This is a genomic window from Microbacterium halotolerans (genome assembly GCF_003569805.1).
GTDB lineage: Bacteria > Actinomycetota > Actinomycetes > Actinomycetales > Microbacteriaceae > Microbacterium > Microbacterium halotolerans.
In genome coordinates this window covers 1-113,734 of the sequence record NZ_KZ984054.1, presented here as the reverse complement: position 1 = coordinate 113,734, position 113,734 = coordinate 1, and the positions used below count along the sequence as shown (strand labels likewise).

At 67.1% G+C, this 113,734-nt stretch carries 108 protein-coding genes, 2 tRNA genes, 1 rRNA gene and 1 riboswitch (1 of these 112 cut by a window edge); of the genes, 30 read left to right on the top strand and 81 right to left on the bottom strand.

Annotated elements, in window-relative coordinates:
* Together DZG09_RS14210 and DZG09_RS14205 are read right to left on the bottom strand one after the other, a co-directional pair.
* Positions 1-1,041 carry the 5' portion of a MinD/ParA family ATP-binding protein gene (locus tag DZG09_RS14210; RefSeq protein ID WP_240424053.1) on the bottom strand. The gene continues 996 nt to the left of window position 1, outside the view, so the window shows 1,041 of its 2,037 coding nt (coding positions 1-1,041); the start codon lies at positions 1,039-1,041; its stop codon lies off the left edge, out of view.
* An 11-nt stretch (positions 1,042-1,052) separates the two neighbouring features.
* The gene (locus DZG09_RS14205; RefSeq protein ID WP_119698405.1) at positions 1,053-4,460 is read right to left on the bottom strand and encodes a pyruvate carboxylase; all 3,408 of its coding nucleotides are present in this window, start codon (positions 4,458-4,460) and stop codon (positions 1,053-1,055) included.
* Positions 4,461-4,619: 159 nt separating this feature from the next.
* Between DZG09_RS14205 and DZG09_RS14200 the strand changes: the two genes are divergently transcribed.
* On the top strand, positions 4,620-5,426 hold the full coding sequence (locus DZG09_RS14200; RefSeq protein WP_119698404.1) for a ParA family protein: 807 nt from the start codon (positions 4,620-4,622) through the stop codon (positions 5,424-5,426).
* Between the two features lie 284 nt (positions 5,427-5,710).
* On the opposite strand, the gene DZG09_RS14195 is transcribed toward DZG09_RS14200, so the two are convergent.
* The 3 genes from DZG09_RS14195 to DZG09_RS14185 form a co-directional block, all read right to left on the bottom strand.
* Complete coding sequence (locus tag DZG09_RS14195; protein ID WP_087055647.1) at positions 5,711-6,253, bottom strand: MerR family transcriptional regulator; 543 nt, start codon at positions 6,251-6,253, stop codon at positions 5,711-5,713.
* A gap of 123 nt (positions 6,254-6,376) precedes the next feature.
* A complete protein-coding gene (ftsR, locus tag DZG09_RS14190) occupies positions 6,377-7,063 on the bottom strand; it encodes a transcriptional regulator FtsR (RefSeq protein WP_240424052.1) in 687 nt (228 codons plus the stop codon).
* A 2-nt stretch (positions 7,064-7,065) separates the two neighbouring features.
* On the bottom strand, positions 7,066-7,470 hold the full coding sequence (locus tag DZG09_RS14185; RefSeq protein ID WP_119698403.1) for an FHA domain-containing protein: 405 nt from the start codon (positions 7,468-7,470) through the stop codon (positions 7,066-7,068).
* 214 nt (positions 7,471-7,684) lie between these two features.
* Here DZG09_RS14185 and DZG09_RS14180 point away from each other — a divergent pair, with 214 nt between their 5' ends.
* Both DZG09_RS14180 and lpdA read left to right on the top strand, forming a co-directional pair.
* A complete protein-coding gene (locus tag DZG09_RS14180) occupies positions 7,685-8,422 on the top strand; it encodes a copper resistance CopC family protein (protein ID WP_162893333.1) in 738 nt (245 codons plus the stop codon).
* A gap of 20 nt (positions 8,423-8,442) precedes the next feature.
* Positions 8,443-9,840, top strand: coding sequence for a dihydrolipoyl dehydrogenase (lpdA, locus tag DZG09_RS14175; protein ID WP_119698401.1), 1,398 nt, complete (start codon positions 8,443-8,445; stop codon positions 9,838-9,840).
* 251 nt (positions 9,841-10,091) lie between these two features.
* Here lpdA and DZG09_RS14170 read toward each other — a convergent pair whose 3' ends face one another.
* The 7 genes from DZG09_RS14170 to DZG09_RS14140 all read right to left on the bottom strand — a co-directional run bounded on the left by DZG09_RS14170 (position 10,092) and on the right by DZG09_RS14140 (position 16,694).
* Positions 10,092-10,715 carry a CYTH domain-containing protein gene (locus DZG09_RS14170; protein ID WP_119698400.1) on the bottom strand — a complete coding sequence of 208 codons (624 nt, stop codon included), beginning with the start codon at positions 10,713-10,715 and terminating at the stop codon, positions 10,092-10,094.
* Between the two features lie 112 nt (positions 10,716-10,827).
* On the bottom strand, positions 10,828-11,871 hold the full coding sequence (locus tag DZG09_RS14165; protein ID WP_162893332.1) for a YihY/virulence factor BrkB family protein: 1,044 nt from the start codon (positions 11,869-11,871) through the stop codon (positions 10,828-10,830).
* Positions 11,872-11,970: 99 nt separating this feature from the next.
* Entirely contained in the window at positions 11,971-12,432 is a 462-nt protein-coding gene (locus DZG09_RS14160) for a prepilin peptidase (RefSeq protein ID WP_119698398.1), read from the bottom strand.
* Between the two features lie 70 nt (positions 12,433-12,502).
* Positions 12,503-13,000: an SsrA-binding protein SmpB gene (gene smpB / locus DZG09_RS14155; RefSeq protein ID WP_119698550.1), complete on the bottom strand. Its 498-nt coding sequence runs from the start codon at positions 12,998-13,000 to the stop codon at positions 12,503-12,505.
* 238 nt (positions 13,001-13,238) lie between these two features.
* Positions 13,239-14,156, bottom strand: a complete 918-nt coding sequence (gene ftsX / locus DZG09_RS14150; RefSeq protein WP_119698397.1) for a permease-like cell division protein FtsX — start codon at positions 14,154-14,156, stop codon at positions 13,239-13,241.
* Positions 14,153-15,172 carry a cell division ATP-binding protein FtsE gene (gene ftsE, locus DZG09_RS14145; protein ID WP_119698396.1) on the bottom strand — a complete coding sequence of 340 codons (1,020 nt, stop codon included), beginning with the start codon at positions 15,170-15,172 and terminating at the stop codon, positions 14,153-14,155. The genes ftsX and ftsE overlap by 4 nt, the downstream gene beginning before the upstream one ends.
* A 109-nt stretch (positions 15,173-15,281) precedes the next feature.
* Positions 15,282-16,694 (bottom strand): sugar porter family MFS transporter, encoded by a 1,413-nt coding sequence (locus DZG09_RS14140; protein ID WP_119698395.1) that lies wholly within the window; start codon positions 16,692-16,694, stop codon positions 15,282-15,284.
* A 415-nt stretch (positions 16,695-17,109) separates the two neighbouring features.
* On the opposite strand from DZG09_RS14140, the gene DZG09_RS14135 reads away from it, so the two are divergent.
* Positions 17,110-17,715: a GNAT family N-acetyltransferase gene (locus tag DZG09_RS14135; protein WP_119698394.1), complete on the top strand. Its 606-nt coding sequence runs from the start codon at positions 17,110-17,112 to the stop codon at positions 17,713-17,715.
* An 80-nt stretch (positions 17,716-17,795) separates the two neighbouring features.
* Here DZG09_RS14135 and DZG09_RS14130 read toward each other — a convergent pair whose 3' ends face one another.
* The 7 genes from DZG09_RS14130 to DZG09_RS14100 form a co-directional block, all read right to left on the bottom strand.
* Complete coding sequence (locus tag DZG09_RS14130) at positions 17,796-18,671, bottom strand: SDR family oxidoreductase (RefSeq protein WP_119698393.1); 876 nt, start codon at positions 18,669-18,671, stop codon at positions 17,796-17,798.
* Between the two features lie 101 nt (positions 18,672-18,772).
* The gene (locus DZG09_RS14125; protein WP_119698392.1) at positions 18,773-20,380 is read right to left on the bottom strand and encodes an HNH endonuclease signature motif containing protein; all 1,608 of its coding nucleotides are present in this window, start codon (positions 20,378-20,380) and stop codon (positions 18,773-18,775) included.
* Positions 20,381-20,714: 334 nt separating this feature from the next.
* A complete protein-coding gene (gene pepN / locus DZG09_RS14115; RefSeq protein ID WP_119698390.1) occupies positions 20,715-23,231 on the bottom strand; it encodes an aminopeptidase N in 2,517 nt (838 codons plus the stop codon).
* A 95-nt stretch (positions 23,232-23,326) separates the two neighbouring features.
* Positions 23,327-23,971 carry an NAD(P)-dependent oxidoreductase gene (locus tag DZG09_RS14110; RefSeq protein WP_119698389.1) on the bottom strand — a complete coding sequence of 215 codons (645 nt, stop codon included), beginning with the start codon at positions 23,969-23,971 and terminating at the stop codon, positions 23,327-23,329.
* Positions 23,972-24,159: 188 nt separating this feature from the next.
* Positions 24,160-24,231 (bottom strand) — tRNA-OTHER (locus tag DZG09_RS16675).
* A gap of 82 nt (positions 24,232-24,313) precedes the next feature.
* The gene (locus DZG09_RS14105; RefSeq protein WP_119698388.1) at positions 24,314-24,820 is read right to left on the bottom strand and encodes a flavin reductase family protein; all 507 of its coding nucleotides are present in this window, start codon (positions 24,818-24,820) and stop codon (positions 24,314-24,316) included.
* Between the two features lie 69 nt (positions 24,821-24,889).
* Positions 24,890-25,897: a CobW family GTP-binding protein gene (locus DZG09_RS14100; protein ID WP_240424051.1), complete on the bottom strand. Its 1,008-nt coding sequence runs from the start codon at positions 25,895-25,897 to the stop codon at positions 24,890-24,892.
* Between the two features lie 138 nt (positions 25,898-26,035).
* On the opposite strand from DZG09_RS14100, the gene pgi reads away from it, so the two are divergent.
* Positions 26,036-27,712, top strand: a complete 1,677-nt coding sequence (gene pgi, locus DZG09_RS14095; RefSeq protein WP_119698386.1) for a glucose-6-phosphate isomerase — start codon at positions 26,036-26,038, stop codon at positions 27,710-27,712.
* Positions 27,713-27,814: 102 nt separating this feature from the next.
* On the opposite strand, the gene DZG09_RS14090 is transcribed toward pgi, so the two are convergent.
* A complete protein-coding gene (locus DZG09_RS14090) occupies positions 27,815-29,608 on the bottom strand; it encodes a BCCT family transporter (protein ID WP_119698549.1) in 1,794 nt (597 codons plus the stop codon).
* A 397-nt stretch (positions 29,609-30,005) separates the two neighbouring features.
* Here DZG09_RS14090 and DZG09_RS14085 point away from each other — a divergent pair, with 397 nt between their 5' ends.
* On the top strand, positions 30,006-30,704 hold the full coding sequence (locus DZG09_RS14085) for a metal-dependent transcriptional regulator (RefSeq protein ID WP_119698385.1): 699 nt from the start codon (positions 30,006-30,008) through the stop codon (positions 30,702-30,704).
* A 52-nt stretch (positions 30,705-30,756) separates the two neighbouring features.
* Here DZG09_RS14085 and DZG09_RS14080 read toward each other — a convergent pair whose 3' ends face one another.
* Genes DZG09_RS14080 through DZG09_RS14070 form a run of 3 tightly spaced genes read right to left on the bottom strand, consistent with a single transcriptional unit; the run spans position 30,757 to position 33,304 of the window.
* Positions 30,757-31,626, bottom strand: a complete 870-nt coding sequence (locus DZG09_RS14080) for a metal ABC transporter permease (RefSeq protein ID WP_119698384.1) — start codon at positions 31,624-31,626, stop codon at positions 30,757-30,759.
* Complete coding sequence (locus DZG09_RS14075; protein ID WP_119698383.1) at positions 31,623-32,363, bottom strand: metal ABC transporter ATP-binding protein; 741 nt, start codon at positions 32,361-32,363, stop codon at positions 31,623-31,625. Before DZG09_RS14075 ends, DZG09_RS14080 begins: the two co-directional genes overlap by 4 nt.
* Positions 32,360-33,304: a metal ABC transporter substrate-binding protein gene (locus tag DZG09_RS14070; RefSeq protein ID WP_205529193.1), complete on the bottom strand. Its 945-nt coding sequence runs from the start codon at positions 33,302-33,304 to the stop codon at positions 32,360-32,362. Before DZG09_RS14070 ends, DZG09_RS14075 begins: the two co-directional genes overlap by 4 nt.
* 393 nt (positions 33,305-33,697) lie before the next feature.
* Between DZG09_RS14070 and DZG09_RS14065 the strand changes: the two genes are divergently transcribed.
* Complete coding sequence (locus DZG09_RS14065) at positions 33,698-34,009, top strand: response regulator transcription factor (RefSeq protein WP_240424050.1); 312 nt, start codon at positions 33,698-33,700, stop codon at positions 34,007-34,009.
* A 112-nt stretch (positions 34,010-34,121) separates the two neighbouring features.
* Complete coding sequence (gene ilvD / locus DZG09_RS14060; RefSeq protein ID WP_119698382.1) at positions 34,122-35,861, top strand: dihydroxy-acid dehydratase; 1,740 nt, start codon at positions 34,122-34,124, stop codon at positions 35,859-35,861.
* Between the two features lie 138 nt (positions 35,862-35,999).
* On the opposite strand, the gene bla is transcribed toward ilvD, so the two are convergent.
* The 3 genes from bla to DZG09_RS14045 form a co-directional block, all read right to left on the bottom strand.
* Positions 36,000-36,932, bottom strand: a complete 933-nt coding sequence (gene bla / locus DZG09_RS14055; RefSeq protein ID WP_119698381.1) for a class A beta-lactamase — start codon at positions 36,930-36,932, stop codon at positions 36,000-36,002.
* A 102-nt stretch (positions 36,933-37,034) separates the two neighbouring features.
* Positions 37,035-37,448: a nitroreductase/quinone reductase family protein gene (locus DZG09_RS14050; protein WP_119698380.1), complete on the bottom strand. Its 414-nt coding sequence runs from the start codon at positions 37,446-37,448 to the stop codon at positions 37,035-37,037.
* 105 nt (positions 37,449-37,553) lie between these two features.
* Positions 37,554-38,003: a MarR family winged helix-turn-helix transcriptional regulator gene (locus DZG09_RS14045; RefSeq protein ID WP_119698379.1), complete on the bottom strand. Its 450-nt coding sequence runs from the start codon at positions 38,001-38,003 to the stop codon at positions 37,554-37,556.
* 91 nt (positions 38,004-38,094) lie between these two features.
* On the opposite strand from DZG09_RS14045, the gene DZG09_RS14040 reads away from it, so the two are divergent.
* Together DZG09_RS14040 and DZG09_RS14035 are read left to right on the top strand one after the other, a co-directional pair.
* Positions 38,095-38,535 (top strand): LLM class flavin-dependent oxidoreductase, encoded by a 441-nt coding sequence (locus DZG09_RS14040; protein WP_119698378.1) that lies wholly within the window; start codon positions 38,095-38,097, stop codon positions 38,533-38,535.
* A gap of 24 nt (positions 38,536-38,559) precedes the next feature.
* The gene (locus DZG09_RS14035; protein ID WP_119698377.1) at positions 38,560-39,867 is read left to right on the top strand and encodes an acyltransferase family protein; all 1,308 of its coding nucleotides are present in this window, start codon (positions 38,560-38,562) and stop codon (positions 39,865-39,867) included.
* A 9-nt stretch (positions 39,868-39,876) separates the two neighbouring features.
* Here the strand turns inward: DZG09_RS14035 and DZG09_RS14030 are convergent, their stop codons facing one another.
* From DZG09_RS14030 to DZG09_RS14020, 3 genes are read right to left on the bottom strand one after another with little or no spacing between them, the layout of a single operon-like run.
* Complete coding sequence (locus DZG09_RS14030; protein WP_119698376.1) at positions 39,877-40,356, bottom strand: GerMN domain-containing protein; 480 nt, start codon at positions 40,354-40,356, stop codon at positions 39,877-39,879.
* A complete protein-coding gene (locus DZG09_RS14025; RefSeq protein WP_205529192.1) occupies positions 40,353-41,849 on the bottom strand; it encodes a sensor histidine kinase in 1,497 nt (498 codons plus the stop codon). The genes DZG09_RS14030 and DZG09_RS14025 overlap by 4 nt, the downstream gene beginning before the upstream one ends.
* A gap of 29 nt (positions 41,850-41,878) precedes the next feature.
* Positions 41,879-42,553, bottom strand: a complete 675-nt coding sequence (locus DZG09_RS14020; RefSeq protein ID WP_119698375.1) for a response regulator transcription factor — start codon at positions 42,551-42,553, stop codon at positions 41,879-41,881.
* A gap of 123 nt (positions 42,554-42,676) precedes the next feature.
* Between DZG09_RS14020 and DZG09_RS14015 the strand changes: the two genes are divergently transcribed.
* Positions 42,677-43,495 (top strand): SGNH/GDSL hydrolase family protein, encoded by an 819-nt coding sequence (locus tag DZG09_RS14015; RefSeq protein ID WP_205529191.1) that lies wholly within the window; start codon positions 42,677-42,679, stop codon positions 43,493-43,495.
* 103 nt (positions 43,496-43,598) lie between these two features.
* Here DZG09_RS14015 and DZG09_RS14010 read toward each other — a convergent pair whose 3' ends face one another.
* The 9 genes from DZG09_RS14010 to DZG09_RS13970 form a co-directional block, all read right to left on the bottom strand.
* On the bottom strand, positions 43,599-44,378 hold the full coding sequence (locus DZG09_RS14010) for a sulfite exporter TauE/SafE family protein (protein ID WP_240424049.1): 780 nt from the start codon (positions 44,376-44,378) through the stop codon (positions 43,599-43,601).
* A gap of 55 nt (positions 44,379-44,433) precedes the next feature.
* On the bottom strand, positions 44,434-45,462 hold the full coding sequence (locus DZG09_RS14005) for an ornithine cyclodeaminase (protein ID WP_119698373.1): 1,029 nt from the start codon (positions 45,460-45,462) through the stop codon (positions 44,434-44,436).
* A complete protein-coding gene (locus DZG09_RS14000; protein ID WP_119698372.1) occupies positions 45,459-46,988 on the bottom strand; it encodes a leucyl aminopeptidase in 1,530 nt (509 codons plus the stop codon). Before DZG09_RS14000 ends, DZG09_RS14005 begins: the two co-directional genes overlap by 4 nt.
* Entirely contained in the window at positions 46,985-48,409 is a 1,425-nt protein-coding gene (locus tag DZG09_RS13995; RefSeq protein WP_119698371.1) for a M14 family zinc carboxypeptidase, read from the bottom strand. The genes DZG09_RS14000 and DZG09_RS13995 overlap by 4 nt, the downstream gene beginning before the upstream one ends.
* The gene (locus tag DZG09_RS13990) at positions 48,406-50,034 is read right to left on the bottom strand and encodes a dipeptide ABC transporter ATP-binding protein (protein WP_119698370.1); all 1,629 of its coding nucleotides are present in this window, start codon (positions 50,032-50,034) and stop codon (positions 48,406-48,408) included. The genes DZG09_RS13995 and DZG09_RS13990 overlap by 4 nt, the downstream gene beginning before the upstream one ends.
* Positions 50,027-50,584: a GbsR/MarR family transcriptional regulator gene (locus DZG09_RS13985; protein WP_162893331.1), complete on the bottom strand. Its 558-nt coding sequence runs from the start codon at positions 50,582-50,584 to the stop codon at positions 50,027-50,029. Before DZG09_RS13985 ends, DZG09_RS13990 begins: the two co-directional genes overlap by 8 nt.
* A 112-nt stretch (positions 50,585-50,696) precedes the next feature.
* Entirely contained in the window at positions 50,697-51,593 is an 897-nt protein-coding gene (locus tag DZG09_RS13980) for an ABC transporter permease (protein WP_162893330.1), read from the bottom strand.
* Positions 51,586-52,512, bottom strand: coding sequence for an ABC transporter permease (locus DZG09_RS13975; protein ID WP_119698368.1), 927 nt, complete (start codon positions 52,510-52,512; stop codon positions 51,586-51,588). The genes DZG09_RS13980 and DZG09_RS13975 overlap by 8 nt, the downstream gene beginning before the upstream one ends.
* An 18-nt stretch (positions 52,513-52,530) precedes the next feature.
* Entirely contained in the window at positions 52,531-54,126 is a 1,596-nt protein-coding gene (locus DZG09_RS13970; protein WP_119698367.1) for a peptide ABC transporter substrate-binding protein, read from the bottom strand.
* 119 nt (positions 54,127-54,245) lie between these two features.
* On the opposite strand from DZG09_RS13970, the gene DZG09_RS13965 reads away from it, so the two are divergent.
* From DZG09_RS13965 to DZG09_RS13950, 4 genes are all read left to right on the top strand, one after another.
* Positions 54,246-55,703 (top strand): amidase, encoded by a 1,458-nt coding sequence (locus tag DZG09_RS13965; protein ID WP_240424048.1) that lies wholly within the window; start codon positions 54,246-54,248, stop codon positions 55,701-55,703.
* A 57-nt stretch (positions 55,704-55,760) separates the two neighbouring features.
* A complete protein-coding gene (locus tag DZG09_RS13960; protein WP_240424047.1) occupies positions 55,761-57,176 on the top strand; it encodes a carboxylesterase/lipase family protein in 1,416 nt (471 codons plus the stop codon).
* A 151-nt stretch (positions 57,177-57,327) separates the two neighbouring features.
* Complete coding sequence (locus DZG09_RS16670; RefSeq protein WP_162893329.1) at positions 57,328-57,687, top strand: hypothetical protein; 360 nt, start codon at positions 57,328-57,330, stop codon at positions 57,685-57,687.
* A gap of 248 nt (positions 57,688-57,935) precedes the next feature.
* Entirely contained in the window at positions 57,936-58,586 is a 651-nt protein-coding gene (locus DZG09_RS13950; protein ID WP_162893328.1) for an HAD family hydrolase, read from the top strand.
* 313 nt (positions 58,587-58,899) lie between these two features.
* Here the strand turns inward: DZG09_RS13950 and DZG09_RS13945 are convergent, their stop codons facing one another.
* The 7 genes from DZG09_RS13945 to DZG09_RS13915 form a co-directional block, all read right to left on the bottom strand.
* Entirely contained in the window at positions 58,900-59,685 is a 786-nt protein-coding gene (locus DZG09_RS13945; protein ID WP_205529190.1) for an SDR family NAD(P)-dependent oxidoreductase, read from the bottom strand.
* Entirely contained in the window at positions 59,682-60,356 is a 675-nt protein-coding gene (locus DZG09_RS13940; protein WP_119698541.1) for a GntR family transcriptional regulator, read from the bottom strand. Before DZG09_RS13940 ends, DZG09_RS13945 begins: the two co-directional genes overlap by 4 nt.
* A gap of 155 nt (positions 60,357-60,511) precedes the next feature.
* Entirely contained in the window at positions 60,512-62,107 is a 1,596-nt protein-coding gene (locus DZG09_RS13935) for an N-acyl-D-amino-acid deacylase family protein (RefSeq protein ID WP_119698364.1), read from the bottom strand.
* Between the two features lie 4 nt (positions 62,108-62,111).
* The gene (locus tag DZG09_RS13930; protein ID WP_119698363.1) at positions 62,112-62,840 is read right to left on the bottom strand and encodes an amino acid ABC transporter ATP-binding protein; all 729 of its coding nucleotides are present in this window, start codon (positions 62,838-62,840) and stop codon (positions 62,112-62,114) included.
* The gene (locus DZG09_RS13925) at positions 62,837-63,544 is read right to left on the bottom strand and encodes an amino acid ABC transporter permease (protein ID WP_119698362.1); all 708 of its coding nucleotides are present in this window, start codon (positions 63,542-63,544) and stop codon (positions 62,837-62,839) included. The genes DZG09_RS13930 and DZG09_RS13925 overlap by 4 nt, the downstream gene beginning before the upstream one ends.
* Entirely contained in the window at positions 63,544-64,206 is a 663-nt protein-coding gene (locus DZG09_RS13920) for an amino acid ABC transporter permease (RefSeq protein WP_119698361.1), read from the bottom strand. Before DZG09_RS13920 ends, DZG09_RS13925 begins: the two co-directional genes overlap by 1 nt.
* Before the next feature lie 52 nt (positions 64,207-64,258).
* Positions 64,259-65,077 carry a transporter substrate-binding domain-containing protein gene (locus DZG09_RS13915; RefSeq protein ID WP_119698540.1) on the bottom strand — a complete coding sequence of 273 codons (819 nt, stop codon included), beginning with the start codon at positions 65,075-65,077 and terminating at the stop codon, positions 64,259-64,261.
* A gap of 187 nt (positions 65,078-65,264) precedes the next feature.
* Between DZG09_RS13915 and DZG09_RS13910 the strand changes: the two genes are divergently transcribed.
* From DZG09_RS13910 to DZG09_RS13900, 3 genes are read left to right on the top strand one after another with little or no spacing between them, the layout of a single operon-like run.
* Positions 65,265-66,404 (top strand): mandelate racemase/muconate lactonizing enzyme family protein, encoded by a 1,140-nt coding sequence (locus DZG09_RS13910; protein ID WP_119698360.1) that lies wholly within the window; start codon positions 65,265-65,267, stop codon positions 66,402-66,404.
* A gap of 36 nt (positions 66,405-66,440) precedes the next feature.
* Positions 66,441-67,079 (top strand): bifunctional 4-hydroxy-2-oxoglutarate aldolase/2-dehydro-3-deoxy-phosphogluconate aldolase, encoded by a 639-nt coding sequence (locus DZG09_RS13905; RefSeq protein ID WP_119698359.1) that lies wholly within the window; start codon positions 66,441-66,443, stop codon positions 67,077-67,079.
* Complete coding sequence (locus DZG09_RS13900) at positions 67,076-68,029, top strand: sugar kinase (protein WP_205529189.1); 954 nt, start codon at positions 67,076-67,078, stop codon at positions 68,027-68,029. Before DZG09_RS13905 ends, DZG09_RS13900 begins: the two co-directional genes overlap by 4 nt.
* A 13-nt stretch (positions 68,030-68,042) precedes the next feature.
* On the opposite strand, the gene DZG09_RS13895 is transcribed toward DZG09_RS13900, so the two are convergent.
* Positions 68,043-68,642 carry a TetR/AcrR family transcriptional regulator gene (locus DZG09_RS13895; protein WP_205529188.1) on the bottom strand — a complete coding sequence of 200 codons (600 nt, stop codon included), beginning with the start codon at positions 68,640-68,642 and terminating at the stop codon, positions 68,043-68,045.
* 117 nt (positions 68,643-68,759) lie between these two features.
* Here DZG09_RS13895 and DZG09_RS13890 point away from each other — a divergent pair, with 117 nt between their 5' ends.
* Positions 68,760-69,704 carry an alpha/beta hydrolase family protein gene (locus DZG09_RS13890; protein ID WP_119698357.1) on the top strand — a complete coding sequence of 315 codons (945 nt, stop codon included), beginning with the start codon at positions 68,760-68,762 and terminating at the stop codon, positions 69,702-69,704.
* A gap of 306 nt (positions 69,705-70,010) precedes the next feature.
* Here the strand turns inward: DZG09_RS13890 and DZG09_RS13885 are convergent, their stop codons facing one another.
* From DZG09_RS13885 to thiM, 3 genes are all read right to left on the bottom strand, one after another.
* Complete coding sequence (locus DZG09_RS13885; RefSeq protein WP_240424046.1) at positions 70,011-71,507, bottom strand: bifunctional hydroxymethylpyrimidine kinase/phosphomethylpyrimidine kinase; 1,497 nt, start codon at positions 71,505-71,507, stop codon at positions 70,011-70,013.
* The gene (gene thiE / locus DZG09_RS13880) at positions 71,504-72,163 is read right to left on the bottom strand and encodes a thiamine phosphate synthase (protein ID WP_205529187.1); all 660 of its coding nucleotides are present in this window, start codon (positions 72,161-72,163) and stop codon (positions 71,504-71,506) included. Before thiE ends, DZG09_RS13885 begins: the two co-directional genes overlap by 4 nt.
* Positions 72,160-72,969 (bottom strand): hydroxyethylthiazole kinase, encoded by an 810-nt coding sequence (gene thiM / locus DZG09_RS13875; protein ID WP_119698537.1) that lies wholly within the window; start codon positions 72,967-72,969, stop codon positions 72,160-72,162. The genes thiE and thiM overlap by 4 nt, the downstream gene beginning before the upstream one ends.
* Positions 72,961-73,051: riboswitch (TPP riboswitch) on the bottom strand. Its footprint overlaps the gene before it by 9 nt.
* Positions 73,052-73,162: 111 nt before the next feature.
* Here thiM and DZG09_RS16790 point away from each other — a divergent pair.
* Both DZG09_RS16790 and DZG09_RS16665 read left to right on the top strand, forming a co-directional pair.
* Positions 73,163-74,986: a GNAT family N-acetyltransferase gene (locus DZG09_RS16790; RefSeq protein WP_205529185.1), complete on the top strand. Its 1,824-nt coding sequence runs from the start codon at positions 73,163-73,165 to the stop codon at positions 74,984-74,986.
* Between the two features lie 5 nt (positions 74,987-74,991).
* A complete protein-coding gene (locus DZG09_RS16665; RefSeq protein ID WP_162893327.1) occupies positions 74,992-75,135 on the top strand; it encodes a hypothetical protein in 144 nt (47 codons plus the stop codon).
* Positions 75,136-75,201: 66 nt separating this feature from the next.
* Here the strand turns inward: DZG09_RS16665 and DZG09_RS13860 are convergent, their stop codons facing one another.
* From DZG09_RS13860 to DZG09_RS13840, 5 genes are all read right to left on the bottom strand, one after another.
* Positions 75,202-75,759 carry a GNAT family N-acetyltransferase gene (locus DZG09_RS13860; RefSeq protein ID WP_119698356.1) on the bottom strand — a complete coding sequence of 186 codons (558 nt, stop codon included), beginning with the start codon at positions 75,757-75,759 and terminating at the stop codon, positions 75,202-75,204.
* 341 nt (positions 75,760-76,100) lie between these two features.
* Positions 76,101-77,386 (bottom strand): IS3 family transposase gene (locus DZG09_RS13855; protein WP_119698355.1). Its coding sequence is split into 2 segments (ribosomal slippage): positions 76,101-77,113 and positions 77,113-77,386, totalling 1,287 coding nucleotides; the frame shifts between segments, so codons are not numbered across the junction.
* Between the two features lie 56 nt (positions 77,387-77,442).
* Positions 77,443-78,009 (bottom strand): hypothetical protein, encoded by a 567-nt coding sequence (locus DZG09_RS13850; RefSeq protein ID WP_119698354.1) that lies wholly within the window; start codon positions 78,007-78,009, stop codon positions 77,443-77,445.
* Positions 78,010-78,094: 85 nt separating this feature from the next.
* Entirely contained in the window at positions 78,095-78,694 is a 600-nt protein-coding gene (locus DZG09_RS13845) for a TetR/AcrR family transcriptional regulator (RefSeq protein WP_119698353.1), read from the bottom strand.
* A 4-nt stretch (positions 78,695-78,698) separates the two neighbouring features.
* The gene (locus DZG09_RS13840) at positions 78,699-79,241 is read right to left on the bottom strand and encodes a hypothetical protein (protein ID WP_119698352.1); all 543 of its coding nucleotides are present in this window, start codon (positions 79,239-79,241) and stop codon (positions 78,699-78,701) included.
* A 175-nt stretch (positions 79,242-79,416) separates the two neighbouring features.
* Between DZG09_RS13840 and DZG09_RS13835 the strand changes: the two genes are divergently transcribed.
* Complete coding sequence (locus tag DZG09_RS13835) at positions 79,417-79,740, top strand: DUF6112 family protein (protein ID WP_240424084.1); 324 nt, start codon at positions 79,417-79,419, stop codon at positions 79,738-79,740.
* A gap of 2 nt (positions 79,741-79,742) precedes the next feature.
* On the opposite strand, the gene DZG09_RS13830 is transcribed toward DZG09_RS13835, so the two are convergent.
* Positions 79,743-80,789: an IS110 family RNA-guided transposase gene (locus DZG09_RS13830; RefSeq protein WP_119698351.1), complete on the bottom strand. Its 1,047-nt coding sequence runs from the start codon at positions 80,787-80,789 to the stop codon at positions 79,743-79,745.
* 42 nt (positions 80,790-80,831) lie between these two features.
* On the opposite strand from DZG09_RS13830, the gene DZG09_RS13825 reads away from it, so the two are divergent.
* The gene (locus tag DZG09_RS13825) at positions 80,832-81,926 is read left to right on the top strand and encodes an IS3 family transposase (protein WP_338040004.1); all 1,095 of its coding nucleotides are present in this window, start codon (positions 80,832-80,834) and stop codon (positions 81,924-81,926) included.
* A 503-nt stretch (positions 81,927-82,429) separates the two neighbouring features.
* Here DZG09_RS13825 and DZG09_RS13820 read toward each other — a convergent pair.
* The 5 genes from DZG09_RS13820 to DZG09_RS13800 all read right to left on the bottom strand — a co-directional run bounded on the left by DZG09_RS13820 (position 82,430) and on the right by DZG09_RS13800 (position 88,360).
* Positions 82,430-83,494 (bottom strand): ATP-binding cassette domain-containing protein, encoded by a 1,065-nt coding sequence (locus tag DZG09_RS13820; RefSeq protein WP_119698349.1) that lies wholly within the window; start codon positions 83,492-83,494, stop codon positions 82,430-82,432.
* A 263-nt stretch (positions 83,495-83,757) separates the two neighbouring features.
* Positions 83,758-84,909 carry a DUF262 domain-containing protein gene (locus tag DZG09_RS13815; RefSeq protein WP_119698348.1) on the bottom strand — a complete coding sequence of 384 codons (1,152 nt, stop codon included), beginning with the start codon at positions 84,907-84,909 and terminating at the stop codon, positions 83,758-83,760.
* A 90-nt stretch (positions 84,910-84,999) separates the two neighbouring features.
* Positions 85,000-86,055 carry a hypothetical protein gene (locus tag DZG09_RS13810; RefSeq protein ID WP_119698534.1) on the bottom strand — a complete coding sequence of 352 codons (1,056 nt, stop codon included), beginning with the start codon at positions 86,053-86,055 and terminating at the stop codon, positions 85,000-85,002.
* Entirely contained in the window at positions 86,045-87,700 is a 1,656-nt protein-coding gene (locus DZG09_RS13805; RefSeq protein WP_119698347.1) for an HsdM family class I SAM-dependent methyltransferase, read from the bottom strand. The genes DZG09_RS13810 and DZG09_RS13805 overlap by 11 nt, the downstream gene beginning before the upstream one ends.
* 132 nt (positions 87,701-87,832) lie before the next feature.
* Positions 87,833-88,360 (bottom strand): site-specific integrase, encoded by a 528-nt coding sequence (locus tag DZG09_RS13800; protein WP_240424045.1) that lies wholly within the window; start codon positions 88,358-88,360, stop codon positions 87,833-87,835.
* Positions 88,361-88,489: 129 nt separating this feature from the next.
* On the opposite strand from DZG09_RS13800, the gene DZG09_RS16660 reads away from it, so the two are divergent.
* Complete coding sequence (locus DZG09_RS16660; protein WP_162893324.1) at positions 88,490-88,648, top strand: hypothetical protein; 159 nt, start codon at positions 88,490-88,492, stop codon at positions 88,646-88,648.
* A gap of 191 nt (positions 88,649-88,839) precedes the next feature.
* On the opposite strand, the gene DZG09_RS13795 is transcribed toward DZG09_RS16660, so the two are convergent.
* Positions 88,840-88,913 (bottom strand) — tRNA-Pro (locus tag DZG09_RS13795).
* 226 nt (positions 88,914-89,139) lie between these two features.
* Here DZG09_RS13795 and DZG09_RS13790 point away from each other — a divergent pair.
* The 5 genes from DZG09_RS13790 (at position 89,140) to DZG09_RS13770 (ending at position 93,186) form a co-directional block, all read left to right on the top strand.
* Positions 89,140-89,577, top strand: coding sequence for a MarR family winged helix-turn-helix transcriptional regulator (locus DZG09_RS13790; protein WP_119698346.1), 438 nt, complete (start codon positions 89,140-89,142; stop codon positions 89,575-89,577).
* A 142-nt stretch (positions 89,578-89,719) separates the two neighbouring features.
* Positions 89,720-90,922 carry an MFS transporter gene (locus DZG09_RS13785; RefSeq protein WP_119698533.1) on the top strand — a complete coding sequence of 401 codons (1,203 nt, stop codon included), beginning with the start codon at positions 89,720-89,722 and terminating at the stop codon, positions 90,920-90,922.
* Positions 90,923-91,039: 117 nt separating this feature from the next.
* Positions 91,040-91,408, top strand: a complete 369-nt coding sequence (locus tag DZG09_RS13780) for an RNA-binding S4 domain-containing protein (protein ID WP_119698532.1) — start codon at positions 91,040-91,042, stop codon at positions 91,406-91,408.
* A gap of 103 nt (positions 91,409-91,511) precedes the next feature.
* On the top strand, positions 91,512-91,694 hold the full coding sequence (locus DZG09_RS13775) for a hypothetical protein (RefSeq protein WP_119698345.1): 183 nt from the start codon (positions 91,512-91,514) through the stop codon (positions 91,692-91,694).
* A gap of 34 nt (positions 91,695-91,728) precedes the next feature.
* A complete protein-coding gene (locus DZG09_RS13770) occupies positions 91,729-93,186 on the top strand; it encodes a benzaldehyde dehydrogenase (protein ID WP_119698344.1) in 1,458 nt (485 codons plus the stop codon).
* Positions 93,187-93,314: 128 nt separating this feature from the next.
* Here the strand turns inward: DZG09_RS13770 and DZG09_RS13765 are convergent, their stop codons facing one another.
* From DZG09_RS13765 to DZG09_RS13730, 8 genes are all read right to left on the bottom strand, one after another.
* A complete protein-coding gene (locus DZG09_RS13765; protein WP_119698343.1) occupies positions 93,315-94,262 on the bottom strand; it encodes an NUDIX domain-containing protein in 948 nt (315 codons plus the stop codon).
* Between the two features lie 88 nt (positions 94,263-94,350).
* Positions 94,351-95,877, bottom strand: a complete 1,527-nt coding sequence (gene der, locus DZG09_RS13760) for a ribosome biogenesis GTPase Der (protein ID WP_119698342.1) — start codon at positions 95,875-95,877, stop codon at positions 94,351-94,353.
* Positions 95,867-96,562, bottom strand: a complete 696-nt coding sequence (gene cmk / locus DZG09_RS13755; protein WP_119698341.1) for a (d)CMP kinase — start codon at positions 96,560-96,562, stop codon at positions 95,867-95,869. Before cmk ends, der begins: the two co-directional genes overlap by 11 nt.
* The gene (locus tag DZG09_RS13750) at positions 96,552-97,682 is read right to left on the bottom strand and encodes a prephenate dehydrogenase (RefSeq protein ID WP_240424044.1); all 1,131 of its coding nucleotides are present in this window, start codon (positions 97,680-97,682) and stop codon (positions 96,552-96,554) included. The genes cmk and DZG09_RS13750 overlap by 11 nt, the downstream gene beginning before the upstream one ends.
* Entirely contained in the window at positions 97,675-98,472 is a 798-nt protein-coding gene (locus DZG09_RS13745; protein WP_119698339.1) for a pseudouridine synthase, read from the bottom strand. Before DZG09_RS13745 ends, DZG09_RS13750 begins: the two co-directional genes overlap by 8 nt.
* A 115-nt stretch (positions 98,473-98,587) precedes the next feature.
* Positions 98,588-99,163 (bottom strand): SMC-Scp complex subunit ScpB, encoded by a 576-nt coding sequence (scpB, locus tag DZG09_RS13740; RefSeq protein ID WP_119698338.1) that lies wholly within the window; start codon positions 99,161-99,163, stop codon positions 98,588-98,590.
* On the bottom strand, positions 99,153-99,995 hold the full coding sequence (locus tag DZG09_RS13735; protein ID WP_420845910.1) for a segregation and condensation protein A: 843 nt from the start codon (positions 99,993-99,995) through the stop codon (positions 99,153-99,155). The genes scpB and DZG09_RS13735 overlap by 11 nt, the downstream gene beginning before the upstream one ends.
* Positions 99,979-100,848, bottom strand: a complete 870-nt coding sequence (locus DZG09_RS13730) for a ParA family protein (protein WP_119698336.1) — start codon at positions 100,846-100,848, stop codon at positions 99,979-99,981. The genes DZG09_RS13735 and DZG09_RS13730 overlap by 17 nt, the downstream gene beginning before the upstream one ends.
* Positions 100,849-101,071: 223 nt before the next feature.
* On the opposite strand from DZG09_RS13730, the gene DZG09_RS13725 reads away from it, so the two are divergent.
* Positions 101,072-101,755 (top strand): hypothetical protein, encoded by a 684-nt coding sequence (locus DZG09_RS13725; protein ID WP_119698335.1) that lies wholly within the window; start codon positions 101,072-101,074, stop codon positions 101,753-101,755.
* A gap of 158 nt (positions 101,756-101,913) precedes the next feature.
* On the opposite strand, the gene xerD is transcribed toward DZG09_RS13725, so the two are convergent.
* The 12 genes from xerD to rrf form a co-directional block, all read right to left on the bottom strand.
* Entirely contained in the window at positions 101,914-102,816 is a 903-nt protein-coding gene (gene xerD / locus DZG09_RS13720; RefSeq protein WP_119698334.1) for a site-specific tyrosine recombinase XerD, read from the bottom strand.
* A gap of 4 nt (positions 102,817-102,820) precedes the next feature.
* Positions 102,821-103,381 (bottom strand): NUDIX domain-containing protein, encoded by a 561-nt coding sequence (locus tag DZG09_RS13715; RefSeq protein WP_240424043.1) that lies wholly within the window; start codon positions 103,379-103,381, stop codon positions 102,821-102,823.
* A gap of 68 nt (positions 103,382-103,449) precedes the next feature.
* Entirely contained in the window at positions 103,450-105,135 is a 1,686-nt protein-coding gene (locus DZG09_RS13710; protein WP_119698332.1) for a CTP synthase, read from the bottom strand.
* Positions 105,136-105,231: 96 nt separating this feature from the next.
* On the bottom strand, positions 105,232-106,917 hold the full coding sequence (recN, locus tag DZG09_RS13705) for a DNA repair protein RecN (RefSeq protein ID WP_119698331.1): 1,686 nt from the start codon (positions 106,915-106,917) through the stop codon (positions 105,232-105,234).
* Positions 106,914-107,900: an NAD kinase gene (locus DZG09_RS13700; RefSeq protein ID WP_119698330.1), complete on the bottom strand. Its 987-nt coding sequence runs from the start codon at positions 107,898-107,900 to the stop codon at positions 106,914-106,916. The genes recN and DZG09_RS13700 overlap by 4 nt, the downstream gene beginning before the upstream one ends.
* A gap of 261 nt (positions 107,901-108,161) precedes the next feature.
* Complete coding sequence (gene arfB / locus DZG09_RS13695) at positions 108,162-108,602, bottom strand: alternative ribosome rescue aminoacyl-tRNA hydrolase ArfB (RefSeq protein WP_119698329.1); 441 nt, start codon at positions 108,600-108,602, stop codon at positions 108,162-108,164.
* A 69-nt stretch (positions 108,603-108,671) separates the two neighbouring features.
* A complete protein-coding gene (locus DZG09_RS13690; protein WP_119698328.1) occupies positions 108,672-109,466 on the bottom strand; it encodes a TlyA family RNA methyltransferase in 795 nt (264 codons plus the stop codon).
* Positions 109,463-109,624, bottom strand: a complete 162-nt coding sequence (locus tag DZG09_RS16655) for a hypothetical protein (protein ID WP_162893325.1) — start codon at positions 109,622-109,624, stop codon at positions 109,463-109,465. Before DZG09_RS16655 ends, DZG09_RS13690 begins: the two co-directional genes overlap by 4 nt.
* A gap of 9 nt (positions 109,625-109,633) precedes the next feature.
* A complete protein-coding gene (locus DZG09_RS13685; protein ID WP_119698327.1) occupies positions 109,634-110,671 on the bottom strand; it encodes an HAD-IIA family hydrolase in 1,038 nt (345 codons plus the stop codon).
* Positions 110,655-111,815, bottom strand: coding sequence for a tetratricopeptide repeat protein (locus DZG09_RS13680; protein ID WP_119698326.1), 1,161 nt, complete (start codon positions 111,813-111,815; stop codon positions 110,655-110,657). Before DZG09_RS13680 ends, DZG09_RS13685 begins: the two co-directional genes overlap by 17 nt.
* Positions 111,816-111,937: 122 nt before the next feature.
* Positions 111,938-113,299, bottom strand: a complete 1,362-nt coding sequence (locus DZG09_RS13675) for a hypothetical protein (protein ID WP_119698325.1) — start codon at positions 113,297-113,299, stop codon at positions 111,938-111,940.
* A gap of 189 nt (positions 113,300-113,488) precedes the next feature.
* A 5S ribosomal RNA gene (gene rrf, locus DZG09_RS13670) occupies positions 113,489-113,605 on the bottom strand.
* Positions 113,606-113,734: the final 129 nt, after the last annotated feature.

Here is a 113,734-nt window from a genome sequence, read left to right as displayed (position 1 = left end):
TACGAACCGCGTCGATGGACCGTTCGATGCCGACGGTGCGTCGGTGCTTGCCATAGGTTCCGCCTCCGTGGCGTCGTCGGTCGCCGCAGGTGCGGTCGCTGATTCGTTCGTCGTGCCCGCGATCTCGTCGAGCTCGGTGTGGTCGACGACGTCTTCGCGCACCTCCCGTGCGGGCGCGGCGTCGTCGAGCGGAGCCGACCCAGCGTCCTCCAGTGCTTCGTCCTCGGCGAGGTCCGGTTCCTGCCCCGCGGCGTCAGATGCGCCGAGCGTCGCCTCGTCCTGCTCGCCGTCCTCGGATGTCGTGCCTGCGTCGTTCTGCTCCGCCTCGAGCGCGCTGTCATCGGCATCGGCGCTCGGATCCGCCTCGTCAGAAGCACTCATGTCCGCCGTGCCTGCACCGCCGTCAGCACCCGCCTCTGCGACATCGAGCGACTCCGCCTCGGTGTCCGACTCGTCGGCCGGTTCGTCCGGCTCAGCGACGTCGGCGACCGCGACAGGTGAGGATTCCGTCTCGGCAGGCTCCGTGGCGAGGTGCTCCCCCGAGTCGCCGGTGCCCGACTCCTGAACGACCTGCTCGGCGTCGGCGCCGAGCAGGCCTCCGCCGTCGGCATGTCCGGGGTCCGATGCGTCGTGCTCCGAGGAATCGTCCGGACCGGCGTCCGGTTCCACCGGCTCATCCGGATCAGCGTCCGACTCATCCGGATCGGAATCCGTCGCCACCGACTCATCGGGATCGGACTCCGACTCGTCCTCGACGGACTCGTCCCGCTCGACGTCGGCGGATGGACGAGTCACGTGACCCACCGGATGCTCGGCGCCGTGGTCGGGAAGCTCGAGCACGATCGAACCGCCGGACAGCGGCTCCGGGCCGTCGTCGACCACGCCCTCGTCGTCCAGATCCTCGTACCCGCGCGGCAGGTTGATCCTCACCTGCTCGGTCGGAAGACCCAGTGCGTTGAGCGCGGTCGTGTCCGCGGCAGGAGTGTCGAGGACACCATGGTCCTCGAACTCCTCTTCGGATTGCTTCTCGTGACGTGCCACAGACAGCCAATCTACTTGGCGGGAGCGACCACAACCAAAAGGTCACCCGCGTCGACCTGCTGCGTGGCGGCGATCGCGAGTCGTTCGATCGTTCCATCGGCGGGCGCGGCGATCGCCGCCTCCATCTTCATGGCTTCGATCGACGCGACCGGTTGGCCCGCCTTCACCGTGTCGCCGACGGCCGCCTTCAGCGTCACGACTCCGGCGAACGGCGCCGCGACATGGCCGAGCTGCGACGAGTCGGCCTTCTCCGCCTGCACCACGTCGACGTCGATGCTGCGGTCTCGCACGGAAACCGGTCGGAGCTGACCGTTCAGCGTCGTCATCACCGAACGGATGCCCTTGTCATCGGCCTCACCGATCGATTCGAGCCCCGCGTAGAGCTCGACGCCCTTCTCGAGCTCCACGACATGCTCCTTGCCCTGCTCGAGGCCGTAGAGGTAGTCGGCGGTGTCGAGGAGTGAGACGTCGCCGTAGGCGGCGATGGTCTGCTCGAACGCGCGAGTCGGAGCGGGGAACAGCAGCTGGTTCAGCGTGCGGCGACGCGTTGCGGAGTCGCCGTTCAGGCCCTCGTGGTCCTCCTCTGTGAGCGGTTCGACTCCTGGCTTGACGCTGCGACCGGCAAGCACCTTGCTGCGGAACGGTTCGGGCCAGCCGCCGGGCAGGTCGCCGAGCTCGCCCGCCATGAAGCCGACGACCGAGTCCGGGATGTCGTACTTCTCCGGGTGGTTCTCGAAGTCGGCGGGGTCGGCCTTGACGGCCGCGAGCTGCAGTGCGAGGTCGCCGACGACCTTCGACGACGGCGTCACCTTGGGCACGCGGCCCAGGATCCGGTCGGCGGCCGCGTACATGTCCTCGATCAGCTCGAAGTCGTCCGCGAGCCCGAGCGCGATCGCCTGCTGGCGCAGGTTCGACAGCTGGCCGCCGGGGATCTCGTGACGGTACACGCGACCGGTGGGCCCGTCGAGACCCGACTCGAACGGGCCGTACAGGTGGCGGACCGCCTGCCAATAGGGCTCGAGGTCGCTGACCGCGTCGAGCGACAGGCCGGTGTCGCGCTCCGTGTGCGCAAGCGAGGCCACCAGTGCCGACAGCGACGGCTGGCTCGTGGTTCCCGCCATCGGCGCGCTGGCGGCGTCGACCGCGTCCGCCCCCGCGGCCGAGGCGGCGAGCAGGGTGGCGAGCTGCCCGCCTGGGGTGTCGTGCGTGTGCACGTGCACGGGCAGGTCGAAGCGCTCACGGAACGCCGTGACCAGCTTCGCGGCCGCCGCGGGGCGGAGCAGCCCCGCCATGTCCTTGATCGCGAGCACGTGCGCGCCCGCATCGACGATCTGCTCCGCGAGCTCCAGGTAGTAGTCGAGCGTGTACAGCTTCTCGTTCGGGTTGAGCAGGTCACCCGTGTAGCAGACGGCCACCTCGGCGACGGTCGTACCTGTGGCGAGCACCGCGTCGATCGCCGGGCGCATCTGCGAGACGTCGTTGAGTGCGTCGAAGATGCGGAAGATGTCGATGCCGGTGTCGGCCGCTTCGCGTACGAACGCGTCGGTGACCTCGGTCGGGTACGGGGTGTAGCCGACCGTGTTCCTGCCCCGCAGCAGCATCTGAATGGCGACGTTCGGCAGGGCCTCGCGCAGGCGTGCCAGTCGCTGCCACGGGTCCTCGCCGAGGAAGCGCAGGGCGACATCGTAGGTCGCGCCTCCCCATGCCTCGACCGACAGCAGCTCCGATTCCATTCGCGCGACGTGCGGCGCGACGGCCACGAGGTCGCGGGTGCGCACGCGCGTCGCCAGCAGCGACTGATGCGCATCGCGGAAGGTGGTCTCGGTGACGGCGAGCGGCGTCTGCTCGCGCAGCGCCGCCGCGAACCCCGCGGGGCCGAGCTCGAGAAGTCGCTGCCTCGACCCGGCAGGCGCCGCCTTGCTCAGATCGATCGCCGGCAGCTTCGAGTCGGGCGAATAGCCGAGCGGGTTGTCGCCGTTGGGCTTGTTCACCGTCGTGTCGACCAACCAGGTGAGCAGCTTCGTGCCGCGGTCCTTCGACTCGCGCCCGCGCAGCAGACCCGGCCGTTCGTCGATGAAGGCGGTCGAGACATCGCCTGCGATGAAATCTGCGTCCTCGAGCACGGCCTGCAGAAAGGGGATGTTCGTGGCGACGCCGCGGATGCGGAACTCCGCCAGTGCACGGCGAGCGCGGGCGACAGCCGTGGAGAAGTCCCGTCCGCGGCAGGTGAGCTTCGCGAGCATCGAGTCGAAATGCGGGCTGATCTCGCTGCCTGCGGCGGTCGTGCCGCCGTCGATCCGGATGCCGCTTCCGCCCGGCGAGCGATAGGTCGTGATCTTGCCCGTGTCCGGACGGAAGCCCTGCGTGGGGTCCTCGGTCGTGATACGCGTCTGCATGGCCGCGCCGTGCAGGTGGATCCTGTCCTGCGTGAGGCCGAGGTCCTGAAGCGATGCACCGGCCGCGATGCGCATCTGCGAGCCGACGAGGTCGACGTCGGTGACCTCTTCGGTCACTGTGTGCTCGACCTGGATGCGGGGGTTCATCTCGATGAAGACGACCTCTCCCGCGCGCTCCCCCGCAGTCTCCAACAGGAACTCGACGGTTCCGGCGTTCTGGTAGTCGATCGACTCGGCGAATGCGACGGCGTGCTTGTACAGGTCTTCGCGCACCGACTGCTCGAGGTTCGGAGCCGGCGCGATCTCGACCACCTTCTGGTGCCGGCGCTGCACCGAGCAGTCCCGCTCGAACAGGTGCACCGTTGAGCCCTGCTTGTCGGCGAGGATCTGCACCTCGATGTGTCGAGGACGCACGACCGCCTGCTCCAGGAACATCCTGGGGTCGCCGAATGCGCTGTCCGCCTCGCGCATCGCGGCTTCGAGAGCCGGAGCCAGTTCCTCGAGCGAATCGACACGGCGCATACCGCGCCCGCCGCCGCCGGCGACGGCCTTCGCGAACACGGGGAAGCCGATGTCCTCGGCCTGCGCGACGAGCGCGTCGATGTCGTCGGTCGCCTCGGTCGAGCGCAGCACGGGAACGCCCGCGGCGATCGCGTGCTCCTTCGCCGTGACCTTGTTCCCGGCCATCTCGAGGGCGCGCGAATCAGGCCCGATGAATGTGATGCCGTTCGCCGCGGCCTTCGCCGCGAGGTCGGGGTTCTCCGAGAGGAAGCCGTAACCGGGGTAGATCGCGTCTGCGCCCGATTCGACGGCGACGCGAATGATCTCGTCGACATCGAGGTAGGCACGCACCGGGTGGCCTTCTTCGCCGATCCGATAGGCCTCGTCGGCCTTCAGCCGGTGCAGCGAGTTCCGGTCCTCGTACGGGAACACCGCGACAGTTCGTGCGCCGAGCTCATAGGCCGCGCGGAACGCACGGATCGCGATCTCTCCGCGATTGGCTACCAGGATCTTCTCGAACATGTGCCTCCTCAGGCAGCTCGGTAAGGTCAACGTCCCCCAGACTAGAGCACCCTGCCGACGCCGACGGTTCGGGGCCGGTGTCGGCAGCCGGTCTGCGCCGCGTTCGGCGCGGGCCGCGCATTCCGACGACGAACAGGTAACGGAATGTAACGTGTAGGTGTGCACGTACTCAGCGTTAGTTCCCTGAAGGGCGGCGTCGGCAAGACGACCGTCACCCTCGGCCTCGCGTCGGCCGCGTTCGCGCGCGGCCTGCGGACGCTGGTCTGCGATCTCGACCCGCAATCGGACGTCTCCACCGGCATGGATGTGAACACCGCAGGCAAGCTCAACATCGCCGACGTGCTCACGTCGCCGAAGGAGAAGACGGTGCGTCAGGCGATCGCGCCGAGCGGTTGGTCGAAGGTCCACCCCGGTACGATCGACGTGCTGCTCGGCAGCCCGTCCGCCATCAACTTCGACGGCCCCCACCCGAGTGTTCGCGATGTGTGGAAGCTCGAAGAGGCACTGGCGATACTCGAGAGCGAGTACGATCTCGTGCTGATCGACTGCGCCCCGTCGCTGAACGCCCTCACCCGCACATCGTGGGCGGCCAGCGACCGCGTCGCCGTCGTCACCGAGCCCGGCCTGTTCTCCGTGGCCGCCGCCGACCGTGCCCTGCGCGCCATCGAGGAGATCCGTCGCGGCCTCTCCCCCCGCCTGCAACCGCTCGGAATCGTGGTCAACCGCGTGCGCCCGCAGTCCATCGAGCACCAGTTCCGGATCAAGGAGCTGCGCGACATGTTCGGCCCGCTGGTGCTGGAGCCGCAGCTTCCCGAGCGCACCTCGCTACAGCAGGCTCAGGGCGCCGCCAAGCCGCTGCACGTGTGGCCGGGCGAGTCCGCCCAGGAGCTCGCAGGCGAGTTCGACATGCTGCTCGACCGCGTCATGCGCTCCGGCCGAATCCCCGATCCCCGCGACACGAAGTAGAGCTCTTCGCATCTCCCGCGGTTCCTCAGCCAGCAGCTGAAGAGAACGCGGAGACGTGAAGAGACGTGTTCACCGCGCCTCGACGGCACCTGGGGCGCAGGCGCCGCGATGGCAAGGCGGAGGAGGGAAGGACGCCGACAGCGCCCTGACCGACGACAACGCCGCCAGCACAGAACTCGCGGAGCGGGCCGCGAGTGCGGGCGGCGCAAGGCCGAGGAGGGAGTCGGGCCGAAGAGAGCCCGGCGACCGACGAGAACGCCGCGACGGGCGTGCTCGCGGCCCGCTCAGGCGGTGCGGCGGGCGCGGCGGGCGGCCAGCTCGTCGACGGGATCCGGCACGCTCGGGTCGAACTCGACGAGCGTCGACTCGACCTCGCGCAGCACCTTGCCGACGGCGATGCCGAACACGCCCTGCCCGCGGCTGACGAGGTCGATCACCTCGTCGTTCGACGTGCACAGGTACACCGACGCGCCGTCGCTCATCAGCGTGATTCCCGCCAGATCGTGGATGCCGGCCGCGCGCAGCTGTTCGACCGCTGTGCGGATCTGCTGCAGCGAGATGCCCGTGTCGAGCAGACGCTTGACGAGCTTGAGCACCAGGATGTCGCGGAAGCCGTAGAGCCGCTGCGAGCCCGAGCCCGCCGCGTTGCGGATCGTGGGGACGACGAGCTCCGTGCGCGCCCAGTAGTCGAGCTGCCGGTAGGTGATGCCAGCGGCCTTGGCGGCCACTGCGCCCCGGTAGCCCGCGTCGGGATCGAGGTCGGGAAGTCCATCGGTGAAGAGGAGGTCGACGGCGAAACCGCGCTCGGAGGGAGTGCGTTCGGTCATTGTGTCCCCTTCATCCTTAAACATCAGCTCTAAGGTACGCCGTACCCCGGGGGTGATCAACGACATCCGGATCGTGTCGGGCACGTGTCCTGCCGCCGTTACCGAAGTGAGATGTCGTCACCACTAATCGGTCAGCCGTCCGAGCGCGTCCTTGACGAAGATCGTCCGGATGTCGTCGAGGCGCGTCGCCAGCTCCGGCGCGAGTTCACTCGCCTTCGCCCGCGACGACGCGTCGGTGCGACGCAGCAGTGCCGACATGGCGCGCTCCACGAGGGCGACCTCGCGCTCGGCTGTCTGACGAAGACCGCGCACGTGACGCGGTTCGATGCCGTGGCGATCGAGCGCCACGAGCGTCGACAGCAGCCTGACATCGCGCTCCGTGTACTTCTTGCCCGCCTCGATGACGCCCGTGCTGATCGCATCGTTGAGCAGCTGAGGAGCGGCACCGGATGCGGCCAGCAGCTCCTTGCGGTCGTATCGCACTTCGGTCGGGTGGATCGATGGCGGTGCGATCGGCGTCTGCGGCTCCTCGCCCGCGTCGAGCTGCTCGAGGTGCTCCCGGATGACGTTCAGCGGCATGTAGTGATCGCGCTGCAGTGTGAGCGCGAATCGGAGCCGTTCGAGATCGTCGTCCGAGAACTTGCGGTAGCCGCTCGCAGTGCGCTGGGGAGCGACGATGCCCTGCACCTCCAGGAAGCGCAGTTTGCTCGACGTCAGCTGCGGGAAGTCGGGCTGGAGCCGCGAGAGCACCTGGCCGATGCTCAGCAGACCGGCCTTCGCCGCCGTCGCGCGCCTTGCGGGCGACCCCACTGTTACGCTCCCGCGGAGGACAGGTCGTGCGGGGAGCTGAAGAAGTTCACTCTGAACTTGCCGATGCGCACCTCTGCGCCGTTGTGCAGTGCGCCGCGATCGACGCGCTCACCGTCGACGTACGTCCCGTTGAGCGAACGCTGGTCGACGATCTCGAAGCGGGTGCCATCGCGCAGCACCTGCGTGTGCCGACGAGAGACCGTCACGTCGTCGAGGAAGATGTCGGCGTCGGGGTGACGCCCCACCGTCGTGACGTCGCGGTCGAGGAGGTAGCGGGCGCCGGCGGTGGGGCCGGAGCGCACGAGAAGCAGGGCGGCTCCGCTCGGAAGCGCCTGAATGGCTTCGAGCTCCGTCTGCGACAGCTCGCCCGCAAACGGAACGTACGACAGATCGGAGTCGCTGCGCATGCTCTGCGTGGTGTCGCCCGGGATGTCGCTGCCCCCAGCCGTGTGGCCAAGATCGGACGCCGTGGTGGGCGGGAATTCAGAATCTGACACGCGTTCCTCCTTTCGAACAAGCGTATCGGATCAGCTCGGTGAACGACGACGAAATTTGGACTCAGGAAGTCGGTCGGGTTGGACTCAGGAAGTCGGTCAGGTTGGCGCGCGTATCGTCTCGGATATGACTTCCACGCTCCGCCACGATGCCGCGCGAGTCGCAACGCTCGCCGCGGCGGCCGCTGCCATCGCTCTCGGTTCCCTCGCCGTTGCCGCCCCCGCCTCCGCACACGACCAGCTGGTCGCCTCCGATCCGGTGGCCGACGCGACGATCGACACGCTCCCCGAGCAGCTGACGCTCGTCTACAGCGGCGAGCTGATCTATGCCGAGGACGGCACAGCCGTACAGGTTCTGTCGCCGTCGGGCGAGGACGTCGCAGGCTCCCCCACCATCGACGGCACCGACGTCGACGTGCCGCTCACGGGCGGGGAGGCCGGTGACTACGAGGTGACGTGGCGGGTCGTCTCCAACGACGGGCATCCGATCGATGGCACCTTCAGCTTCTCCGTCGAGAACTCCTCCGACACCTCCGCGAGCGACGGCGACGACTCCCCCGGCACCGACGGCAACGACTCCCCCGGCACCGATGCCGACGACGCGGAGGCGGGCTCTGCCGAGACGGACGGAGCGTCGGAGCCCGCCGATGAGTCCGACACCGCACAGGAGGACGATGACGCCGCCGGCTCCTCATCGGACGCGTCCGCGATGGACTCGGGCATCGGAACCGGCATGTGGATCGCGCTCGGCGGCGGCGTCGTCGTGGTGATCGCCGCGGTCGTCGTGATCGCGATCGTGACGAGCAGGCGAAAGGGACCGCCCTCATCCGGCGGCGGCACCGACTCCGGCGACGAACGCCCCTGAGTGCGAGATAGGCTAGGAGCATGGCTCATTACGACGTCGTCATCCTCGGAGCGGGCCCCGGCGGGTATGTCGCCGCGGTGCGCAGTGCACAGCTCGGACTGAACACCGCGATCATCGAAGAGAAGTACTGGGGCGGTGTGTGCCTCAACGTCGGCTGCATCCCGTCGAAGTCGCTTCTGAAGAACGCTGAGATCGCTCACACCTTCAACCACAAGGCCGACTTCTTCGGCATCTCAGGCGAGGTCTCCTTCGACTTCGGCGCGGCGTTCGACCGCAGCCGCAAGGTCGCAGACTCGCATGTCAAGGGAATCCACTTCCTGATGAAGAAGAACAAGGTGACCGAATACGACGGCCGCGGCACCTTCACCGGACCGAAGTCGATCTCAGTCGCGAAGTCCGATGGCTCCGCTGAGGAGGTCACGTTCGACAACGTGATCGTCTCAACCGGTTCGACCGTGAAGTCGCTGCCAGGCATCGAACTGAGCGAGAACGTCGTCTCCTACGAGGAGCAGATCCTCAGCCGCGAGCTGCCCGGTTCGATCGTCATCGTCGGCGCCGGCGCCATCGGTATGGAGTTCGCCTACGTGCTCAGCAACTACGGCGTGAAGGTCACGATCGTCGAGTTCCTCGACCGCGTGCTTCCCAACGAGGATCCGGAGGTCTCCAAGGAGATCGCCAAGCAGTACAAGAAGCTCGGCATCGACATCCTCACCTCCACAGGCGTGAATTCGGTCGATGACAACGGCTCGTCGGTGCACGTCACCTACGAGACCCGCGACGGCCAGGCCGGCGAGATCGACGCCGACAAGGTGCTCATGTCGGTCGGCTTCGCCCCGCGTGTCGAAGGCTTCGGCCTCGACACCACGGGTGTGAAGCTCACCGATCGCGGCGCGATCGACATCGACGACCGCATGCGCACCAACGTCGACGGCATCTACGCGATCGGCGACGTCACCGCGAAGCTGCAGCTCGCGCACGTCGCAGAGGCGCAGGCCGTGGTCGCCGCCGAGACGATCGGTGACGCCGAGACGCAGACGCTGGGCGACTACCGGATGATGCCGCGTGCCACGTTCTGCCAGCCGCAGGTGGCCAGCTTCGGACTCACCGAGGAGCAGGCCACCGCAGACGGTCACGAGATCAAGGTCGTGAAGTTCCCGTTCAGCGCGAACGGCAAGGCGAACGGCCTCGGCGAGCCGGTCGGCTTCGTGAAGATCATCGCCGACGCCGAGCACCTCGAGCTGCTCGGCGCTCACATGGTCGGCCCTGACGTCTCGGAACTGCTGCCTGAGCTCACGCTGGCACAGAAGTGGGATCTCACCGCTCTCGAGGCGGCGCGCAACGTGCACACACACCCGACGCTGTCTGAGGCGCTGCAGGAGGGCTTCCACGGCCTCGCCGGTCACATGATCAACCTGTGACGCCCGCGTGTTCGAGAGAAGCCCGGTTCCGCAAGGTGCCGGGCTTCTCCATGTCAGGAGCCCGGAGCTGACGCGGCGCCGTCGTTCCCCCAGGATTCGGCCGGATCGTCCTCCGGCGCTGGCGGAGTCTCACGAGTCGTGCAACGGTCGTCAGCCGGGATGAGGCTGCGCGACGCCCATCTCACGCCGGTCCTGCTTCTGCGTCAGTCGCGCCGGAACAGATGCGGCGTCTGGATCATCGACCCGTATCGTCAGTGCCCCAGTGCTCTGGCAAGCTTCGACGCCGAACTGGCGCCTCTTGCGCCGGCTGCCGTCGCGATGCGGGTGATCTCGGCGAAGAACGACTCGTGATCGGCAGGGGCGGCAGGGCCGAGTTCGACCTCCCACTCGCACCACGCCTGTTCGACACCGGCACGCAGGTCGGTCGCGCGCACGCGGTCGTCGACGAACTCCGCGACCACTCCCCCTGCGGCGTCGCGCAGAGCGTAGGCGGTGCGGTCGTTCACGATCCGCGCGAGCGGTTCGAGCGGATCGCTCGTCCAGCGCGCGAGCTCGGCGCGCACCTCGTCCGGAACCGCCTGTCCATCGCCGAGCGGCCAGCCCAACTCGGTTCTGCCGCCGTCGGCCAGAGGCCCCTTGATGTGCCATCCGGCATCCGGTCCTCCGGTTCTGCGGCGCAGCGCCACGCCCGCACCGGCCAACACGGCCTCGGCCGTGTCGAAGTACGTCGCGTCGAGGTGGCGCTCCTCCCCAGCCGAGACGTCATGCACGCTCGGCACTGTCGACCAGTCCGGCACCGGCGTCCCCTCGTCGACGTCGAACTTCTTCTCGATCTCGATCGAACGCTCCGGCGCGGATCCTGCTGCGGCTGCCATGCTCTCAGCCTACGGCTGATCACGCTGTCGAGATGCGCACCTTTTCGACATCCGGGCGTTGAAATCTGCTCATCTCGACGAGACGTGCGCATCTCGGCAGGCCGGCGCAGGATCAGGAATGTGCGCGGCTTCGACGGAGGGCTCGCTGCTCGCGTTCTGCGGCCTCCTCTTCGCGGGCGACGGTGAGCGCGTCGGCGGCAACGCGCACGTCGCGCTCAGCCGCGCGGACGGCGCGCTGCTTGAATGTCTCGGCGCCGAAGGTCGCGCCGACGCGGTTCTGGCCGTCTTCGACCGTGAGCACGATGTAGGCACTGGCGATCAGGATCACCTGCGACGACAGGTTGAACCAGAGCAGCAGCGCGATGAGCGAGGCGAAGGTCGTCAGCAGCGGGTTGCTGTCTGCTCCCCCGACGAACAGACTGGACAGCTGCTGCAGCACCACGAGACCGGCCGCGCCGAAGAGGGAGCCGAGCACGAGCTGACGCACCCTGACCTTCATTCCCGACTGCAGCCAGAACATCCACCCGATGATCACGGCGTCGAGCGCGAACACCACCAGGGTCGTGCCTGCCTTGGTGAGGAAGGCACCGGCCCCACTGCCAGACGCACCCAGCCAGTCGAGCACCTGGTCGGTGAACGCTGTGCCCAGGAACGTCACGGCTGCCGACGCGACCAGCAGCACCGCGATCGACACGGCGAAGAGCAGGTCATACACGCGCATCAGCCATGCGGCATCGTTGGTGTGCCTGGTACCTGCGATCGAGCGCACCGACATCCGGAGATTGCCGACGGCGCTGACCAGCGCCCAGATCAGGGCGATCACCGAGACGACACCGGCGACGATGTTGCTGGCGGGCAGCTTCGGTGCCACGGAGAGGTCGATGATCGCGTCGTCATCCGTCCCGACCAACCCAGGCACGAGCTGACCGACCATGGTGACCAACGCGCTCCACAGATCACTGCTGGTCGACAGCCAGATCGAGGCAGCCGCGAACCCCAGCAGCACGGCCGCGAACAGCGCGAACAGCGCACGGAAGGTGATCGCGGCCGCGAGCAGCCCGCCGCGGTGGTCGCTGAACATCAGCGCCGCCCGAACGAGCCGCAGTCGCAGCACCCAGGCCATGCCCTTCCCCAGCGCGTCCCACACAGCGTTCACCCTCCCCACGCTACCGGTCCCCGCTGCCGAGATGCGCCGCTTTCAACGCCCGGATGTCCGATGGGCGCGCATCTCGATGACCGAGCGCGTAGGCCTGGTCTAGCCGAGGAGGGGGCCGATGCACGCGCCGAGCAGCATGAACGGCCCGAACGCGATGCGGGTGCGGCGGGTGGCACGACGCAGCGTGACGAGCACGAGCGCTGCTGCGCCGCCGAGGACGAATGCCGCCGCCGCGCCGATGCCGAATGCGCTCCATCCGTGCCATGCGAGGAAGAAGCCCACGAGCACGGCGAGCTTGACGTCGCCGCCGCCCATGCCGCCTCCCGCACCCCAGAGCACGAGGTAGAACGCGCAGAGCACGCTCGCCCCGAGCACAGCACGAGCGATCGCCTCGAGGCCGCCACCGGTCACGGATGCTCCTGCGAGCAGGGCGGCGATCACGGCGGTGCCCGGCAGCACGACGCGGTTCGGCAGGCGGTGCTCCACCATGTCGCTCCGGATGAGCATGAGCGCCACGCATGTGAAGCTCATGTACGCGAGGGCGACGAGCGTCCGGTCCATGCCCGGAACACTAGGCCGGAGCGCAGGGGTAGCGTTCAGGCCTGTGGAGAACCGCAGTGCGGAGAGTGCTCTATTCGCCCATCCGATTGCGTGTGCGCATCGCGCGCTCGGCGTCGCGCTTGTCCTGCCGCTCGCGCAGCGTCTGGCGCTTGTCGTAGAGCGTCTTGCCCTTGGCGATGCCGATCTCGACCTTCGCCCGCCCATCGACGAAATACAGCTTCAGCGGCACGAGCGTGTAGCCGCCGGCAGCGGCCTTCTGACCGATCTTGGCGATCTCGTCCCTGTGCAGCAGCAGCTTGCGGTTGCGCTTGGCCGCGTGGTTGGTCCAGGTGCCGTTCGAGTACTGCGGAATGTTGACCTGGTCGAGCCACGCCTCGCCCTTGTCGACGTATGCGTATCCATCGGTGAGATTCGCATGCCCCTCACGGAGCGACTTGACCTCGGTGCCCTGCAGCACGAGACCGGCCTCGTAGGTCTTCTCGATCGTGTACTCGTGGCGAGCACGACGATTCACCGCGATCACCCGCTGGTTCGGGTCCTGTGCGCTCTTCTTCTGCTTCTTGGCCATGCTCACCTCCCGGTGAATTCGAAGGGACAGCCTCTCATCCTACATCGACCCGAGCGACTCGCAGGACGCAGTGGGGAGCGCGCTCGGAGCTCGATCTCATATGGCACGGCGGACGAAGGACACGTGCTCGGCGCTCAACGGGACACGTGCGGGAGTGCGTGCATGGCAAGGCGAAGGAGAAAAGGGCACCGACAGTGCCCTGCCCGACGACGACGCCAGGCGCTTGCTCTCGCGCGCGTCAGGCTCGGAGCCAGCGGCGGATGGCGAAACCGGCGGACACCGCCGACAGCAGGACGCCCAATGCCACGATGACGACCACGACCACGAGCGCCTCCGGCATGCCGACCCACGGAACCGGCCCCATTCGCTGCGCGAGGTACCCTGTCACGCCGAAGTGCACCATTGCGACGATCGCACCGCTGGCGAACACGGAGCCGATGAATGCTGCGATGACGCCCTCGAGCACGAAGGGTGTCTGGATCGCGCGGTTCGATGCGCCGACGAGGCGCATGATGCCGACTTCCCGGCGGCGGGCGTACGCCGACAACCGGATGGTCGTTCCGATCAGGAGCACCGCCGAGATAAGCATGAGCGCAGCGATTCCGACCGCGATATAGGTCGCGATGGTCAGAGCTGTGAACAGCGGCTGCAGGTAGGCCATCTGATTGCTGACCTCTTCGACGCCGTCGGTATCGCTGAACGACTCGACGACGGCTTCGGCATTGCGCGGATCGTCCGGTGCGACGAGCGTGATGTGGAACACCGCGTTCGTCCATTCTTCGCGCAGGCTCTCCGCCGTCTCGGGGAAGTTCTCGACGTTGAGCTTGTACGCCTCCGCCTGCGATTCGAAGCGGTAGTCCTGGATGAGCGGATTGAGCGTGTCCGAGTTCAGCTTGTCCTCGAGCTCGGCGATCTTCTCGTCATCCGCCGTGCCGTCGAGGCAGGTGTCGGCGGACGAGATGTCGGAGCAGAGGTACACGTCGACCTGAGCGCGGTCCTGGAAGTAGTCGCGCATGGTCGAGATCTGCGACTGCATCAGGATCGCGGCACCGACGAAGGTGAGCGACACGAAGGTGACCAGGATGACGGAGACGACCATCGAGAGGTTGCGGCGCAGCCCGCTGAAGGCCTCGCCCATGATGAGACCGAAGTTCACGAGGTGGGTCCCACTTCCTCATCGTTGCCCTGCAGGCCGAGCCGATCGGCGACGCCGACGTCGGCCACATCGGCACCGGTCCTCACGTCGGGCGCCTGACGGCCGGGCCGTTCGTTCGATGCGTGTTCGGCTGTCGCATCCGACGTCTGAGGTTCCGGCGCTTCAGGGCTCTGGGCATTCGCGACGCCTGAGGCCGCGTCGGTCGCCAACGGCGTCACCGTGCCCGTCGCCAGATGTCCCGATACCTCGCGCTGAGCCTCGAGCACCTCGGTGAGCGCGGCGGTGGAGGATGCACCCTTCTCCGTCTTCGCACGGATGCGCTGCACAGCAGAGCTGTCGCCGTAGCCGCCCGACACCTCGTCGCGCAGCAGCCGCCCGTCAGCCAGCTCGATCACGCGGCGACGCATCCGGTCGACGATCGCGGCCTCGTGCGTCGCCATGACGACCGTCGTTCCGCCGTCATTGATCTGCGCGAGCAGGTCCATGATGTCGGCCGACGTCTTCGGGTCGAGGTTGCCTGTCGGTTCGTCTGCCAGCAGGACCTGCGGGCGGTTCACCAACGCGCGGGCGATTGCGATGCGCTGCTGCTCGCCGCCCGACAGCTCGTGCGGCATGCGCTTGGCCATGTCCTTCAGCCCGACGCGACCCAGCGCCTCAGGCACCGCCTGCTTGATCATGGCGCGAGACGCACCGATCACCTGCAGTGCGAAGGCGACGTTCTGGAACACGTTCTTCGACGGCAGCAGCCGGAAGTCCTGGAACACGGAGCCGATGTGACGTCGGAAGAACGGCGTGCGTCGGTTCGACAGAGTCTTGGTGTCGCGACCCAGCGCGAGGACCTTGCCCTGCGAGGGCACATCCTCTCGAAGGATGAGTCGCAGGCACGACGATTTGCCGGACCCGGAGGGACCGACCAGGAAGACGAACTCGCCGCGGTCGACATCGAAGCTGACGTCGTCGAGGGCGGGCGCCGCCGTTCCGCGATAGCGCTTGGTGACGTTTTCGAACCGGATCATGGCGTACCCAGGCTAAGCGGCACGCATCCGCCGCCCGCCTGCGACACACCAGCCCGACCTGCGATATCGCTGGCAATCACAACCACAGCACCGCACACGCTGTGCTGTGCTAACCCTCCATCGACTCCAGCTCCTTACCCCTCGTCTCGCGCACCTTGAACACGACGAAGACGAGCGAGAGCGCGCTGAAAGCGGCGTACAAGCCGTACGCGAGGGTGAGCGAGATGCCGCTGAGCCATGGGAACGTGGTCGAGATCGCGAAGTTCGCGAGCCACTGCGCGGCTGCTGCGACGGCGAGAGCGCTGGCGCGGAAGCGGTTCGGGAACATCTCGCCGAGCAGCACCCACACGATCGGGCCCCACGTTGCGCCGAATCCGACGACGAACAGGTTCGCCGCGACGAGCGCGATGATCGACCACGGCGCCTCGAGGCTGGCGGAGACGGAGCCGTCGTCCGCTGTGACGAGCTGTGCGAAGGAGAACGCGACGGCCATCGTGCCCAGGGCGATCGTCATCAGGATCGACCCCGCGACGAGCAGCGCCTTGCGGCCGACTTTGTCGACGAGCAGGATCGCGACGATCGTGACGACGATGTTCGTGATCGACGAGATCACGCTGGTGAGCAGGGCGCTGTCCTCGCTGAATCCGACCGAGCGCCACAGCGTCGTCGAGTAGTAGAAGATCACGTTGATGCCGACGAACTGCTGGAACACGCTGAGCAGGATGCCGACCCAGACGATCGGCTTCAAGCCGAAGGCGCGCCCTGCGAGGTCGCGCAGCGATTCCTTCGTCTCGTCCTGCAGGGAGTCGCGGATCTGCTGGATCTTGAGGTTCACATCCGGCTCACCGCTGAAGTCGTAGAGCACCTGCGACGCACGATCGACGTCGCCTTTGCGCACGAGGTAGCGGGGCGACTCCGGCAGGCGCAGCGACATCGCGCCGTACACGACGGCGGGGACCGCTTCGACCATGAACATCCAGCGCCAGGTCTCGATGCCGAACCAGAACGTCTCGGCTGCGCCGCCCGACGTCGCCGCGAGGATCGCATTGGTCAGCAGAGCGGCGAAGATGCCGCTCACGATGGCGAGCTGCTGCAGCGACCCGAGCCTGCCGCGCACTCGAGCGGGCGACACCTCCGCGATGTAGGCAGGCGCGATGACTGAGGCCGCCCCCACCCCGAGCCCGCCGACGGCTCGCCATACCATGAGGTCCGCGACGCCGAAGGCGAAGCCGGATCCGATCGCCGAGATGAAGAACAGGATGGCTGCCACGAGCATGACGGGGACGCGTCCGTAGCGGTTGGCGAGACTGCCTGCGAACCATGCGCCCAGCGCGCAGCCGAGCAGGGCGATCGACACGGCGAAGCCCTGCAGCCCGGCGCCGAGCGCGAAGTCGGCGGAGAGCGCATCCACTGCACCGTTGATCACCGAGGTGTCGTAGCCGAAGAGGAAGCCGCCGAGAGCCGCCGCGATGGAGATGCCGATGACGCGACCGCTGATGCGCGGCACCTGTGCGTTTGTCATGTTTCGTCCGATCTTGTGGATCGCCCGCCGCCCGGATGGTGTGGGGACTGAAGGGGTCGTGACGCGCGCCGCGCCTGGCCGCCCAATACCCTACCCCTTGCGGGTTCCTCGGCATCCGAGGCCGGCGAGACCAGCCCGAGACGCGGATTCGATGCGAAGACGAGGTCGTGAAGCACACGCGGACGAATCGCGACGGTCACCTTGGTCGGAGAGCTCGACGAACGTCTCGCCGACGCATCGACCAGGCTCGTAAGCTGGCGCATCACCACCGGCGTCGACCCGCGGAAGAGGCGGCGGCGCTGCTCACGCAGATGGCCGCTCGCACGCGGGCGACGCCGGATGCTGTGGGAAGACGCGCCCGGGCCGCGTGATCGCGGTCGATTTCGCTGGTCGCGCGCACGCGTAGCCTGGGCGCATGGGACGCATCCGCCGCGCGAGCACGCACGACGTATCAGGGGTGTACCGGGTCTGTCTGAAGACCGGTGCGGCCGGTGGCGACGCCACCGAGGAGCACGAGAACCCCGATCTGCTGGGGCACGCCTACGCGGGGGCGTACCTGGCGGGAGAACCGAAGTTCGCCCTCGTCGCCGTGGACGAGCACGGTGTCGGCGGGTACGCGGTCGGCGCACCGGACACGCGCACCTTCGAATCCTGGCTGGAGCAGCACTGGTGGCCGACGCTGCGCGAACAGTACCCGCTGACGCCCGAGGTGGAGAACGCCCGCACCCCGGATGCCCGACTGATCCGACGGTTCCACCGCCCATCGGCGACTCGGGACGGCTTGCTCGAGGAGTTCCCCGCGCACCTGCACATCAATCTGCTGGAGCGCTGTCGCGGCGGCGGCATGGGCCGCGCACTCATCGAAGAACTGACCGGCGCCCTGCGACAACACGGCTGCACGGGCGTGCACCTCGGCGTCGCTCCAGAGAACCAGAGTGCGATCGGGTTCTATCGACGACTGGGATTCGAGACACTCGCGTCGCGGCCGGACGAGCTGGTGCTGGGCATGCGCTTCGTGTGAGCCGCAGGGACGGACATCGCCGACGCGCGACGAGGAGCTGCGTCGACATCGACGGGCGCGCAGTCATCGCGCGCAAGCGACTATTCGAGCGAGAAGCCGCCATCGCTCGTGAGCACCTGGCCGACGATCCACGAGCCGCTGTCGGTGGCAAGCCATCCGATCAGGTTCGCGGGGTCGCTGGGGTGTCCGTACCGACCGAACGGCGTCGTGGCGAGATGCTGTTCGAGGGCATCGAGCGAGCGGTCCGTGCTGTCGGGGTCCATGTAGCCGGTGTTCACGGGGCCGGGGTCGATCGTGTTGAGCACGATCCCGAGCTCCAGCAGTTCCGCGGCGACGGTTGCCGTCACTCCGGCAAGCCCCGCCTTGCTCGTCGCATAGGCGATCTCGCCGCGCATCGGACCATGCAGCTGACCGGATGTCATCCAGAACACCTTGCCCGTCGGCTCGGCGAACGGCTTGCCCGAGTCGATGCGCTCTCCAGGGCGCCGGGCCGCGCCGTCTGCAACCGGATTCTTGGAACGGGCGAACTCGGCCGTGAGCAGCAGCGTCGCGCGCGCGTTGACCGCCCAGTGCGCGTCGAGCGAGTCTGCGGTCATGTCGAGGATGCTGCCGTCGCCGCCGCTCTTGGCCTGGTTACAGACCAGGATGTCCACAGTGCCGGTGAGCGCTTCCGCTGCACCGAGGACGGCGGTCGCGGCGTGCCGGTCCGACAGGTCGGCTTCGACGTCACCGAAGCGCGCCGTCGGCCCCGATGCCGCGCGAAGCTCTGAGCGCACGAGATCCAGGTCGTCACCGCCCCACGGCTGATCGAGATCGTGGGGTCGGAAGTGCTGAATGAACACATTCGCACCGCGGTCTGCGAGTTCTCGCGCCACGGAGAACCCGATGCCGCGGCGGCGGGAGACACCGGTGATCAGCGCCGTCTTGCCTGACAGCGGGAGGGAAGCAGCGTGCATGAGCGAACCTTTCGTCGGCGCGGGTCGCGCCCGTCGGAGAATGAGGATCAAGCTCGGTGGCAACGCATGCGCGTCACGCTACCAGCGCAGTTCCGCGGTCGCTACGCGGCGGGCCGGAATCTCTTCGGCGGCGGGTCTATGCCGTGGAAGGCATACTCGAGGGCCAACCGCGGAGGGAGGTCTTCTGCGCCTCCGCCGGGATCGTGCAGGACGAAGTCGCGCTTGTCGGTGCGGGTGATGCGATGACCGCCGGTGTGCAGACGCATGTGGTGGAAGCGGCAGAGCAGGATGCCCCTGTTGACATCCGTACGGCCGCCTTCGGCGAAGTGGTCGATGTGGTGCGCCTCGCAATAGGACGCGGGTCGGTCGCAGCCGCGCCAGCGGCAACCGCCGTCGCGGACAGCGAGGGCGATGCGCTGCGCCGGTGTGAACAGCCGGTGCTCTCGGCCCACGTTGAGCGGGTCGCCCGCTGGCGACACCGACACGGGTACGGTGCCGGTGTCGCAGGCGCGCTGGTCGGCGACCGGTGCGGGCACGCGCGTCAGCCGATCCTCGGTGTGTGCGGCGCCGCCGACCTCGGCCGGAGAGTCGACTATCCTCACCAGCCGCACGCCCGCCTGCTTCGTGCCGTGCACGCTCTTCGCATCGGCCAGCGTTCCCGACCGGATCACGTCGAAGAGAAGATCGTAGGAGAGCTGCTCGAAGGTGCGCGGATCGTCTACGAGCTCCTGCGCTGCTTCCTTCTCGGCAGCGTCCACGAAGCGGGGCCCGCCCAGACGAGGGCGCAGCGCACTGTCGAGCACGCTCCGCACGAACGCGGCGCCCTCGTCGTCGAAGACGAACGATCCGTGCGAACGGCCATCGGCATCGACCCACATCCGATAGGAGCGCGCCTCATATCGCTCGAAGTATCGCCTGTCGGCGCCGTCGGGGTCGAGGCGATCGCGGATCGTGCGCGCGGCCATGCGCAGCTCCTCCACAGAACGGTGCGCGGCTTCGTCGGCGAGCTGCTCCGCCGCGAGTCGCCACGCCTCGCGGAACTCCCGCTCGATGCGCGCACCATCGACGGTGCTGAGCGGAGCGTCACCCGACATCGGCGCTGCGGCAGGCGCAGTCGGCGGCTCCCCGAGCCCTCGGAGGATCGCGTCGTGCTGCGCCTGCGAGAGCCCACCGTGCACAAGCGCATGATCGAGCGGCGTATGCCACGACGGCGGCGTCACAGGTGCACGCGAAGCGTCACCGCCATCCGAGCTGCCGCCGTCCTCTGTCTGATCGCCGAAGCCCGGCTGTGCCTCGCCGCTCATCGCTGCGTCAGGCTCTTCCTCGTCGTCGGCGCCGCCCTGGCGCCCCGACACCGGCAGAAAGCCATCGAGGATCGACGTCCCGACGCGAATGCGCTGATATGCGTCGCCCTTCGACCCGCCGGTGACGCCCTGGATGAAGTCTGTCGCCCTACGATGCCCGCGCTTCTGCGCGAACCCGTCATGCCCCGCCTCGCGCGTCGACCGCTCGGCCACGACGCCCGCGCCGATCACCTCGACCCGGTCGACGGAGCGCGAGAGCTTCGCGGCCGTCTCCATGAGCTGCGCGAGCTCCTCATCGTCGAGCGCCCGGATCACCGACACGACATCGTCTGCCCCTTCAGCACCGCCGACGAGCAGGCCGCGCAGCCGCGCCACCTGCTCGTCGATGTCGGTGAAGAGTTCCATGCTTCATTCTAAAATCGGCCTCCGACATTCGACCTCGCTGATCAGCAGTTGCCGGTTCCAGCGCTCCCGCGACTGTTCCCTTGACCTCTGATAGCGCCCCTGGCCGTCGAGGCGGGGACGCCGAGCAGCTCGGCCGCATGGGCCAGCGAGAACCTGTCCCGGTGCGCGAGCCTGATCAGTTCGGCCAGATAGGCGTTCAACCGCGAGATCGCCTCCCGCATCGCACCTCCGGAGTCGGCGGGCAGCGTCGCGCGTGCGGCCATCACCGAGTGCGAGCTGTCTTGCGTACCGCTGAGCCGATTCGTCAGTGCCCTGCGCGATCCCTGTCCTTCTCTCACGCGTTCGCCGCGCGCACGTCCAGATCGCGACGCAGATGGTCGCGCTGCTCGATGACGAGCCGCCGCAGCGAACCCGGTGCGTCGGCGTTCTCCTCGAGCCACGCGTCGGCGAGCGCGAGGTCGTCGCGCTGAGGGAACAGGTCGCGCACGAGCCGCCTGGCGATCTCGATGCTGCGCGTCTCCCACACCTCGCGCAGCCTGGCGAAGTAGTCGGTGTCGAAGCGTTCGATCAGGTCGCGCCTGCCCCCGGCGCGCACACCGGAGATCGTCGCAGAGAGGTGGTCATTCGTGAGCGTCTGGTCTTCCCAGGCCGCACGCCACGCGCGCTCGCGCACATCGGCATCCGGTGTCGAAGCGCGCACGCGCACCCACGCGGTGCGGCCCGACATCGTGTCATCGCCGGCGAGCTCCGCGTCGGCGTCCTCCTCGGTCGCACGGCCGGTCGCGGCGAGCGCGGCCAGCAGGCTCCAGCGCAGGTCGGGGTCGAGCGGGAGACCGTCCGGCACGCCGCGCCCGTCGAGCAGGCCCCGGATGTCGTCCGCCAGGTGGTCGTCGCGCCCCGCGGCACCTGCGACGGCGCGCGCCCAAGCCAGCTGCGCGTCGCTTCCCGCAGCCGCTGCGTGCAGGCCGTGCCACGTCGCATCCAGCCAGGCGCGCCTCTCGTCGTAGCTGAAGGCATCGGGCACGTAGTGGCCAACAGCGAACGCCGCATTGTCGAGCGTCTGGGTGAGCAGCCCCACGTGCGCCTCCCCTCCTGCATGGCGGCGGACGATGTCGAGGTAGCGGGCCACGGCGAGCTCACCGTCGCGCACGGCGTTCCACAGCGAGGACCAGACGAGTCCTCGCGCCAGGTCGTCTCGGAGCGTGGACAGCGCCTCGGATGCCGCATCGATCGAGCGCGCATCGAGACGCGCCTTGGCATAGGTGAGGTCTCCCTCGTTGACGAGCACGAGGTCGGCCCGCTTCACTGCTTCAGCAGCGGGGCCGGCAAGCAGAGTCCGTTCCTCGGCGATGTCCAGATCGATGCGCGACGTCCGGTGCAGTCTGCCGTCGGTGATCCGGTACACGCCGATGGCGATCCGGTGCGGGCGCGGATCCGTCTGAACAATGGCCGCATCGTCGCCGTCGCGGTCGATCGCGATAGTCGACATTCCGCTCGTGGACAGCCACGCAGCCGCCCATGTCCGCACGTCGCGGCCCGACGCATCAGCCAGAGGTGCCAGCAGATCGTCCAGCGTCGTGCTGCCGAAGGCGTGCGAGGCGAAGTAGCGCCGCGCCGCCTCGAAGAACGACTCCTCGCCGACGAACGCGACGAGCTGCTTGAGCACGGAGGCGCCCTTGGCGTAGGTGATGCCGTCGAAGTTGAGCTTCGCCGCCTCGAGGTCGGGAATGTCGGCCACGACCGGATGCGTCGTGGGCAGCTGATCCGCCTGATACGCCCACGCCTTGCGGCGATTGGCGAACGACACCCATGCATCGGTGTACTGCGTGGCGGCGGCCGATGCGTGCGAGCCCATGTAGTCGGCGAAGGACTCCTTCAGCCACAGGTCGTCCCACCAGCGCATGGTGGCGAGGTCGCCGAACCACATGTGCGCCATCTCGTGCAGGATCGTGTTCGCGCGCCCCTCGTGCTGCGCTCTGGTCGCCGCCCCGCGGAACACGTAGTCCTCGGTGAACGTGACCAGCCCCGGGTTCTCCATCGCGCCGAGGTTGTACTCCGGAACGAAGATCTGGTCGTACTTGCCCCACGGATACGGGTACGCGAACGCGTCATCGTAGAAGTCGAGCCCCTGCCGTGTGATCTCGAGGATGTTCTCCGCGTCGAGATGCTCCGACAGCGACGCTCTGCACAGCACGCCGAGCTGCACGCGCTGGTCGCCCCGCGTCCACTCCCCCGTTTCGCGATGGTACGGTCCTGCGGCGACCGCCGTGATGTAGCTCGGGATAGGCAGCGTCTCGGCGAAGCGCACGGTCTGAACGCTCTCGCGCTCGGCGACACCGACGGCCGGAGCGTTATTCAGCACCGTCCATCCGGTCGGCGCGCTCACCTCGAAGTTCCAGCGCGCCTTCATATCCGGCTGCTCGAAGCACGGCGTCACGCGCCGCGCATCCGCAGGCTCGTACTGCGTGTACAGGTACGTCTCTCCGTCGGCGGGGTCGACGAAGCGGTGAAGGCCCTCGCCCGAGCGACTGTAAGCCCCCGTGGCGGAGATCCGGATGATGTTGCGCCCATCTTCGAGGCCGGTCACGCGGATGCGCGCGCCATTCCACTCCACCTCGCGGGTCTCTCCGTTCACCGACACCGATTCGACGCTCTCGCCGATGAAGTCGACCCAGGTCTCCGAGGCCGTCGCGTCGATCTCGAGCACTGCGACCACTCCGAAGCCCGTCGTATCCCCGTCCCGCGCTCGGGTCACGTCGAGCGCGACATGCTCTGCGGATACGGTGACGGCAGCGGCGCGCTCCGCAGTCTCGTCACGGGTGAGGTTGGCTGAAGCGTTCGCTGTCGTCACTCCCCCATGCTCGCACTTCCCGCGCACGAGTGCGCTGCGGAGGCCGGCTCCGTCACGACTGCAACGGTCGCACGGACTCCGCAGCGAACCCGGGATCAGTACCCGACGGTGAAGCGGGTGCCGCGGTGCGCGGGAGTCGCCACCTCATCGGCGACGGCGAGGCCGAAGTCCGCACCTGAGATGAAGGACTCGCCCGCCTCGTCGGCGACGAGCACATCTCCGCCCGTGCGATACGTGCCGCGCGCCTCACCGGGCGCGAATGAACCGAAGCCTGCGGCAGGGCTGATGTAGAACCAGTCGAGGTCGTCGCCGCGCTCACGCAGCGCGTCGAGTATGCGGGCGGCCTCGCGCGCCTCCGGCTGCACGGGCTCGGGGAAGCCGTCGGTGTCGAACACCAGCGGACCGCCCTCGTAGGCCTGCAGCGACCCTGCCCCTCCGACGACGCCGAGGCGAGTACCGGATGCCGCGGCCAGGTCAGCCAGCTGCGCCGTACCCATCTCGACACGGCCGAGCATGTCGCCGCGCGCGGCGGCCGTGACGACCACCACGTCGGCATCGGCCACGATCTCGGACGCCACTGTCTCATCAGTGAAGTCACCCGTGCGGTACTCGACGCCGTCGACCGACGCCTCCGGCTGCGTCCGCGAGTACGAGACGACGTCGATCCCCTTGCCCTTCGCCTGCTCGATGATGTGGGCTCCGGCGTATCCGGTGCCTCCGATAACGGCCAGTCGCGTCATGTTTCCTCCGAGTCGCGGCCCTCGGTCGGGACCGTCTGGGTCATGCAACCACGCGCATCCGCCGAGTGTTCCCGACTCTTCCATCCGATCGAAGGACACGGGCGACACACGCACGGACCCGACGTGAGCGCATCCGGATGCGCAGATCGGGCCGCCGCCGGCCCGAGGCCGACCTTTGCGAAACGTAGACGCGGCGACGGGAGTCGAACCCGCTGCTCAGTCGGTATGAACCGCTGACCGAGACCACTCGGATCGCCGCGCGACGCTTCCACGCTAGCGAGGCCTGGGCATCCTGTCACCCGGTGTTGCGGATCTTCTCGCTATGAGGTTCCTGAACGCTCGTCAGAGCGCCGCACCGTTCGGATCGAAGCGGAAGAAGGTGCGGTTCTCGTACAGCAGCGGTGCGCCGGCCTCCGCTGGACACACCTCGACGATGTCGGCGATCACCAGCGAGGAGTCCGACACCCTGATGCTGTCGCGGATCCGCCCGCGCAGCGTCGCACGGGCACCGGCGAGCGTCGCGTTGCCGTTTTCGTCGAAGGTCCAGCCCTGCTCGGCGGTGAAGCGTTCCCTGCCCGAGACGGCGAAGGCAAGCGCCGTCTCGACGTGCTCATCGGTGAGGAAGTGGATCGAGAGGTTGTCCGCCTCCAGGATCGCGCCGGCCGTTCCGGTGGCGCGGGTGACGGAGAACGACACGGCGGGGGGCACGGCGGCCACCGAGCTCACGCTCGACGCCGTCAGACCGACGGGACCGGATGGGGTGCTCGCCGTCACGATGGTGACGGCCGCCGGGTGCGTCCGGAACACGGTCTTGAACGCGTCGCCCAGTTCTGCTTCATTCGACTGCATACTTCGACGGTACGCGCTCCGGATGGGACGGGCGCCGGATCCGCACGCGGGTTCGCTGTGAGCCTCTGCTTACCTGCTCAGGCGCTGGTAGCGCTCGAGACGGCGCAGACCCTCCGATGATGGCGCTGCGGCGGGCCGGAGCACCTCGGCGATGCGTTCCCGCACCGTGGCATCGAGGCGCATGCCGATCACCACGAGGCCATCCGCTGCACGCCCGACCGGAGCCTTCTCGACGTGCACCGATCGTCCGACGCGATGCACCGTGCAGATCCGCTGACCGCGGGCGGTGCGCACCGGCACCGTGCCCTTGATCCGATACGCCCCGGCCGGCGGGTTCTCGAGCAGTTCGATCAGCGCACCGGGGTCGACTGGTCCGTCTGCGACGCCGCCGACCGAGTCTGCGTGCGTGTGCGCCGACTCGGCAGCGATCTCCTCCCGCAGCAGCTGCGAAATCGGCAGCTGGTCCAGCGGGTCGTCCTCTCCCGCGATGTCGAAGACGAGAGCGGGGTCGATCGCACCGCGCTCGGCTGGCACCACCTCGACCGCAGGGTTATGCTCGCGGATCATCGCACCGAGCGCGGCTTCTCGCTCTGCACGCTCGGCGTCCGGCACCAGGTCGAGCTTGTTCACGACCGCGAGAGTGGCGGCGGCGTAGCGCGCCGGCGCGACGAGTCCCACCTCGACCGAGCGCTCGTGCTCGACGGCGTCGACGATCTCGACCACTCCCCCGAGACGGGCACGGTCCGCTCCGCTGAACCGGATGAGCCTGGCCAGTGCGACAGGCTCCGCCACGCCGCTGGCCTCCACGATGACTGCATCGAGACGCAGCCTCGGATCGGTGAGCGTGTCGAGCGCCTCGTCGAGACCGCCGGCATCAGGCATGCAGCACACGCAGCCGCCGGCAATCGACGCGGCCTCGTCGACCTGACCGACCACCAGCCCCGCGTCGACGTTGATCGCTCCGAAATCGTTGATGACCACACCGACGCGAGCACCGGGAGCCGCGAGCAGATGGTTGAGCACCGTCGTCTTGCCCGCTCCCAGCGGCCCCGTCAGAGCGATGACCGGCACGCTCATCCGGACCCCCATTCGTGATAACCGATCTCACCAGAGTAGGCGACTCCGACCTCGCGACACGCATCACGGCCTTGTGAGAGAAGAGGCACGCGGCGAAATCGTGTGCCGCAAGGGCGCTGTGCTCGGTAGGTTTGAGGTATGACTGCTCCCGTCGATCCCACGACCACCACCGCCTGGGCGGAGCTCGCCGCTCACCGCGACGCCCTCACTCCCGATCTGCGCGGCTGGTTCGCGCAGGACTCCGAGCGCGCCGAACGGCTCAGCCTCGACCTCGCCGACCTGCGCGTCGATCTGTCGAAGAACCTCATCACCGACGAGATCCTCGCCTCGCTCGTGAAGCTGGCAGATGAGACGGGTGTCGCCGAGCGCTACTCGGCCATGCTCGCGGGCGAGCACATCAACACCACCGAGGACCGTGCGGTGCTGCACACCGCGCTGCGCCGCCCCGCAGGCGGCTCCCTCGTCGTCGACGGACAGAGCATCGACGATGACGTGCAGGAGGTTCTCGCACGGGTGTCGGCCTTCGCTGACCGCGTGCGCAGCGGCGAGTGGGTCGGCATGACGGGCAAGCGGGTCACGCACGTCGTCAACATCGGCATCGGCGGCAGCGACCTCGGCCCTGTGATGGTGTACGAGGCACTTCGTCCCTACGCGGACGCGGGGATCGAGGCACGCTTCGTCTCGAACATCGACCCCACCGACCTCGCACAGAAGATCGCGGACCTCGACCCGGAGACGACGCTGTTCATCGTCGCGTCGAAGACGTTCACGACGCTCGAGACCCTGACCAACGCGCGCCTGGCACGGGACTGGCTGTGGACGCAGCTCGCCGAGCGCGGCGTGATCGACGGCGACGACGAGGCGAAGGACGAGGCTGTCGCGCGCCACTTCATCGCCGTATCGACCGCCCTCGACAAGGTCGCCGAGTTCGGCATCGACACCGAGAATGCGTTCGGATTCTGGGACTGGGTGGGCGGACGGTACTCGGTCGACTCGTCCATCGGCACCTCGCTGGCGATCGTGTTCGGCCCCCCGGCCTTCCGCGAGCTGCTCGCCGGGTTCCATGCCGTCGACGAGCATGTGCGCACCACGCCGCTGGAGAAGAACGTTCCCGTGCTGATGGGTCTGCTCAACGTCTGGTACACGAACTTCCTCGGTTCGCAGTCGCACGCCGTACTGCCGTACGCCCAGCAGCTCAGCCGCTTCGCCGCCTATCTGCAGCAGCTCACGATGGAGTCGAACGGCAAATCGGTGCGCTGGGACGGCACCCCCGTCACCACCGACACCGGCGAAGTGTTCTGGGGCGAGCCCGGCACGAACGGCCAGCACGCCTTCTACCAGCTCATCCACCAGGGCACTCGCCTCATCCCCGCCGATTTCATCGCGTTCGTGAACCCTGCGCACCCGCTGAAGGACGGCGAGCGCGACGTGCACGGCCTGTTCCTGGCGAACTTCCTCGCACAGACCAAGGCGCTCGCGTTCGGCAAGACAGCCGCAGAGGTCGAAGCGGAAGGCACGACCGGTCCGCTGGTCGCCGCCCGCACCTTCGAGGGCAACCGGCCGACGACATCGATCTTCGCACCGGCGCTCACCCCCGCCGTGCTCGGCCAGCTCATCGCGCTGTACGAGCACATCACGTTCACACAGGGCGTGATCTGGGGCATCAACTCCTTCGACCAGTGGGGCGTCGAGCTGGGCAAGCAGCTCGCCCTGCAGATCGCCCCCGCAATCGAAGGCGACCGCACCGCTCTGAAGGCACAGGACGCCTCGACGCAGGCCCTGCTCGCCTACTACCAGCAGCACCGCACAGCGTAGACATCTGACAACGGGCCCGACGGTATGAACCCGCCGTCGACCTCCACGCGAACGGCTCGCGGATCCCAGAGGGACCCGCGAGCCGTTCGCGTGCTGTGATGCCTACCGTTCGCCGCGGGGACGCGGCTGCGCCGGCTTCTCCCCCGTCCCCGGCCGTCGAAGGCCGCGGGTGCGGGACAACCGGTAATCGATCCGGTCATCGACGTACTCACGCACGGCGGGATCGTCGGTCAGCGACTGCCCGATCTCCTCGGTGAGGTGCTCGGAGATGCGCTCGAGACGCTCGACGCTCTCGATGTGCTGCTGCTGCACGTGCTCGTAGCGGAAGGCTCTGACGGTGGCGATGCACATCAGTATCAGGATGATGCTGAACGGCACCGCGGTGATCAGCGAGCCGGTCTGCAGGGTCGAGAGCCCGCCGGCGATCATCAGCGCGATCGCGAGCGCGCCCTCGAGGAACGCCCACAGCACACGCGACCAGACCGGTGGGTTCGGGTGCCCGCCGGAGGAGAGCATGTCGACCACAAGCGAGCCGGAGTCCGACGAGGTGATGAAGAACAGCGCAACGATGATGATCGTCATGACCGAGAGAATCTGGCCGAGGGGCAGGTCGCCGAGTACGGCGAACAGCGACCCCTCCGGCTCCACTGCGCCCGACTCCGGGTCGACCAGAGAGTTGTCCGTGAAGAACTCGCGGAACAGACCGGAGCCGCCCATCACAGCGAACCAGATGAATCCGACGATGGTCGGCACGAGCAGCACACCCGCGATGAACTGGCGCACGGTGCGTCCGCGCGAGATGCGCGCGATGAAGACGCCGACGAAGGGCGCCCAGGCGATCCACCAGCCCCAGTAGAAGATCGTGTTTCCGGCGAGCCAGTCGAGTGCGGCATCGCCCTGGAAGGCTCCGACGTCGACGGTCATCTGCATGATGTTCGCGAAGTACGCGCCGAGCGACTGCACGAGGGTGTCGAAGATGAACAGCGTCGGACCCAGCACCAGCATCGTCACCAGCAGGATGCCTGCGAGCGAGATGTTGATGTTCGACAGCCATTTGATGCCCGCACCGACACCGCTGACCACGGAGAACGTGGCGAGGAAGGTGATGACGACGATGAGGATGACCAGCAGCGTGGTGTCGAAGCCGTCGATGATGCCGACTTCCCGCATGCCCGTCGCGATCTGCTGCACGCCGAGCCCGAGCGAGGTGGCGACGCCGAAGACCGTGCCGAAGATGGCCAGCACGTCGATGACGTCGCCGATCCAGCCCTTCACCCGCTCACCGAAGAGCGGCTCGAGCGCCCACCGGATGGAGACGGGCCGACCGCGTCGGTGGATGGCGAACGCGAGCGCGAGGCCGATGACGGCGTAGATCGCCCACGGGTGCAGACCCCAGTGCATGAAGGTCTGCGCCATCGCCAAAGGAGCACCCTCGGGTCCCGCCATGTCGACGCCCGGCTTCGGGTCGACTGTGGCGAACTTCACCGGCTCGCCGACGCCGTAGAAGATCAGGCCGATCCCCATACCTGCGGAGAACAGCATCGTGAACCACGACATCACGCTGAACTCCGGCTTGTCCTGCTCACGACCGAGTTTGATGCTGCCGTACTTCGAGAGGGCGATGACGACTGCGAACACGATGAACGCACCGACCACGAGCATGTAGAACCAGCTCAGGTCCGCGACGATCCACCCCTGGACTGCGCTGAACGCATCGGCCGAGCCCTGCGGCCAGATGATGGCGATGACGGTGACGGCGACGATCACGATGATCGACGGCCAGAACACGCGTGGAGCGATGAGCCCCCTGCCGATCTTCACACCCTGCCGTCGAAGCTTCTCGGTGATCTCGTCGTCGGTGTCCTCCTCCGCGATGTAGTGCTCTTTCGGCACCATATCGATGGCCGGGTTCTCTTCGAACTCCGCACCGCTGATCGGATTGACGTGCGTGGCGAGCTCGTCGCCGTACTCGTCCGTACTCTCGTTCTCGCCGGTTGCGGAACTCACACTGCTTCCTCTCGTCGTTGGGCGACCGGACGCAGTGCCACGCCCCGGTACGGGCGCGGCAGGTGCGACCGGGCGTTCAGCCGCAACATAGCATGCGGCTGCCGGCGCGTCTCGCGTCGACGCTCCACCCCTTCGAATCCGTTGCGCGAGCGCACGACCCCGAAAAGGCACTCGCGACAGTGTAGTGGAGAGGGTCGGCGGCGTGCCGTCGCAACCCGAGATCCCCGAGACCGCGACCGCCCCATTGGTCGGCACGTAGTCAGAACTTCGGCAGTACGATGAGCGCATGTCCGTGTCTGAGTTGTCGCCGAGCACACAGAACTATCTGAAGGCGGTGTGGGGCCTGACGGAGTGGTCGTCTTGGCCGGTCACTCCCACGCTCATCGCAGAGCGCACAGGCTTGAAGCTCTCGTCGGTCTCAGACGCCGTCCGAAAGATGTCGAGCCAGGGACTGGTGGATCATGCCCCGTACGGCACGGTCGAGCTCACCGCGACGGGGCGCGCCTTCGCGTTGGCGATGGTGCGGCGGCACCGACTGATCGAGTCGTTCCTCGTCCATGTTCTGGGCTATTCGTGGGATCAAGTGCACGATGAGGCGGAGAACCTCGAACACGCGGTATCGGACTTCATGATCGATCGAATCGATAGGTTCTTGGAGTTCCCTACTCGCGATCCGCACGGCGATCCGATTCCATCGTCGGATGGCACGGTGAACATCCCGGACGCCAAGCAGCTGACGGACGTCGGCGCCGATGCAACGGTCGTCGTCGAGCGCATCTCAGACTCGGATTCTGCGCTGCTGCAGTTCTTCGAGGGTCATGGCATCGTCATCGGGGCGACCCTGACGACCAGCGAGAGTTCGCCGTATTCGGATGCGCTGGATGTGCGGGTGGAAGGAACAGAGGACTCGCTCCCCCTGGGCCGGTCGGCAACAGATGCTCTCTACGTGTCCGCATCGGCCGGGCGAGCGGTCGAGATCGCCTGAAGCGCTGCATCCGGACACATCGATTCCTAGGGTGTGCCTCACAATCAATCACCTAGTGCGCAGCTGCGATCCGACGGTGTCTGGATTCGATACGAGCGCCGATCAGGCCGTGACGAGGACTGAAGAGGTACACGAGGGCGAACACGATGCCTTGGACGACCACCACGAGTCCACCGGATGAGGCATCGATCCAGTAGCTGAGATAGATGCCGACGACGGAGGAGAGCGCGGACATCGCGGGCGCGATGAGAAGCATCCGCCCGAACCGGTCGGTGAGCAGATGGGCAGTGGCACCGGGGATGATGAGCATGGCGACAACGAGGATGACGCCGACGACCTGAAGCGCGACGACCGCGGTGAGCGCGAGCAGTCCGAGCAGGAGAGCTCCGAGGAACCGGGGGCTGAGCCCGATGGCGTGTGCGTGGGTCGAATCGAAGGCGTACAGGGTCAGGTCGCGTCGTTTGAGGACGAGTATGACGAAGGCGACGGCGGCGAGGACGCCGATCTGGGTCAGGTCACCGGTGGACACTCCGAGGACGTTGCCGAAGATGATGTGGTTCAGGTCGGTCTGGCTCGGAGTCACCGAGATGAGCACGAGCCCGAACGCGAACAGCGTGGTGAACACGATGCCGATCGCCGCGTCCTCCTTCACTCTGCTGGTACCGCGGATCGCGCCGATGAGTGCCACCGCCAGGAGCCCGAACACGAGCGCGCCGATAGCGAACGGAGCGCCGAGGATGTAGGCGATGACCACGCCGGGGAGCACGGCGTGCGAGACGGCGTCGCCCATGAGCGACCAGCCGACGAGGACGAGCCAGCACGACAGCAGCGCGCACACGATCGCGGCGATCACGGTCGTGACCAGCGCGCGCACCATGAAGTCGTACTGGAGGGGTTCGAGGATGAGGCCGAGGAGGCTCATGCGGCGCTGTTCTGATCGAGGACGTCGAGCCCGAAGGCGAGAGCGAGGTTCTCCGCACTGAGCGCATCGGCGACCGAGCCGTGGAAGAGCACCTTTCGCAGCAGAAGAACGGCTTCGTCGGCGAGCTGCGGCAGAGCGTGCAGGTCGTGGGTGGAGACGAGGATCGTGCGGCCGTCGGCTGCGAGCTCGCGCAGGAGCCGGACGATGGTTGCCTCTGAGCGCTTGTCCACGCCGGCGAACGGCTCATCGAGGAGGATGACGCCGGCGCCCTGCGCTATGCCGCGGGCGACGAATGCACGCTTCTTCTGCCCACCGGAGAGCTGCCCGATCTGCCGCTCGGCATACGCGGACAGCTCCACCCGTTCCAGCGCCTCCTCGACTGCGGCATGGTCGGCCGGCCGTGCTCGGCGCGTGGCGCCCTGATGCCCATAGCGGCCCATCATCACCACGTCGCGCACCGCGACGGGAAAGGACCAATCGACGTCCTCGCTCTGCGGCACATAGCCGACAGCACCTCTTCTACGCGCCCGTACAGGGTCAGCGCCATCGAGCAGCACACGGCCCCGATCCGGGCGCACCAACCCCATGACGGCCCTGAACAGGGTGGACTTTCCAGAGCCGTTCATACCGATCAGCCCGGTCACCCTTCCTGGTTCGACGGCCAGCGAGACGTTGTCGAGGGCGACGACGTCGCCGTAGCGAACGGTGACGCCGGCGACTTCGATCGCGACGGTCATGACGCGTCTCCGGTGAGAGCGTCGATGATCGTGGTCGAGTCGTAGCGGATGAGGTCGAGGTACGTGGGCACTGGGCCGTCGTCCGCGGAGAGGGAGTCGACGTAGAGCGTGCCGCCGAAGACGGAGTCGGTGGCGTCGATGACTTGCCTCACCGGCTTGTCTGAGACAGTGGACTCGCAGAACACCGCCGGCACGTCGTTCTCGTTCACGAACTCGATCGTGCCCGCGATCTGCTGCGGGGTGGCCTGGGACTCCGCGTTGACCGCCCAGATGTACTGCTCGCTCAGCCCGGCGTCGCGGGCGAGGTAGGAGAACGCTCCTTCACAGGTCACAAGCGCCCGCTCGTTCTCGGGAAGCGCCGAGAGCTCAGACACCAGTTCGTCCTGGATATCCTGCAGCTCCGCCTTGTAGGCATCTCCGTTCGCCTCGAAGTCAGCAGCGTGCTCCGGTGTCAGGTCGCTGAACGCATCGACCATATTGTCGACATAGATCTGCACGTTCACCGGGCTCATCCACGCGTGAGGGTTCGGTTTGCCCGCGTAGGAATCTTCCGTGATGTCCATGACCTCGACCCCGTCTGAGACGACGACGTGCGGCACATCGACGGATTCCACGAACTGCTCGAACCAGAGCTCGAGGTTCAACCCGTTGTCCAGGATGAGTTCCGCTTCCGAGGCCTTCGCGATATCGCCTGGCGTCGGTTCGTACCCATGGATCTCTGCCCCGACTTTGGTGATCGACTCGACCGCCAGGTGATCACCGGCGACGTTCTGCGCGATGTCGGCGAGCACGGTGAACGTCGTCAGAACCACGGATCGGTCATCCTCGGCGCCTATGTCGCCGTCGTCCGCGCTGCTGCACGCTGCGAGGGTGATCGTGAGCGAGATTGCGGCCGACAACGACATCATGCGGCGAAAGAGGCGTGTGCGGGTGTGGAGCATAGTCCGGTTCCTTGCTGAATCGTGTGGTCGGAAGCGGCGTGCGTAGGACTCGCCGCAGGCTCGAGGCAGACGGCGACGTTCCCGTTCCGGGAAGCGGCGGCCTGCACGGTGAGATGCCGCGATGAACCGATCGGCTTCGTCGTCCGACTCATCGCGCAGTCAGTACACTCACTCTAGTGTTCGTCTCAACGTAACTCCAAACATGGGCACGTCGTAGAACACTCGCCGCCTCGTAGAACAGGCGACCGCTGCCGTCGTCTTCGAGATACGAATCGTCCTCGCCGACGATGAGCACCTTCTCAGCGCTGCGCTTTCCGCGCTCCTTCCCAAAGGGCTCTCATCCTGACCAGGCACGCACGCCCCGGCGTTCTGCGACGCGCGCTCGAACTCGGTGTGCTCGGCTTCATGAGCAAGGCGTCCGACCCCGAGGACATCGTCAGAGTCGTCCAACAGCTCCATGACGGACATCGATGGACCGCCCGCGACGTGCTCGAAGCCACCATGGCCGACGATTCACCGCTCACTGCCCGAGAGGCGGACGTACTTCGCGTGACTCGCGAAGGCTGTTCAGCGCATGAGATCGCCCGGCGGCTGCACCTTGCCCCTGGCACCGTGCGGAACTATCTCTCCAACGCGATGCAGAAGACGAATACCACCACTCGGCACGATGCCGCCCGGTCAGCCGACGAGCGCGGCTGGCTCTGACCCCTCGGACGCTGCATGATTCGTCATGGGACGCGACGGACCACGCGGTATCGGGGTACTCGTTCACGACCGGCTGAACCGTGGCGACGTCACGCGCCCTAGACTCGTGTCCATGAGTGAGAGTAATGGTGCTCCGACAGACTCGACGACCGGCGCCGGCGGCCTGCCCGACGTCAAACCGCGCTCGCGCGATGTCACGGACGGGATCGAGCGGACCGCGGCGCGCGGAATGCTCAGAGCCGTCGGCATGGGCGACGACGACTGGGACAAGCCTCAGATCGGCGTCGGCTCGTCATGGAACGAGATCACGCCGTGCAATCTGTCACTGGACCGGCTGGCCAAGGGCGTCAAGGACGGTGTACACGAGGCGGGCGGCTACCCGCTGCAGTTCGGCACGATCTCGGTGTCTGACGGCATCTCGATGGGGCACGAGGGCATGCACTTCTCTCTGGTCTCGCGCGAGGTGATCACCGACTCCGTGGAGACCGTGATGAGCGCCGAGCGCATGGACGGTTCCGTGCTGCTGGCCGGATGCGACAAGTCGATCCCCGGCATGCTGATGGCGGCGGCCAGACTCGACCTGGCGAACGTGTTCCTCTACAACGGCTCGATCATGCCGGGATACGCCAAGATGTCCGACGGCACCGAGCGCGAAGTCACCATCATCGACGCCTTCGAGGCCGTCGGCGCCTGCCGCGCCGGTCGCATGTCGATGGAAGATCTGACGAGCATCGAGAAGGCCATCTGCCCGGGCGAAGGCGCCTGCGGCGGGATGTACACGGCCAACACAATGGCCTCCGCCGCCGAGGCCATGGGCATGTCCCTGCCGGGCTCGGCCGCACCACCGGCCATCGACAAGGCCCGCGACGAGTTCGCCGTCGAGTCCGGAAAGGCGGTCGTCGGGATGCTCCGGCGCGGTCACACAGCCCGCGACATAATGACGAAGGAGGCGTTCGAGAACGCCATCGCGGTCGTGATGGCCTTCGGCGGTTCCACCAACGCCGTCCTGCATCTGATGGCCATCGCCCACGAGGCCGAGGTCGACCTGCAGCTGGCCGACTTCGACCGGATCGGCAACAGGGTGCCGCATCTGGGCGACCTCAAGCCGTTCGGACGGTACGTGATGAACGACGTGTTCAAGATCGGCGGGGTGCCTGTCGTCATGAAGGCGCTTCTGGATGCCGGGCTGCTGCACGGCGACTGCCTCACGGTCACCGGGAAGACCGTCGCCGAGAACCTGGCGGATGTCCGTCCTCCGGATCCGGACGGCAAGATCCTGCACGCTGTGAACAGCCCGATCCATCCCACCGGCGGAATCACGATCCTGCACGGATCGCTCGCTCCGGGCGGTGCCGTTGTGAAGACCGCAGGCTTCGATTCGGCGGTCTTCGAAGGCACCGCCCGCGTCTTCGATCAGGAGCAACCAGCCATGGCGGCTGTGCTGGACGGCGAGATCAACCCCGGCGACGTCATCGTCATACGGTACGAAGGTCCCAAGGGCGGGCCGGGCATGCGCGAGATGCTGGCCATCACGGGTGCCATCAAGGGCGCTGGCCTCGGTGCCGACGTCCTGCTGCTCACCGATGGGCGGTTCTCGGGCGGCACGACGGGCCTGTGCATCGGGCATGTGGCACCGGAAGCGGTGGACGGCGGCCCCATCGCCTTCGTCCGCGACGGAGACACCATCCGGGTCGACGTCGAGAACCGGACCCTCGACGTCCAGGTCGACGCAGCCGAACTCGCCGCCCGTGCGGAGGGTTGGGAGCCGTTGCCTCCGCGCTACACCAAGGGCGTGCTGGCCAAGTACCGCAAGCTCGTCCAGTCGGCGGCCGTCGGCGCGGTCTGCGGCTGACGCCGACCCTCATGTGAAGACAGGTCGGCCCGTCGAGCCGCGGGAGGCCACGCACCGATTCATGCGTGGCCTCCCGCGAACGCGCAACGAGTCAGGCCGCTGAGCGAGGCGCGAATCCTCAGCTCGTCGGATGGGACCTCACGAACCGCCCCCGGCCGACCGCGCAAGCACGGCCTCGGCGACGCGTGCGACGAGTTCGTCCTCGTAGGCTGCATCCGGGTCGTACTTCTCCGTGAGAATCGCGACGATGATCGGAGACTGCCCGGGTGGAGTGACGACCGCAATGTCGTTCCGCTTCCCACCAGCGCCACCTGATTTGTCCGCCACAACCCAGTCCGCCGGTGCCCCGGCGCGGATGAGAGCGTCTCCCGTAGCGTTCGCGCTCATCCACTCCAGCAGCGTGGTGCGATCGGCGGGGTCGAGATGCTCGGGTTTCAGCACGGCGGCGAGACCTGAGGCGAAGGCCGCGGGAGCGGTGGTGTTGCCGGTCTCACCGGGAACGACCTCGTTGAGCTCCGGCTCGATGTCTGCTACATCGGTGGTGGTGTCGCCGAGAAGCTCGAGACCCGCTTGCAGCCCCTCCGTGCCTCCGATGCGGTCGAGGATGAGGTTCGTCGCCGCGTTGTCGCTGTCGCGCAGTGCGGCTTCCGCGAGCTGCGCCAGCGTGAGCCCGTCCGCCACGTGCTCGGCCGTGACCGGTGAGTATCCCGCTTGTGCCACGGTCTCGTCCGTCCAGGTGACGATTTCGTCGCGCTGTTCGGGCGCCACCTGGCGGAGCATCTCGGCGACGGCGAAGACTTTGAGCGTGGAGGCGTAGCCGAAGCGTTCGTCCGATCGGTACTCGATCGTCGCGCCGGTTCCGGTGTCGAGCACGCTCACACCCACACGAGCCTGGAACTCGTCCTCGAGCGATTCGAGATCGTCGTCGAGCACGGTCGCCGGTGGGGGCGAACTCTCCTGAGACGTGCTCGGCATCGGCGCCGGAACGTCATGGGCGGATTCGCCGCAGCCTGCGAGAAGCGGAACGGCGAGGGCCGATACGAGCATGATGAAGCGAGTTCGGGAGCGCATCGGTTCGTGACTTTCCTTCGAGATCAGCTCGGATCGGAGATGAATGCTGCATCTGCCGCGACCGCTGGGGGAACGTGGGCACGCGCCGCGCACGAGCGCGGTTCAGCCCGCACGGCGCAGCGCGACCACGGGGATGATGCGGCTCGTCTTGCGCTGGTACTCCGCAAAACCATCGCTGAACTCCTCGAAACGGCGCCACGCACTGTCGCGCTCGCCACCCGTGAGCACCTCGGCGACGACGCGCACCGTACCCTCATCAGGGTCCTCGATCTCGACCTCGGGGTGGGTGATGAGATTGTGAAGCCAGGCCGGGTTCTCCGGGGCGCCACCCTTCGACGCCGCGATCAGCCACACGCCGTCCTCTTGGCGCACAGCTGCAAGAGGAGTCACGCGCTTCGTTCCGCTCTTCGCCCCGACGTGGTGCAGCAGCACGAGGCTGCGCCCGAATCCCATCGTCCGCACGGTGCCGTCATTCGCACGGAATTCGTCGATGATGCTCTGATTCCAATCCGCCATCCCCTCATCCTGCCACTGGTGCATGCGAGGAGGCGCCGTCGCCCCGTGGCTTGCGTCGTACCGTCGACACGATCCGGGCCGTGGTCCGGCCCCGGGCGGCTGTCGTCAGCTTGCCTCCTCATCGGCCAGGCTCGCCCAGACGTCCGCGAGCGCTTGCAGTTGGTCGTCGCTCAGCTTGTCGAGGAAGAGACGCCTGATGTCGGCGTACTGCTGCTTCCACGCTTTGCGCAGCAGCGCCCCTCCTGCTGCGGTGAGTCTCAGTTCGTAGCTGCGCCCATCGCTGGCCGCACGGCTGCGCTCGATGAGACCGCGCTGCTCCAGCCGATCCGCGAGCCGCGACAGACCCGGGCCCGACATGCCCCTCCGCTCAGCCAGCTCGGTCAGGCGCAGCCCGCTCCGACCCGCCTCCCCCAGCAGGCCCAGGACACTGTACTCGGTCATGCTCACGCCGAGCGGAACCAGGTTGGCCCCAAGGTCACGCCGGATGCGCTCATGTGCGACCAAGAATCCCCGCCATGCCTCGTCCTCGCGTTCAGCGAGCCGCTGCGTTGCCATGAGTCAAATCTAGCTCGTGTAAGACAGTGGAAATAGCTGCTTGCGCACGCAAGTTAATTTCAGCGAAACCACTATGAAGAAGACGTAGGCGATGACCTTCGAGATCGGAATCATGACCTTCGGCGAAGTCACGGCGGACCCCACGACCGGGGCAGTTCGCAGCCCGCACCGACGAGCCAGGGAGACCATCGAACTCGCCGAGGTCGCCGATGAGGTCGGGTTGGACGTGTTCGGGATGGGCGAGCACCATCGCAGTGACTTCGTCGGCTCCGCGCCGACCACCATGCTCGCAGCGGCGGCCGAAGCGACCAAGCGGATCAGGCTCGCCAGTGCCGTCACCGTGCTGAGCTCCGATGATCCGGTGCGCGTCTGGGAGCAGTTCGCCACCATCGACCTGCTCTCCGCCGGCCGCGCGGAGATCATCGCGGGCAGGGGTTCCGATGACGTCGCCGTTCCGCCGCGGTTTCGTCGCGGAACAACTGCGCCCAGAGTCTTGCGACACGGTTGCGACCTGACGGCGATGTGCCGGTGAACCCCGATCAGCAGGCTCGCTTCTATGCGATCTTCACGCTTCCGCGCGTCCTACCAGTCCCCCGTCGCCGTTCCGGGCGCCTCACATGTTCCGGCATTGGACGGGTTGAGAGGCATGGCCGTGGCCGGGGTGCTGTTGTTCCACACCGGAAACGTGCCGGGGGGCTTCCTCGGCGTCGACCTGTTCTTCGTGCTGTCGGGCTTCCTCATCACAGGACTGCTCCTTCGCGAGGCCGGGACGACGGGCAGGATCGCGCTCACGTCGTTCTGGGGGCGCCGACTGCGGCGGCTGTTCCCAGCGCTGGCGCTGGTGCTGGTCGTCGTGGCGGTGACGGCCTGGGCACTGCAGCGGCTCGGGCACCCTGTCGCCGATCGCGGATTGGTTTCGACGACGCTGACGGATGGCTTGTGGGTGCAGCTGAACCTCGTCAACTGGCATCTGCTTGCGCAGAATGCGAGCTACTGGGACGCGTTCGGTCAGTCGCGACTGTTCGAACACCTGTGGAGCATCGCAGTGGAAGAGCAGTTCTATCTGGTGTGGCCGTTCATCATCGCCGCGCTCGCGTGGGCGGCGACACGGCTCAGGCGGCGTGCTGGGAGCCTCGACGTCGCCGCACTGACGGTCGCGATCGCCGTTTCAGCTGTTTCGCTCATCCTGATGATCGCGATGATCGATCCCGCTGACCCCACTCGTGTGTACACGGGCACCGACACGCGCGCGTTCTCGCTGCTGCTGGGCGCCGCCGCAGCGACCGCTCCGGCCCGCCGCGCGTTTCAGCACGTCGTCCGGTGGCATCGCCGTGTCGCTGTGTGGACGATCGGGATCCTCGCGACGATGATCCTCGCGTCCTGGGTGTTCGCGGACGGCACGGCGACTCCAGGGCTTTTCCGCGGCGGCCTGTTCGCGCATGCGTTCGCCTGCGCAGTCCTCATCGGCCTGTGCGCAGCTGTGACTGCCGTGCACTCGCATGACGCTCCGGAGTCGGCGCCGCCGCCGTTCCCCGTACGCGTCCTGCAGTCCGGCCCGTTGACCTGGCTCGGCGCGATCTCCTACAGCCTCTATCTGTGGCACTGGCCGGTGATCGTACTCCTCTCCGCGCACATGCACCCGGCTCTGCCGCACTGGCTGCACTCGGCGATCGTCATCGGAGTATCGATCACTCTCGCCGTCGCATCGAAGCGCCTGGTGGAGGACCCCATCCGGTTCCGCGCGACATGGGCGCGGAACCGCACCGGACTGGTCGTGTTCCTGGTCGTGTCAGCCGCGCTGCTGACGATGTGGCTCATACTGCCGGCGCCCGCTGCACCGCCGATCGACATCGGCGAGCTGTGACACGGCAGTTCAGTCGAACACGGGGCAGGCTCGCGGCCCCTCGGAGCGGTCGGTGAACTCGATGCTCGCCATCGCCTCATCCGGACCACCGGCCTGGATGAGGCTGGCCAGTGCAGTGCAGGCGATCTGGTCGATGCCGTCTGCGGTCAGCTCAGCAGACGAGATCGGCACCCGCACGACCAGACGCTCACCGCTGACGGTCACCTCGGTTCTGGTCACTGATGTCGGGTCGATGCCGGTGCGCACGCCGGAGTCACCTGGGCCGGTCAGCAGCAGCGACACGGCTTCGGACACGGTCCCCAGGCGTCCGGTCTCCCGTTGCTGCGCGGTCAGGCTCCCGTCCGCGTCCAGAAAGTACAGGGTGGTCCCAGGCGCGATCCCCGTGGGCGCGGACGGACCGTCTTCGACGCCCGATGACTGCAGTCCGCAGCCCGCCAGCAGAACGAAGAGGCCGCTGGCCAGAGCGGCTGCGATCATACGGCGCTTCATGTGCTCTGCTCCTGGTCGATCGTGCGTGCGGAGTAGTCGGGTGCTCGTGGGAGCCAGACGGTGAAGGCGGCGCCGCCGCCGGGCTGATTCTCGGCCGCGATCGTCCCGCCGTGCAGGAGAACGTTCTCCCGTGCGATCGCCAGTCCGAGGCCGCTGCCTGGCGTGCGGACACGAGCTGCGTCGGCCTTGTAGAACCGTGAGAAGACATGCGGCAGGACGTCCTCTGGAATCCCGGGGCCGGAATCGACCACCCGCACCGTGGCTCCGTCATCAGTCCTCTCGATGTGCACCCGCACCGGGGCGCCGCCGTGTTTGAGGGCGTTGCCGATGAGGTTCGCCACGACCACATCGATTCGACGCCGGTCGGCCGCCACCGTGGCATCGCTCTGATCCGGGGCGGTGGGCGTGACGACGACATCGGACCAGCCGCGGGCGCGTATGCAGGAGCTGACCAGCTCGTACAGGTCGGTGTCATCCCAACGCAGGTGCGCAGTGCCTGCATCGAACCGGGCGATCTCCATGATGCCCTCGACCAGCTCCATCAGGCGGCGTGTCTCGACGAGCGCAAGCTGCGCGGATTCCCGGGCCTCCGCCTCGTCCGAGGCCCCGGCATCGTGCACAGATTCCGGGCCGCTCGTCCTAGTCAGTACGTCGTGGAGGACTTCGACCGCAGCAGTCAGGGTCGTCAGCGGTGTCCGCAGCTCATGGGAGACATCTGCGGCGAATCGGCGAGCGCCTTCCTCCATCACCTCCAACGTCTCCATCGATGCTTGCAACGATGCGGCCATGTCATTGACCGTACGGGTCAGCTGCGCCAGCTCACCCACGCCGGCTGGTTCAGTGCGCGCCTCGCGGTCCCCGTCCGCGAGACGTTGGGCGGTCATCCGCAGACGGGCGACGGGGCGCAGCACTCCCTGCGAAGCCAGCAGTGCGAGCAGGATCGCCAACGGCAGCGCTACCAGCGTCGTCGTCGCCGCTCCTCGGACCAGTCCGTTTACCTGGTCCTGCACGGCGGAGAGATCACGTGCCGCGTACACCTCGATCCCAGAATCGGTCTGCGTCCCGTCTGGTGCGGTGAACATCACCGGGGAGCCGATCACCAGCCACGGACCACCGCCGATGTCGACCCGCTGAGTCAGCACACGAGGTTCCTCGCTCTCTGCCTGAGCGCCTACCGCGCGGCGCAGCTCGTCCGGGACCTCCTGCGCGCCCGAGTCGAAGATGCCGTCGCCGACTACCACATCGCCGCTGCGGACGAGCGAGTCCTCCCCTGCCGCGATCCGCAGCTGGTCGAGCGCCCCACGATCGGGAGGGTAAGGCACGGAGGGAGCGGCACGGGTGATCCTCTCTGCGAGGTCTTCGGTGTGGTGGCGCTGGGTCACCTCGATCAGCGACGCCGTGGACTGCTGCACACCGGCCCACGCCGCCGCGGCCGCGCCGAGCGCAGCCGCGACGACGACAGTGATGATCAGCCGCCCTCGCAGGCCTGACACGCTGCGCAGGATCCGTCGGGCGAGTGCTGTCACACGGGGCCGAATCTGTATCCGAATCCGCGCACCGTCTGCACGTACTCCGGTCTCGCGGGGTCGGCCTCGATCTTTGCCCGCAACCGCATCACGCCGTTGTCCACCAGCCGGGAGTCGCCGAGGTACCCCTGCTCCCACACCTCTTCCAACAGCTGCTCACGGCTGAACACTCGTCCGGGCGCCCGGGACAAGGTCAACAGCAACCGCAGCTCCGTCGGAGTGAGACCCGCCTCACGGCCCTCGACCGTGACAGCCAGGGACTCCGTGTCGATACGCAGGCCGCGGTGGGTGCGCACTCCTTCCGGATCGCTCACGATTCGTCGCAGGACCGCTCGGATACGCGCGTCCAGCACCGTCGGCTGCACAGGCTTCACGACGTAGTCGTCCGCCCCTGCCTCCAGGCCGGTGATCACATCGAAATCATCGTCTCGCGCGGTCAGCATGATGATCGGCCCCTGCCAGGCTTCCCGCATCCGACGGCAGACCTCGAACCCGTCCATTCCCGGCAGCATCAGGTCCAGCACGACCACGTCCACACCACCGGCGCCGAATCGGGACATACCGTCCTCACCGTCCTCGGCGGTCTCTATGCGGTGGCCGTGACGCTTCAGAGCCAGCTCGAGCCCCCGCCTGACAAGCGCATCGTCTTCGATCAGCAGAACGGTGGCCATGCCTCCGATCGTAGAAGATGCGAACGCCGGAACGGCGAGCATCGACCGGCATCGGCCGGTTCTGCGACACGATCGCGACATTCCTGCGCAACGGTCGCGACATCAGGTTGTGAGAGTCGAACCATGCACACGAACACGACACGTACCGCTGCAACCACCGACAGGCTTCGCCACAGGCTGAGGCGCTCGACCGGCTTCGCCTCCGTCACGCTGGCGGCCGTCGCCCTCACAGCCTGCGGTGCCGCGCAGCCTTCGACCACGGACAGCGGCGGATGGAGCGAATCCTCCCAAGCCGCTGACGCCGGCCTGTCCCCCGTCCTCTTCCTCGGCGATTCCGTCGCCGCCGGCCAGGCCGTCGCTCTGCGTCAGGGGCTGGCCGAGAGCGGCGTGAAGTTCGCCGACGGCACCTCCACCGGAGGCGGAAATCTCGTCGGCCCCAATGCCGAAGAGCAGTGGGAAGCTCTCACCGAGACCATCGAACAGGCCGAAGGCGGCGTCATCATGTATCAGATCACCACATACGACTGGGGCACGACCGAGGAGCAGCACGCGGCCTACGAGCGCCTCGCCGAGACCGCTGCAGACCTTGACGCCGATCTCCTTCTCGTATCGATGCCGCCCATCCGACCCGACGAGTTCTACGAGTCGCACATGGACGAGCTCGCGAGCGCCGATGAGGCGGCGCGGCGGGTTGCGAGCGATCTCGACGGTGCCGAATACCTCGACGCTTCCGAGGTCTGGGGCGATGAGTACGCCAGGGAGCGCGACGGCGCGACCGATCGCAGCGACGACGGGATCCACACCTGCCCCCAGGGTGCAGCCCGGTTCACCAGCTGGACCCTCGAACAGCTCGCCGACCGCTACGAGGGCATTGCCCCGGCCGACGCCGACACGTGGGCGAACACCGGCTGGTCCGACAGCGAGCTCTTCCGCGGCTGCTGACACTCACCGTTGCCTGATGCCTCGGTCCGCGAGAGCCGGGAGAACTCGTCCTGCCGGAAGGAGCGAGCCGAGCTGAAGCAAGCTCTCCGATCGAAGTGAGCCGTCAGGCCCGACGGTCGCTTGAGCGCCCGCGGGTTCTCCTGACGATGAGTTGTGCGAGCACTGCTGCGATCAGGAGAGAGAAGGCGACATTGGACCAGAACGGCGAGAACGCCTGGGAGGTCAGGACGCCCAGAGGCGAGGCTGCGCAGGCGGACAGTCCGACGGTCACCGCGATGCGCATGTCGAAGTTGCGTCGGCGAGCGTTGCCGATCGTCGCTGAGACAGAGCCAGGCACCATCATGAGCAAGGATGTCCCTTTGGCAACGAGATCGCTGGCGCCGAAGAGGACGATGAGGGCGGGGACCACAACGATGCCGCCTCCGATCCCGAGCAGGCCGGAGAGGATTCCGGCGATGCACCCCACAGCGACAAGCGCTGCTCCGGCCCAATAGGTCATAGCGATCACGTCGTCGCGTTGGGGTATGACCACCCAGAGACTCACCACTACAACGGCGAGAGAACCGATGAACGCCCAGAACAGGATGCCTCGCGGTAGTCGGGCGAGCAGCCACACGCCCAGTTGGGCACCTACGACGACACCTGTGGCCAGGAGCACTCCGGCGATCCAGTCGATGTTCCCCGACATCGCGTAGCCCGTGACTCCGACGACGGCGGTTGGGAGGGTCGCCGTCACTGAGCTGCCTGCGGCGATCCGTTGGTCCACGCCGAGGAGGAGCAGGATCGGCACGATGATCACGCCGCCGCCCACCCCGAACAGACCAGAGAGATAGCCGGCGGCGATGCCCAGGATGATGAGGGCAGCCCACGGCGCTCTCGGCACGGATGCAGGTGAGCCCCCGGGATCGGTCTGAGTCGGCATGGCTCTCTCGGGTCGGTCAGGCGACGGGGAGGGGTGCGGTGGTGAAGCCGAACAGATCCTTCGGGTCGTCCGGGGTGGCGACGAGATCGATCTCCTGGGCGAGGTCGGACCCGGCGAGGCTGTCGCGCAGGTGGCGCAGCGCCGAGTAGTCCTCGATCGCGAAGCCGACGGAGTCGAAGATCGTGACCTGCTCCGGCGAGGTCCGCCCCAGCTCCAGCCCGTTCAGCACGCGCCAGAACTCGACGACCGGAAAATCGGCACCGACGTTCTGGATTTCGCCCTCGATGCGGGTCTGCGGCGTGTACTCGACGAAGACGGGACCGCGCTCGAGGATCTGCGGGTCGAGCTCGGTCTTGCCGGGACAGTCTCCGCCGATCGTGTTGATGTGCATCCCGGCTGCGACATCCGCGTCGGTGAGCACCTGCGCCACCGCCTTGTCGGCAGTGCAGGTCGTGACGATGTCGGCGCCGGACGCCGCCTCCGAGGCCGAGGAGCACACCTTGACGTCGAACCCCAGCGGAGCCAGGTTGCGCACGAGCTTGGCGGAGACCGCCTCGTCGACGTCGAAGACGCTGAGGGTGCGGATGCCGAGCAGGGCGCGGAACGCGAGGGCCTGGAACTCGGCTTGGCTGCCGGCGCCGATCATCGCCATCACCCGCGAGTCGGGACGGGCCAGCCGCCGGGCCACCATCGCGGAGGTCGCGGCGGTGCGCAATGCCGTGAGCACCGTCATCTCGGCGAGGAACACCGGGTATCCGTTGTGCACGTCGGCGAGCACGCCGAAGGCGGTAACGGTCTGGAAGCCGCGCGCCGGGTTGAACGGGTGGCCGTTGACGTACTTGAACGCGTACAGATCGGGATCGCTGATCGGCATCAGCTCGATCACGCCGAACGGGGTGTGGTCCGCCACCCGCTCGCTCTTGTCGAACGACTCCCAGCGACGAAAGTCGGACTCGATCGTGTCGGCCATCTCGGCCATGATCTTCTCGGCGCCGTGCCGGGAGATCCACTTCAGCATGTCCGCGACACCGACGAACGCGGTCATGCGCACACCCCTTTGACGGTCATACTCCGCGCAATCTCGACCAACGTACGGACCGGTACGCCCGTCCCTCCAGGGGTGATGTAGCCATACCCGGACTCCGAGTTGTACGCGGGACCTGCGATGTCGAGATGAGCCCACGCGACGTCCTCGTCGACGAACTCCCGCAGGAACGCCGCAGCGCCGAGCATCCCGGCGGCGGGCTTGCCGATGTTCTTGAGGTCGGCGGTGTTCGATTCGAAGGCGGCGAGAACCTCCTCGGGAATGGGCATGGCCCACATCGGCTCGCCCGACGTCTCCGACGCACGCACCACGGCCTCTCGCGCACTCGGCACTCCCATAACGCCCGAGGTGCGGTACCCGAGCGCTGTCACCTGGGCGCCGGTGAGGGTCGCGAGGTCGACAAGCAGATCGGGTTTCTCCTCCTGGGCGGCGACCAGGGCATCAGCCAGCACCAGTCGCCCCTCGGCGTCGGTGTTGATCACCTCGACGGTCTTCCCGCCGTAGATGCGAACCACGTCGCTCGGGCGCACGGCCGAGCCGGAGGGCATGTTCTCCGCCAGCGCCAGCCACGCCGTCACCTGCACGGGAAGGGCAAGCTCGGCGATGGCGAACAGAGCCTGTGCCGCGGCGGCGGCGCCTGCCATGTCGGACTTCATCTTCTCCATGTTCGCCGCAGGCTTGAGCGAGATCCCACCGGAGTCGAAGGTGATGCCCTTGCCCACGAGGGCGAGATGCCGGTCAGCACCTGACGGCGCGTAGGTGATCTTGACGAGCCGGGGTCCGCGTGCAGACCCAGAGCCCACGCTGATCAACCCGCCGAATCCGCGCCGGCGCAGTTCATCGTCATCGACGACGTCGACGACCACTGCGTCTCCGCCTGCCACCCGTTCTGCGTGCTCGGACACCGCATCCGCGAACGACTCGGGGAACAGGTGGGACGACGGCTCGTTCACCATGTCTCGCGTCGCTGCCACGGCGCGGGCGAGAATCGCGGCGCGGTCCAGAGCGGACTGCACGTCCCCCTCCGCCACGATCACGATCGTGCGATCGGACGCCGCGTCGCCGTCGGAGAGGTGCGCCGTGTATCGGTATGCGCCGAGCAGGGCACCCGACGCAACCGCCTCCGCACTCGCAAGATCGGTCACGGGGAGCGCGAGAGCGACCTTCTTCACGGACGCGAGCGAACGCAGCGCGGTACCGGCCGCGCGCCGGAGCGACTCTGCGACTGTGGGGGCGCTCTCCGTCGTGTCGCCGGCGAGGGCGCCGATGCCCACCAGCAGCACCGACGTCGCCGAGACCGACGAGGGCGCCGGGACCCTGCACACACCTCCCGGCACGCCCTTATGCCCGACAGTCTCCGCGACGTCGGCGAGCGCCCGAACCGCTTCCCCCGACAGCGACGGTGCACTGACGTCGATCTTCCCGTCGCGGGTGCCCACGGCGACGACGAGAACATCGACATCCGCGGGGACCGCCTCTCCCGTCGCCTGCGTCAGCGCGGGCAGCATAGTCTGCGTGCGGCTCATGATGTCTCCGTGTCTCCAGAGCGGACGCGACCCGCGTGATGCGCAACGAGTCCGAGTACGGCGCCGTACTGCACCCCGACGACGTCCGTGACGGGGATCCCCTCCGGCCTCTCCTCGGCCTCGCGCTGCGCCAGCCACCCGGTCCACGAACGGTCGAGTTCGGACGCCGCGCGGCGGACTGCCACCGGCGCCGATCCGGCCACGACCTCTGCCCTCAGAGCGCGCAGCAATGCACCGCCGAAGCGCAGTCGGTACATCCACACGACCGACATGGGGCGTTCGGCCACACTTGCCTCCCGGTCGGTCGCCGCATCCTGGGAGCGTTGGACCATGTGCTGGCCGACCCGAGACATGCTGGGAACGAATGTCTCGGCGCTGCGCAGGAAGGGCGAGTCCAGCGTGAGGAGCGGTCGAACCCGCTCGAGGAGTGCGGACAGCTGCGTGCCCGTCTCGATCAGTGCTTCACCCGCCTCCTGCAGAAGGCCGGCGTAGTTGGCCCCAGATGGACGTGTGTCGTCGGCACCGTAGGTGCGCCAGATCGGCAGCTCGGCGATCAGGGAGAGTGTGCCGTGCCTGCTCGCATAGCTGGTCGAGGATTGACCGGCGGCGCCCGGCGGCGCCGGATCGAGATCGTTGCGCACCCGCCACTCATAGACGTCCTCTGAGGTGCCTGCGGAGAACACGGCAGGAGCGAGCTCCGGCAGATGCGCGGCCTCGGGTTCGCCGAGATGCAGAGGGATCCCCAACTCGGCGGGCAGACGATGCAGCAGAGGCGACAGGTCGCGCGCCGCCGACGAGAGGTAGTAGTAGGCGCCCCCCGTCTCGGAGTTGTGCAGGGGGATGTACAGGTCAGGGCGCAGCTCGTCGATCACACGCTGCAGGGCCTGCGTCTCAGGGAGCGTGGCGTCGAAGTACTTCTGCTTGTAATCGATCGGGAATGTCCATTCCACCTGCTCGTGCCCCGGGGGCCGGTAGAAGTTGCGGAAGTACGTCTCCGCGTCGAACGGCTCATCGAACCATCCCTCGTTCAGCCGCATGCTGTCGGGATCGATGCACGGGATCACATGCCAGACGGTCGCCAGGCGCTCCCTGAGGGACGCGTCGCGCAGGAGGTCGTCAAGCAGGCGGACGACCGTGTGAGAACCGATCGGCTCGTTCGGGTGGATGCCGCCCACGACCAGGCAGCGTGTGCGTCGCGTGACGGCGCCGCTAGGGCCCAGAACGTACTCCATGATCGGCTCACCGAGGCGAGAGGTGCCCACGCGTCTCCGCGTGAGCAGGTCGGGGAACTCGGCTCGCAGCGCCTCGACGCGCTCGAGAAGTTCGTCGACCGTGGGGTATCCGTCGAGCTCCGGCAGGGAAGAAGCCCGCATCACGATCTCGTCGTCCGAGACGGTGGCGATGATCGCTTCCGTCGTCATACTCGTCCTCTTTCTCTTCGGCGTGTCTGCTGCTGGTTCGGGTCGGGCACCGGCGCGGCCGCGAGAAGCCGCTGGGTGTAGTCCTCGCGCGGGTTCGACAGCACCTGGCGCCGTTCGCCCTGCTCTACGATGTGGGCGTTGCTCATCACGACGATCCGGTCTGCGAGACTGTCGACGACGGCGAGATCGTGGCTGACGAACAGGCATGCGAAGCGGAGCTCTCGCTGCAGACGGCGGAAGAGGTCGAGCACGGTGGACTGCACCGAGACGTCGAGCGCGGATGTGGGCTCGTCGGCGATGAGCAGCAGCGGGTCGAGGGCGAGGGCGCGCGCGATCGCGACACGCTGCCGCTGACCGCCGGACAGCTCGTGCGGGTATCTCGTGGCCCACGACCGCGAGAGCCCCACCGAGTCCAGCAGTTCGTCGGTGCGTGCTTTCAACGCGTTCCCGCGCATGCGCTGATGCACGCGCAGCGGTTCGCCGATCGATTCGGACATCGTCCAGCGGGGGTCCAGGGCACCCTGCGGGTTCTGGAAGACGATGCCGATCTTCTTCTTCAACTCGATCGCCTCGCGACGCGGCGCTCGCGCGGCGTCGACGCCGTCGATGACGATACGCCCCTCTGTCACGGGGGCGAGACCCGTGACGGCCTTGCCGATGGTCGACTTGCCCGACCCCGATTCCCCGACCAGCGCCACGATCTCTCCGCGCGCGATGCTGAGCGATGCCTCCTCGACCGCCGTCACCGACCGGATCCCCTGTCGGTACTCGACGGTCAGGTCGTCGACCTCGAGGACGGGAGCGTCATCTGCGATCGACTCGCGCACCGCCACGTCGAGGCGGGGCACCGCCTGCAGCAGCTGGCGCGTGTAGGCCGCTTCGGGACGCTCGAAGATCCCGGTCACCGTCTGCGTCTCCTCGACCTGGCCGTGCCGCATGACGACGACGTGATCGGCCACGTCGGCGACGACGCCCATGTCGTGTGTGATGAGCAGAACAGCCGTCCCATCACGCTCACGGATACGCAGGAGAAGATCGAGGATCTCCCGCTGTACGGTGACATCGAGCGCCGTCGTCGGCTCGTCGGCGACGAGCACCTCGGGGTCGCACGCCAGTGCCATGGCGATGACGACGCGCTGCGCCTGGCCGCCCGAGAGCTGGTGGGGGTAGGCGCGGGCGCGTCGAGCCGGATCGCGGACCTCGACGGATGCGAGCAGTTCGACCGCCCGCTTCCTGCGATCGCTCGCGCTGAGATCGGGGAAGTGCCTGCGCAGCGTCTCGCGGATCTGAAACCCCACGGTGAAGACCGGATCGAGGGCGCTGAACGGGTCCTGGAAGATCACGGCGATGCGGCGTCCCCTGATTCTCTGCAGCGCACGCTCGTCGAGACCCAGCAGCTCCTCGCCGTCGAACACGATGCTGCCGGTCACTTCGGCGGTGTCGGGAAGCAGGCCAAGCACGCTCATCGCTGTCACGGACTTTCCCGAGCCGGATTCCCCGACGACGGCGACGATCTCCCTTCGTCCGACGTCGAACGAGACCCCGTTGACTGCCCGGACCGAACCTCCACCGCGGCTGCCGAAGTCGACGGCGAGGTCGGTGATGCTCAGAACAGGTTCACTCACGGTCGCTCCGCTCGCTGTTGTGCTTGATGGCGGCGATCATCTCGTCGGGCAACCGAGCGGGCGGCGGTGTGTCCTCGTCCTGGTCGCGGTACGCGCGCCACTGGTCCAGGAGGTTGTGATGGAACTGGTCGACCCAGGCCATGTAGCGGCTGCCGTTGCGCAGCCGACGAGCCGGTGCGGGTTCTGACCCGACGGAGGTCGACATGGCGGTCCGCAGCACCTCGCCCATGCGCTGGAGCCCGACCTTCTCACGGCTGAGGAACGCGCCCCACACGTCCTCCTCCGCACGGAAGTGCGCGACACGGCTGTGCGAGACCGACAGCCGGGTGATGTATCCGGCGCCCATGAGTGCACGCGTCGCCGTCGAGATGCTGCCAGGGCTGGCGTCCAACAGCCGGACCAGGTCTGCGGAGGTCAGCGAGGGCTCGTCCGTGATGATCAGCAGACCGAGCACGCGGCCGCTCATCCTCTTGCCTCGCATCAGCTCCCAGGCATCCGTGAACCGATCGATGAAATCGCTCATCTCGTCGCTCAGTGCATCCAATGTCATGTCGACACGCCCCTTCCGTCTTCGTTCTTCAGTGACCGCGACGACGATCGACGTCGCCCCGGTGATCCCCACAGGCTAGCGACGCAACGGGTCGCTCTCCCGCGCGCGACGCTCATGATCTCCCTCGCGGATCGAGCGCATCCCGGAGGGCATCGCCGAGCATGATGAGGCTGATCACCGTGACCGTCAGGAAGATGCTGGGGAACACGACGGTGTGGGGGGCGAGCTGGAAGTACGACTGCGCGGTCGAGAGCTGCACACCCCACGAGATCGAGGGCGGCACCAGGCCGACACCTAGGAAGGTCAGCGTGGCCTCCGCTCCGATGACTCCTCCCACCATCGTCGCGGCGATCGCGAGGGTGGGTGCGAGGGAGTTGGGGAGCACGTGCGTCAGCACCACGCGCAGCTGCGAGAACCCCAGCGCATGCGCAGCCTGCACGAATTCGCGCTCCCGCACCTCCTTGACAGAGCTGCGGATGAGTCGCGCGAACGTCGGCCAGGAGAAGAAGGCGAGCACAGCGGAGAGCAGCAAGGGCGTGCGGTCCGGTGCTGTGTTGAGCACGATGATCGCTCCGAGAAGGAACGGGAATCCGAGCACGACGTCGGCGCTGCGCGCGATGAGTGAGTCGACCCATCCCCCGCGGTAACCCGCGAGCGTACCGAGGATGACGGCGAGGAACAGACAGATGGCGGTGGTCGTGAGTCCGATGAACAGCGACGTGCGCGTACCGAAGATCACATTCGCCAAGACGTCGCACCCCTGCACGTCCGTGCCGAACGGATGCCCCGGTCCGGGCGGCTGGTTCGACGCCAGCAGGTCGCAGGCGCGGGGATCGCTCTCTCCGAAGAGACCGGAGAGAAGGCCAGGCATCACGGCGATGATCGCGAGACAGCCGAGCAGGACGAAGCTCACCCAGAACTGCAGGCGACCGCGCAGCGTCGCCCAGAGACCGCGCGTGGTCGCGCGGTCGTAGTTCCCATCGATGGCTGCTGTCACGGGCTCAGTCATTGCGAATCCTGGGGTCGAGGAGCGAAGAGATGACGTCGACGACGACATTGGTGATCAGGAAGATCAGGACGAGCGTGGTGGCGACCCCGACGACCAGCGTGCCCTCCTGATCCTGGATGGCCTTGTAGAGCAGCTGCCCCACCCCGTTGATGTTGAAGATCGCCTCGATCACCACGGTGCCGCCCAGGAGCGAGCCCAGCTGGATCGCCAGCACGTTGACCACCGGGGCTGCGGCGTTGCGCGTGACATGCAATCCGACGATGCCCCGGCGCGAGAGTCCTTTCGCACGCAGAGTGCGCACGAAGTCGGACTGCATCGTGTCGATCACGCTGCCGCGCATGAGGCGCGATACTCCCGCCAGTCCGTAGATCGCGATGATCAGCGCGGGAAGGATGAACGACCGCGGCCACCCATCGCCGACGCCGGCGATGGGTGTCCACTTGAGCATGATCCCGAATACGTACTGGGCGGTGATGCCCATGACGAACACCGGCACTGATTCCGCGATGATGGTGCCCAGCAGCACCGATCTGTCGATCGCGGACCCCCGCCGCAGACCGGCGACCAGACCGAGGACGACGCTGATCAGCACCGTCAGCACCCACGCGGTGAGAGCGAGGGTGATGGTCGTCGGCCAGCGACTGGCCATCTGCTCGCTCACCGATTGGCCTGTGAACGTCGTACCCAGATCTCCCTGGAACAGCCCTCCGAGGTAGTTCACGTACTGCTGCCAGATGGGCTGGTCCAACCCGTACTGCTCGCGCAGCTGCTGCTGCACGCTCTCGGGGAGGGGACGGTCGCCGCCCAGCGCCTCGATCGGATCCCCGGGCAGCAGGAACACCGCGCAGTAGATGACGAACGTGACGCCGAAGAAGACGATGACGAGTTCCAGCAGACGCCGGGCGAGAAATCTCCACATATGCGAGGTCGGCGCGTATCAGTCGTCGGTGAGGACGATCTCGGTGAGGATGGGCTCCCCCACCCCCGAGGCCGTCAGCTTCTCGATGTGATCGGAGGTGACGTAGTTGTAGGACTCGTCGAACAACGGCACGATCGGGAAGTCCTCAGCGAGGATCCTCTGCACCTCCGCATAGGCGGTTCCGTCCTCGCCGCCGGTGAGGTCGGCCTGCTTCAGCGCCGCATCCACGTCGGGCGAAAGCGCGCCCCCGCAGTTGTTGCAGACCGGGGCGCTCGAGAACATCGCTCGCAGCGTCGACTGCTGGCTCGGGTAGAGGGCACCCCAGCGGGAGAAGAACGGGCCGTCAAGCGTCTGGGCGTTCCTCGCTTCACTGAACTCGGCCCATCCGACCGAGGGCCGGGCGACGGCCTCGATTCCGAGGTTCTGCCTGAGGTAGTTGGCGATCGCGTTGAACAGGTCTTCGTGACCGGCTCCTCCCGGGAAGTGGATCGTCAGCTCGCCGTCGAATCCGCCGGCTTCCTGCAGCAGGGCGGCCGCGGCATCCGGATCGTACTCGCAGTACTCGCCGCAGACGCCGTCGGGGTTGCCCGGCATGACGGCGGGGGTCCATGCGGTGGCGGGCTTGTTGAGGCCTCCGTAGATGGTGTCGTTGATCGTGCTCCGGTCGATCGCCATGGAGATCGCCTGCCGCACACGGACATCGGAGAACCGCTCATCCCAGAAGGGGATGCCGAGGTAGTTCATGCCGGGTGCGGAGAAGCTGTAGATGTTCTCCTCGTCGAAGTCATCAGACACCTGCATTGCTCGTGTCGCCGGGAGCGCCGTGAGATCGAGGTTCCCTGCCAGCGCGTCGGTATAGGCGGTGAGCCGATCGCTGTAGGGCACCCAGGTGATCTTGTCGACGGTCGACCCTTCGCCCTTGTATTCGTCGAAGCGCTCAGCCACGAGCGGTTCTCCCTCGACCCACTCGGTCGTGAGCGCGAGCGGGCCGTTGCCGATGGGCTTCTTGCCATATGCCTGCAGATCGTCGAACGCGCTCTGCGGCATCGGGTAGAACGCGGTCTGCGCCTGCGAGAGCTGCACGGGGAACTGACTGTCGGGCTGAGTCAGCGAGACCGTGAACACGTGGTCGTCGACGACCTCGAGCCCCGACATCTGATCTGAGGTCGGCTCGCCCTCGGCGGGGTTGAGGTCTGCGTATCCCTCGATCGATGCGAGCTGACCGGAGTTCGCGAACGCGTTGGTACCAAGCGCGACCGCATTCCAGCTGTCGACGTAGTCCTGCGCGGTCACCGGAGTGCCGTCATGGAAGGTCCAGCCGTCGCGCAGGGTGACCGTCCAGGTCGCCTTGTCCTCGCTGTCCACCGACTCGGCGGCGACGTAGCCGAGTCCGCCATCCGCGTCGAGGAATGTGAGCGGGCTGAACACGGACATCATCAGTCCGTACGCATTGCTCTGTCGACCGGGGGTGAGATCGGGCACCGGATCGGCTGATCCGACGACGAGTTCGCGCGAGGCATCGCCGCTGCCGTCCGATCCGTCGCTCGCGCACCCGGTGAGTGCGACGGCTACGAGTGCTGTCGTCGCGATAGCAGTTTTCCACAGACCTTTCATAAAACTCCTCCTCGAGTAGTGGGGGTCCGTTCACTGTATGTTTAAGATTTTCTAAACGTACAGTATGTTCGAAAACTGGAACAGAAGCGATACACCCACGAAATATGAGGAGCCCGCTGGTGATCTCTCGCATCGCGTACGAGTCTGAGCTGACCTGGTTGAGCACGCGCGAGCTCGCGGCTCGCATCGCCGACGGCGAGGTCTCCGCGCGCGAAGCACTCGCCGACCACTTCGCGCGAATGGACAGCGTGAACCCCGCGCTCAACGCGATCGTGACCAGGGACGACGAGCGCGCTTTGGATCGCGCCGATCGAGCGGATGCCCGCAGAGCCGCAAGAGAGCAGCTGGGAGCGCTGCACGGCGTCCCGATGACGCACAAGGAATCCACGGACGTGGCCGGCCTCCCGACCACACGCGGCTCCGCCTTGCTCCTCGACAACGTCGCCGAGAAGGATGCCCTGGTCATCGCGCGGATGCGGTCCGCCGGGATCGTCACGAGCGGCAAGTCGAACGTCCCCGAGTTCACCGCCGGTTCGCACACCTTCAACAGGGTGTTCGGCACGACGCTCAACCCCTTCGACACCACCCGGTCCGCCGGAGGGTCGTCCGGCGGCGCCGCGGCTGCGATCGCCGCCGGCATCCAGGCCTCCGGAGACGGATCGGACATGGGCGGGTCTCTTCGGACGCCGGGATCGTTCAACAACCTCGTCGGGATGCGTCCGACCAACGGCCGCATCCCCCACACCCTGCCTGCGAACCCGTGGGAATGGCTCGCTCAGCCCGGATTCATGGCGCGGACCGTGAGCGACGTCGCTCTGATGATGTCCGTCGCCAGCGGTCCGGCTGCGGGCGCGCCGCTGTCGGTGGCCGAGCCCGGCTCCGTCTTCGATCGGGCCGAGTTCGCCCACCCGGACCGCCACGATGCGGGTGCCGGCCTTGCCGGGTTGCGCATCGGTTTCTCCAGCGATCTGAACGGATTGTTCCCCATCGATCCCGACGTCGACGCGGTCGTTCGCGCCACCGCCGACGTCTTCGCCGGCGCGGGCGCCCGAGTGGACGACGACATCCCGGATCTGCGCGACGCCGACGAAGTCTTCCACGTGACCAGGGCGTACGACTTCGCCGCCGACTACCGCACTCTTGTGCGCGAGCATCGCGATGAGGTGAAGGACGCAGTCGTCTGGAACACCGAGATGGGACTCGCCCTCACCGTGGACGAGCTCCTGTCCGCCGACGAGGCACGCAGCCGCCTCGCGGCGACGATCGGGGCGTACTTCGCCACGCACGATCTGCTCGTGCTGACATCGGCCCAGGTCGCGCCGTTCGACGCCCGGATCGAGTATCCCCGCGCCGCCGGAGGAGCGCCGCTGGGCGACTACCTCGAATGGATGCGGGCCGCGACGATCATCTCCGCTACCGGCTGCCCCGCGGTGTCGGTCCCCGCCGGCTTCACTGCGGGCGGGCTGCCCGTCGGAGTGCAGCTGGTGGCTGCCCCCGGTCGTGACGTCGAGCTCCTGCTCGCCGCGCAGGCGTTCGAGGAGCTCACCGGGCATCACCGCCGCCATCCGGTGCTTTGAGGGCGCCCGACCTCATCCGGTTCTCCGCCGATGGGAATGGGCAATACGATGACGTTCATGAGTTCCGCCCCACGGGTCACCATCTCCACCGGCGCGCTGCAGGGCACTGTCGACGACGGCGTGCGGCGTTTCCTCGGCATCCCCTACGCCGCAGCCCCGTTCGGCGACAGCCGTTTCCGCGCCCCGCAGCCGCCAGCGCCCTGGAGCGGCACCCGCCAGGCAGATGCATTCGGCGCGACGGCACCGCAGCTCCCCTACCCCGGGGCGACCGGCGAGCTGCTCGGAACGGTGAAGATCGACGGGAACGACATCCTCACCGTGAACGTCTGGGCACCCGAGCAGGCGACGGATGCACCGGTCGTGCTGTGGATCCACGGCGGAGCGCTGGAGCGCGGCACCGCAGCCATCGGCGGCTACGACGGCACGAGCTTCGCGCGCGCGGGGATCGTGTTCGCCTCCCTCAACTATCGCCTCGGAGCCGAGGGCTTCTCGGTGCTCGAGGGAGCGCCACGAAACCTGGGCCTTCGCGATGTCGCGGCGGGACTCGAATGGGTTCACCGTGAGATCGCCGCGTTCGGCGGGGACCCTGCCCGGATCACCGTGATGGGCGAATCTGCCGGTGGCACCCTGGTCGCCGGCCTCCTCGCACGTGACGACTCCCGCGAGTTGATCGCTCGGGCCATCATTCAGTCTGCGCCGCTCGCCGCCCAGCCGGCTGAGAAGGCGCGGCGCGTGACGACGCAGCTCGCCGCACGACTCGGCATTCGCGCAGAGCGAGACGCATTCGCCGCGCTCACCCCGGATCAGCTCCTCGACGCTCGTCGAGCTCAATCCTCTGGCTCATCGCCTCTCGGCGGTGCGCCGGGGTTCCAACTCGCGATCGACGCGGAGAGCCTGCCTCGATCGCCTCACGAGGTGCTGCCGGAGATCGACACACCGATCCTGATCGGCACGAACACCGACGAGTACCGACTGTGGTTCACGCCGGAGGCGCTCGCGGGCATCAGCAGGCTCAAGCTGTTCGCCGCACGCCTCGCCCTGCGGATCCCCGGCCGCGCCGAGCGCGCCTACCGCACAGAATGGCCGCACGCATCGACAGGTGAGATCTTCGGGCAGCTCGCCACGGACGTCATTCTTCGCGCGCCCGCCACCAGGCTCGCCCTCGCGCGCTCCGCGCCGACGTTCCTGTACGAGTTCGGCTGGCAGAGCCCCGTACGCGACCTGCGCGCCGCCCACGCGCTGGAACTCGGATTCGTGTTCGACCACCTCCATGACGGTGACTCGTTGCGCTTGGCAGGGCGCGACGCACCCAACGAGCTCGCCACAGAGATGCATGCGTCCTGGGTGCGATTCATCCAGGCTGGTGACCCTGGCTGGCCCGCATTCGATGAGGACCGCTGGACGCGCCTGTTCGATGCGGAGACGACCACGGTCCCCCAGCGCCGCACCGTTGAGCTGGACCTGCTGCCTTAGACGAGCCTGGCTGAGGCGTCGCTCTCCGTGGTGCACCCGAGCAGTGGCGACATGGAGGAGTGTCGCCGTTCTCGCCGAAGACACGGCAGCCTCAGCTCTCGGGCGGCTGGAAGGTGCGGCGATAGCTCAGGGACGCGATGCCGATCTCGGCATGCATGTGCTGTCGCAGAGAAGTGGCACTGGCGAACCCTGCCTATGCGGCTACCTGATCGACGCCCAGGTCCGTGCTCTCCAGGAGTTCGCGCGCGCGGGAGAGGCGCTGGCGGAGATGAAGCGTCTACAGGAGCTGAGCGGCGGGAACGTTTCGTTCGTCGGCCCGCCGACGATCCTCCTCGCAGGCGACGCGGTGGTAGCGCTGCTCATTCACGAACGGCATGCTCGTCCTGGAAAGCCCGAACTCATCGTCCCGAGGCTCTACGTCTATGAGATCGCCGAGGGGAAGTTCACGAAGTCATTCGGTTGGCAGCTGGAATCGGATGCGTTCGACCAGTACTACCCTCGGCCAGCGTAGCGAGCATCCGGTAGCCAGGCCGCGGTCGGCAGCGTCACCGACTGCCGCCCGGCGACAGCTCTCGCCGAGCATTGCGCCAGATTCGGTCGGATCGGTCTGATTCACCGCTGCGATGCACTGGTCACACAGCCCCATGTGATTCGTCCTGAGTGTGGTCCCGTCCTGTCCTCCTGTTCGCCAGAATTGTCGACAATCGACTTCACTGCTAGCATTGCGACCAGATCAAGAGGCGGCAGAAGGGAAAACGCTTGCGCTCCGAATCCGAACCGCGCCTCGACCCGTCGAGCCCCACGTCCACGACTCCTCGCGGATGGGAACACCTACTGGCGGAAGCATCTGCCGGTGATTTCGCCGCCGTGCTCTTCGACTGCGACGGCACGTTGGTGGACTCGGAGCCGCTGTGCGAACGAGCCTGGGAGGACGTCACGCACGACTACGACCTCCCCTCGTCCGCCGCCGCGCCGGGCGCGAGCTTCCCGCAGCGCATCGCCGCTCTGCGGGAGAGCCACCCCGGAATCCCAGCGTCGACGACGCTGTACCGTGCCTACTGGTCGCGCCTACGCGCACTGTACCGCGCGAAACTCCGGCCGATCCCCCGTGTGTACGATCTCGCAGTGGCTCTGCACGCCTCCGAGCTCCCGATCGCTGTCGTGAGCAACAGCGATCAGGCGCGGCTTGAGTTCACGATCGACTGTGCCGCACCGCTGCTTCACGATGTGCCTCTCATCGGCTTGCGCACCGACCGTCGGCCCAAGCCAGCCCCCGACCTCTATCTGCTCGCCGCCTCACAGCTGGGTGTCGCGCCGTCTCACTGCCTTGTCGTGGAGGACAGCTCCGTCGGCGCTCTGGCCGGACGCGCCGCAGGAATGACCGTCGCGCTCCTGCCGACCGGGGTGTGAGACATCCGCCGTCAGCCGCTCGCGGGGCGTCGGGTTCCCGGCAGCGGTTCGGCCCATCGGTGACCGAATAGGGTCGGGACGCCGCGAAACCCCTCCACGAACGCCCATCCCGTGTCGGCCGCGCGGGCATCAGCCTGCCTACGCGCATCGGCGATGCAATCGTGCCCGTATGCCTGATTCGTCCAGTCCACCTGGCTGGTGTGAAGTCGCAGGGTCTCTTGTTTCACCGACTGCTGCGGAGATGTCTACGAAGGTTTCGGGCTCGAACGCGGTGCCGCCGAGAGGTCCATCACGAACAGGAGCGGGATCCTGTCTAGAACGTGTTCGCGCTCTTCGCCAGGAGGCCACCGTCGCACACCAGGTGAGTGCCGGTGACGTAGGCGCTCTCTTCGCTCAGGAGCCAGAGGACCGCGTCCGCGATCTCCTCCGGGCGCGCCATCCGCCCGAGGGGGATCTGGCGCTTCGCGGCGTCCTCGAGCTCGGCGCGGCGAGCCGACAACGCCTCCCCTTCCAGGCCGAAGTAGAGGATGTCCGTGTCGGTGGCACCCGGGACGACGGCGTTCACGCGCACGCCGTCCGGGGCGGCATCCAGGGCAGCCGCTCGCACAAAGGCCGAGATCCCTCCTTTCGACGCTCCGTATGCGGTGTTCCCACCACCGGCGAAGCCCACGAACGCTGACGGCGACGAAATACACACCAGCGATCCTCCGGATCGCTGGTCACGCCAATAGCCGACGGCTGCCCGCGACGTGAGGAACGTGCCGCGGAGATTCACGGCCATCACTCGCTCCCAAGACTCCACGCTCGCGTCTGCGAGCGGCTCACTCACCTCGATGCCGGCGTTCGCCACGACACCCGAAATCACGGGCATGCGATCGACGATCGCTCCGAAGGCGGCATCCACCTCGTGCTCGTCGCTCACATCGCACACGAGCGGGAGGGCGGATGCCGCTCCCGCGTCGAGGATCGCGGCCGCCGCATCCTCCAGCGCGCGCTCGTCGATGTCCAGCAGCGCGACGTGCCGTCCGCGAGCCGCGGCCCCGAGGGCGATGCCACGACCGATCCCGGAGACGGCGCCGGTGACCACGACCGTGCTCACTGGTCGCTCCCCGGTGCCGCAGCGGACGAGAAGTGGGTGCGGATGTGCTCAGTGATCGCCTGCAAGCCTCGTTCGGTGTCGCCGCTCCGCAGCGCGCGGATGAGATCTCGATGCTGGTCGGCGACGGCGTGCGAGTCGCCGTAGTAGTTCGCGTCCCGTCGGAAGTACGCCCGCACGCGAGGCTGGATCGTGCGCCAGATCTGAAGGCAGTGCTGCTGACCGGACAGGACCACGATGGCCTCGTGGAAGCGAATGTCGTCGTCGGCGAGCCGGGCGAGGTCTCCCTCGGAGGCTGCCGCATCCATGCTGTCGATGATGGCGTTCAGTCCAGCGATGTCGTCGTCGGTCGCCGCAGACATCGCTTTGTCGAAGGCGAAGCGCTCAAGCGCCATGCGGATCGGCACGAGCACGTTCTCGATCTCCTCCTGGGAGACGCCGAGCACTTCGGTTCCGCGGTAGGGATAGGAGACGACGAGTCCTTCCTGCTCGAGCTGGCGCAGAGCCTCGCGAACCGGGGCGCGGCTCGTTCCCAGCTGAGCGGCCAGCTCGAGCTCGGTCAGCTTCTGCCCCGGCTCCAGATCCCCGGTGGTGATGGCCTCGCGAAGGATTTCGGCGACACGCTCGCGACGCGACGCCGCAGGCACGGAGGAGAGGGAGGAGAGGGCGGTCATCATGTCATCGTACCCGCGCAGAAGAGATTGTCGACAAAGTCCCTTCACGCTGGAACGCCGCACGGAAGCGCTCGCCAGGGACTGCCGCTCCAGTTGGTTCGCGGCGATCGCATCTCCCACGCCCAGGCACGCCGCCGGTGGCGGCGGATGAGGATTCAGAGGGCATCGGTTCTTTCCAGTCGGGTTCCAGGTCGGTGCACGGTTCGGGTTCCATGCGAGACGACCGGTGTGCCGTTCACCCAGACGTGGCGGGCAGCGGTGGCGTAGCGCTCGGGAACGACGAAGGTGTCGGTCTCCCGCAGCAGCTCGCGGTCCCAGAGGACCACGTCGGCGAACGCGCCTGCGGCGACGCGCCCCCGATCCCGGAGGCCGAAGTGCGCCGCGACCGCCCCCGTCATCTTGTGCACGGCGTTCTCCAGACTCAGCGTTCCTGCGCGCAGCGCGTGGTGGCTCAGGAAGTGCTGATACCCGTGGAAGAACAGTGGGTGCGGCGTCCTCGCACCGAGAACGCCGTCATGGCGGGAGGTGAAGCCGTCCACGCCGAGCAGGAATCGGTCGTGGCTCACGGCCTCCGCGACATGGTCCGGCTCGAACAGCGTCCCCATGAACTGCACAGCTCCCAGGTCTCCGCCCGAAGCCGCCATGACGTCGAAGTAGGCATCCCACTCGTCCGTCCCATTGATCGCCGCGATCTCCGGGAACGTCAGGCCCTCCCATTCGGGCGTGGCGGGGCTCACCGCCAGTCGCACCCGGTCCCACTGGCCGCGGTGCACGAACCGCCAGTAGCGGTCCGAGTCCGCGCGCACGCGCGTCCGCACCTCGGCATGCCGGAGGGCATCGGCCGCCGACTTCTCCCCCTCTGACAGAAGCCAGTCGGGCAGCAGACCTGCGGCGAGCCCGATGCCGTCCGGATACGGAGTCATGTCCGCCAGGACGTCGACGCCGGCACGGCGCTCGCGCTCCAGACGTGACACCGCGTTCACCCAGGCGCCCTCGGCCGCTCCCGTGCCGTGTCGCACGTTGAGGTGCGAGAGCTGTGCGCGCAGTTCTCCCGCGTGCACGACGCGGAAGAACTCCTCCACGGCCTCCGCCAGCGCCGCGTCTCGATTGCGGATGTGACTGGCGTACATCGCACCGTAGCGGCCCGCCACGCGTGCGAGCGCCTCCAGCTCCGAGGTCTCAGCGTTCCGTCCGGCACCGTACTCGAGGCCGGAGCTGAAGCCGAGCGCACCTGCCTCCAGCGCTTCGTGCAGGTGCCGCTCCATCGTGCCGACGAAGTCACCCCCTTCGCGCTCGGCAGCTCGACGAAGGCCGGTGTGGCCGACGAACCACGCGAGGTTCTGCGCGGTGCCTCCGCTGTGCACGACGTTCAGCAGTTCGGCGAACGAATGCCATCGCACCTCGCCCTCGTAGCCGAAGGCGGCCAGCGCGCGGCGGGCGGTCTCCTCGTCACCTTCCGCGATCGGCGCATATGTCACACCGCAGTTCCCGACGATCTCCGTCGTGACCCCCTGATGCACCGTGCTCAGTGCATCGCGGTTTCCGAGGATCGACCAGTCGCTGTGACTGTGGGGGTCGATGAGCCCCGGGGTGAGCAGCGATCCCGCCGCGTCGATCTCCTCGACGGCCCGGGCGTCCACATCACGCCCGACGAACGCGATGCGGGCACCCCTGATCCCGATGTCCGCCGCGAACGGTGGTGCGCCCGAGCCGTCGATGACGCTCGCCCCGCGGATGAGGATGTCGATCACGGTGTCAGAGCACCTTCCCGAGGAACGCGCGCGCCCGCTCCGTCTGCGCGTTCGAGAGCAGTTCCTGCGGTGCGCCGCTCTCGACGATTCGCCCGTCGTCCATGTAGATCACCCGATCAGCGACTTCGCGCGCGAACCCGATCTCGTGTGTGACGACGACCATCGTCATCCCCTCCGCAGCGAGCTCCTTCATCACCGAGAGCACCTCGCCGACGATCTCGGGATCCAGCGCCGAGGTCGGCTCGTCGAAGAGCATCACGCTCGGCTGCATCGCCAGCGCGCGCGCGATCGCGACCCTCTGCGCCTGACCGCCGGACAGGTTCCCGGGGAACGCGTCGGCTTTCGCGGCCAGTCCGACCTTGGCCAAGAGCACGTCCGCCCGTTCGTGGGCATCATGGCTGCTCAACCCGAGCACCTTGCGGGGTGCCAGCGTGACGTTCTCCCGCGCCGTGAGGTGCGGAAACAGGTTGAACTGCTGGAACACCATGCCTACGTCGCGACGGACGGCGGCGAGATCCGACCGGCGCTCCTTCGCGGTGAGCAGATGACCGTTCACCTCGACGCTGCCATGGCTGGGGGTCTCCAGGCCGTTCATGCATCGCAGGAGCGTGCTCTTGCCAGATCCGGATGCCCCGATGATGCAGACCACCTCGCCCTCTGCGACGTTGCAGGTGATCCCATGAAGCACTTCGGTGGAGCCGAAGCTGAGTCGCAGGTCGGTGACAGTGATCATTTCGAGTCTCCTCGTGAAGTGGTGAGCGCGTCTTCCGATCGGGAGGGGCGCGCGTGAATGGTGAGTCGCCTCTCGTACCGCCGGCCCGCGACGGAGAGGGCGAAGCAGATGACGAAATAGACCGCGCCCACCACCACGTAGGCGAGGATCGGCTGCCCGGTCTGCGATGCGACGATGTTGCCTGCCCGCGTGAGCTCGATGAGTCCGATCACGGCGACGAGCGAGCTGTCCTTGATCAGCACCACGAGAAACCCGATCCCCGGCGGCACCATGATGCGCGCGGCCTGCGGCATGACCACGTAGCGGAGCTGATTCGGCCACGAGAGGCCCAGTGCCTGAGCCGCCTCGAACTGGCCTCGCGGTATCGCCTGGATGCTCCCGCGGACGATCTCGCTGATGTACGCCGACGCGAAGATCGTGAGGGCGAGCACGGCAGCCCAGTAGTCGGGGACGTTGCTCCCCGGCGACATCAGCGGCAGTGCGAAATAGACGAAGAAGATGATGAGCAGCACGGGGACGCCGCGGATCGCGCCCACCCAGATCGCGCTGATCCAGCGCAGCGGAGCGAACGGGCTCGCCGCGAGGATGCCGAACACGATTCCGACCGCGCCCCCGAGGAGTACGGACAGGAGGCAGATCTGCAGCGTCACGAACGCACCCTGCAGGATGAGCAGGAGATCGGGGATATCGAAGGATGTGAACATCAGGCCACCTTCCAGCGGATGCCGCGCGTCTCGACGAGACGGGACGCTCTTGCGATCAGGAACGCGACGATGAAGTACAGGACTCCGCCGACGACGAACGTCTCGATGGTGCGGAACGTGCTCGTCGTGATGCCCATCATCACGTGCATCAGCTCCGGTACGGCGACGATGGAGGCGATCGATGATGCGAGGAAGAGCAGGATCACCTGGTTCGTCAGCGACGGCAGCACGTTCCGCAGGGCGGGCACGAGACGGACATGGAAGAACGTGGTCCGCCGCGAGAGGCCGAGAGCATCCGCCGCCTCGATCTGTCCCTTCGGGATCGCTTCGAATCCGGCGCGGTAGATCTCGGCGAGATAGGCCGAGTTGTTCACGCTGAGGGCGATAACGCCCGCCGTGACGGGGTCGAAGTTCACCCCGACCGAGGGGAGCGCGAAGTAGATGAGGTAGAGCTGCAGCAGAAGCGGAGTGTTGCGGATGACCTCGACGTAGGTGGCGCCGATCGAGCGCAGGACCGAATTGCGGGCGGCCCGCAGCAGGTACACGCTGACGCCGAGCGGCGATCCGATGAGCACCGCGCCGAGGGTGATGAGCACGCTGATGCCGAGCCCGGCGAGGAGCTCGGGAGCATAGGGGATCAGGTCCCCGAAGAAGAGTTGCATGAGTTGTCCGTTCCGGCCGCCCCGCCGTCGGGCGGGGCGGCCGAGGAGTTCGCTACTTGATGAGCTCAGGAACGTCGGTGCCGAGCCACTCGTTGTACGAGTCGTTCGCAGCGTCGCTGATGTTGTAGTTCCGGATGAAGTTGTCGACATAGTTCAGCCACAGCTCGTCGCCCTGTTTCAGCCCCATGGAGACGACTGAGGGGCTCAGCTGCGGTGCATCGACGATGACGAACTCGTCTCCCGAATCGTCGAGGATGCCCTGAGTCACGGAGTTGCTCTCCATGAGCGCATCGACCTTGTTGCTGCGCAGCGCCTGAATGGAGTCGGCGACGGCCTCGAACAGACTCGCGTTCGCCTCGGGGAATCGGGTCTCGAGGATGGTCGCCGGCACGCTGCCGCGCGTCGCCGCGACCGTGCGTCCGGCGAGATCGTCGTAGGAGGCGATGTCGCTGTCCTCCGGTACGAGCACAACCTGCCCTTCGGCCGCGTACGGTCGGGACATCGCGACCTTCTGCGCGCGCTCGTCCAAGTTGGTGAGCGCGGCGATGACGATGTCGACCTTGCCTGTCTCGAGCAGGGGGATGCGGTTGGCGTTGGTCGTGGAGACGAACTCGATCTCCGCGCCCAGAGAGTCGGCGAGCGCCTGCGCGGCATCGATGTCGAAGCCTTCGTAGTCTCCCGAGCTGTTCATGACTCCGTATGGAGGGGCGTCGGCGAAGACACCGACCACGAGCGTCTTCTCCTCGAGGACCTTCGTGAGGGTGCTCTCTTGCGCCGCCGCCCCCGAGCTCCCGCTCGAGGTGCATGCGGTGAGGGCGAGAACGGTCGTCGCGGCCACTGCCACGCCGGCCAGGATGCGCGTCAACTTCATTGTGATGCCTTTCGGGTTCGGGCCTTCGGCGCTGCCGTCGTTCACAGCGTTGGGGGCCTCTCGTCGCACCGTCGGTGGGTGCTGGAACAGACATTACTCACAGATTGCTCGGTTGTCGACAATCGACTATCATCAATTTTCGGAAGTGGGGCTCCCCCTCTTCCCTCATCACGGCTGGAAGGTCTTCATGCGAATCATCCGAATCGACACGTGCGGACTGCGGGGTGCGACGCCCGAGGGCGGGTGGTCGCACGAACTGCAGCCGGACGACATCGTCCACACTCTCGTGGCGGTCCACACCGACGACGGCACGGTGGGAATCGGCAGCGCCTTCACATCCGAGAGCCTGGTGCGCGGTGCCATCGATCTGCTCTCTCCCCACCTGATCGGCGAGAATCCCCTCGAGGTCGAGCGCCTGACGGAGACCCTGCATCAGACGGCGTTCTGGATGGGACGCGGAGGCTCGCTCACGCACGCGACGAGCGCGATCGACATCGCCCTGTGGGACATCGCGGGACAGGCGTCGTCCCAGCCGGTCGGCCGACTCCTCGGCGGTCGCTACCGGGACCGGGTGCACCCCTACGCCTCAGTGCTCATGGACGAAGCAGGGCCCATGACCGCGAACCTCGAGGAGCTGGTCGAGACCGGCTTCTCGGCGTTCAAGATCGGCTGGTGGAAGTTCGGCCGCGTAGACGCCGCGACTGACGAGGCAACAGTCGCCGCAGCGAGGGCGGCGGTCGGCGATCGCCTGCTCGCCGTCGACGCCGGTGGCTCAGAGGCCTTCTTCCCTGGCGACCGGGCGTGGGCGGAGCGGACCGCTCGGATGCTCGCCGACTACGACGTCGCCTGGTTCGAGGAGGCACTCGCACCCGACGACATCGAGGGGTTCGCAGAACTCCGCGCGTCCTCTCCCGTGCGCGTCTCCGGCGGCGAGGTGCTCACCCGACGCCAGAGCTTCCAGCCCTACCTCGACCGGCACGCGTTCGACATCGTGCAGCCCGACACCACAAAGGGCGGAGGACTGAGCGAGTCGCGCCGGATCGGATGGGCGGCCCAGGACCGCGGCATCCGCCTCATACCGCACGGCTGGAACACCGGCGTCGGGCTCGCGGCAGACCTGCAGCTGGCGTCGGCCCTTTCCTCGACCGACCTCGTGGAGTACAAGACCGGCTCGGCCTACGTCGACGATCTGATCAGCGGCGGGTGGTCGCTGGACGACGAGGGGTTCCTCGACATCCCCGCCGCCCCCGGGCTCGGCGTGAAGCTCGACGAGGACGCGCTCGCGCGCTACGGCACGCGCCCGGGATTCGCCACTCCGGCGGCTTGACACCACCCGACCACCTGACGACAGGAGACGCAGCCGATGCGCACCGCCCCCTCAGCCACCCTCGCCCGCACCGGCGTGATGGCCGTCCTCCGCGCCCCTGATGCGCGACTGTACGAGCCTGTGGTTAAGGCTCTCTCAGACAGCGGAGTCCGGTGCATCGAGCTGACCCTGACGACGCCGGGCACCATCGAGGTGCTGCCGCATCTCATCACGGCAGCTCCCGAGGCGGAGATCGGCGTCGGAACCGTGCTGGAGGAGCGGGATGCGCGCGCGGCGATCTCGGCCGGCGCCCGCTTCCTCGTCTCCCCGGGTGTCATAGCGGATGTGGCGGGCGTGGCCACCACCCACCGGGTGCCCGTCTACCCAGGCGCGATGACGCCGACGGAGGTGAACTCAGCGTGGAGGCTCGGCGCAGCGGCGGTGAAGATCTTCCCGGCCGCGACCGTGGGCCCCGACTACATCGGCCAGCTCACGGGCCCCTACCCCGACGTCCTCACACTGCCGTCCGGCGGCGTCGCACTGGAGGACATCCCGGCGTGGATCGCCGCCGGCTGCGTCGCCGTGAGCCTGGGCGGGCCTCTCCTGGGCGACGCCTTCACCGGAGGAAGCCTCGTCGCACTCCGCGATCGTGCGGAGCAGGCGCTCGCAGGCGTCGCGCGAGGGCGCCGCCCGTGACCGCGCCGCCGCTGCATGTCGTCACTGTCGGCGAGACCATGGGCCTGATCACGAACGATCGTCCGGGTCCCCTCGACGCCTCTCGCGCCCACTCCCTGAGTTTCGGAGGCGCGGAGAGCAACGTCGCGATCGCGATCGCGCGCCTCGGCCGGCGAGCGTCGTGGATCAGCCTGCTCGGCGAGGATCCCCTGGGCGACCTGATCGCGCGTGAGCTGCGCGCGGAGGGCGTGAGCGTCCATGCGCCGCAGCGCACCGACCGCCCCACCGGCCTCATGCACAAGCACCGACGGACGACGACGATGGCCACGGTGAGCTTCTGGCGCGACGGCAGCGCAGCATCCGGGCTCGCTCCCGCTGATGTGCCGGACGCGCTTCTCTCGACCGCGGACGTCGTCCACCTGACGGGCATCCTCGCGGGCCTCGGCCCCGACTCGCTCGACTGCGCGCAGGACACCGCGCGGCGTGCTCGCGCCGCGGGCGCCGCGGTATCCTTCGACATCAATCACCGTGCCGCCGTATGGCGGGGTCGCGACCCGCGCGATGCCTACCTGTCGCTTGTCGATACCGCGGACATCGTGTTCGCCGGCGAAGACGAGGCCGCGCTCCTGGTCGGCGACGGCACTCCGGCTGTCATGGCGCAGCGACTGCACCGACGGGGACCCCGCGAGGTCGTCATCAAGCGCGGCGCGCATGGCGCGTTCGCCACCGACGGCACCGGCCGGCACGACGAGCCCGCGGTGACGGTCGAGGTCGTCGACACCGTGGGCGCCGGCGACGCGTTCGTGGCGGGCTACCTCAGCCTCTGGGGCGGCACAGCGACGATGGCCGACCGCCTTCGTCGCGCGACTGCAGTGGGGGCCTTCGCATGCATGTCGCTCGGCGACTGGGAGGGCTCGCCGACGACAGCGGAGTTGGCCCGCCTCAGTGCGGACGAAGGTGTGCTCCGCTGACACAGGGGCTGGGTCAGCCGACACCTCGACTGAGCACCCCAGAGATGAGGAGCTGCACGAGATCGTCGGCCCTGTAGTTCGGATCATGTGAGGCACCGATGCAGAGGTTCCCGATGCCTCTAAGAAGGTTGTATGCGTCGGTCGGCGGAGCAGCACCAGCTGATTCGCTTGCTGCATCCAGGAGAGTTCCGCACACCGGTACGAGACGCCCGACAAAGTAGGCATGCAAAGCGTCGGATTCGGCGCTGTCTCCGTGCAGCGCGCCTGCGAGCCCATGCTTGGTGACGAGGAACTTGACGAACAAGGCCACCCACGCTCGTAGTGCCGCCTCCGGAGTCGCACTCTCGGCAAGGAGACGCGGACCTGCCTCTGCGCATGCCTCGACCTGGTGTCGGTACACCGCCACCACGAGTTCCGAGCGTGTCGGAAAGTGACGGTAGATCGTCCCCACACCGACGCCAGCCTTCTCTGCGATCTGTCTCACAGGAGCATCGACGCCGGACGCCACGAACACCGCTGCTGCCGCATCTAGGAGTGTTTGCTGGCTCGCACGGGGTCGACCTACGTGCGGAGAGCCCCCGTCGGGCTGCTGTTCTCGTCCGAGGTCGGTCATGTCCTCATCCTCACCATCGCTGTCACAGACTTGCATAACGGAACGTGGTTCCGTATTGTTTTGGAACAACGATCCGATAACCAGTATCGCAGAGTGCGACCTCCGGAAGGAACCCTGATGACCTCATCGCTCATCCACACCCTGGACGACATCGTGAAAGACGGCGATCCAGTGATCTCCGTCGCGCCCGTTCAGCTGTCCGCGCCGGATCGACCGGTTCCGCTCGAAGTCCGAATCTCTGCCCCGGTGGCAGGCGCGAACCTTCCCGTCGTGCTGTTCTCCCATGGCAACGGATGGAACCTCGACGGGTACGCGCCCCTCACGACGTTCTGGGCCTCCCGCGGGTTCGTGGTGATCCAGCCCACGCACCTCGACTCGCGCCGGAACGGATTCGGATTCGATGACCCGGTCTTCCCGACGATCTGGACCGAGCGGATCGAGGACCTCACGCGCATCCTCGACCAGATCGACACGATCGAGTCAGCGGTGCCTGGGCTGGCTGGCCGTATCGACCGTAGCCGTGTTGCCGCGACCGGCCACTCGTGGGGTGCGCAGACAGCGCAGTCGCTCCTCGGAGCGCGCATCTTCGACGACGCCGGCCAGGTCGGTGAGAGCATGTCCGACAGTCGCATCACGGCAGGCATCCTGTTCGCCGCAACCGGTATCGGCGGTGATGACCTGCATCCGTTCGCGCAGGCGAACTTCCCGTTCATGCGTCCGTCGTTCCGTGAGCTTGCCACTCCGACCCTGGTCATCGCCGGCGACCGTGACCAGTCCAAGATGTCGAGCCGCGGGCCTGACTGGTTCACCGACGCCTACACGCATAGCCCCGGCGCCACTGACCTCCTGTCCTTCTACGGAGCGGAGCACGCTCTCGGCGGGATCGTCGGATACGAAGTCGCCGAGACCACCGATGAGAACCCAGAACGAGTTGCCGTCATCCAGCGGATGAGCACGGCCTACCTTCGGACCGCTCTGCACGTCGATGAGACCAGCTGGCCCGCCGCCCGAGCCGCATTCGAGAACGACGCAAGCCCGATCGGGCGCTCCGACAGCAAGTAGCAGGCGCAGTCCGCTCCTCCGACTCGTACCTGATGTCCTGACCCCCGCCCGTTCGCACCGGGGCTCAGGAAGGTACTTCTTGAGTCTGGCCCCGTGCAGGCGAAACCCGCCGATGATCTGACCCGAGGCGCGGATCGAGTACCACGGTTCGTGCCTCGATCCGCTCTGCCACGGTCCGGTAGGCGCTGCCGGAGCCGGAGCTGCTCCCCCACAAGGATTCAACCTCTTCGCGTCCACCGCTGGCGAGAATCCGTCCTCGCTGGGAGCGAGCCATCCACGGCTCGAACCCGCCGGCGCCAGGCGCTTCTATGCGGTACTGGCCATGGGGGCTGCGAAGAAGTGCTTTTCGTGGCGTGCAGAAGTCTCGAATGCCGCGCGCATTCTTGCTCGGGTGGTGTCGTCGGCGGATGCCGCATGGGTGGTGACGATGAGGATGGCTTCTTGGTTGAGGGCTTCGAAGGAGGGGTCTGCGTAGGTCTGCAGCCACGTCGCGTACGGGTTGTCCGGCGTTGCGTACGGGGCGAGGCGAGCGCCCGTATCGACGTAGATCCAGAAGCAGGGCAGCACGGCGGCGATCAGCTCGCCGTAGTTGCCTCGTGCGGCAATCGCAAGCAGATGGTCGACATACGCCGTCGTGGTCGCGCTCGGGTCCGCGTCGAACATGGTGTCGACCGAGAGCCAGTTCGCGTGAAGTTCGAGTTCCGTCGCGATCGCGCCGTGCGCGCTTGACGCCCAGAACGCCTGCTCTGCCGGGGTGGGCGCGAGTTTGCTGGCCTCGGCGAGTGCCCGAGAGTAGTCCTTGAGGTAGAGCGCGTCCTGGGACAGGTACCAGGTGAACGCTTCCCGTTCGAGAGTGCCATCGGTCAGGCTCCGAATGAACTCCAGCTCGTCGATCTCGGCGCGGATATCGGAGGTTCCGTCCCACCAGTCCTTCGCGATCCGTTCAGGTGTCGTTGTGGTGGTGCCGCCGCGCTCCCAGAGTCCGGAGAAGTGGGAGATGGGGCCGTTGCCTTGTCCGACTTGGAGGTGCTCGGCGGAGGCGATGCTCTGTGTGAGCCAGGTCTTCGCCTGTTCGACGGCGACCGCCCAGTCGCCGGCTCGCGGGTAGATTGTCGCGATCGCGGAGGACAGCGAGCAACCGGTGCCGTGTGTGTGCGGCGTGTCGATCCGTGGGACTGCGAACACGTCCACGTCGCCATCTGCTGTGACGAGCGCATCCGCGGACGCCGCACCGTCGAGGTGCCCGCCCTTCATCAGCACGCTCACGCCGCAGCGTGCCGCGAGCTCCCGTGCCTGCCCGAGCGCTTCGTCCCAGGTGGCGGCAGCTCGCTCACCGAGCAGGGCGGCGAGTTCGGGGATGTTCGGAGTGATCAGGTCGGTGAGTGGAAGGAGCTCGCGGAGAGTCGTTTCTGCGTTTGCAGTGAGGAGGCGGTCGCCGCTGGCTGCGACCATGACCGGATCGAGCACCACGATCGGAGGACGGGCCTGTTCCAGCCAGCCCGCGACAGCGGAGATGAGCGGGGCGTCGAAGAGCATTCCGAGTTTGACCGCGTCGATCGTCACGTCATCGCTGACCGCAGCGAGTTGTTCGGTGAGGAACTCCACGGGCGGGGTGTGGATGGTGCGGACGCCAGCCGTGTTCTGTGCGACGAGCGCGGTGACAACGGCCATGCCATAGCCGCCGTTGGCGGCGATGCTCTTCAGGTCCGCCTGGATGCCGGCGCCACCGGTCGGGTCGGTACCGGCGATGCTCAGTACTCGTGGCACGTGCGCTGGCCGCAGGGCATGAGGGGCCGAGGTCATGACGTTTCCTTCCATGCAGAAGCGAGTTCTTGCGCAGATGCGCGAGGATCGGCGGACCCGCAGATCTGCGACACGACGGCGGCTCCGGCGAGTCCGCCCTCGCGGAGGGCGGGGAGATCCGCGGGAACGATTCCCCCGATGGCGACTGCCGGCAACGGGCAGGTGCGAGCAAGGTCGGCGACACCGGAGACTCCTCGCGGTGGAGGTGCGTCCGGTTTCGATCTCGTCTCCCGAACTGTGCCGATGCCCACATAGTCGACCCGGGCTGGGCTTGCCGCGGCGGCGTGAAGATCAGCGCGCGTGTTCGCAGTCACACCGATCGCCGGCCGTGGACCGATGAGCTTGCGGACGTCTTCGACCCGCAGGTCCTGCTGGCCGACATGCACACCGGTCACCCGGCCACCGGTATCCCGCGAGCGGGCTGCAAGGAACACATCGATGCGGTCATTCACAAACAACGCGACACGCTCCGGGAGTCGGTCGGCCAGAGCGTCCACCAACTGCAGCACCGGGCGAGCATCGGCGTGCTTCTCCCGCACCTGCACCGCCGTCACGCCTCCCGCGACCGCTTCCAGCACGACATCGACGATGCGACGGCCGGACCGCGCCGTCTGCGACGAGTCCGTCACCAGGTAGATCGAGAGGTCGGCAGTCACGACAGCCGAGCCCGTTCTCTCAGCATCGCCATGTCGATGCTGTCGAGAGCGTCCAGCAACGCGACAGCGAAGGATCCGGGCTGGCCTGCGAATTCCGCGGCCTGTTCTCCGACAACGGCGTAGATGAGACAGGCCGCAACAGTCGCTTCGAGCTGATCGTCGCTGATCGCTGCGAACGCGGCGATCACTCCGCCCAACGCGCACCCGGCGCCAGTGATCCGCGTGAACAGCTTCGTGCCGTTCGCGATCCGGACCACGGTCGTTCCATCGGTGATCAGATCCACCTCCCCAGAGACGGCGACCACGACTCCGCACGAGCGGGCGATCTCGATCGCAGCGTCCCGTGCATCGTCCACCGGATCGGTGGCGTCGACGCCGCGCGCACCTGCCCCGGCTCCTGCCAACGCCCGAATCTCCGAAGCGTTGCCCCGCACGATCGTCGGCTTCATCGCGGCGAGTTCTCGAGCCAAGGCAGTACGGACAGGCAGCGCGCCGATCCCTACGGGATCGAGCACCCACGGCGTTGCGGACTCCGACGCCCCTTTCGCGGCCTCGACCATCGCTTCGCGCTGTTCTGCCGACGGGGTCCCCATGTTGATCAGCACGGCTCCCGCCGACCGGGCAAGCGATCCAGCTTCCTCTGGGATATCAACCATCGCAGGACTGCCGCCCACGGCGAGTACGGCATTCGCGACGAGATTCGTGGTGACGGTGTTCGTCAGACACTGCACCAACGGGCCCTCAGCTCGGAGCTTCGAAAGCAGAGCTCCCGACGAGTGAACAATATCGATGTGCGTGCGCGTCATGCGCGACATCCCTTCGCTAGTACGAACTAGATCAGGTTCGACGGGTGTGATCTCAGCCCTAGGGGCACCCCGTGTCACGTGGTTGCTCTCAGCGTAGCTCACCCTTATCTGATCCGCGGTCGCGCGGACGAGCGACCTCCCCTCTCGTGCTTCCTCACTTCATTTTCTCTGACTATAGTCAGACATTATGGAGATGGAGAGTCAGGTTCAGGTGGTTCGTGCGTTCAATCGCGTCGTCACAGAGCGGATCGGTGCGCTCGCGGATGGCTACCTCGCCCGCAACCGCTCACTCGGGTTGGACAGGGTCGTCTGGGAGATCGGCAGAACAGGAATCGACGTCAGGGAGCTACGATCCCGTCTGGGCCTTGATTCCGGATACGTGAGCCGTCAACTCCGCTCGCTGGAGGAGGAAGGACTGGTCACGGTCTCACCGTCGCCGCAAGACGGTCGTGTACGTCGCGCGGCACTGACGGCGCGAGGGGTGGACGAGCTCGCCCTGCTCGACCAGCTCTCGGATGACATGGTCGGCTCGATCCTCACTCCGCTCAGCGAGCGTCAACGTCACGAACTCGCCGAAGCGGCAGCGACGGTGCAGCGCCTGTTCACGGCGTCCGCAGTGCTGATCACCCCCGTTGACCCTGGCCTGCCAGAGGCCCGACGTGCCGTCGACGCGTACTACCAAACTCTCGATAGCCGGTTTGAAGGCGGGTTTCGTCCCGAGCAGTCTCTTCCCGCAGCAGACGACGCGTTCCAGCCTCCGCACGGACTGTTCTTGCTTGCGACATTGAAAGGCCGCGCCGTGGGGTGCATCAGTATCACCTCCGTGACAGAAAGCGTCGCAGAGCTCCGGCGTCTATGGGTGTCACCGGACGTGCGCGGCCTGGGCATCGGGCGCCGGCTCCTCGAAACAGCCGAAGAGGCGGGCCGTTCACTGGGAGCCAGTCTGATCCGGCTGGAGACGAACAAAGCACTCACCGAGGCGATCTCCCTCTACCGCGCATCCGGGTATCGCGAGGTCGCCGCGTTCAACAAAGAGCCGTATGCGCATCACTGGTTCGAGAAGACGCTCCATGGCAGCGGTCCCGAACAGGGGCCGATCGGCTTCATCGGCTTGGGAATCATGGGGCTGCCGATGGCGCGACGGTTGGCACGCGCCGGTGTTCCGCTGGCCGTTTGGAACCGGACCCCGAAGAACGTCGTCGAACTCATTGGCGGCGACGCCAAGCCTGCTGAGAGCGTCGGTGAGTTGTTCGATGAGTGCGAAACGATCATCGTGATGCTCCGGAACGAGTCCGCCATCGACGCTGTGCTCCGAGACCACCCCGAGGGGCTCGGAGCTCTCGTCGCGGGGCGCACGATCATCAACATGGGCACGTTGTCACCGGAGTTCTCAAAAGGACTGTCCGATGAGATCGAGGCCGCAGGCGGAAACTACGTCGAGGCGCCGGTCTCAGGATCTCGGCGCCCTGCCGAGGACGGCAAACTCGTCGCCATGGTCGCCGGACAACCCGACGTCGTGCCGCAGATCCTCCCCCTGCTCGACCCGCTCTGCGCCACGACCACCGTCTGCGGCCCCGTGCCTTCGGGTATCACGATGAAACTCGCCGTCAACGTGTTTCTGATCGCCCTCGTCACCGGCCTCGCGGAGGCGTTTCATTTCGCGCAAGCACACGGGATCGACCTGCAGAAGCTCCGCAGCCTCCTCGACGCCGGACAGATGTCCTCACCGATATCCAGAGTCAAGACCGAGAGGCTCACCAGCGAGGACTTCACCGCGCAGGCCGCAATCTCCGACGTCCACATGAACGCGAAACTCATCGTCGACGCAGCGGCCACCCAAGGGGCGCATGCACCGCTCAGCGAACTCTGCGAAGCCATCTACCGCGAAGCCGAGAATCGCGGCGACGGCGCACTCGACATGGCCGGCATCATCCGAACGATCGCCGACGCAGAGGTCATCCACACGGCGCCCCGTCCGGCGGTGTCTTCGGAAGAAGACTCAGTATCGCCACGATGAGCGTCATGACGCTGATCGACGCCCGGCCGCTCGCCGGTTTCCTCAACCAAACACCTGTCCCGAGATCGGGGTCGGCCTCACGGGTCGCGTCGCCGAAGAAACTGGCAGCATCCGAGGAGAGAGGTTATTCGACCTGGCCGAAGCCGTGAGTATCAGTGGCGGCCGGGTACTCACTCAGAGCTGCGGCTGCCGTTGTCGCAGGCGTAAGCCCCTTGTCAGTGCTTGATGAGGGTCGCGCTCATCTTCCACACGGGCGGCCCTTCGCCCGCGTCCGTGTGCGTGTTGGTTTGGAAGCCATGCCGTTCATACAGGCGCACGTTGCGGGGGTCAGAGGTATCCAGCGCCACCGCTTCACCGCCTCGCCTCGCCGCTTCAGACAGCGCGAACGTCAACAGCACAGACGCGATCCCGCGACCTTGACGGTTGGGGTGCACGCCGAGTGTCTCCAGCCGCCATGCCCCTGCCGGTGAGTCAGCGTGGTCGAGTCTGTCGATCCGATCACCATGCAAGCGCACGATCTGATCGATCATCTCTGGGGCAGGTTCGGGAGCATCGGGCGGAAGGAGCGCGATCACGCCGTCGCTGTTGCCTGCCACCGCGACGATCCCGTGCGTGTGCGCGTACTCCAGGTACAGCAGCTGCAGATTGTGTAGTCGCTGGTGATACTTCTCATCAGGGATTACATGGCGCGTCCACGGATAGTGTTCGAACGCGGCAGCGAGGGTATCTGCGCTCACGGGGAGGTCTTCGACGGTCGCCAGGCGAGGGGTCATTGGGGTTTTCCTGATCGTTCGGAGGCGGCTGCTTGTTCGACCTTGTCAGAAATGCCTGAGTCGACGATGGCCTGCAGCGTGGAAAGGTGCTGCTCGAACGCCGCACGCCCGGCCCTGGTGATGCCAATTCAGGCGCGCGTGCGCCTTCCCACAGTTTCTTCACGCACGGTCACGAGCTCAGAGTCTGTCAGCACGGTGATGGTTCGCGAGAGTGTGGAGTCGCTTGCCTCGAGGAGGTTTGCGAGGAATCGGAAGTCCACATCTTCCAGGTGAATCGTCCCGGGTTCTTTGCCGCTTCTATGCGGGGAGCGGTGTGAAGCGCCCCAGGTTTCTTGCCGCTCCTATGCGGGTTGCGGCTCTGGGGTGAGGGCTGCGTAGTGGGCTTGCTCGAACTCGGCGGGTGGGACGTAGCCGAGGCTCGAGTGAAGCCTACGAGTGTTGTACCAGTCGGCCCAGCCGGCCGTCGCGAATTCGACGTCTGCGATGGTCCGGTAGGGGCCGTCGTGAAATACGGTGGTGCGGATGCACTCGGTCTTGTAGAGCCCGTTGATCGTCTCCATCGGCGCGTTATCGTATGCGTCGCCGACCGACCCGATCGAGGGTGCGGTGCCATCGAGCGTCAGCTTCTCGGTGTAGGCCAGCGAGACGTATTGAGACCCGGCGTCCGAATGTGCCCGCAGTTGCTCGGGCTGGACCGGGTGCCCATCACGCGCTCGTTCCCAGAGGGCCATGCGCAGCGGGATCATCACCAGCTCGACGTGCTTGGTGGTCTGTGCGTGCCAGGCCACGATGCGTTGCGAGTAGACATCGACGATGAACGCGACGTAGACCCAGCCCGCCCAGGTGCGGCAATAGGTGAAGTCCATGACCCAGGTGTGATCCGGCCGGGGCGCGGTGAAGTCGCGGTTCAGCAGGTCGCCGGCACAGACCCCGTCCTTGGTGGGGATCGTGGTGCGGATGCTCTTGTCGCGACGGATGCCCGACAGTCCGAGGTCTCGCATGGCCCGGTCGACCGCGCCGCGCGACGCGCCGGGGATCGTGGTGCGGCGGATCAGCGCGGTCATCTTCCGCCGCCCGTAGAGGCCCTCGGGAGTCAGCACGCGACGCATCGTCCCGTTGCGTTCGACAATGGTCCACGCCGCGGCGCGGACAGCGTCCTGGACCTGCGCGTCCGTGATCGTCCGCGCTGCGACGATGCCTTGCCGGTGGGCTCGGTAGGTGCGCGCGGCGATCTTCACGCCCTGCGCTTGCAGGACACGGATGATCGACTCGACCGCGTGCCCTTCGGCTCTCATCGTGTCGATGAAGCCCAGCATCAACGGTTGCGGGGGTCGAGTTCCCCCGCGAAGAAAGTCGTCGCAGCTCTCAGGATCGCGACATCCTCCCGCAGGCGACTGTTCTCGGCCTTGAGCCGCTTGATCTCGGCATGCTCGACGCTGGTGATCCCGTCGCGGCTGCCATCGTCGATATCGGCCTGCAGCACCCACCGGCGCACGGACTCATGCCCGACGCCGACCTGGCGGGCAACGGCCGCTGACGCGGCCGTCAACGACGGATACTCCGAACGATGCTCGCGCACCAGCCGGACAGCGCGCTCACGCAGCGCGGGATCGATCTTCTTCGGCATGACATACATCCTTCCAATTCAAAAGGATGCGGCATCAAACCTGAGGCGCTTCATGGTCAGTCATCGAGCCATTTGTTGTGTTTGAGTTGGAGGGCGCGGTCAAGGGCTGCAAGGATGCCAGCGATCCCGAGCGTGGCGTTAGCCCAGACAGGCAGACCCAGGGTCGGCAGTGGCGTGCCGGTCAGATGCGCAAGGGTGGAGTTGAACAGTACCGGGATCTGGGTGACCGCGGCGAACACAAGTACGCTCCACGATACGAAGCCGATCCATCGGTTTGCTTGCGGATGTTTTCGCGCGAGCCCAGCCCGCCAGGATTCGCCCGTGCCCGCGCGGGGTTGCAACGGCACGCGACGGCCATCCTGGACGTTGATGAGATCGACGTGCTTCATCCCGTACAGCGACATCGTGGCCTCGACGCGCGTTGCGGGATCGAGGTCGAACCTGGCTGGTGACTTGCGGGAGTCGATCAGCATGCCGTCACGGTAGAGGCGGATGCGTTCTGAGAAGTCGAAGTAGTCGACATCGATCACGTACTCGACACCGTCATAGGTGGTGGCGAAGGAGCCACGCCAGAACACGTCCCACGTCTCAATCGGGCGGAGCCTGTCGTCTCGTTTCGTCATCACGCAAGCCTTCCGTCTCGACACGTGTCCACCGTCCGCCGGTGAAGAGTACTCACCAGGATGGTGGTCGCCGGGTGGGCTGCACTCATGGCCGTCGGTCATCTGTCGTGGTGATCGCCTTCAGATGGTGCTTGAGGACGGCGACGACACGATCGCTTGCCTCCGCTGCCTGCGAAAGCGCGTGCATCGCGAGTCCATCCAGGAGGCCATGGAGGCGCTCGGTCTCGATGTCGAGGTCGGTTCCGGGACGCAGGAGGGCCACTCGATCGATCTCCTCGAGCGCAGCGGCACACACCGCCCGCACATCACGGTGAAGGTCGCGGACGTTCTCGGACACGCTCGGGTCGGTGAGCGCGAGGCTGCCGAACTGCAACTGGACGATGAGCTCAGTTCGACGAATCTCGTCCAATGGCAGTAGCTCGCACAGCAACGAGAGGGCGAGCTCCGCGCCTTCACCATGCAAGGCCTGAATGCGCGCGTTGACATCACCGCGGATGCGGTTGAGACAGAACCGGCGCAATGCGTCCTGCGTGGGGAACGCTCGGCGGAGCGACGCGGTGGCGATCCCGGCCTCCTCAGCCACCCTCCTCACCGATAGCGCCGCAAGCCCATCAATAGTGAGGACGCGTAGCGCGGCATCGCCGATGTCGCGTTCGCGCCGCCTGTGATCGATGAGTCGGGGCATCTGCTCACGCCCTCGTCTGCGCGGGGGTCTTCTTCGGCCACACCGTATAGCTGATCGCCCATAACAGATCGATCCCCACGATGAGGCCGAGAAGAGGGAAGAAACCTTGGAGTTCGGCAGTGCGGGCAGGGGCCGCGACGACGTAGATCAGTCCGAGCAGGATCGCCCCGGCGATGCCTGCGGCGAGCATCGTGCGCACAACGTCCTTCCAACACGCGATGGTGTACGCGGTGCCGGTGAGTTTCGGACGAGGCGCAGCGCCTCGGAATCGCGTGGCAAACTTCGCATCCGCCCAGGCGATCATCCGATGCCCGTAAGCGACCGACACCCCGATGTAGACGGCGGCAAGACCGTGATGCCACGAGGCATCACTCCCGCCGACCAGATCTATCGCCACAAGTCCGAGAAGTAAGAGATCGATCACGGGCGCCGCGATCAACAGCGCGGCCCCGAGCTTCGGTCGGCCAGCGAGATAGCGAGCGGTGAGGCCGGCCAGGATCGCGACCCAAAAACCAATCTCGCACGCAATGATCGCGATCAAAATCACGAAACGGCCCTCTCGGAAAGCACTGACATACCTCCATGTTAGCACGCCCGTGCTAACACCTGCTCGGATGTTATCTCTCGGCGGCCACGCGTTTCCGACGAGAGATGGGGGCGCCGGGGTGCACCTGGCTGGCAAGTCCGCCATCTCTGGCGTTTGTGAGCTGAAGGAGCACCCTGTGATTGATATTGATCCGAACGGTACCGGGCTTCCCGGGATCGAGCAGTTGCGCATCATCGTCGGCGCGGTGATGACTGTCGGCCTGATCCTCTCCGTCCTCGCCCTGATCACTTCCGCGATCGTGTGGGGCTTCGGTGCGAATTCCTCGAATCCGCATCTCGCGTCGCGCGAGAAGGTCGGCGTTCTCGTGTCGTGTGGCGCGGCGATCATCCGCGGCGCGTCGGTGACGCTCATCAGTTTCTTCTGGGGCATTCGGACTCCGCATGTCACACGGTGCTGTGGGTCAGCGAATGGCCCCGGTCACAGACGCTTCTATGCCTGATGTCAAGTCATCCGAGTTTGGAGTTCGCGGAAGAGCGAGCGAACGACATAGCGTTTCAGGCAGCGTCGGATTTCGCGTGCGGTGCGTCCCTCGGCTCTTCGGCGTGCAACGTAGTCGCGGGTGGTCGGGTCGTAGCTCATGCGGGTGCGGGCGATGACGTCGACGGCGCGGTTGAGCTGGCGATCTCCGGTCCTGGAGAGCCTGTGTCGGGTGTTGTTGCCTGACGATGCCGGCAACGGTGCGATGCCGCCAAGGGCTGCGAACGCAGCCTCAGAACGAACGCGTCCATGGTGGGAGTAGACGGTGACGAGGATCGCGCCGGTGACCGGGCCAACGCCGGGCAGATCTTGAAGGCCAGGCGCGAGCTGTTCGGTGAGCGCGGCGAGCTGACGGTGATTCTCGCGGAGCTGTGCGGTCTGCTCGAGCACTGCCGTGGCAAGTCGCTTCGCTTCGGAGCGTGTCACCCGAGCCGAGTGGTGATCGCGACCGGTGCGCCATGCCGCGATCGTGGCGACCTGCGCGTCGGTGAGCGGTTTGCGTGCGTCGACACCGAGGTCGACGGTTCGAATAAGGGCGGTGAGGGCGTTGCGATTCGCGGTGCGCTGCTGATCGATCAGGGAGCGGGCCGTCAACAGCACGCGCAGCGCCGTGCGTTCACCGGTCTGGCGAGGCTGCGCCAGTCTTGCGACTTCTTTGCCGAGCACGGACCGGGCTGCGGCTTCCGCGTCAAGCGAATCGGACTTCCCGGCATGTGCATGAGACGCGCGCGGTGCTGGACGCACTTCGGTGACATCAAACCCCGCTTCGTTTAGCTGGGCGCTGATTCCGGCCCCGTAGGATGAGGTGCCCTCGATCGCGGCAAGCACAGTGGTACCGCCGGTGCGGCGAACGATCCAGCTGAGTGCTCTGGCATGTCCGGCGGTGGACACGGGGAATGTTGCAGAATCGATGATGGCACCGGTGCGGGAGTGGATGACGCAGTAGGTGTGTGTGCGGGCGTGCGTGTCGATGCCGACGACGTGCTCGAATTTCTCAGCGACGAAAGTCATGAGAACCTCCAGTAGAGATTGCGGATAAGGGTCGCCGGCTTCATGGGGTCGCGGAGAGTCACATCTGTAATGAGTCACACCTTTTCGGGGGTGGACAAGCTTCTGATCAAGGCATCTGCGCGCAGAGACCGGCTTCGACTCGAGCGTGGACACGTCATTTTCAAGACACCGCCACGCGGGCGGGTCGGATATACCCGGAGTCACACGCTGGAGCCGAAGCTCAGCCTCTCAGCCAGCCACGGGCGGGCTCCAGATCCATTACAGACATACCCGCTCGTATCTGAGCTCGCCGACATGGGGATCCCCGTGACGGTGTCGTGCCGGGTTCTCAAGCTCGCCCGTCAGCCCTACTACCGGTGGCGCAACGACCCGATCCGCGACGCGGACGTGCTCCGCGCGCATCGAATCAACGCGCTGCACGACGCGCACCACGACGACCCGACGTTCGGGTATCGATACTTGGCTGATGAGGCGCGCCGGGCTGGGTGGCGGATGAGCAGGCGGACGGCGTGGAAGCTGTGCTCCCAAGCTGGGATCCTCTCGTCCGCGCAACGCCGCCGGCGGGGCAAGAGCAAGAAGGTGGGTCCGCCGGCGTTCGACGATCACGTCCAGCGCGTGTTCCGTGCTGATGCACCGAACCGGCTCTGGCTCACGGACATCACGGAGCATCGGACGAGCGAAGGCAAGCTCTACTGCTGCGCGATCAAGGATGTGTTCTCGAACCGAATCGTTGGCTACTCCATCTCGGATCGGATGACCGCGAAGCTCGCCGTCGACGCCGTGCGCAACGCCGTCGCCCGCCGCGGCGACGTCGCCGGGTGCATCCTTCACGCCGACAGAGGTAGCCAGTTTCGCAGCCGAGCGATGGCCCGGGAACTTCGCCGTTGCGACATGGTCGGATCGATGGGGCGCGTCGGCGCCGCCGGGGACAACGCGGCCATGGAGTCGTTCTGGTCGCTGCTGCAGACGAACGTGCTCAACCAGCAGCGATGGACGACCCGCCAGGAGCTTCGCCTCGCGATCGTGGTCTGGATCGAGCGGAAGTATCACCGGCAGCGCGCGCAAGACGCTCTCGGCGGGTTGACGCCCATCGAGTTCGAAGCCAAGCTAGCGGAGCCGCTCACGCTCGCGGCCTAAACCAAACCTGTCACCAGTTCGTTCCTCACGCCCGAACTCCCTGGGTCGAGTGGTGACATGCAGTATGACGAGATCGACGACTCTGATGGCATGCCGATCCGTGTCCCCCGCGACGACTAATACCGGATCTGCTCCGATTGCGCGAGCTGCTGATTCGCCCTGAGTTCCGTCCTTTCCTTTTGGAGGATGGAGTGGTCCCAAGACCGTATCCAGACGAGTTCCGTCTGCGCGCGCTGCGGTTGCTGAAACGAAGCTCGTCCCAACCATAAGACCAATCACGCCGCGATCAAGCACATGATCAGCGTGGAAGAATGAACCGCATTCTGGGCTTCCCTGAACCTGCGCGGCTGAGGGCAAACAGTAATTCGTCTGCGTCCTTCCACGACACAGTAAACGCGTCGCCGAAGCTGGCGTCGCGTTGGGGCGAGGAAACTATGACGGCAGGTCTGGGTCGGAGTCATACCTCGCGGGCTTAAACGCAACACATGGCTCTGCTCGGCTGGTTACACGCCAGCTCGAACAAGCGCGGCAAAAGTAGCCGACTCATCCGCATGTGTCCGCGCCCAAGATGCGGCAAGTACTGTCAACACATGCGGTCTACCATAAGCCTCACCTAGCAGATTGACCCAATCGTGGGAGTCTTCTCCTTCAAGGTCGTCGAGCTTGCGCTGAAGCTCCGCTTCATCGACGCCTAAAGCATCTGCAAGCGCCGCCGGGTCATCTTTAAGAGTACGGAAGAGCTCGTCTGGATCGTCACGGCTTGGGAGAAAGTGAAGCGGCCAGCGACCCGCTATTGGCGCGTCGGACATCTCTTCCCTTTGATCGCCATCGGGGACGACAGCGAACGTTAGCTCGGGCACGGGAGGCCGAGGCAGGCTGCTGCGGAGCGGGGTCATATACCCATTGCCGTCACCCCAGACGAGTGAAGTGGTCTTGTAGAGCATGCGATCGCTCTGATCGAGCAAGGCTCGACAGAGGTACCAGGCCGACTCGTCTTCGACGAATAGAACACGCTCTATCGGTGGTCTTGCCAGCAAAGTGTCGGCGATCGTGGGATCGTCCTGGGAGTGGAACGCGTCTGTCGAGCCGCCCGCCCCCATGCGCAAAAGCAGAAACGCGCCATGATCGACCGCCGACGAGATCATTTCTTCCGAATGGGTCGAAATGACCATACGCCAGCCGCGCTTCTGGCAGATTGTCAGAAGCCGCGAGAGAAGGCGTTCGACCCCGATCGGAGGCAGGTACGCGTCAGGCTCATCCAGAAGCAAGGTCAGATTCTTGTGGTTCTTAAATTGTTCGAGGATCCAAAGCAAAAAATGGACCGAGAACTCACCGAGACCCATGTCGAGTGCGTCGTACTCGATCCCAGCATAACTGACCGTGAAATACGGAGTTAGGGGATCATCATCTGGGGCGCCGCCCCACCGGAACTTCGCCGCGATCTCACCGTCCTCCGGGCCAACGTCGAGCGCGTACCAGTCGACCGAGTAGTAATCGCGACCAACAATCCTTCGCACGTCTTTTAGTCGCTTGTCGTCGGGGCCAAGTCTGCCAAGCTCGTCCTTCATTTCCTCTAGATTCGAGAGCGACCTAAGAACGATGAGCGCTTGTTCGCACAGATGATGGAGATCCAGGTAGAGCCCGCCGTCTCCTAAGTTCGAAGCAATGGACCGTAGCAATCGCGATTTGCCCGACCCATTTCGTCCGCCAAGGATGGTGCATGGGCGGGAAAGGTCGATGGCACCTGTAGCGCCAATGTCCAACAGGTTCGGCGTCGTACGTCTGTGAGCAGTCTGAAGCTCGTGCCAGACGCGCAGTTCCTTGGCTCGCCTCATGCCGACGCTTCCCGATTAACGATAGGGTTTCCCCAGTCAGACTGCTCGATAAACGTCGAAATGGAGCTCTGGACGTGATTGGTCGGACTCTCTTGAAGCTGGCGGAGCAGGCTGTCTGAATTACGCCGAGGCAGCGTTTTGAACTCGTGCTCCGACACCAAATGGATCACGAGGTCACGAATCAGAACAGAGGATACGTCCGTCACACGGTACGACGCGCGATCATCGTAGAGTGCCGCGAGCTGACCTCGGAAGTCGGTACTCTGGTCCTCGCGCGTCTCAAGACGTAGTTCCTCAAACCGCGCGAGTAGACCGTCAGGTATTGGGCCAGTAGCAGTGGGAGCCCACGCGCAGTACACCAGCCACGTCTGCAGGGTTCCTTTGTTGAATCGGACTCGAGTCGGTGTCTGGTCGATGAGTTCGAGCAGCCGAGCAGCAGCTGATTGGACACCAGAAATCGTCGCCTCGACGAACGCTCCAGTTCGATACTGCGCTTCGACCACGTTGTTGTTGATGTGTCGCCGCATGTCGTCAAGCTGCAGCGCCACGCAAGCTCGTGCGATGACGTCGTCGTAGGCGAGCCGACTATTGCTGAAGCCGATGCGCTCTTTCGTCAGGAGACCGCTCACCTTGAGCTCTTCAACCAGCTCCTTAACTTGATCTCGCGCTTCACCATGCAGTGCGTTGCGCTTCTCAGGAGGGGTTAGGTTGTAGGACTGATTGAGCCTAAAGAAGAGCTCATTCGGCTCCTGCGGTTCATAATCATCTAACTTGATCACGGAGAGCGAAAAACTGTTCACTGCGCGCCGAACCTCGGGCGGAAGCTTTTCATACGTCAAGCCATCTAGGCGCTTTATTCGCTCATCAGGAGGCTCCGTAGACCCGTTCACCTTGACTTTGTTCGCGAAGAAGTCACGGATCGCAGCCAGCCGCTGCTGTCCATCCAGCACCACATCCCCGCCCTCCGAGTCCACAACAAGGTGGATCGCGGGCACGTACCAACCGCGCAGGACAGTATCGATCAACCGTTGGCGTCGCGGGGAATCCCAGATCTCGTCGCGCTGAAAATCCGGTTGAAGATCAATCTCACCATCCCGAATGCGTCGCACCAACGACTCAAGGTCAGGGTCTGACTTTGTCAGTCTCACAGGTCTCCTTCGAAAAGTGCCGACGCGCCGATGCCATCAATCCCAGAGACTTCGACGTCAAATGAATGGGGCTTGCTTGCTCCGGACGTGTCAACCGGAGCCGATGATCTTTTCCTGGGATTGAGCGTTTCCGCGGCGAGCGCGAGCTTCAACGTGCATGTTTACGGGGGTCGCATCAATAACGCGTCTGACCATTTCGGAGATAAACCGATCCGGGCGCAGGTCGGCCGGAACTCTCTCCCAAGGCAAATGCACGGGAGGGAGGCTTGATAGAGCAACCTCAACATCTGACTGTTCGACTTGTTCTTCAGCTTCGTCGTCAGTGTCCGCGTCACCGTGGACTCCGGCTTCAGCGAGGCGGTCTTCGCCATCGCCTTGGTCATCATCTGACTCTTCGACGGAGAGGTGGCTACCGTATTCGATGACGATCAGAGACACGGCGTGGTAGGCGTCATCTTCGCGTCCGAGCTTCTGGAGAAGATCGATGAGCCACTCGGCCTTATCGGGCGACTCGTCGAAGATGGTGGATCGGAGTCCGTAGACGAAGCCGAGTGCCGCGAGGGGGTGGCGGAGGCGGAGGTTCTTTGCATCGCCATAAGATTCCTCGACACGATTCGCAGCGTTCTTCCCAAAGCTGGAGTCCATCCGCTTTGTGCTGATGAGGAGCTCTGGTCCAGCTGCCCAGTTCGACATCACGACGTCGACCTGCTTGAGGTAGTTCTTGCCGAGAATGTTCGCCGAAGATGCGGCGGCTCCGGTGGGCGGTGTCTTTGCCTGAAGTCTCTTCCAGAGCGCATCACGTTCCTTGGCCGTGACCTTGCCGAGCAGGCTCACGATAGGGCCAGGCAAGATTCGCGGTGCCGAAGGACGTGGCCAAGCGGCGTCAGCATCGAACCCGGAGCGACGGAGCTCATACGAAAGCCAGACGTCCAACGCGAGAGCGGGTACGCCCGTCGTAGTGGGGGCTTTCAGGTAGAGCGGGACTCCCAGAAGCTTGATGAGCGTGTCATAGTCGGGCTCATAAGAGAGAGCTCCGCTCTCATCTTTAACCCAAGGGTTACTGTGTTCCCCGCTGGGAGCGGCATCAGCGACGATGCGATCAAAGATCGCCCACGCTTTCGCCTTTGTCGATGGTTCAGCGGCCACTTCGTCCCCTTGCTTGGCGTCGGCCTGCCAGGGCGGCATGGGCGTCTCGCACATGGTCGAGTTCGGATTCTGTAACGAGCTCGGGGCCAACGAGTAGGACGTCGTCGACGAGCTTGACTGCTGCGAGGAGGTCTCCTTGTTGGAGGAGCTTCGTAACGTCCTGCTTGATGAGACGCAGTTGCTCAGCGCGAGCTTGTACATGTGCGGGTGAGGGCATTGCCCAGACGTCGGCCTCGCGCGGCTCAAGCTTGAGAATCCCTCCCCCATACGCGCGTCCCACCATTTCGGCGTTGAGAAGAGTCACCGAATTGAGGCTCGCGATGGGCAGAAGGTCGCGCCCCAGCTCCCGATTTTGCTCGTTGAGGTAGACGCCGTGGACAGAGTTGAGGTGGTGCGCGCCCGCCGTGTTCGTCGTCAGCCTGGGGGTGTCGGCGTTCATGCACGTCAGCATCAAGTCGGCGGGTGGCAGAAGCGGCACTCGGTACCACGGCTTCCGTACCCGGCACTTGTATGCGTCGTCGACACCCGCGAGGTGTCCGGTGTCGATGTATGCCTGCGCAGCTGCAGACGGCCTGTCAGCTGGGTGGAACAGCCAGGTGGATTTACCTAGTTGCCCGAGCTTGATCATCGCACTGCTGGAGAGTTCAAGTCCTCTGAGATGGGAACTGCCAGGCGGGGAGAGCCGAACAAGGTCTTTGCGAGGCAGACCGAGTTCCTTGACTCGTGCCGGTGAGAGCGCGAAATAGCGATTGTTGCCAGTGACCATTCCAAGCGTGGTGTCGCCCCAGGTGTCGAGGCTTGTGAAGTGGCCTTCTGCTCGGAGCGTGCGAAGAGGCTCCACCGCGTCAGGGTCTACCAGTAGCCCTGTCCATTTCGCTGACGGGTCGATCGGCTTCCAAGTAAGCGAACCGGTAAGCGATGCGAGAGCATTGGCGTCTTGAGCCTGGTAGATCGTCGCGTGATCGGTTGGCCCCTCGTTGAACCCATCTGCGAGGAGCAGCACGACATCAGCTTCTGCTTCGGGGAAAACCTGCTCAGCGAATAGGACGAGTTCAACGCTACGGAATCGGTCGAAGAGGAACTGCCGGACAGCCGCCGCATAGTTCACGCTGAGAAGCTCCGCGGGGAGCACTAGCCCCATCCGCCCGCCGTCCTTCAAGAAGAGGGCGGCGTGGACTGTGAACGCAGCCCAGCTTGACGCTAACGCAGTCAGAGAGACCCCGGCTTTCAGGGCTGCTGCGCGTGACCTGATTCGAGACTCGCCGGTGAAGTCCTGGTAGCGGATGTAAGGCGGATTGCCGACCACGACGGAGTAACGGGCCTCTGGTTCGACGAGGAAGAAGTCGCTCACCGTGATGTTCGGGCTGCCCCCGGCGTCCTCAACCCGACGGTGCGCGACTGCGGCGCTGTGCTCATGGATCTCGACACCGTCCACGGCAGGCGTGCCAGCGCCGTGCTCGTGGAGACGGCGCACTGCTTGGACGAGGAACGCCGCATCACCAGCGGAGGGTTCGAGGACGGTGTCCGTTGAGCTTCGGATCGCCCAGTCGGTCACATAGCGCGTTATCGCATCGGGCGTGAAGAACGCGCCGCGAGCCTTGCGCAGTTCTGCCGTGTCGGCAGAGATTACGGCGGTTTCAGGCATGTCTCCATTCTGTCGTAAACCCCCGACAGACACGGGGATGCTGCTCAGCATGGCGTGCTCTCCCCCGCAGAAACCTCCAGGTCGCGTAACGAAACACGCCGTCTCGCGTCCTGGCCGCGGTCTGCCCCACCATCACGCTGGTCTTCCGAACGCTTGTTCCAGGAAGTCCGCTGTGACCGGGTTCACGGTCTCGTTGCGGCGGATATAGTGATCCCGGGCGATCGAGGGGTCGCTGTGTCCGAGGAGTTCGGAGGAGAGCTGCAGTCCCCCGACCTCGTTGATCGCGGTCACGGCCGTGCGACGGAACCGGTGCGGGGTGACGTCAGGAACTCCGGCTTGCTGCATCACGTCACGGAGCTGCCTGCGGATGTTGTTCGTCGTGTGCGGTGTCCCGACGCGAGTGGAGAACAGCAGCGTGTCCGGGTGGGTGAAACGGATCTTCTCCAGTCGCGCCTGGATCGCCCGGAGCGCAAACGCTGGCAGAGCGACGCGGCGGACCGAGCGTGCAGTCTTCGGATAGTCCTGTCGGTGCGTGGGTTCACCCTTGCGGCTCACGATCGTTCCCGAGATCCGCACCGAGGGTATCGGCGCGTCAAGGTCGAGGTCGCCGAGGCGGATCGCGAGGACTTCCCCGATGCGCCCGGAAGTGCCGAGCATCATCTCAATGACCTGCCCGAGCTGCCCGTCAGGTTTCGGGCCTGCCTTGATCGGCCGCTACTCCCACAGCGCTGGGTGCCGTCACTATCACGACGGCGGACGGGACTGCTGCACGGATAGGTGACATCTGAGGTGGCTAGCCCCATCGAGACCACCCGCGGCTACCTGCACCCCGACACCCGACACCTCACCGACGCCGCGGCCCGCGCGAACGCGTTCCTCGACGGGCAAGAAAACCCCACCCGCGAGGCTCCTGCCAAGACGCGTCCGGCAGCGGCTCCCGGGCGATGAAAACGGTCGCAGATCGCAGTGAAAACGGGCTCCAGGTCCCGGCCAGGTCCCGGCTCGTCGCAACGTCCGCAGTTGAAGCATCTCGATGGACATCGGCAGTCACGGTGGGATGCTTCCATAAACCCCTCCGAAGGGGATCACGGAAACGACGAAGCCCAGGCGAGAAACTTGCTCTCACCTGGGCTTTTCTGTCGGGATGACAGGATTTGAACCTGCGACCCCCTGACCCCCAGTCAGGTGCGCTACCAAGCTGCGCCACATCCCGTTGTTCACTTTTCAGGCTGAACCAGCCGCTAGCGCACTTGACCCCCAGTCAGGTGCGCTACCAAGCTGCGCCACAGCCCGATGTCGTCCGCGTGCGGACAACTCGACAAGTCTAGCCCGTCGCCGAACATCCCGCGAATTCCGCGACCCTCGCGTGGCGTGCGTGACGCGCCTCGCCCATCCGAATACGCATACCTTAGATATATACTGATGGTATTCTTTCTTAGGTGACCAGAGAACAGGATCTCGAGGCGCTGATCATCGGCGCACATGCGCTCACCCGCATCGCCGCTCTCGACACGCACAGCGAGACTCCTGCCACCCAGTGGCGCACGCTGGCGATCCTGCGCGAATCCGGCCCCCAGCGGCTCGGCGACCTCGCCAGGAGCAGCCGGGTCACCCAGCCCGGCATCACCCGCCTGGTCAAGACGATGGCCGAGGCGGGGCTGGTGGAGCGCAACCCCGATCCGGACGACTCCCGCGCGGTGCAGATCGCCGCAACCGAGCAGGGGCTCGCCGCGTTCGCCGCATGGCGCACGGAGATCGCCTCGACGCTTCTCCCCCGCTTCGCGAAGCTGAGCGATGACGACTGGGCGGCGCTGCGCCGCACGGCGCAGATCGCCAACCGGGTCGCGAACGACGCCACCCGCGCCGAAGGCCCGTAGCTCCGCGGCGAGCGCACTCTTCTGCGCGCCCCGCGCATCCGGATGCTCTCACGCCGCACCACGGCCGTCCGGAATCCTCACCACGATATGAGAAAGGTGCTTCGTGAGCGCATCGAACGACCACTCCGACCACGACCAGCCGATGTGGAAGCAGCCGCTGCCGGTCTGGGCCATCGCCTTCGCCTGCGTCGTCGCCTTCATGGGCATCGGCCTCGTCGACCCGATCCTGCCCGCGATCGCCGAGCAGCTGCACGCGACGACGTTCCAATCGGAGCTGCTGTTCACGAGCTATCTGCTCATCACAGGTCTGGCGATGCTCATCACGAGCTTCGTGTCGAGCCGCATCGGCACCAAGACCACGCTGATGCTGGGGCTCGGAGCCGTCATCGTGTTCGCATTCCTCTGTGCGATCAGCGGTTCGGTCGATGCCATGATCGGCTTCCGCGCCGGTTGGGGGCTCGGCAATGCGCTGTTCATCTCGACCGCTCTCGCCGCCATCGTCGGGGCCGCATCTGGCGGCACGGGCAGGGCGATCGTGCTCTACGAGGCAGCCCTCGGAATCGGAATCGCCATCGGTCCGCTCATCGGCGGCCTGCTCGGTGAGATCAGCTGGCGCGGGCCGTTCTTGGGGGTCACCGTCCTCATGGCCGTCGCCTTCGTCGCCATCGCCGTGCTGCTGCGCGGTCCGCAGGGTCCGCGTGAGCGCATCGCTCTGTCTGCACCGCTCAGGGCACTCGGCCGCCCCGCACTCGGACTGCTGGCGATCGCCGCGCTGTTCTACAACATCGCGTTCTTCATCCTGCTCGCCTATTCCCCGTTCCCGCTCGGCTTCGGCGCCATGGGCATCGGGTACACATTCTTCGGTTGGGGCATCGCTCTCGCCGTCACGAGTGTCTGGCTCGCACCGATCGTGATCAGAACGTGGGGACGGCGCATCGCGCTCATGATCGCACTGCCGCTGCTCGCGGCGGACCTCGTCGTGGCCGGATTCCTCGTCGAGCACGTCACAGCGCTCGTCGTCTGCATCATCGTCGGCGGGCTCTTCCTCGGCGTGTGCAACACCACCCTCACCGAGGCAGTCATGGAGGCCACCGATCTGCCGCGCCAGATCGCTTCGTCCTCGTACTCCGCTGTACGATTCCTCGGCGGCGCGGCCGCCCCTCCGCTCGCCGCATGGCTGGGCGAGGCGTTCAGCGAGACGGTCCCCTACCTGTTCGCGGCCGCGGCCGCCGTGATCGCGACGCTTGTGCTGGCTCTGGCCAAACGCCCACTCGCAGTCATCGACCAGAGCGATGCCGATCGGGCGGAGGAGGCTGAGTCGGTCGTCGTCGGCGACGCCGCGTGACCCCGCGAGCGCACGTGCCTCGTGCCGAACAGACCCTTTCCGTGCGCGCCCAAAGGTGGCCTGCTCCAGCACGAAGAGCGCGCTCAGCGCGAGGAATGCGGACGTACGATGGACCGGATGGCAGATTCCGTGCGACTCGATGTGTGGCTGTGGGCCGTTCGCGTCTACAAGACCCGCTCACTCGCCACGACTGCGGTGCGCGGCGGGCACGTGCGCGTCAACGACGCCCCTGTCAAGGCCTCACACCCGGTGCGGGTCGGCGATGAGGTGCGGGTGCGCAACGGCCACATCACGCGCATCTTCGGTGTGAAGCAGCTGCTCGTCAAGCGCGTCGGCGCCCCGGTCGCCGCAGCCGCCTACGACGACCGCACTCCTCCCCCGCCTCCGCGCGAGTTCGTCGAGCCGATCGGCATGCGCGACCGAGGTGCGGGCCGCCCCACCAAGCGGGAGCGACGCGAGATCGATCGACTGCGCGGCCGCGATTGATCCTCATCAAGTCCACACGAGACGCGCGCTTCTCCCTGGAGGCGCGCGACAGCCGCGCACCGCGGCGGCGGGGCGCAGAGCGTTCGAGGTTCCTCGACCGCTGATGGAGATGTCCGTCTCCGATGCCCCGGGCCTCGATGAGCTCGGCATCGGCTTCATGGCACTCGCGACCGGGTATGGTGCAAGCATCGTGTATGACGGCGCAGCACGGGTTGCGCGCCGCGTACGCGAATGCCCTCGCAGAGGACACGGCCCCGTGCTGATCGACGCGCGCATCGTGCCGTAGCCTCCCCCGCAGACCACCCCTCGAAGGAGAGAACATGACACTCATCGATCCCGCCATCTGGGAAGGCAAGATCAGCACCGGATCCTGGCAGCCGGGTTCCGCCGGTGTGCAGGACGTCATCGAGCCCGCGACCGGCGCCGTGCTCGGTACTGTGGGCGTCGCCGATGCAGACGACGTGTACGCCGCAGCGACTCGAGCCGCTGAAGCTCAGCGCGAGTGGGCCGCGAAGCGACCGGAGGAGCGCGCCGCAGTGCTGCGCCGCGCCGGCGATCTGTTCGAGCAGCACGGCGAAGAGATCCAGCGCTGGATCATCCGGGAGGACGGCTCGATCCCGCCCAAGGCGGGGCTCGAGACGCACGTCGCCGCCAACGAGTGCTTCGATGCCTCGGCGCTGCCGCATCTGCCCCAGGGCGACGTGCTGCCGAGCGACGAGGCGCGCTGGTCACTGGCGCGCCGCAACCCCATCGGCGTCGTGTCCGTGATCGCGCCGTTCAACTTCCCGCTCATCCTGTCCATCCGGGCCGTCGCCCCGGCTCTCGCGCTCGGCAACGCCGTGCTGCTCAAGCCGGACCCCCGCACCGCCGTGTGCGGCGGCGTTGTGCTGATGCGCGTCTTCGAGGAGGCGGGCCTGCCGGCCGGCGTGCTGCAGTTGCTGCCAGGCGGCGCCGACGTCGGAGCCGCCGTGGTCGACGCACCGGAAGTGAGCGCTGTGGCGTTCACCGGATCGACGGGAGCCGGCCGGAAGATCGGCGAGACCTGCGGGCGCCTGCTCAAGCGCGCGCACCTCGAGCTCGGTGGCAACAACGCCCTGATCGTGCTGCCGGGCGTCGACGTCGACAAGGCGGCCTCGGCCGCGGCGTTCGGATCGTGGATGAACTCGGGCCAGATCTGCATGACCACCGGTCGCCACATCGTGCACGAGTCCGTGTACGACGAGTACGTCGCCGCGCTCGTGGCGAAGGCGAACGCCCTTCCCGTCGGCGACCCGAACACGGAGCAGGTCGCCCTTGGCCCGCTGATCGACGACCGTCAGACCGCACACTGCGCCGAGATCGTCGCCGACGCGGCCGCCGCTGGCGCGACGATCGCAGCGGGCGGCACCCACGAGGGCCGGTTCTTCCGGCCGACGGTGATCACCGACCTCGACCGCTCCAACCGCGCGTGGAGCGAGGAGATCTTCGGCCCCGTCGCGCCTGTGATGAAGTTCTCCAGCATCGACGAGGCAGTGGAGATCGCCAACGACTGCGAGTTCGGGCTGTCGATCGGCGTGCTCGGCAACGTCAGCGACGCGATGGCGGTCGCCGACCGGCTCGACAGCGGCAAGATCCACATCAATGAGCAGACCGTGTCAGACGAGTCGCAGGCCCCGTTCGGCGGCACCAAGTCGTCGGGCAACGGCACCCGGATCGGCAGCGCCGAGACCAACATCGAGGCGTTCACCGAGGTGCAGTGGGTCACCCTGCGCCCGCAGATCGCTGACTACCCGTTCTGATCGGCGCCGGCCGACTCCGAACATCCGGAGTCGGCCACGCCGCGGGCTCGCGAGATGCGCACGTTTTCGACGAGATGACGTCCCAAACGGCGCATATCGACGACATGTGCGCATCTCGGCAGCGAGGGTCAGGGCAGGAGTGCGCGGAGCCATGAGGTGGGGCGGACGTGCGCGCCTGCCGTCTCCAGGCGGGCGCGCAGGGCACGGTCGCTCGTGACCGCGGTGACGTTGAGCCCGGATGCGCGCATCGCCTCGGCGCGCATCACCAGTTCGTCGTCTCCGGAGCCCGGCGCACGCACGACGCGCACGGCGCACGGCGCCGCGTCTCGGTTCGCCTCGCCGAGGGAACGGTGCGCGTTTCCGGCATCCGGCATCGCTCGGGCCGCGCCCTCGACCACCATCTCGATCCCGGGGAACCAGCGCTCGTGCGGCAGGCCGAGATCGGCGGCGGGCAGCCCGGCTCCGGCGAGCGTCTCGAGCCCGCCGCGCAGCCGGGCCGCGGCCCCGGCGCGATCGCGCCACCATCCGTCTGGCACGGATCCGACCACGTTCGCCGCGTCCACCAGCAGCACGGGGCGCACGCCGAGCGCGTCGCGCAGACTCGGCCACGCGGCGGCGAACGACGGGTGCAGTTCCCGCTCGTCGACCTCATCGACCGGCACCCATGCCAGTTCCAGCGACTCCGGATCGCTGATCGTCGGCTCGAACGGATCCGTCACGTCGGCGACGACCGTCGTGTACTGCCACACGCCCGCGTCGAACACATGGGTGAAGCGCGGCCGCACGGCGCCATCCGGAACGCCTGCTTCCTCCTGCGCCTCGCGGATCGCACCGTCGTCGACGGTCTCGCCCTGGTGCAGCGCGCCGCCGGGCAGCGCCCACGTGCCGCCGAAGTGGCTCCATCCGACCCTGTGCTGCAGCAGCACGCCGCGAACCGGATCCGTCGCCAGCAGTCCTGCTGCGCCGAACCTCCCCCAGTACCGCTCGCCTGTCGGCGCGACGACCCATGCGTCTCCCGGATCCCGCGGCCCGTGCGGCCGTCGCGGCTCACCGGCCGCGGGAGGAACGATCGTCATCCGTCCACGCTACCGCCGCTCCGCTCTGAAATGACGATGGGTGCTCCGAAGCGCGGTTTTCGGAGCACCCATCGTCATTCGGACGGAGTCATCTGCGTTGGCGACGCTCGCGGATGCGCATACTGACCACGATCGGCGTGCCCTCGAAGTCGTACAGCTCGCGCAGGCGACGCTGGATGAACCGACGGTAGCCGGGGTCCAGGAAACCGGTCGTGAACAGCACGAACGTCGGCGGACGCGAACCCGCCTGGGTGCCGAACAGGATGCGCGGCTGCTTGCCGCCGCGCAGCGGGTGCGGGTGCTCCGCCACGAGCTCCGACAGGAACGCATTGAACTTGCCCGTCGGAATGCGGCGGTCCCAGCTCTCCAGCGACTGCTCGAGCGCAGGGACGAGCTTGTCCAGGCGCCGACCGGTCTTCGCCGAGATGTTCACGCGCGGCGCCCACGCCACGTGGGCGAGGTCGCGCTCGATCTCGCGCTCAAGGAAGCGGCGGCGCTCGTTGCGCTCGGCCTCCGGCGTGTCGAGCAGGTCCCACTTGTTGAACGCCAGCACCAGCGCGCGCCCCGCCTGCAGCACCAGTTCGATGATCCGGATGTCCTGCTCGCTGATCGGCTCGCTCACGTCGAGCACGACGACCGCTACCTCTGCCTTCTCAAGTGCGGCGGAGGTGCGCAGCGACGCGTAGAAGTCGGCACCCTGGTGCATGTGCACGCGGCGCCGGATGCCGGCCGTGTCGACCAGCCGCCACGGCTTGCCGCCGAGCTCGACGACCTCGTCGACCGGGTCGCGAGTCGTGCCGGCGAGGTCGTTGACGACCACGCGCTCCTCACCGGCCGCCTTGTTCAGCAGTGACGACTTGCCGACATTCGGCCGCCCGATGATCGCGACGCGGCGCGGACCGCCGATCTCCTCCTTCGCCACGGCGGAGATCTTCGGCATCTTCGTCAGCACGGCGTCGAGCAGGTCGGCCACACCGCGTCCGTGGATCGCGGAGATCGGATGCGGCTCGCCGAGCCCGAGGTTCCACAGTGCTGCGGCCTCCGGCTCGTGCGTTGAGTCGTCGATCTTGTTCGCCACGAGGAACACCGGCTTGCTCGTCTTGCGCAGCATCCGCACGACGTGCTCGTCGGTCGCCGTCGCCCCCGTGATCGCGTCGACGACGAACAGGATCACGTCGGCCAGGTCGATCGCGACCTCGCTCTGCGACGCCACTGACCTGTCGATGCCGCGCGCGTCCGGCTCCCAGCCGCCCGTGTCGACGAGGGAGAAACGTCTGTCGTTCCACTCCGCTTTGTACGTCACACGGTCGCGCGTGACGCCAGGCACATCCTGCACCACGGCCTCGCGGCGCCCCAAGATGCGGTTCACCAGCGCCGACTTGCCGACGTTGGGCCGCCCCACGATCGCCACAACCGGCAGCGCGGGTGAGTACTCCATGCCGAGCTCGTCGACGCGCACACCGGCCAGCAGCGCGGCGTCCTCCTCATCGAGCTCGTAGTCCTCGAGGCTCTGCCTGAGCGATTCGCTGCGCGCCTCGATCAGGTCGTCGTCGAGTTCCGCGATCCGTTCGGCCAGCCGGTCGGGCCCGCCGTCATATTCCTCGTCATCGGCCATGAAGGCCTCCCGTTCGTTGTTCGATCACGCCTCGCACAGCGGCGACCGACTGCTCGAAGTCGAGCTCTGAGGTGTCGACCACGTCGACGCCCCTGTCGCCCTGCGCGAGGGAGAGGGTGTGCGCATCGCTGGCGTCGCGTCGGCTCATCGCCTGCGCGACGTCGCCCGCGTCCGTTTTCAGTTCGAGGCCGCGGCGCTGCGCGCGGATCTGTTCGCTTGCGGTGAGCAGGATCCGCACGGGAGCGTCGGGGGCGACGACCGACGTGATGTCGCGTCCCTCGATGACGACGCCCGGCAGCCCCGACTCGCGTGCCTTGCTCCGGAACCCGTCGTTGAGAGCGTCGCGCACCGCCTGCACGCGAGTGAAGCCCGCGATCGCACCGGTGACCTCCGGGGTCCGGATGGCGTCTGTCACGTCGGTCTCACCGACCATGACGGTGCGGACATCCGGATCGAGCCCGAGCCGCAGGTCGAAGACCTTCAGCGCGTCGAGCACCGCAGACTCGTCGCGCGTGTCCGCACCGGAATCGAGCACGTGCCAGGACAACGCGCGGTACGCGGCGCCGGTGTCGAGGTAGCCGAAGCCGAGGCGACGGGCGATCTCCTTGGAGACGCTCGACTTTCCGCTGCCTGCCGGCCCGTCGATCGCGACGACGGTCACGCCTCCGAAGGCCTCACTCGTCATCGGTGCTCGCAATCCTCCAGCCGCGGGCTTCGAGCCCTTCGACGGTGCCGGTCAGCATGCCCTTGTCCACCGCGATCTCGGCGAGGCCGAGCGGTGCGCCGGGAGAGTGCTCGAGACGGAAGTCCTCGACGTTCACACCGAGCTCGCCCAGATCGCCGAACAGCCCGCCCAGCTGACCCGAGGTGTCGTCGACCATCACGATGAGCGAGGCGAACTCGCGACGCTGGCCGTGCTTTCCCGGCAACCGCTCGACGCCCTCGTTGCCGCGCCGGATGGTCTCGGCGATCACGCGCCGCGACCCCGGCTTCGACGTCTCGCGCAGCGCATCGGCGAGACCGGTGAGGTCGGCGGCGAGCGCGTCGAGGCCTGCGACGACGGAATCGGCGTTGGCCTCGAGGATCTGCACCCACAGCTCGGGAGACGAGTGCGCGATGCGCGTGGTGTCGCGCACGCCCTGCCCCGCCAGCGCGAGCGCGTGCTCGGGGGCGTCGACGAAGCGCGCGGCCATCAGCGACGCGACCACCTGCGGGAGGTGCGAGACGAGCGCGACGGAGCCGTCGTGCTCCTCGGGGCTCATCTCGATCGGCACAGCGCCGACATCGAGCGCGAGGCCCTCGACCACGGCGAGGTCTGCTGCGCGGGTCTCGCCGTCGCGGCAGATCACCCACGGACGTCCGGCGAAGATGTCGCTGCGGGCGGAGATCGCTCCCCCGCGCTCGCGACCCGCCATCGGGTGCGATCCGATGTAGCGCGCCAGGTCGACGCCGCGCCGGCGCAGCTCACGCAGCGGCTGCAGCTTCACGGAGGCGACGTCGGTGACCACCGCGTCGGGAAATGCCGCCAGCTCCGCCTCGACCACGTCGGCCACGACATCCGGAGGCACGCACACCACGACGAGCGACGGCCGGTCGCCGTCATGCGCCGCGCGTCCTGCGCCGTAGTCGATTGCGAGGCGCAGCTGCGCGGGAGAGGTGTCGGCGAGCGCCGCGTCGATGCCGGCGCGGGTCAGCGCATGTCCGACACTCGCACCGAGCAGGCCGGCGCCCACCACGCGCACCGTACCTGAGGTGCGCACGGCGCGCCCCGGCACGGTCCCATCGCGCACGGCGGAATCAGTCACGGGAGTCCTTCTGATCGGTGGTGCTCGACGCATTCTGCGGAGCACCCGTTTCGTGGCGCGACAGTGTCAGAAGCGCGCCTCTCTCCACCTTAGTCAGTTCGCGCGTCCCGCCCGCTGAGAGCGTGCCGAGGTGCAGGGGCCCGAACTGCCGTCTGACCAGCTCGATCACGGGGTGTCCGACGGCCGCCATCATCCGGCGCACGATGCGGTTGCGGCCGGAGTGCAGGGTCAGTTCCACCAGGCTCGTACCGCGGGACGTGTCCAGCAGGCGCGCCTTGTCCGCTTTGATCGGCCCGTCGTCGAGGTCGAATCCGCGCGTGAGCTCGGCGATCGTCTGCGCGGAGACGCTGCCGCGCACCTTCGCGATGTACACCTTCGTGACGCCGTACTTCGGGTGCGCGAGCACCTGGGCCAGCTCGCCGTCGTTGGTGAGCACGAGCAGGCCGCTGGTCTCGGCGTCGAGTCTGCCGACGTTGAACAGCCGTTCTTCCCAGTCGCGGGTGAAGTCGCGCAGATCCGCTCTGCCCCTGTCGTCGTTCATCGAGCTGACGACGCCGGTCGGCTTGTTCAGCATCACGTACCGCTTGGACGTATCGAGCTGCACCGCCTGACCGTCGACGTCGACCAGATCGGCATCCGGATCGATCCGCGTACCCAGCTCGGTGACGACCTCCCCGTTGACGCGCACCCGCCCGCGCGCGATCAGGTCCTCAGAGGCGCGCCGCGAGGCGACCCCGGCATTCGCCATCACCTTCTGCAGGCGCACACCCTCTGTCTCGTTCCGTTCCATCCCCTCATCCTCTCAGCCGCCGCACCCGCTCCGCGCCCGTACCTCTTCATTTCTGGCACTTCTCCGGGTGGGCACAACATCGGAGATGTGCCAGAAATGAAGAATTGCAGACGGATCAGACGAAGTCGTCGAAGCCGTCCGCGCCGTCGTCGAGGAGGGGGGAGATCGGGGGGAGCTCGTCGAGGGAGTTGATGCCCAGCTGCTGCATGAGCAGGCCGGTTGTGCCGTAGTTGATCGCACCGGTCTCCGGGTCGGCGAACTGCTCGGTGATCAGGCCGCGCGCCAGCAGCGTGCGCACCACGGAGTCGACGTTCACCGCGCGGATGGCCGCCACCTGCGAGCGCGTCACCGGCTGCTTGTAGGCGATCACGGCGAGCGTTTCGAGTGCGGCCTGCGACAGCTTGGCCGGCGCCTGCCCGCCGATGTAGTCGGCGACCAGGTCATCGAAGTCCGCCCTGACGTACATCCGCCAGCCGCCTCCGACCTCACGCAGCTCGAAGCCGCGCGGTGTCCCGTCATCAGCGCCGTCATAGTCCGCGACGAGCGACTCGAGCGCCTGCCGAACCGCGGGGACGGGCGCGCCGACAGCCGCGGAGAGCGACACCAGGCCGATCGGCTCGTCTGCGATCATCAGGATCGCCTCGAGCCGTTGCTGCACGGTGCCCCGTTCGAGGGTCGTCTCATCGGTCATACTCTGCCCCCAAGGATGCCAGCGTCTCGTCGGACCAGTGCTCGGCCGTCCACGTCAGCGTCAGCTCGCCCAGCGGCTCCAGCTGCTCGAACGAGATCGCCGCGTGCCGGTACAGTTCCAGCACGGCGATGAACCGCGCAACGACGACTCCCACTTCCTCCGAGCCCGCAGCCAACTCGCGGAAGGACAGCGTCGTCCGCCCGCGCAGAGTGGAGACGACGATCGCCGCCTGCTCTCTGATGCTCACGAGCGGTGCGTGCAGGTGGTCGAGCCCGACACCCGGCAGAGCCTTCGGCGCGAACGCGAGCAGTGCGAGCGCGGCGAACTGATCGAGCGTCAGCGTCCATTTCAGCTCCGGCGTGCGCGAGCGGTGCTTCTGTTCGATCGGCACCTGCCTGGTGTGGCGGCGGTCCTCGCCGTGCAGACGGCCGGCGAACCATCCGGCCGCCTCCTTGAACGCACGGTACTGCAGCAGCCGCGCGAACAGCAGGTCCCTCGCTTCGAGGGCGGCGACCGCCTCCGCGTCCACCAGCTCCCCCTGCGGCAGGAGACCAGCGACCTTCATGTCGAGCAGCGTGACGGCCACGACCAGGAATTCGCTGGCGCGGTCGAGCTCCTCCCCCGTCTCCACGTCGCCGAGGTACGAGATGAACTCGTCGGTGACCTTGCTCAGCGCGATCTCGGTGATGTCCATCTCGTGCTTCGAGATGAGCTGCAGCAGCAGATCGAAGGGGCCGTCGAAGTTCGCCAACGACACCCTGAATCCGGATGATCCAGCCGCGGCCGTGTCATCCGGGAGCTCTTCTCCGATGTCCCTAGGCGACCGCGCCACGGTCGACCAGCTCCCTGGCGAGGCGCAGATACGCCTGTGCCGCCGGATGCTCCGGCGCGAAGTCGATGATCGGAACACCGGAGACGCTCGCATCGGGGAACTTCACGGTTCGCCCGATCACGGTCTCGAACACCTTGTCGCCGAAGGTCTCGACGATGCGCTCGAGCACCTCTCTGGAGTGCAGCGTGCGCGAGTCGTACATGGTCGCGAGCAGCCCGTCGAGCTCCAGCGACGGGTTGAGGCGATCCTGCACCTTCTCGATCGTCTCCACCAGCAGGGCGACGCCGCGCAGCGCGAAGAACTCGCACTCGAGCGGCACCAGCACGCCGTGCGCCGCGGTGAGCGCGTTCACAGTGAGCAGGCCGAGCGACGGCTGGCAGTCGATCAGGATCAGGTCGTACTCCGGTGCGAGCCTGCGCAGCACGTGCGACAGGATCATCTCGCGGGCTACCTCGTTGACGAGATGGACTTCAGCGGCCGACAGATCGATGTTCGCCGGAAGCAGGTCGAGCCCCGGTGTGGCGGTCGGCACGACGACCTCGTGCGGGTCGCGCTTCATGTCGACGAGCAGGTCGTAGATGGTCGGCACGTCGTGCGTCGCCACCCCGAGCCCCGCCGACAGCGCCCCCTGTGGATCGAAGTCGACCGCCAGCACCTTGCGCCCGTAGCTCGCGAACGAGGCCGCCAGGTTGATCGACGTCGTCGTCTTGCCGACGCCGCCCTTCTGGTTGCACAGCGCGACGATGCGGGCCGGGCCGTGGCTGTCGAGCTCCGGCGGAGTCGCGAAGCCGTGGTACGGCCGGCCGGTGGGGCCGAGAATGACCTCGTCACTCTGCTTGTGGGTTTTCGCCACCGATGATCCTCCTGAATCGCGTCCATGTGAGTCTAAACGCGACCAGTCGCCGACGGCGCAGGATCGCCGAGAGCCGACGGGTCCGCACACCGCTGTCTGCCGGATGGGCACGACTCCCCATCGCCCCGCGCGGTCACCGCTGGAAGACTCGTGTCAACAGCAGGCACCAGGTACCGTCGCTCATCCGGAGCAGCGGGGTGCCACCCACCAGGAGGCGATCCAGATGCGCAAGCCCATCCTTCTCACGTCCGCCGTCGCCCTCGCCGCACTCGCGCTGGCCGGCTGCTCGAACCCAGTCGACGACATCGCGGACGAGCAGTCGCAGGAGTCGACGACGGAGGAGACTCCCGCCGAGGACACGGCTGAGGAGCCCGACGAGGCTGAGGAGCCCGAGGCCGACCCCGCCCCTGCCGGGGAGATCGCGGCTCCCGGCACCGAGCTGTCCGTCGGCGACACCGCCACGGTGCTCTGGCCGGACACCGACGACGGCGAGCAGAACGTCAACGTCACCGTCTCCGACGTGTCGAAGGCCGACAAGAGCGACTTCGACGCGATCGACGACGACGACTTCAAGGAGTCGCTCGACGGCTACGACGTCTACTACTTCACCGTCGAGATGGACAAGGCGGAGCCCTTCACCGTGCCGATGGACGGCGAGAGCCCCACCAGTGAGATGTACGCCTTCGACGCGAACGAGAACCGGCTCGGTCCGGTGCGCGTCATCGGCTCGTTCGATGCCTGCGACTCGAACTACATGTCGAGCGAGGAGGACGAGTCGAACTCCGGGATGTCGACGTGCTTCATCTCCGCGATCCCCGAGGGGCAGGAGCCCGGCTACATCGCCTGGGTTGCCGACGAGACCGGCTACGACTACCACGACGGCGAACCGCTGAAGTGGATGATCTGACGCAATGACGAGCGAGGGGCCCGCCATCAGTCGCGGGCCCCTTACGTCACGCCCTGAGCGGCGTCCGACACGGTCGATTCCCAGGCGGATGAGGAGAGCGCGGTGCCGAGAGCCCCTCGACCGATGACAGCGCAGAAAGCGACCGTGTCGGGCGCCGCTCAGCGGGCTCGGGGGTGCGCTGTCGTGTACATGTCCCGCAACGTATCGGCCGTGACGTGCGTGTAGATCTGGGTCGTCGCGACCGACGAATGTCCGAGCAGCTCCTGCACGACGCGCACATCGGCGCCTCCCTGCAGCAGGTGCGTAGCGAACGAGTGCCGGAGCGTGTGAGGTGAGACGTGCTCCGTCAGCTGCGCCTTCTCCGCCGCGGCTCGGATCACGAGCCACGCGCTCTGGCGCGACAGCGGCGCCCCGCGCGCTCCGAGGAACAGCTTCGAGGTGCCCCTCCCCTTCGCGGCGAGCGCAGGGCGCACCCTGGTGAGATACGCCGCAACCGCGTCGCGGGCGAACGACCCGACCGGAACGATGCGCTCCTTGTCGCCTTTGCCTCGCAACCGGATGATGTCGTCGTGCGCCGCGTCGTCGACGTCGAGGCTGATCGCCTCCGACACGCGCGCACCCGTCGCATAGAGCAGCTCGAGCAGGGCACGATCCCGGATGCCGACGGGCTCATCCTCGCTCGGCGCGCGCAGCAGTCGCTCCACCTGCTCGATCGTGAGCGCCTTCGGCAGCGTCGTCGGCTGCTTCGGGGGTTTCAGCCTTCCCGTCGGATCATCCGGTGTGTGTCCCTCTCGCGCCAAGAAGCGGTGCAGTCCGCGCACGGACGACTGCATCCGCGCCAGAGACGACGGCGCAGCAGGAGGCTCGGCGGACGCGAGGTCGGCGGCGAATTCCGCGACATGCTCTGCGGTGACGGCCGTCGCGTCCGTGACTCCGTGCCCGACCAGCCACGCAGCGTAGCCTGCGAGATCGCGTTGGTAGGCGGCCACGGTGTGGTCACTCAGCCCGCGCTCGATCGTGACGTGCCGCAGGTAGGCGTCGACCGCGCGCTCGATGCGCATGGCGCTACTGGCGCAGCCGATCGGCCGCCGTCAGCAGCCCGAGCGCGGTCGTCGCGTTCACGAACCTGCCGTCTCGCACGGCACGGATCGCGTCAGGCAGCGGAAGCCATTCGACCCGGATGTCCGCTTCCTCCGCGTCGCGCGGGTACGGCTCGTCTGTGCGGTCCAGACCCGTGGCGAGGTAGATCAGAATGCGCTCATTGCTTCCACCGGGCGTGAGCGCGAACTCGCCAAGCAGCGACCAGTCGCTCGCGGTGAGGTCCGCCTCCTCTGCCAGCTCCCGTCTAGCTGTCTCGACCGGCTGCTCGCCGGGCACATCGCGCAGGCCGGCCGGGATCTCCCAGTCACGGGCCTGCAGCGGATGGCGGTACTGCTGCAGCAGGAGCACCCTGTCACGGTCGTCGATCGCGACGACGGCGACCGCCCCCGGATGGTCGACGTAGTGCCGCACCAGCTCGTTGCCGCCGTATCGCAGTCGATCCTCGACGACGTCCCACACCCGACCGGTGTACCCCGTGCGGGTGTCGACGACCTCCACGCCGAACGGTTCGTCCCTCAGCTCCACTGCTCTCCCCTCGATCCGGCTGCGACTCCCCGTCAGAGGCCGGATGCCGATGCTGGCCCTGTCTCCTGTCAGTCTTCGTCCTCGAACAGCTCGCTCGCCCTGTGTCGCTCGAGCGCCGCGCCGACGAGACCGTTGAAAAGGGGGTGCGGGGCTGTCGGGCGTGAGCGCAGCTCGGGGTGCGCCTGAGTGGCGACGTAGTACGGGTGCGTCTCACGCGGCAGCTCGACGAACTCGACGAGGTCGAGATCGGGGTTGATCCCTGAGAAGACGAGCCCTGCCTCGGCAAGCTGATCGCGGTAGGTGTTGTTGACCTCGTAGCGGTGGCGGTGCCGCTCTGCCACGTCCGTCGCACCATAGGTCTCGGCCGCGAGAGAGCCCTCCGCGAGCTTGGCAGGGTAGAGCCCGAGACGCATGGTGCCGCCCAGGTCGCCGCCGTCGAGCACCTCGACCTGCTCGGCCATCGTGGCGATGACGGGCGTGGTCGTCCCCGGGTCGAACTCGCTCGAGGATGCACCGGCCAGGCCGGCCACATTGCGCGCGTACTCGATCACCATGCACTGCATGCCGAGGCACAGCCCGAGCGCCGGGATGCCCTGCTCGCGGGCGAAGCGGAGCGCACCGAGCTTGCCTTCGATGCCCCGGATGCCGAAGCCGCCGGGTACGCAGATGCCGTCCAGGTCCGCAAGGCGCTCGCGCGCGCCCTGCGGCGTCTCGCACTCGTCGGACGGGATCCAGCGGATGCTGACCTTCGTCTCGTGTGCGAAGCCGCCTGCCTTGATGGCTTCGGTGACCGACAGGTAGGCGTCCGGAAGATCAATGTACTTGCCGACCAGACCGATTGTGACCTCGTGCTTCGGGTTGTGCACGGCTGCGAGCACTCGCTGCCATCTGGTCCAGTCGACGTCGGTCGCCTTGGTGAGGCCGAGACGGCGCACGATGTGCGAGTCGAGGCGCTGAGTGTGCAGCGTCGAAGGGATGTCGTAGATGCTCGGGAGATCGACCGTGTTGACGACGCCGTCGACCTCGACGTCGCACATCAGGGCGATCTTGCGCATGTTCGCCTCGGTGACCGGACGATCGCTGCGCAGCACCAGCGCATCCGGTTGGATGCCGACCTGACGGAGGGCGGCGACGGAGTGCTGAGTCGGTTTGGTCTTCTGCTCGCCCGATGCCCCCATGAACGGCACCAGCGACACGTGCACGAAGAAGACGTTGTCGCGGCCCAGCTCGTGGCGCAGCTGACGGGCCGACTCGAGGAACGGCTGCGACTCGATGTCGCCGACCGTGCCTCCGACCTCGGTGATGATGACGTCAGGCTGCGGATCGTCCTGAGCCTGCAGACGCATCCGGCGTTTGATCTCGTCGGTGATGTGCGGAATCACCTGCACGGTGTCGCCGAGGTACTCGCCGCGGCGCTCGCGCTCGATCACCTTGGAGTAGATCTGACCGGTGGTCACGTTCGCGGCGGCGGAGAGGTTGATCCCGAGGAAGCGCTCGTAATGGCCGATGTCGAGATCGGTCTCCGCTCCGTCATCCGTGACGAACACCTCGCCGTGCTGGAACGGGTTCATCGTTCCCGGATCGACGTTCAGATACGGGTCGAGCTTCTGCATCACGACGTGCATGCCGCGTGCCGTCAGAAGATTGCCGAGACTCGCAGCCGTGAGGCCCTTGCCGAGCGAGGAGACCACACCGCCCGTCACGAAGATCTGCTTGGTGGTCTTGCCCGTGGGGCCAGCGTCGGAAGTCTGCATCACGGGCTTCAATCCTAACGGTCGAATTCGGCTTGACGATCATCCTGGCACGAAACGCGCCTGAGTTTCTGCCCTGCATAGTGCGCAGGGCGCGGCTCAGACCGTTGCGGAAGCGAGGAGCTCGCGGGCGTGGGTGAGCGCGGCTCCCGAGTCGGACATACCGGAGAGCAGGCGGGCCATCTCCGCCTCGCGCTCCTCGCCCGACAGCGCGCGCACGCTCGAGGTCGTGACGGTGCCGTCCGAGGCCTTCACGACCGAGAGATGGTTGTTCGCGAAGGCCGCGACCTGGGCGAGGTGCGTGACGGCGATCACCTGTGAGCGCTCGGCGAGTCGCGCCAGTCTGCGGCCCACCTCGATCGCCGCTGCCCCTCCGATGCCCGCGTCGACCTCGTCGAACACGAACGTCGGCACCGGGTCGGTCTCGGCGATGACCACCTCGATCGCGAGCATCACGCGGCTGAGCTCACCGCCCGACGCGCCTTTGGACACCGGTCGCGGTTCCGCCCCCGGATGCGGTGCCAGCAGGAAGGAGACCTCATCGCGGCCGTGCGTCGATTCCTGCGTCTGCCCGACTCTCACGGTCAGCTCGGCGTCCGGCATGGCGAGCGCGTGCAGCTCATCGGTCACGGCGGCGGACAGTCGGCCCGCCGCCTCCGCACGCGCCGCAGTCAGCCGCGTCGCACGCTCGTCGAGGACCTCGCGCGCTTCGTCGCGCAATCCGGCCAGGCGTTCGACGCGTTCGCCGTCGTCGTCGAGCTCCGAGAGCCTCGCCGACCCGGTCTCGAGCAGCGCGATCGCCTCATCGAGCGAACCGTGGCTGCGCGCGAGCGCATTCACCGCGGCCCTGCGCTCCTCGACGGCCGCGAGCTCCGCCGGGCCCTGCTCATCGAGGTCGGCGAGGAAGCTCGACAGCTCGATGGCGAGGTCGGCCGTGCGGTACCCGATCTCTGCGACCTGTTCCGCGATGCCGGTCAGCGCCGGATCCGCCGCACGCTCAAGCTCTCGGCGGGCTTTTGCGAGCAGGCCGGAGACATCCGGTGCGTCCTCTTCACTCGAGAGCGCCTCGCGTGCGGCGGCGGCGGCGGCCCGCAGCTGCTCGGCGTTGGCCAACCGTTCGGCGCGCGCTGCGAGGTCCGCGTCCTCCCCTGGTTCCGGATCGACCTGCTCGATCTCCGCGAGGGTGTCGCGCAGTCGCTCCGCTTCCTCCGCACGAGCATCGCGCTGTTCGACGAGCCTCGACAGCTCGGCGTCGACGGTGCGCCAGGCCTCGTACGCCTCCGCGTAGGCCGTGCGGGGTGTGCGCACGGCCTCACCGCCGAAACGGTCCAGCGCGTCGCGCTGAGCCGCCTGCGACTTCAGCCGCAGCTGCTCCGACTGCCCGTGCACGACCACGAGGTGCTCGGCGAGGTCGCCCAGCACTCCGGCAGGGGCGCCGCGCCCGCCGACGCTCGCCCTGCTGCGCCCCTCGGCCGAGATCGTGCGGCCGAGGAAGAGCTCGCCTCGTCCTTGCCCGATCGGCTCGACTTCGCCGCCCGCCTCCTGCACGCGCTCGACGACCGGCCCGGTGCCCGGCACATTCCACACACCGTCGACCGAGGCCTGCGCCGCGCCCTTGCGCACAGCACCCGAGTCGGCTCGAGCGCCGAGCAGCAGCCCCAGTCCCGTCACGACCATCGTCTTGCCTGCGCCCGTCTCACCGGTCACTGCGGTGAATCCCGTTCCGAACGGCATCGTGGCCTCGGCGATCACGCCGAGGTCGCGCAGTCGCATCTGCTCGATCACTCCGGCTCCTCGCTCCCTTCCATCGTCGCGTGATCATCCGCAACCGGAATCACGCTCACGGACGTCGTCATCATGGTTCCGGTCGGCCCTCGCCAGCCCTGCACAGGCAGCTGGAATTTCCGCACCAGCCGATCCGTGAACGCCGCCGGGTGCAGCCGCGCCAGCCGCACGGGCTTCGACGAGCGCCTGACCGACACCCGTGCTCCGTCCGGCAGCGGGTACGTGCGGCGCCCGTCGCACCACAGCACGCCCGAGCCTCCCATGGAGTTCTGCAGCTCGAGCGCGACGGCATGCTCCGGTCCGACCACGAGGGGGCGGGCGAACAGCGCGTGCGCCGACACCGGCACGACGGTGATCGCCTGCACGGTCGGCCACACGACGGGGCCGCCCGCTGAGAAGCCGTACGCGGTCGACCCGGTCGGCGTCGCGATCACGACCCCGTCTGCGCCGAAGCTCGACAGCGGGCGCCTGTCCACCTCGAGGACGACGTCGATCATCCGGCCTGGGCTGTCCTTCTCGATCGACGCCTCGTTCAGTGCGAAGCTCTTGAATACGACTCGCCCCGCGCCGTCGCGCACCTTGACGGCGAGTGCGAGCCGCTCCTCGACCTCGTAGTCGCCTGCGACGGCGCGCGCGACGGCGGCGTCCATGTTGTCGCGTTCGATCTCGGCGAGGAAGCCGACGTGGCCCATGTTGATGCCGAGAACGGGAGCCGTCCCTTCTCGCACCAGTTCCGCCGCGCGGAGGATCGTACCGTCGCCGCCGAGCACAATGGCCAGGTCGACGTCGGCGACCGGGATGTCGTCGCCCAGCACCGCAACGTCGCCCAGCACCGGAGCGACCTCGGCGAGTGCCGTGCGGTCGGCGTGCTCCATCACGGGCGTGGCGCCGGAGCGCCGCAGGGTGTCGACCACCCGCACAGCGGCATCGACGGTATCGTCACGATGCGCGTGCGCCACTACCAGGATCCTGCGCTCAGCCATCGTCCGCTCCGCTCTCTCCCGCATTCGACACGTCTACCCATTGTGTCGGATCCGCGGGGCTCCGTCGCGTTCTGCACAGGCGGTTCGCTCCCCGGTGCGGCCTTCGCACGCTCCTGAGAGGGCATCCTCCGCGATGGCCGCGCCGTCCACGACGATCATCCGGTCTCTGATCTCGCGGGCGAATCCGATCCCCTATGTCTCTTCAGAGCTCGAACGGCGCGAGGGACCTGTCGGTCAGGACGACGCAGCAGACCGACGTGCTCATTCCTGGCCTGGCCGTCGTCTGGTCCGTTTGGTCTCACCCCGCAACCGTTTTCCCTCAAGACGACGGCGCTGAGATCCCCGTGTGGGGCGCGTCGGGCGCCGTGTGATCTCCGGTGCCACGGCTTCGCGCAGCAGCTCGGCGAGGCGCCGCCGCGCCGCGACCCGATTGCGTCGTTGGGCGCGCTCCTCGGAGGAGTCGACGGTGAGCACGGTTCCGTTCAGCCGGTTCGCCAGGCGCTCGAGCACGCGGGAGCGCTGCACCTCGTCGAGGGCGGATGTCGAGGCCAGATCCAGACTGAGCTGCACACGGGAATCGGCGGTGTTCACACCCTGACCGCCGGGGCCAGATGATCTCGAGAACTGCTCGACCAGCTCCGCCGCCGGTATCAGAAGACCGCGCGGCGCCCCGGGCCCTGAGGGAACCAGCAGATCATCCATGCCACCAGTGTCCCCCGTCCCGGCGATGTTCGGCGCCCCTCTGACAGCCCTGACTCGGAGAAGGAGCGTCTATCGCGCGGCTGCGTCGATCTCATCGGTCCAGTCGCGCGGCGCGACGCCGGGGGCGAGATGGAGCAGGATCTCGCGATTGCCGTGCGCGCCGCGTATCGGCGACGGCAGCACGCCCCGCGTGCCGAGGCCGAGGGAGGCCGCGGCGTCGATGACGTCGCGCACCGCGGCGACACGCAGCTCGGGTTCGACGACGATGCCCTCGCGGATACCGGTGCGGCCGACCTCGAACTGCGGCTTCACCAGCAGCACGACATCGCGGTCCGCGCGCTTCGGCAGCGCCTCCGCAACAGCCGGAAGCACGTGCCGCAGCGAGATGAACGACAGGTCGCCGGTGATGAGCGTCGGCCGCTCGCCGACGCCGCTGCTCTCGGCCAGTGATTCCGGCGTCATCCGGCGCACGTTGTACCCTTCGACCGCGCGCACGCCGTCGTCCGCTGCCACGGCGGCCGCGAGCTGGTCGTGCCCGACGTCGACCGCGATGACCGTGCGGGCGCCGCGCTCGCGCAGCACCTGTGTGAACCCGCCGGTCGACGCCCCCATGTCGAGCGCAACGCGGTCGGCGGCATCGATGCCGAAGCCGTCGAGTGCGGCGATCAGTTTGTGGGCGCCGCGGCTGACGTAGTGGTCTCCTCCGTCGATCCGAATGTCGGATGTCGGATCGACGCGCTGTGCCGGCTTCGCGGCAGTCCTTCCGTCGACGCGCACCGAACCGTCTGAGATGAGAGAAGCGGCGTGCGTGCGTGAACGGGCGAGACCGCGCGCGGCGAGCTCGGCGTCGAGCCGTGCGCTCATGCCTCGCCGGGCGCCTGCTCAAGGCGCTGAGCGAGTTCGGTGTGCAGCGCGCGGTATGCCTCGGCGCGTTCGACGAGCGGCTGGCCCTCGATCACGCGCACTCGGCTGACCAGCACGCCGTCCTCTCCGGCGCCCCCATCCTCTTCGCTGCCCTGCATGGAGCCAGGCTACCTCTGACGGTGGAACGGATCGGCATACAGACGCTCAGGCACGCGGAATCCGAAGATCTGCCTGCCGGTGTCCCAGATGCCGTGCGCAGCCGCTCGCAGCAGGTCGATCTCGCGGCCCTCGGAGAGGATCCGGATGTCGGGACCGTCGATCTCCACGGACGCGTCGCCGACCGTCGTCACGTTTCCGCTGCGGCGGACGAGCGGATACGGCTCGAAGAGCTCGCGCATATCGCCGACGATGTAGGTCGGGCGCGCGTTCGCCGCCGCAGCGAGCACGTGCTTAGGACGGTCGATCCCGGTGAGCACGAGCGCGGAGTCGACGCCGGCGGCCTGAGCGCCCTGGACGTCGGTATCGAGCCGGTCGCCGATCATGAGCGGCCGGCGGGCCGAGAAGCGCTCCACCGCCGCATGGAAGATCGGCGCCTCCGGTTTGCCCGCGACTTCGGCGAGCCGCCCCACCGCGGTGTGCACGGCCGAGACGAGGGTGCCGTTGCCCGGGGCGATGCCGCGCGCCCGCGGTAGCGTCCAGTCGGTGTTGGTGGCGATCCAGGGAATGCCCCCGGCGTCCTCCGGTTCGGCGAGCGCGAAGGCCGCCTCAGCGAGATCGGTCCATGCCACATCGGGTGAGAAGCCCTGCACGACGGCCGCCGGGGCGTCCTCCGCGCTGCGGGTCACGGTGTACCCCGCCTTATGGAGCTCGTCGACGAGCCCGTCGCCGCCGACGACCATGATGGTCGCGCCGTCCGCGACCTTCTCCGCCAGCAGCGCGACCGCCGCTTGAGGGCTGGTGACCACGTCATCCGGGCGTGTGTCGAGACCCAGCTCGCGCAGATGCTCGGCAACCGCGGCATCGGTCCTCGAGGCGTTGTTGGTGATGTAGCCGAGCCGACGCCCCTCCGCTGCGGCGCGGTTCAGGCTCTCCACCGCGTGCGGGAGCGCTCCGTCGCCCGCGTAGACGACGCCGTCGAGATCGTTGAGGACGACGTCGACGCCGTCGAGGGGCGCCGGCCCCTTCTTCTTAGAAAAGAGCGCCATCGGGTCGCTCGTCCCCCTTCTGCGCGTCGGTGCCCGCTGCGGGCTGCTCCTCGTGCTCCGCCTCGGCAGCCGCCGGCTGCGCGTCGGCGCCGGCGGGCTCGTCGATTCCCGCCTCGACCAGGATCTCGCTCACTTCGTCCTCGACGGCGACATCCGGATCGGGCGCGGCGTCCGAGTCCGCACCCTTTGCGCTGTCATCGGCCGCGTTCGCGGATTCGTCTTCGATGTCGCCGTGCTCTTCGTCCGCAGAGTCATGGCCACCGCCGGCGGGGGCGATGACGTCGTCGTGCTCCACCGGATCGGCCGGATCCATCGCTGCGGTCTCGGCGGCGTCGGAGTCGCCGTCCTGTACGAGGCCGCTTTCAGCGTCGAGCACGACTGCGCGGTTCTCTTCGGCCGCGGAGGCGGCGGCGTCCTCAACCGGCCCATCGTCGCGCTCCGCGGAGACGGTCGGGGCCGTCGACCCGTCGACGACCGCTGCCGCGCCCTCGTCCGTCTCAGCACCAGCGGGAGCGACTCCGTCTGCGGAGGCGTCCGATGTCCCGTTCTTCCCGTCCTCATCGACCTCCATCTCGGAGATCTCCATCTCGGGGATCTCCTCGACGATGAGCTCGTCGTCGCGGGCCAACTCCTGCGCGATGGCCTCAGCGGCGACATCGGCGCGGCGTGCCCATTCCTCCGCCTCGTCTGTGAGGCCGAGGTCCTCCAGCACGGCGGCGCGCGCGGCGAACAGACCGGGGCTCCAGGAATACGCCAGGTCCGGATCGAGCTCGTTGATGTCGAGTTCGGCCAGTGCCAGCTCTGTCTGGCCGAGGTCGAGGCGCGCGCCCGACATGGCGATGGCCAGCTGCACGCGCTGAGCGGTATCGAGCTCGTCGCGCTGGGCTCCCGTGCCCTCCTCGAGTGCCTTCTCGGGGCGTCCCACTCCGCGCTCGGAGTCGACGATCATGGCGATGTGCTCGTTGCGGCCCGTGATGCGGCGCAGAGTGCGCAGTTCGCGGAGCGTCAACGAGAAGTCACCCGTCCGGTAGGCCGTGATCGCCAGCGTCTCTCTGGCAACGGCGACGCGTCCCGCGTGTCGGACTGCCGCCTGGGCATGCTCGTGAGCCAGCGCAGCGTTCTCGTCGATCTCGCGGGCCGCCATCGCGAGGTGACGTGCGACGCGCTCGGCGTTCTCCTTGCTCAGTGTCTTGAGTTCGTTGCGCGCTCCTGAGGGCAGCTCCCGCGGCTCGACGTCGTCCGGGAGGAACGGGTCGCGCCCGCTGCTCAGCCGATCGTCGTCTCGAGAATCGTCGCGAGTGCGATCGACGCCCCTGCCCGGCGCTCGTCCTTCGCGATCGTCGAACCTGCGGTCACCGCCTCCTCGCCGACCACGATCATCCGATCGGCCGCCGAAGCGACCTTCCCGGCCGCCACGGTCACCGGCACCGCGGCCACCGCGGTCGTCGCGGCCGCCGAAGGAGCGCTCCCCCCGGCTGTCCGCGCGCCCGCCGCTGCCCTGGCCGCCGCGCCCGCCGCGTTCATCGGCACGGCGATCCCCACGGCGGTCGTTCCGGTCTCCCCCGCGATCGTTCGTGCGATCGGCAGGCCGTCCGCCTCGGTTGTCGTCACGCCCGCCGGTGCCGCGCTCTGCATCCCGCGCTCCGCGGTCGCCGAACCGCCGCTCGCCGCCGCGTTCGTCGCGACCGCTGTAGCGCTGCCCCGTGCCGCGCTCGTCACGCCCCCCGTAGCCCCGACCATCACGGCTGCCGGGGCCCTGACCGCCGCTGCGCTCGTCCCTGCCTCCGTATCGACGCTCGCCACCGCGCTCGTCACGCCCGCCGTAGCCTCGGCCGACGCCGCGACCATCACGGCCGTTGGAACTCTGACCACCGCTGCGCTCATCACGACCGCCGAGACGACGATCACCAGCGCGATCATCGCGACCGCCGTAGCGCCGCCCGGTGCCGCGCTGTTCGCCGTCGCCGTGGCCCCGACCGTCACGACCGCTGGAGCCCTGTCCACCGCCACGATCGTCGCGATCGCCGTGGCGCCGACCGGCATCGCGCGCAGGCCGTTCGGCGCTGCCGCGGTATCCGCCACGAGCGTCCCGGCCGCGGCCTGCGCCTCCGCTGTCTCTGCTGCGATCTCCGCCGCGATCGTCACGATCACGGAATCCACGGTCGTCGTCTCGTCCGTCGTATGACCGCCGGTCCGATGCCCCGCCTCCGTCGTTGCGGAACGAACGAGCCGCACCACTGCTGCCGCGACCGCCGGAGCGATCAGACTGCCCTGCAGAGTGGCGGGGCGCGCCGCGGTCGCCGTAGCGACGTTCGCCGTCGTCGCGACGAGAACCGCTTCGTTCGTCTCTGCTCGAGGAACGGCGCTCTGGGTCGCGACCGCCGCTGCGCGCATCACGATCGCCGAAACGACCACTGCGGCCGCCATCCCATCCGTCAGATCCGCGGTGGCCACGTCCGCCGTCGCGGCCGGAACCATCACGACCACCAGCGGCACGACCATCTCGGCCTCCGGATGAGCCACCGCGCGAGGGACGGTCACCGCCGGCCGCACGCCGATCGCCCGAGTCGCGCTCGGCACCGGTGCGGCGCTGCTGTCGTCCGTCGTCGCCGGAGCGGCGGTTGTCACGCTCAGTGTTGTCCGTCATGGCCTCGTCCCTCATCTACGGCTGTGAAAGCACCGTACCGCTGTTGTGTTGTGATTGCGTTCACAGCCGATAGGCGCAGGTCGCCCTGCCGACGCGACTGTGCATGCGCGGAAGACGTCGTGAACGCAGAAAAGCCCGCCTCAAAGGGGGCGGGCTTTTCTGTAAGGGTGTTTCGGCGGTGTCCTACTCTCCCACACCCTCCCGGGTGCAGTACCATCGGCGCTGGGAGGCTTAGCTTCCGGGTTCGGAATGTGACCGGGCGTTTCCCTCTCGCTATGACCACCGAAAATATTTCGATGTGTCCCCCCTTTTGTGGTGAGGCCACGCGGAGGGGTGGTCTCAGAGGGGGGTGGGTGCCCGTACATCGGGAACCACAAAGTGGACGCGAGCGCTCGCAAGAGCAGTGAAGAAGTTTG

Coding starts and splice junctions, on each gene's coding strand:
- DZG09_RS14000 (WP_119698372.1), bottom strand. CDS start 46,988: ATGAGCCGCACGCAGACTATGCTGCCCGCGCTGACGCAGGCGACGGGA.
- DZG09_RS14170 (WP_119698400.1), bottom strand. CDS start 10,715: ATGGCAGCCGCAGCAGGATCCGCGCCGGAGCGTTCGATCGAGATCGAG.
- DZG09_RS13980 (WP_162893330.1), bottom strand. CDS start 51,593: ATGACTGAGCCCGTGACAGCAGCCATCGATGGGAACTACGACCGCGCG.
- bla (WP_119698381.1), bottom strand. CDS start 36,932: ATGCGCTCCCGAACTCGCTTCATCATGCTCGTATCGGCCCTCGCCGTT.
- DZG09_RS13700 (WP_119698330.1), bottom strand. CDS start 107,900: ATGGCTGAGCGCAGGATCCTGGTAGTGGCGCACGCGCATCGTGACGAT.
- DZG09_RS13775 (WP_119698345.1), top strand. CDS start 91,512: ATGGAGATGTCCGTCTCCGATGCCCCGGGCCTCGATGAGCTCGGCATC.
- DZG09_RS16670 (WP_162893329.1), top strand. CDS start 57,328: ATGCATGTGCTGTCGCAGAGAAGTGGCACTGGCGAACCCTGCCTATGC.
- DZG09_RS14100 (WP_240424051.1), bottom strand. CDS start 25,897: ATGAGCGTGCCGGTCATCGCTCTGACGGGGCCGCTGGGAGCGGGCAAG.
- DZG09_RS13690 (WP_119698328.1), bottom strand. CDS start 109,466: ATGAGCGCACGGCTCGACGCCGAGCTCGCCGCGCGCGGTCTCGCCCGT.
- DZG09_RS13915 (WP_119698540.1), bottom strand. CDS start 65,077: ATGAAGTTGACGCGCATCCTGGCCGGCGTGGCAGTGGCCGCGACGACC.
- DZG09_RS14105 (WP_119698388.1), bottom strand. CDS start 24,820: ATGCAGTCGAATGAAGCAGAACTGGGCGACGCGTTCAAGACCGTGTTC.
- DZG09_RS13920 (WP_119698361.1), bottom strand. CDS start 64,206: ATGCAACTCTTCTTCGGGGACCTGATCCCCTATGCTCCCGAGCTCCTC.
- DZG09_RS14005 (WP_119698373.1), bottom strand. CDS start 45,462: ATGACCGCGTTCGTCGGTGTCGCGGACATGCTGAAGTGGATCTCCCGG.
- DZG09_RS14070 (WP_205529193.1), bottom strand. CDS start 33,304: ATGCTCCACACCCGCACACGCCTCTTTCGCCGCATGATGTCGTTGTCG.
- DZG09_RS13680 (WP_119698326.1), bottom strand. CDS start 111,815: ATGGCGGCCCGCGAGATCGACGAGAACGCTGCGCTGGCTCACGAGCAT.
- DZG09_RS14140 (WP_119698395.1), bottom strand. CDS start 16,694: ATGACAAACGCACAGGTGCCGCGCATCAGCGGTCGCGTCATCGGCATC.
- DZG09_RS14075 (WP_119698383.1), bottom strand. CDS start 32,363: ATGACCGTCGCGATCGAAGTCGCCGGCGTCACCGTTCGCTACGGCGAC.
- der (WP_119698342.1), bottom strand. CDS start 95,877: ATGGCCGATGACGAGGAATATGACGGCGGGCCCGACCGGCTGGCCGAA.
- DZG09_RS13930 (WP_119698363.1), bottom strand. CDS start 62,840: ATGATCACTGTCACCGACCTGCGACTCAGCTTCGGCTCCACCGAAGTG.
- DZG09_RS13820 (WP_119698349.1), bottom strand. CDS start 83,494: ATGAAGGACGAGCTTGGCAGACTTGGCCCCGACGACAAGCGACTAAAA.
- DZG09_RS14050 (WP_119698380.1), bottom strand. CDS start 37,448: ATGGCGGATTGGAATCAGAGCATCATCGACGAATTCCGTGCGAATGAC.
- smpB (WP_119698550.1), bottom strand. CDS start 13,000: ATGGCCAAGAAGCAGAAGAAGAGCGCACAGGACCCGAACCAGCGGGTG.
- DZG09_RS13745 (WP_119698339.1), bottom strand. CDS start 98,472: ATGGAACGGAACGAGACAGAGGGTGTGCGCCTGCAGAAGGTGATGGCG.
- DZG09_RS13780 (WP_119698532.1), top strand. CDS start 91,040: ATGGCAGATTCCGTGCGACTCGATGTGTGGCTGTGGGCCGTTCGCGTC.
- DZG09_RS13905 (WP_119698359.1), top strand. CDS start 66,441: ATGCGCACCGCCCCCTCAGCCACCCTCGCCCGCACCGGCGTGATGGCC.
- DZG09_RS16655 (WP_162893325.1), bottom strand. CDS start 109,624: ATGCAGGGCAGCGAAGAGGATGGGGGCGCCGGAGAGGACGGCGTGCTG.
- DZG09_RS14045 (WP_119698379.1), bottom strand. CDS start 38,003: ATGGCAACGCAGCGGCTCGCTGAACGCGAGGACGAGGCATGGCGGGGA.
- DZG09_RS13890 (WP_119698357.1), top strand. CDS start 68,760: ATGACCTCATCGCTCATCCACACCCTGGACGACATCGTGAAAGACGGC.
- DZG09_RS13960 (WP_240424047.1), top strand. CDS start 55,761: ATGAGTTCCGCCCCACGGGTCACCATCTCCACCGGCGCGCTGCAGGGC.
- DZG09_RS13860 (WP_119698356.1), bottom strand. CDS start 75,759: ATGACCCCTCGCCTGGCGACCGTCGAAGACCTCCCCGTGAGCGCAGAT.
- DZG09_RS13825 (WP_338040004.1), top strand. CDS start 80,832: ATGGGGTCGCGGAGAGTCACATCTGTAATGAGTCACACCTTTTCGGGG.
- DZG09_RS13765 (WP_119698343.1), bottom strand. CDS start 94,262: ATGACGATCGTTCCTCCCGCGGCCGGTGAGCCGCGACGGCCGCACGGG.
- DZG09_RS13995 (WP_119698371.1), bottom strand. CDS start 48,409: ATGACGACGGAAGCGATCATCGCCACCGTCTCGGACGACGAGATCGTG.
- DZG09_RS14015 (WP_205529191.1), top strand. CDS start 42,677: ATGCACACGAACACGACACGTACCGCTGCAACCACCGACAGGCTTCGC.
- thiM (WP_119698537.1), bottom strand. CDS start 72,969: ATGACGCGCACGCACATCGATATTGTTCACTCGTCGGGAGCTCTGCTT.
- DZG09_RS13770 (WP_119698344.1), top strand. CDS start 91,729: ATGACACTCATCGATCCCGCCATCTGGGAAGGCAAGATCAGCACCGGA.
- ilvD (WP_119698382.1), top strand. CDS start 34,122: ATGAGTGAGAGTAATGGTGCTCCGACAGACTCGACGACCGGCGCCGGC.
- DZG09_RS16665 (WP_162893327.1), top strand. CDS start 74,992: ATGACGCTGATCGACGCCCGGCCGCTCGCCGGTTTCCTCAACCAAACA.
- DZG09_RS14020 (WP_119698375.1), bottom strand. CDS start 42,553: ATGGCCACCGTTCTGCTGATCGAAGACGATGCGCTTGTCAGGCGGGGG.
- DZG09_RS13800 (WP_240424045.1), bottom strand. CDS start 88,360: ATGATGCTCGGCACTTCCGGGCGCATCGGGGAAGTCCTCGCGATCCGC.
- DZG09_RS13985 (WP_162893331.1), bottom strand. CDS start 50,584: ATGACATTGGATGCACTGAGCGACGAGATGAGCGATTTCATCGATCGG.
- DZG09_RS14160 (WP_119698398.1), bottom strand. CDS start 12,432: ATGGACCGGACGCTCGTCGCCCTCGCGTACATGAGCTTCACATGCGTG.
- DZG09_RS13685 (WP_119698327.1), bottom strand. CDS start 110,671: ATGGCGCTCTTTTCTAAGAAGAAGGGGCCGGCGCCCCTCGACGGCGTC.
- ftsE (WP_119698396.1), bottom strand. CDS start 15,172: ATGATCCGGTTCGAAAACGTCACCAAGCGCTATCGCGGAACGGCGGCG.
- xerD (WP_119698334.1), bottom strand. CDS start 102,816: ATGCGCATCGAGCGCGCGGTCGACGCCTACCTGCGGCACGTCACGATC.
- DZG09_RS14030 (WP_119698376.1), bottom strand. CDS start 40,356: ATGAAGCGCCGTATGATCGCAGCCGCTCTGGCCAGCGGCCTCTTCGTT.
- DZG09_RS13805 (WP_119698347.1), bottom strand. CDS start 87,700: ATGCCTGAAACCGCCGTAATCTCTGCCGACACGGCAGAACTGCGCAAG.
- DZG09_RS14035 (WP_119698377.1), top strand. CDS start 38,560: ATGCGATCTTCACGCTTCCGCGCGTCCTACCAGTCCCCCGTCGCCGTT.
- DZG09_RS13845 (WP_119698353.1), bottom strand. CDS start 78,694: ATGCCCCGACTCATCGATCACAGGCGGCGCGAACGCGACATCGGCGAT.
- DZG09_RS14205 (WP_119698405.1), bottom strand. CDS start 4,460: ATGTTCGAGAAGATCCTGGTAGCCAATCGCGGAGAGATCGCGATCCGT.
- DZG09_RS14085 (WP_119698385.1), top strand. CDS start 30,006: ATGTCCGTGTCTGAGTTGTCGCCGAGCACACAGAACTATCTGAAGGCG.
- DZG09_RS16790 (WP_205529185.1), top strand. CDS start 73,163: ATGGAGAGTCAGGTTCAGGTGGTTCGTGCGTTCAATCGCGTCGTCACA.
- DZG09_RS14090 (WP_119698549.1), bottom strand. CDS start 29,608: ATGGTGCCGAAAGAGCACTACATCGCGGAGGAGGACACCGACGACGAG.
- DZG09_RS14135 (WP_119698394.1), top strand. CDS start 17,110: ATGGGACGCATCCGCCGCGCGAGCACGCACGACGTATCAGGGGTGTAC.
- DZG09_RS14125 (WP_119698392.1), bottom strand. CDS start 20,380: ATGGAACTCTTCACCGACATCGACGAGCAGGTGGCGCGGCTGCGCGGC.
- DZG09_RS14195 (WP_087055647.1), bottom strand. CDS start 6,253: ATGACCGAACGCACTCCCTCCGAGCGCGGTTTCGCCGTCGACCTCCTC.
- arfB (WP_119698329.1), bottom strand. CDS start 108,602: ATGGATGATCTGCTGGTTCCCTCAGGGCCCGGGGCGCCGCGCGGTCTT.
- DZG09_RS13885 (WP_240424046.1), bottom strand. CDS start 71,507: ATGACCTCGGCCCCTCATGCCCTGCGGCCAGCGCACGTGCCACGAGTA.
- cmk (WP_119698341.1), bottom strand. CDS start 96,562: ATGACGAGTGAGGCCTTCGGAGGCGTGACCGTCGTCGCGATCGACGGG.
- DZG09_RS13830 (WP_119698351.1), bottom strand. CDS start 80,789: ATGACTTTCGTCGCTGAGAAATTCGAGCACGTCGTCGGCATCGACACG.
- lpdA (WP_119698401.1), top strand. CDS start 8,443: ATGGCTCATTACGACGTCGTCATCCTCGGAGCGGGCCCCGGCGGGTAT.
- DZG09_RS13895 (WP_205529188.1), bottom strand. CDS start 68,642: ATGACCGACCTCGGACGAGAACAGCAGCCCGACGGGGGCTCTCCGCAC.
- pgi (WP_119698386.1), top strand. CDS start 26,036: ATGACTGCTCCCGTCGATCCCACGACCACCACCGCCTGGGCGGAGCTC.
- DZG09_RS13925 (WP_119698362.1), bottom strand. CDS start 63,544: ATGTTCACATCCTTCGATATCCCCGATCTCCTGCTCATCCTGCAGGGT.
- DZG09_RS13975 (WP_119698368.1), bottom strand. CDS start 52,512: ATGTGGAGATTTCTCGCCCGGCGTCTGCTGGAACTCGTCATCGTCTTC.
- DZG09_RS14180 (WP_162893333.1), top strand. CDS start 7,685: ATGACTTCCACGCTCCGCCACGATGCCGCGCGAGTCGCAACGCTCGCC.
- DZG09_RS14040 (WP_119698378.1), top strand. CDS start 38,095: ATGACCTTCGAGATCGGAATCATGACCTTCGGCGAAGTCACGGCGGAC.
- DZG09_RS14130 (WP_119698393.1), bottom strand. CDS start 18,671: ATGCACGCTGCTTCCCTCCCGCTGTCAGGCAAGACGGCGCTGATCACC.
- DZG09_RS13710 (WP_119698332.1), bottom strand. CDS start 105,135: ATGCAGACTTCCGACGCTGGCCCCACGGGCAAGACCACCAAGCAGATC.
- DZG09_RS13970 (WP_119698367.1), bottom strand. CDS start 54,126: ATGAAAGGTCTGTGGAAAACTGCTATCGCGACGACAGCACTCGTAGCC.
- scpB (WP_119698338.1), bottom strand. CDS start 99,163: ATGACCGATGAGACGACCCTCGAACGGGGCACCGTGCAGCAACGGCTC.
- DZG09_RS13910 (WP_119698360.1), top strand. CDS start 65,265: ATGCGAATCATCCGAATCGACACGTGCGGACTGCGGGGTGCGACGCCC.
- DZG09_RS13850 (WP_119698354.1), bottom strand. CDS start 78,009: ATGACGAAACGAGACGACAGGCTCCGCCCGATTGAGACGTGGGACGTG.
- DZG09_RS13940 (WP_119698541.1), bottom strand. CDS start 60,356: ATGACCGCCCTCTCCTCCCTCTCCTCCGTGCCTGCGGCGTCGCGTCGC.
- DZG09_RS13725 (WP_119698335.1), top strand. CDS start 101,072: ATGCGCAAGCCCATCCTTCTCACGTCCGCCGTCGCCCTCGCCGCACTC.
- DZG09_RS13785 (WP_119698533.1), top strand. CDS start 89,720: ATGTGGAAGCAGCCGCTGCCGGTCTGGGCCATCGCCTTCGCCTGCGTC.
- DZG09_RS14080 (WP_119698384.1), bottom strand. CDS start 31,626: ATGAGCCTCCTCGGCCTCATCCTCGAACCCCTCCAGTACGACTTCATG.
- DZG09_RS14110 (WP_119698389.1), bottom strand. CDS start 23,971: ATGACGCGACTGGCCGTTATCGGAGGCACCGGATACGCCGGAGCCCAC.
- DZG09_RS14185 (WP_119698403.1), bottom strand. CDS start 7,470: ATGCGCAGCGACTCCGATCTGTCGTACGTTCCGTTTGCGGGCGAGCTG.